109 protein-coding genes and 1 other annotated feature (2 of these 110 cut by a window edge) are annotated in these 114661 nt (G+C 57.1%); of the genes, 38 read left to right on the top strand and 71 right to left on the bottom strand.

Going from position 1 to position 114661, the window contains the following annotated elements:
• From ACTQY5_RS01430 to ACTQY5_RS01405, 6 genes are all read right to left on the bottom strand, one after another.
• Positions 1–679, bottom strand: the 5' portion of a protein-coding gene (locus tag ACTQY5_RS01430) for an ABC transporter ATP-binding protein (protein ID WP_022487783.1). The gene continues 74 nt to the left of window position 1, outside the view; the window shows 679 of its 753 coding nt (coding positions 1–679); it begins with the start codon at positions 677–679; its stop codon lies off the left edge, out of view.
• Complete coding sequence (locus ACTQY5_RS01425; RefSeq protein WP_022487784.1) at positions 667–1410, bottom strand: ABC transporter permease; 744 nt, start codon at positions 1408–1410, stop codon at positions 667–669. The genes ACTQY5_RS01430 and ACTQY5_RS01425 overlap by 13 nt, the downstream gene beginning before the upstream one ends.
• Positions 1400–1675, bottom strand: a complete 276-nt coding sequence (locus tag ACTQY5_RS01420; protein ID WP_022487785.1) for a TM1266 family iron-only hydrogenase system putative regulator — start codon at positions 1673–1675, stop codon at positions 1400–1402. The genes ACTQY5_RS01425 and ACTQY5_RS01420 overlap by 11 nt, the downstream gene beginning before the upstream one ends.
• A 242-nt stretch (positions 1676–1917) precedes the next feature.
• Positions 1918–3468, bottom strand: a complete 1551-nt coding sequence (locus ACTQY5_RS01415; RefSeq protein WP_022487786.1) for a tripartite tricarboxylate transporter permease — start codon at positions 3466–3468, stop codon at positions 1918–1920.
• Positions 3469–3486: 18 nt separating this feature from the next.
• A complete protein-coding gene (locus ACTQY5_RS01410) occupies positions 3487–3945 on the bottom strand; it encodes a tripartite tricarboxylate transporter TctB family protein (protein ID WP_022487787.1) in 459 nt (152 codons plus the stop codon).
• A gap of 64 nt (positions 3946–4009) precedes the next feature.
• Complete coding sequence (locus tag ACTQY5_RS01405; RefSeq protein WP_441368688.1) at positions 4010–5005, bottom strand: Bug family tripartite tricarboxylate transporter substrate binding protein; 996 nt, start codon at positions 5003–5005, stop codon at positions 4010–4012.
• Between the two features lie 272 nt (positions 5006–5277).
• Here ACTQY5_RS01405 and ACTQY5_RS01400 point away from each other — a divergent pair, with 272 nt between their 5' ends.
• From ACTQY5_RS01400 to ACTQY5_RS01385, 4 genes are all read left to right on the top strand, one after another.
• On the top strand, positions 5278–6357 hold the full coding sequence (locus tag ACTQY5_RS01400) for a glycerol dehydrogenase (RefSeq protein ID WP_154488160.1): 1080 nt from the start codon (positions 5278–5280) through the stop codon (positions 6355–6357).
• Positions 6358–6481: 124 nt separating this feature from the next.
• Positions 6482–7849 carry an MATE family efflux transporter gene (locus ACTQY5_RS01395; protein WP_229778474.1) on the top strand — a complete coding sequence of 456 codons (1368 nt, stop codon included), beginning with the start codon at positions 6482–6484 and terminating at the stop codon, positions 7847–7849.
• Positions 7850–7957: 108 nt separating this feature from the next.
• The gene (locus ACTQY5_RS01390) at positions 7958–8608 is read left to right on the top strand and encodes a cupin domain-containing protein (RefSeq protein ID WP_279127151.1); all 651 of its coding nucleotides are present in this window, start codon (positions 7958–7960) and stop codon (positions 8606–8608) included.
• A gap of 10 nt (positions 8609–8618) precedes the next feature.
• A complete protein-coding gene (locus tag ACTQY5_RS01385; RefSeq protein WP_441368687.1) occupies positions 8619–8888 on the top strand; it encodes a TIGR04076 family protein in 270 nt (89 codons plus the stop codon).
• 35 nt (positions 8889–8923) lie between these two features.
• Here the strand turns inward: ACTQY5_RS01385 and ACTQY5_RS01380 are convergent, their stop codons facing one another.
• Positions 8924–11362, bottom strand: coding sequence for an EAL domain-containing protein (locus ACTQY5_RS01380; protein ID WP_441368686.1), 2439 nt, complete (start codon positions 11360–11362; stop codon positions 8924–8926).
• Between the two features lie 756 nt (positions 11363–12118).
• On the opposite strand from ACTQY5_RS01380, the gene ACTQY5_RS01375 reads away from it, so the two are divergent.
• From ACTQY5_RS01375 to ACTQY5_RS01265, 23 genes are all read left to right on the top strand, one after another.
• Entirely contained in the window at positions 12119–12355 is a 237-nt protein-coding gene (locus ACTQY5_RS01375) for a FeoA family protein (RefSeq protein ID WP_022487798.1), read from the top strand.
• Positions 12348–14429, top strand: a complete 2082-nt coding sequence (gene feoB / locus ACTQY5_RS01370; RefSeq protein ID WP_441368685.1) for a ferrous iron transport protein B — start codon at positions 12348–12350, stop codon at positions 14427–14429. Before ACTQY5_RS01375 ends, feoB begins: the two co-directional genes overlap by 8 nt.
• A gap of 147 nt (positions 14430–14576) precedes the next feature.
• A complete protein-coding gene (locus tag ACTQY5_RS01365; protein WP_012938251.1) occupies positions 14577–14795 on the top strand; it encodes a cation transporter in 219 nt (72 codons plus the stop codon).
• A gap of 35 nt (positions 14796–14830) precedes the next feature.
• Positions 14831–16741, top strand: a complete 1911-nt coding sequence (locus tag ACTQY5_RS01360) for a heavy metal translocating P-type ATPase (protein WP_441368684.1) — start codon at positions 14831–14833, stop codon at positions 16739–16741.
• Positions 16742–16993: 252 nt separating this feature from the next.
• Positions 16994–17464 carry a hypothetical protein gene (locus tag ACTQY5_RS01355; protein WP_279127177.1) on the top strand — a complete coding sequence of 157 codons (471 nt, stop codon included), beginning with the start codon at positions 16994–16996 and terminating at the stop codon, positions 17462–17464.
• 109 nt (positions 17465–17573) lie between these two features.
• Positions 17574–18302 (top strand): N-acetylmuramoyl-L-alanine amidase, encoded by a 729-nt coding sequence (locus ACTQY5_RS01350; protein ID WP_022487803.1) that lies wholly within the window; start codon positions 17574–17576, stop codon positions 18300–18302.
• On the top strand, positions 18299–19177 hold the full coding sequence (locus tag ACTQY5_RS01345) for a serine hydrolase (RefSeq protein WP_022487804.1): 879 nt from the start codon (positions 18299–18301) through the stop codon (positions 19175–19177). The genes ACTQY5_RS01350 and ACTQY5_RS01345 overlap by 4 nt, the downstream gene beginning before the upstream one ends.
• 96 nt (positions 19178–19273) lie before the next feature.
• The gene (locus tag ACTQY5_RS01340; protein ID WP_022487805.1) at positions 19274–20203 is read left to right on the top strand and encodes a LysR family transcriptional regulator; all 930 of its coding nucleotides are present in this window, start codon (positions 19274–19276) and stop codon (positions 20201–20203) included.
• A gap of 138 nt (positions 20204–20341) precedes the next feature.
• The gene (locus tag ACTQY5_RS01335) at positions 20342–21565 is read left to right on the top strand and encodes an MFS transporter (RefSeq protein WP_441368683.1); all 1224 of its coding nucleotides are present in this window, start codon (positions 20342–20344) and stop codon (positions 21563–21565) included.
• A gap of 276 nt (positions 21566–21841) precedes the next feature.
• Positions 21842–22675, top strand: coding sequence for a PHP domain-containing protein (locus ACTQY5_RS01330; RefSeq protein WP_022487807.1), 834 nt, complete (start codon positions 21842–21844; stop codon positions 22673–22675).
• Positions 22676–22696: 21 nt separating this feature from the next.
• Positions 22697–23593 (top strand): Asp23/Gls24 family envelope stress response protein, encoded by an 897-nt coding sequence (locus tag ACTQY5_RS01325; RefSeq protein WP_288310663.1) that lies wholly within the window; start codon positions 22697–22699, stop codon positions 23591–23593.
• Positions 23590–24549, top strand: a complete 960-nt coding sequence (gene rnhC, locus ACTQY5_RS01320; RefSeq protein ID WP_441368682.1) for a ribonuclease HIII — start codon at positions 23590–23592, stop codon at positions 24547–24549. Before ACTQY5_RS01325 ends, rnhC begins: the two co-directional genes overlap by 4 nt.
• A 116-nt stretch (positions 24550–24665) precedes the next feature.
• Positions 24666–25670 (top strand): lysylphosphatidylglycerol synthase transmembrane domain-containing protein, encoded by a 1005-nt coding sequence (locus tag ACTQY5_RS01315; RefSeq protein ID WP_154488074.1) that lies wholly within the window; start codon positions 24666–24668, stop codon positions 25668–25670.
• Complete coding sequence (locus ACTQY5_RS01310; protein WP_022487811.1) at positions 25667–26584, top strand: NAD-dependent epimerase/dehydratase family protein; 918 nt, start codon at positions 25667–25669, stop codon at positions 26582–26584. The genes ACTQY5_RS01315 and ACTQY5_RS01310 overlap by 4 nt, the downstream gene beginning before the upstream one ends.
• 28 nt (positions 26585–26612) lie before the next feature.
• Positions 26613–27590 carry a TAXI family TRAP transporter solute-binding subunit gene (locus ACTQY5_RS01305; RefSeq protein WP_441368681.1) on the top strand — a complete coding sequence of 326 codons (978 nt, stop codon included), beginning with the start codon at positions 26613–26615 and terminating at the stop codon, positions 27588–27590.
• 205 nt (positions 27591–27795) lie between these two features.
• The gene (locus ACTQY5_RS01300; RefSeq protein ID WP_022487813.1) at positions 27796–29469 is read left to right on the top strand and encodes a ribonuclease J; all 1674 of its coding nucleotides are present in this window, start codon (positions 27796–27798) and stop codon (positions 29467–29469) included.
• Positions 29470–29505: 36 nt separating this feature from the next.
• The gene (locus ACTQY5_RS01295; protein WP_302575334.1) at positions 29506–31827 is read left to right on the top strand and encodes an FtsK/SpoIIIE family DNA translocase; all 2322 of its coding nucleotides are present in this window, start codon (positions 29506–29508) and stop codon (positions 31825–31827) included.
• A 47-nt stretch (positions 31828–31874) separates the two neighbouring features.
• Positions 31875–33389, top strand: coding sequence for a RodZ domain-containing protein (locus ACTQY5_RS01290; RefSeq protein ID WP_441368680.1), 1515 nt, complete (start codon positions 31875–31877; stop codon positions 33387–33389).
• Between the two features lie 14 nt (positions 33390–33403).
• Entirely contained in the window at positions 33404–34732 is a 1329-nt protein-coding gene (gene rimO, locus ACTQY5_RS01285) for a 30S ribosomal protein S12 methylthiotransferase RimO (RefSeq protein WP_441368679.1), read from the top strand.
• A 6-nt stretch (positions 34733–34738) separates the two neighbouring features.
• The gene (locus ACTQY5_RS01280) at positions 34739–35983 is read left to right on the top strand and encodes a competence/damage-inducible protein A (RefSeq protein WP_022487818.1); all 1245 of its coding nucleotides are present in this window, start codon (positions 34739–34741) and stop codon (positions 35981–35983) included.
• A gap of 45 nt (positions 35984–36028) precedes the next feature.
• The gene (locus tag ACTQY5_RS01275; protein ID WP_370834571.1) at positions 36029–37657 is read left to right on the top strand and encodes a DEAD/DEAH box helicase; all 1629 of its coding nucleotides are present in this window, start codon (positions 36029–36031) and stop codon (positions 37655–37657) included.
• A gap of 19 nt (positions 37658–37676) precedes the next feature.
• Complete coding sequence (hflX, locus tag ACTQY5_RS01270) at positions 37677–39491, top strand: GTPase HflX (RefSeq protein WP_154488078.1); 1815 nt, start codon at positions 37677–37679, stop codon at positions 39489–39491.
• Between the two features lie 42 nt (positions 39492–39533).
• The gene (locus ACTQY5_RS01265; protein WP_022486983.1) at positions 39534–40778 is read left to right on the top strand and encodes a methionine gamma-lyase family protein; all 1245 of its coding nucleotides are present in this window, start codon (positions 39534–39536) and stop codon (positions 40776–40778) included.
• Between the two features lie 144 nt (positions 40779–40922).
• Here the strand turns inward: ACTQY5_RS01265 and lexA are convergent, their stop codons facing one another.
• Positions 40923–41573 carry a transcriptional repressor LexA gene (lexA, locus tag ACTQY5_RS01260; RefSeq protein ID WP_154488113.1) on the bottom strand — a complete coding sequence of 217 codons (651 nt, stop codon included), beginning with the start codon at positions 41571–41573 and terminating at the stop codon, positions 40923–40925.
• Positions 41574–41671: 98 nt separating this feature from the next.
• Between lexA and ACTQY5_RS01255 the strand changes: the two genes are divergently transcribed.
• From ACTQY5_RS01255 to ACTQY5_RS01240, 4 genes are all read left to right on the top strand, one after another.
• On the top strand, positions 41672–41962 hold the full coding sequence (locus ACTQY5_RS01255; protein ID WP_154488079.1) for a hypothetical protein: 291 nt from the start codon (positions 41672–41674) through the stop codon (positions 41960–41962).
• A gap of 158 nt (positions 41963–42120) precedes the next feature.
• Entirely contained in the window at positions 42121–43017 is an 897-nt protein-coding gene (locus ACTQY5_RS01250) for a bifunctional hydroxymethylpyrimidine kinase/phosphomethylpyrimidine kinase (protein WP_441368678.1), read from the top strand.
• Positions 43017–43583 (top strand): TIGR04002 family protein, encoded by a 567-nt coding sequence (locus tag ACTQY5_RS01245; protein ID WP_022486980.1) that lies wholly within the window; start codon positions 43017–43019, stop codon positions 43581–43583. Before ACTQY5_RS01250 ends, ACTQY5_RS01245 begins: the two co-directional genes overlap by 1 nt.
• A complete protein-coding gene (locus ACTQY5_RS01240) occupies positions 43558–44157 on the top strand; it encodes a TIGR04100 family radical SAM protein (RefSeq protein WP_288174347.1) in 600 nt (199 codons plus the stop codon). The genes ACTQY5_RS01245 and ACTQY5_RS01240 overlap by 26 nt, the downstream gene beginning before the upstream one ends.
• Before the next feature lie 46 nt (positions 44158–44203).
• Here ACTQY5_RS01240 and ACTQY5_RS01235 read toward each other — a convergent pair whose 3' ends face one another.
• From ACTQY5_RS01235 to larE, 10 genes are all read right to left on the bottom strand, one after another.
• A complete protein-coding gene (locus ACTQY5_RS01235; RefSeq protein ID WP_022486978.1) occupies positions 44204–45424 on the bottom strand; it encodes a dicarboxylate/amino acid:cation symporter in 1221 nt (406 codons plus the stop codon).
• A gap of 143 nt (positions 45425–45567) precedes the next feature.
• Positions 45568–46254, bottom strand: coding sequence for a cytochrome c biogenesis CcdA family protein (locus ACTQY5_RS01230; protein ID WP_308664293.1), 687 nt, complete (start codon positions 46252–46254; stop codon positions 45568–45570).
• Positions 46254–46781 (bottom strand): TlpA family protein disulfide reductase, encoded by a 528-nt coding sequence (locus ACTQY5_RS01225; protein WP_022486976.1) that lies wholly within the window; start codon positions 46779–46781, stop codon positions 46254–46256. Before ACTQY5_RS01225 ends, ACTQY5_RS01230 begins: the two co-directional genes overlap by 1 nt.
• A gap of 101 nt (positions 46782–46882) precedes the next feature.
• Positions 46883–47620 (bottom strand): NifB/NifX family molybdenum-iron cluster-binding protein, encoded by a 738-nt coding sequence (locus ACTQY5_RS01220; protein ID WP_288310673.1) that lies wholly within the window; start codon positions 47618–47620, stop codon positions 46883–46885.
• A gap of 70 nt (positions 47621–47690) precedes the next feature.
• On the bottom strand, positions 47691–48440 hold the full coding sequence (locus tag ACTQY5_RS01215) for an energy-coupling factor ABC transporter ATP-binding protein (RefSeq protein ID WP_288310674.1): 750 nt from the start codon (positions 48438–48440) through the stop codon (positions 47691–47693).
• 46 nt (positions 48441–48486) lie between these two features.
• On the bottom strand, positions 48487–49257 hold the full coding sequence (locus ACTQY5_RS01210) for an energy-coupling factor transporter transmembrane component T family protein (protein ID WP_022486973.1): 771 nt from the start codon (positions 49255–49257) through the stop codon (positions 48487–48489).
• On the bottom strand, positions 49254–50246 hold the full coding sequence (locus ACTQY5_RS01205; RefSeq protein ID WP_288310675.1) for an energy-coupling factor ABC transporter permease: 993 nt from the start codon (positions 50244–50246) through the stop codon (positions 49254–49256). The genes ACTQY5_RS01210 and ACTQY5_RS01205 overlap by 4 nt, the downstream gene beginning before the upstream one ends.
• A 3-nt stretch (positions 50247–50249) precedes the next feature.
• On the bottom strand, positions 50250–51653 hold the full coding sequence (gene larC / locus ACTQY5_RS01200; RefSeq protein WP_441368677.1) for a nickel pincer cofactor biosynthesis protein LarC: 1404 nt from the start codon (positions 51651–51653) through the stop codon (positions 50250–50252).
• A gap of 4 nt (positions 51654–51657) precedes the next feature.
• A complete protein-coding gene (gene larB / locus ACTQY5_RS01195; protein ID WP_074704312.1) occupies positions 51658–52410 on the bottom strand; it encodes a nickel pincer cofactor biosynthesis protein LarB in 753 nt (250 codons plus the stop codon).
• A gap of 2 nt (positions 52411–52412) precedes the next feature.
• The gene (gene larE / locus ACTQY5_RS01190) at positions 52413–53240 is read right to left on the bottom strand and encodes an ATP-dependent sacrificial sulfur transferase LarE (RefSeq protein ID WP_441368676.1); all 828 of its coding nucleotides are present in this window, start codon (positions 53238–53240) and stop codon (positions 52413–52415) included.
• Positions 53241–53645: 405 nt separating this feature from the next.
• On the opposite strand from larE, the gene crcB reads away from it, so the two are divergent.
• Genes crcB through fba form a run of 3 tightly spaced genes read left to right on the top strand, consistent with a single transcriptional unit; the run spans position 53646 to position 55815 of the window.
• Positions 53646–54005 (top strand): fluoride efflux transporter CrcB, encoded by a 360-nt coding sequence (gene crcB / locus ACTQY5_RS01185; RefSeq protein ID WP_012938360.1) that lies wholly within the window; start codon positions 53646–53648, stop codon positions 54003–54005.
• The gene (locus tag ACTQY5_RS01180) at positions 54005–54862 is read left to right on the top strand and encodes an RluA family pseudouridine synthase (protein ID WP_281739027.1); all 858 of its coding nucleotides are present in this window, start codon (positions 54005–54007) and stop codon (positions 54860–54862) included. Before crcB ends, ACTQY5_RS01180 begins: the two co-directional genes overlap by 1 nt.
• A gap of 23 nt (positions 54863–54885) precedes the next feature.
• Positions 54886–55815, top strand: coding sequence for a class II fructose-1,6-bisphosphate aldolase (gene fba / locus ACTQY5_RS01175; protein WP_022488060.1), 930 nt, complete (start codon positions 54886–54888; stop codon positions 55813–55815).
• A gap of 124 nt (positions 55816–55939) precedes the next feature.
• Here the strand turns inward: fba and ACTQY5_RS01170 are convergent, their stop codons facing one another.
• From ACTQY5_RS01170 to ACTQY5_RS01155, 4 genes are all read right to left on the bottom strand, one after another.
• Positions 55940–56623 carry a TetR/AcrR family transcriptional regulator gene (locus tag ACTQY5_RS01170; RefSeq protein ID WP_278341961.1) on the bottom strand — a complete coding sequence of 228 codons (684 nt, stop codon included), beginning with the start codon at positions 56621–56623 and terminating at the stop codon, positions 55940–55942.
• Positions 56624–56697: 74 nt separating this feature from the next.
• Positions 56698–57636 (bottom strand): AEC family transporter, encoded by a 939-nt coding sequence (locus ACTQY5_RS01165; protein ID WP_441368675.1) that lies wholly within the window; start codon positions 57634–57636, stop codon positions 56698–56700.
• A gap of 74 nt (positions 57637–57710) precedes the next feature.
• The gene (locus ACTQY5_RS01160; RefSeq protein ID WP_074704318.1) at positions 57711–59369 is read right to left on the bottom strand and encodes an ATP-dependent nuclease; all 1659 of its coding nucleotides are present in this window, start codon (positions 59367–59369) and stop codon (positions 57711–57713) included.
• A 121-nt stretch (positions 59370–59490) separates the two neighbouring features.
• On the bottom strand, positions 59491–60039 hold the full coding sequence (locus ACTQY5_RS01155) for a ferritin family protein (RefSeq protein ID WP_012938354.1): 549 nt from the start codon (positions 60037–60039) through the stop codon (positions 59491–59493).
• A gap of 272 nt (positions 60040–60311) precedes the next feature.
• On the opposite strand from ACTQY5_RS01155, the gene ACTQY5_RS01150 reads away from it, so the two are divergent.
• The gene (locus ACTQY5_RS01150) at positions 60312–60806 is read left to right on the top strand and encodes a transposase (RefSeq protein ID WP_022488063.1); all 495 of its coding nucleotides are present in this window, start codon (positions 60312–60314) and stop codon (positions 60804–60806) included.
• Between the two features lie 124 nt (positions 60807–60930).
• Here the strand turns inward: ACTQY5_RS01150 and ACTQY5_RS01145 are convergent, their stop codons facing one another.
• The 4 genes from ACTQY5_RS01145 to ACTQY5_RS01130 all read right to left on the bottom strand — a co-directional run bounded on the left by ACTQY5_RS01145 (position 60931) and on the right by ACTQY5_RS01130 (position 63365).
• Positions 60931–62301, bottom strand: a complete 1371-nt coding sequence (locus tag ACTQY5_RS01145) for a phosphoethanolamine transferase (protein WP_441368674.1) — start codon at positions 62299–62301, stop codon at positions 60931–60933.
• Positions 62298–62840, bottom strand: a complete 543-nt coding sequence (locus ACTQY5_RS01140) for a hypothetical protein (protein WP_441368673.1) — start codon at positions 62838–62840, stop codon at positions 62298–62300. The genes ACTQY5_RS01145 and ACTQY5_RS01140 overlap by 4 nt, the downstream gene beginning before the upstream one ends.
• 30 nt (positions 62841–62870) lie before the next feature.
• Positions 62871–63011: a hypothetical protein gene (locus ACTQY5_RS01135; RefSeq protein ID WP_441368672.1), complete on the bottom strand. Its 141-nt coding sequence runs from the start codon at positions 63009–63011 to the stop codon at positions 62871–62873.
• Positions 63012–63119: 108 nt separating this feature from the next.
• Positions 63120–63365 carry an AAA family ATPase gene (locus ACTQY5_RS01130; RefSeq protein WP_441368671.1) on the bottom strand — a complete coding sequence of 82 codons (246 nt, stop codon included), beginning with the start codon at positions 63363–63365 and terminating at the stop codon, positions 63120–63122.
• Between the two features lie 241 nt (positions 63366–63606).
• Between ACTQY5_RS01130 and ACTQY5_RS01125 the strand changes: the two genes are divergently transcribed.
• Both ACTQY5_RS01125 and ACTQY5_RS01120 read left to right on the top strand, forming a co-directional pair.
• A complete protein-coding gene (locus ACTQY5_RS01125) occupies positions 63607–64992 on the top strand; it encodes an SGNH/GDSL hydrolase family protein (RefSeq protein ID WP_441368670.1) in 1386 nt (461 codons plus the stop codon).
• A gap of 159 nt (positions 64993–65151) precedes the next feature.
• Positions 65152–66138 carry a diaminopimelate dehydrogenase gene (locus ACTQY5_RS01120; RefSeq protein ID WP_441368669.1) on the top strand — a complete coding sequence of 329 codons (987 nt, stop codon included), beginning with the start codon at positions 65152–65154 and terminating at the stop codon, positions 66136–66138.
• Between the two features lie 159 nt (positions 66139–66297).
• Here the strand turns inward: ACTQY5_RS01120 and thrS are convergent, their stop codons facing one another.
• From thrS to ACTQY5_RS01085, 7 genes are all read right to left on the bottom strand, one after another.
• Positions 66298–68208: a threonine--tRNA ligase gene (gene thrS, locus ACTQY5_RS01115; RefSeq protein ID WP_308664289.1), complete on the bottom strand. Its 1911-nt coding sequence runs from the start codon at positions 68206–68208 to the stop codon at positions 66298–66300.
• Positions 68209–68538: 330 nt separating this feature from the next.
• A complete protein-coding gene (locus ACTQY5_RS01110; RefSeq protein ID WP_022488071.1) occupies positions 68539–68694 on the bottom strand; it encodes a hypothetical protein in 156 nt (51 codons plus the stop codon).
• A 23-nt stretch (positions 68695–68717) separates the two neighbouring features.
• Positions 68718–69389 (bottom strand): 3'-5' exonuclease, encoded by a 672-nt coding sequence (locus ACTQY5_RS01105; RefSeq protein WP_441368668.1) that lies wholly within the window; start codon positions 69387–69389, stop codon positions 68718–68720.
• Between the two features lie 12 nt (positions 69390–69401).
• Complete coding sequence (locus ACTQY5_RS01100; RefSeq protein ID WP_441368667.1) at positions 69402–69662, bottom strand: heavy-metal-associated domain-containing protein; 261 nt, start codon at positions 69660–69662, stop codon at positions 69402–69404.
• Positions 69663–69746: 84 nt separating this feature from the next.
• Entirely contained in the window at positions 69747–70742 is a 996-nt protein-coding gene (locus tag ACTQY5_RS01095; protein ID WP_288310683.1) for an electron transfer flavoprotein subunit alpha/FixB family protein, read from the bottom strand.
• Between the two features lie 12 nt (positions 70743–70754).
• Entirely contained in the window at positions 70755–71537 is a 783-nt protein-coding gene (locus ACTQY5_RS01090) for an electron transfer flavoprotein subunit beta/FixA family protein (RefSeq protein WP_441368666.1), read from the bottom strand.
• Between the two features lie 95 nt (positions 71538–71632).
• Positions 71633–72805 carry a class I SAM-dependent methyltransferase gene (locus ACTQY5_RS01085; protein ID WP_368509223.1) on the bottom strand — a complete coding sequence of 391 codons (1173 nt, stop codon included), beginning with the start codon at positions 72803–72805 and terminating at the stop codon, positions 71633–71635.
• A 219-nt stretch (positions 72806–73024) separates the two neighbouring features.
• Positions 73025–73266, top strand: a binding site (T-box leader).
• 69 nt (positions 73267–73335) lie between these two features.
• Between ACTQY5_RS01085 and ACTQY5_RS01080 the strand changes: the two genes are divergently transcribed.
• Entirely contained in the window at positions 73336–74559 is a 1224-nt protein-coding gene (locus ACTQY5_RS01080; RefSeq protein WP_441368665.1) for a YkvI family membrane protein, read from the top strand.
• A gap of 47 nt (positions 74560–74606) precedes the next feature.
• Here ACTQY5_RS01080 and ACTQY5_RS01075 read toward each other — a convergent pair whose 3' ends face one another.
• The 38 genes from ACTQY5_RS01075 to hisZ form a co-directional block, all read right to left on the bottom strand.
• Positions 74607–75266 (bottom strand): histidine phosphatase family protein, encoded by a 660-nt coding sequence (locus tag ACTQY5_RS01075; RefSeq protein ID WP_288310686.1) that lies wholly within the window; start codon positions 75264–75266, stop codon positions 74607–74609.
• A gap of 14 nt (positions 75267–75280) precedes the next feature.
• Entirely contained in the window at positions 75281–76078 is a 798-nt protein-coding gene (locus ACTQY5_RS01070; RefSeq protein WP_022488079.1) for a YlmH family RNA-binding protein, read from the bottom strand.
• Between the two features lies 1 nt (position 76079).
• A complete protein-coding gene (gene proC, locus ACTQY5_RS01065) occupies positions 76080–76901 on the bottom strand; it encodes a pyrroline-5-carboxylate reductase (RefSeq protein WP_022488080.1) in 822 nt (273 codons plus the stop codon).
• Positions 76889–77494: a cell division protein SepF gene (locus ACTQY5_RS01060; protein WP_022488081.1), complete on the bottom strand. Its 606-nt coding sequence runs from the start codon at positions 77492–77494 to the stop codon at positions 76889–76891. The genes proC and ACTQY5_RS01060 overlap by 13 nt, the downstream gene beginning before the upstream one ends.
• Positions 77495–77512: 18 nt before the next feature.
• Positions 77513–78217 (bottom strand): YggS family pyridoxal phosphate-dependent enzyme, encoded by a 705-nt coding sequence (locus ACTQY5_RS01055; protein ID WP_022488082.1) that lies wholly within the window; start codon positions 78215–78217, stop codon positions 77513–77515.
• Positions 78218–78234: 17 nt separating this feature from the next.
• Positions 78235–79038, bottom strand: coding sequence for a peptidoglycan editing factor PgeF (gene pgeF, locus ACTQY5_RS01050; RefSeq protein WP_195839636.1), 804 nt, complete (start codon positions 79036–79038; stop codon positions 78235–78237).
• 101 nt (positions 79039–79139) lie between these two features.
• A complete protein-coding gene (locus ACTQY5_RS01045) occupies positions 79140–80612 on the bottom strand; it encodes a phosphate--AMP phosphotransferase (protein ID WP_154488303.1) in 1473 nt (490 codons plus the stop codon).
• 94 nt (positions 80613–80706) lie between these two features.
• Positions 80707–81702, bottom strand: coding sequence for a 2-hydroxyacid dehydrogenase (locus tag ACTQY5_RS01040; RefSeq protein ID WP_022488085.1), 996 nt, complete (start codon positions 81700–81702; stop codon positions 80707–80709).
• Positions 81703–82096: 394 nt separating this feature from the next.
• A complete protein-coding gene (gene smpB, locus ACTQY5_RS01035) occupies positions 82097–82561 on the bottom strand; it encodes an SsrA-binding protein SmpB (RefSeq protein WP_302122622.1) in 465 nt (154 codons plus the stop codon).
• On the bottom strand, positions 82512–84983 hold the full coding sequence (gene rnr / locus ACTQY5_RS01030; RefSeq protein WP_441368664.1) for a ribonuclease R: 2472 nt from the start codon (positions 84981–84983) through the stop codon (positions 82512–82514). Before rnr ends, smpB begins: the two co-directional genes overlap by 50 nt.
• The gene (locus ACTQY5_RS01025) at positions 84980–85381 is read right to left on the bottom strand and encodes a PaaI family thioesterase (RefSeq protein WP_022488088.1); all 402 of its coding nucleotides are present in this window, start codon (positions 85379–85381) and stop codon (positions 84980–84982) included. The genes rnr and ACTQY5_RS01025 overlap by 4 nt, the downstream gene beginning before the upstream one ends.
• 3 nt (positions 85382–85384) lie before the next feature.
• Positions 85385–86119: an alpha/beta hydrolase gene (locus ACTQY5_RS01020; RefSeq protein ID WP_154488305.1), complete on the bottom strand. Its 735-nt coding sequence runs from the start codon at positions 86117–86119 to the stop codon at positions 85385–85387.
• An 85-nt stretch (positions 86120–86204) separates the two neighbouring features.
• Entirely contained in the window at positions 86205–86429 is a 225-nt protein-coding gene (gene secG, locus ACTQY5_RS01015) for a preprotein translocase subunit SecG (RefSeq protein ID WP_022488090.1), read from the bottom strand.
• A 637-nt stretch (positions 86430–87066) separates the two neighbouring features.
• On the bottom strand, positions 87067–87213 hold the full coding sequence (locus tag ACTQY5_RS01010) for a hypothetical protein (protein ID WP_022486810.1): 147 nt from the start codon (positions 87211–87213) through the stop codon (positions 87067–87069).
• 216 nt (positions 87214–87429) lie between these two features.
• The gene (locus tag ACTQY5_RS01005; RefSeq protein WP_441368663.1) at positions 87430–88443 is read right to left on the bottom strand and encodes a Gfo/Idh/MocA family protein; all 1014 of its coding nucleotides are present in this window, start codon (positions 88441–88443) and stop codon (positions 87430–87432) included.
• Positions 88444–88464: 21 nt separating this feature from the next.
• Positions 88465–89724 (bottom strand): sensor histidine kinase, encoded by a 1260-nt coding sequence (locus ACTQY5_RS01000; protein WP_022486808.1) that lies wholly within the window; start codon positions 89722–89724, stop codon positions 88465–88467.
• A 12-nt stretch (positions 89725–89736) separates the two neighbouring features.
• A complete protein-coding gene (locus tag ACTQY5_RS00995) occupies positions 89737–90417 on the bottom strand; it encodes a response regulator transcription factor (RefSeq protein WP_022486807.1) in 681 nt (226 codons plus the stop codon).
• 30 nt (positions 90418–90447) lie between these two features.
• A complete protein-coding gene (locus ACTQY5_RS00990; RefSeq protein WP_347567384.1) occupies positions 90448–91062 on the bottom strand; it encodes a GTP pyrophosphokinase in 615 nt (204 codons plus the stop codon).
• 134 nt (positions 91063–91196) lie between these two features.
• Positions 91197–91964, bottom strand: a complete 768-nt coding sequence (locus ACTQY5_RS00985) for an HD domain-containing protein (RefSeq protein ID WP_022486805.1) — start codon at positions 91962–91964, stop codon at positions 91197–91199.
• A 98-nt stretch (positions 91965–92062) separates the two neighbouring features.
• Positions 92063–93346 (bottom strand): phosphopyruvate hydratase, encoded by a 1284-nt coding sequence (eno, locus tag ACTQY5_RS00980; RefSeq protein ID WP_022486804.1) that lies wholly within the window; start codon positions 93344–93346, stop codon positions 92063–92065.
• Between the two features lie 105 nt (positions 93347–93451).
• Positions 93452–94981: a 2,3-bisphosphoglycerate-independent phosphoglycerate mutase gene (gene gpmI, locus ACTQY5_RS00975; protein ID WP_441368662.1), complete on the bottom strand. Its 1530-nt coding sequence runs from the start codon at positions 94979–94981 to the stop codon at positions 93452–93454.
• 8 nt (positions 94982–94989) lie between these two features.
• Entirely contained in the window at positions 94990–96915 is a 1926-nt protein-coding gene (tpiA, locus tag ACTQY5_RS00970; RefSeq protein WP_441368661.1) for a triose-phosphate isomerase, read from the bottom strand.
• A gap of 24 nt (positions 96916–96939) precedes the next feature.
• Positions 96940–97944, bottom strand: a complete 1005-nt coding sequence (gap, locus tag ACTQY5_RS00965) for a type I glyceraldehyde-3-phosphate dehydrogenase (RefSeq protein WP_154488357.1) — start codon at positions 97942–97944, stop codon at positions 96940–96942.
• A gap of 21 nt (positions 97945–97965) precedes the next feature.
• Positions 97966–99027: a sugar-binding transcriptional regulator gene (locus ACTQY5_RS00960; RefSeq protein WP_022486800.1), complete on the bottom strand. Its 1062-nt coding sequence runs from the start codon at positions 99025–99027 to the stop codon at positions 97966–97968.
• Between the two features lie 125 nt (positions 99028–99152).
• A complete protein-coding gene (nadC, locus tag ACTQY5_RS00955) occupies positions 99153–99992 on the bottom strand; it encodes a carboxylating nicotinate-nucleotide diphosphorylase (RefSeq protein WP_022486799.1) in 840 nt (279 codons plus the stop codon).
• On the bottom strand, positions 99970–101589 hold the full coding sequence (gene nadB, locus ACTQY5_RS00950; protein WP_441368660.1) for an L-aspartate oxidase: 1620 nt from the start codon (positions 101587–101589) through the stop codon (positions 99970–99972). The genes nadC and nadB overlap by 23 nt, the downstream gene beginning before the upstream one ends.
• Before the next feature lie 531 nt (positions 101590–102120).
• The gene (nadA, locus tag ACTQY5_RS00945; RefSeq protein WP_154488358.1) at positions 102121–103026 is read right to left on the bottom strand and encodes a quinolinate synthase NadA; all 906 of its coding nucleotides are present in this window, start codon (positions 103024–103026) and stop codon (positions 102121–102123) included.
• 200 nt (positions 103027–103226) lie between these two features.
• Positions 103227–105056, bottom strand: a complete 1830-nt coding sequence (glmS, locus tag ACTQY5_RS00940) for a glutamine--fructose-6-phosphate transaminase (isomerizing) (protein WP_288311381.1) — start codon at positions 105054–105056, stop codon at positions 103227–103229.
• Between the two features lie 381 nt (positions 105057–105437).
• Positions 105438–106781, bottom strand: coding sequence for a phosphoglucosamine mutase (gene glmM / locus ACTQY5_RS00935; RefSeq protein WP_441368659.1), 1344 nt, complete (start codon positions 106779–106781; stop codon positions 105438–105440).
• Between the two features lie 34 nt (positions 106782–106815).
• Positions 106816–107466: a bifunctional phosphoribosyl-AMP cyclohydrolase/phosphoribosyl-ATP diphosphatase HisIE gene (gene hisIE / locus ACTQY5_RS00930; protein WP_022487849.1), complete on the bottom strand. Its 651-nt coding sequence runs from the start codon at positions 107464–107466 to the stop codon at positions 106816–106818.
• On the bottom strand, positions 107463–108221 hold the full coding sequence (gene hisF, locus ACTQY5_RS00925; protein ID WP_441368658.1) for an imidazole glycerol phosphate synthase subunit HisF: 759 nt from the start codon (positions 108219–108221) through the stop codon (positions 107463–107465). The genes hisIE and hisF overlap by 4 nt, the downstream gene beginning before the upstream one ends.
• Positions 108222–108224: 3 nt before the next feature.
• On the bottom strand, positions 108225–108953 hold the full coding sequence (hisA, locus tag ACTQY5_RS00920; RefSeq protein WP_302157912.1) for a 1-(5-phosphoribosyl)-5-[(5-phosphoribosylamino)methylideneamino]imidazole-4-carboxamide isomerase: 729 nt from the start codon (positions 108951–108953) through the stop codon (positions 108225–108227).
• A complete protein-coding gene (hisH, locus tag ACTQY5_RS00915; RefSeq protein ID WP_154488362.1) occupies positions 108950–109564 on the bottom strand; it encodes an imidazole glycerol phosphate synthase subunit HisH in 615 nt (204 codons plus the stop codon). The genes hisA and hisH overlap by 4 nt, the downstream gene beginning before the upstream one ends.
• Before the next feature lies 1 nt (position 109565).
• Positions 109566–110153 carry an imidazoleglycerol-phosphate dehydratase HisB gene (gene hisB / locus ACTQY5_RS00910; protein ID WP_279127281.1) on the bottom strand — a complete coding sequence of 196 codons (588 nt, stop codon included), beginning with the start codon at positions 110151–110153 and terminating at the stop codon, positions 109566–109568.
• 17 nt (positions 110154–110170) lie between these two features.
• Entirely contained in the window at positions 110171–111322 is a 1152-nt protein-coding gene (locus ACTQY5_RS00905; protein ID WP_288311372.1) for a pyridoxal phosphate-dependent aminotransferase, read from the bottom strand.
• 205 nt (positions 111323–111527) lie between these two features.
• A complete protein-coding gene (gene hisD / locus ACTQY5_RS00900) occupies positions 111528–112877 on the bottom strand; it encodes a histidinol dehydrogenase (RefSeq protein WP_441368657.1) in 1350 nt (449 codons plus the stop codon).
• Complete coding sequence (gene hisG / locus ACTQY5_RS00895; protein WP_279127284.1) at positions 112874–113524, bottom strand: ATP phosphoribosyltransferase; 651 nt, start codon at positions 113522–113524, stop codon at positions 112874–112876. Before hisG ends, hisD begins: the two co-directional genes overlap by 4 nt.
• 12 nt (positions 113525–113536) lie before the next feature.
• Positions 113537–114661 carry the 3' portion of an ATP phosphoribosyltransferase regulatory subunit gene (gene hisZ / locus ACTQY5_RS00890; RefSeq protein WP_154488366.1) on the bottom strand. It continues 51 nt past the right edge of the window, so 1125 of the gene's 1176 nt are visible here — the last part of the coding sequence; its start codon lies beyond the right edge, outside the window — the gene reads right to left on this strand; it ends in the stop codon at positions 113537–113539.

Genomic DNA, 114661 nt, shown 5'->3' with positions numbered 1-114661 from the left:
GCCCCTCCAGCAGCTTTTTTTTCGCTTCGATCAGCCCCGGGGAAAGCAGGTCCCGTTGGCCCGGGGGCAGGTACTGTTCCTGGGCAATCCGGCCTTCTTTCAAGATCAGAAGCCGGTCCCCCAGGGTCAGGGCCTCGTCCACATTGTGGGTCACCAGCACCACTCCCATGGAAAGCTTTTCCACCATGGACCGGAGTTCCTGCTGGAGCTGGCCCCGGGTAAAGTAATCCAGGGCCGCAAAGGGTTCGTCCATGAGGATCAGGCTGCTGTGCATGGCCAGGGTCCGGGCCAGGGAGGCCCGCTGCTGCATGCCTCCGGACAGCTGGGCCGGGTACTGGCCCGCTGCATCCGTCAGCTGGACCAGGTCCAGCCAGTGGTCCGTTTCTCCCGGGTCCGCCCCTTTGGGCAGTCCCAGGGCGATGTTTTCCCGGCAGGTGAGCCAGGGGAACAGCCGGGCCTCCTGGAACATCATGCCCAGTTTCAGCCCGGCCGGTTTTTCCACAGTGCCGGCATCCGGCGTTTCCAGCCCCGCCAGGATGCGCAGCAGGGTGGTCTTCCCGCAGCCGCTTTTCCCCAGGATCACCGTACATTCCCGGAGCGAAAGAGCCAGGGAAAGGTCCCGGAGCACCACCCGGGCACCATAGGTTTTGGTAATATGGTCCAGCTTCAGCGCATCCAACGGAGCAGCCTCCTTTCCACTGCCGCAAAGATCCCATCCAGCAAAAGGCCCAGGGCTCCGATGGTCAGGATGCCGATGAACACTTTGTCGCTGCGGCTCATGGCCTGGGCGTCCAGGATCAGATACCCCAGTCCGCTGTCGGCAGCTATCATTTCCGCCCCGATAATGGCCCGGAGGCTGTAGCCCATGCCCACCCGGAGTCCGGTGAGGATCCCGGGCAGGGCCGCTGGCAGCCGGATCTTCCACAGGGCCTTCCAGGGAGAGAACCCCAGCATTTGGCCCACTTCCAGCAGCTTCCGGTCACACCGGCGGAACCCGTCGTCCATGTTCAGGTACATGGGGAAGAAGGAAGCCAGCACGATGATGATGGTCTTGGGCAGTTCCCCGATGCCGAACCAGAGGATCAGCAGGGGAATCAGGGACAGGGGCGGTACATGGCGGAACACTTCCAGGAGCCCTCCGTAGCAGGCCCGGAGCCGGGGAAACAGCAGGTTCAGGCTGGCCAGAAGGCAGCTGGCCAGAAAGGCCCAGAAGAACCCGGTAAGGATCCGCCGGAGGCTGATCAGGATGTGCCGGACCAGCTCCCCGTTCCGGACCATGTGGAGAAAGGTGTCCCACACCTGGCCGGGAGAGGGGAGGATGTAGCTGCTCCAGATCCCTTCTGCCGATGCCCAGGCCCACAGCAGGAACACCAGCACAAAGGGCAGGACCAACCGGATCTTACCCTTCATGGTTCTCGTGGCCGGAAGTGACCTTGGCATAGGCTGTCTTGGAGGACACCCCCGGCAGCTTCCCGATCCGGCCGGACAGGTTGCTGATAATGTCCTGAGGGGCATCCACCACCACGCTGATGATGTGGATGTTCCGGGCATGGTAGGGAATCCCCATCCGCCCGATTACATAGGGGCCAAAGTCATGAAGGATGGAGTTCAGGTCCTCCACCGCATCCGGATCCTCTACAATGATTCCCAAAATCGCCACACGGGTTTCTTCCATAAAAAGACCTCCTCACATACCCATTATCCGCCCTTTTCAAGGGCGGGGGACCAGCCGTCAGGCTGGTGGTGGGTTAGCAGCCGCAGGCTGCGTTTCCATTTACTGGAACCCGCTGCCGGGTTCCTTCCTTTTACCGTTGAGAATTGACAGGGGGTGCTGCAGCGCAGCACCCCCTTTAATCCGTCCGTCTTCCATCGCAAGGGGTCTTTTGATGTGAGAAGGCACTTGTTCCATTCCGTTTATTATTTTTTGTCTGCTTCGTCTATTTCCTTGTCTTCTGCCGCCAGGGCCGCTTCGTCCGCTTTCTTTTCCTTCTTGAAGAACTTCATCACAAAGGGAGAGAGCAGGGACAGCAGGCACAGGGCCAGCAGGATCTTGCAGATGTTGGTGGACAGCAGGATGCTGGTATCCCCGCCGGAAAGGCTCAGGCTCCGGCGCAGTCCTTTTTCGCCCAAAGGCCCCAAAATCAGAGCCAGCACAACCGCAGCGGTGTTCATGTTGCATTTCCGCATGAGATACCCGATGACCCCGAACACAAACATCACCTTCACATCAAAGGCACTGTTGTTGATGGCAAAAGAACCCACCACGCACAGCACGAAGATGCTGGGAATCAGGATGGCATCGGACACCCGGGCAATCTTGGCGAACAGACGGCAGCCCAAAAGGCCGATCAGCAGCATGAAGAACTGGATGACCACGAACCCGCCAAAGAAAGTATACGTCATGGGAGCATACTTTGTAAAGAGTTCCGGTCCCGGCTGGAGCCCGTGGATGATCAGCCCGCCCATAAGCACGGCGGTAACGCTTTCCCCGGGAATCCCCAGAGTCAGTGTGGGAATCAGGGAACCGCCGGTTACTGCGTTGTTGGCCGCTTCCGACCCGGCAATCCCTTCAATGGAGCCCTTGCCGAATTCTTCCGGATGTTTGGAGAACCGTTTGGCTTCGTTGTAGCCTAAAAAACAGGCAATGGAAGCCCCGGCTCCGGGCAGGATGCCGATGATGTTCCCGATGATCCAGCTCCGGAGCACCGTGGGGGTGATCTGTTTCATTTCCTTCAGGGTCAGCATGATCCGGTCACTGAACTTGGCGGCTTTGGCCCGTTTCACAATGGCTTTTTCCGCCAGGATAAAGGCCTGGCTCATGGAAAAGAGACCAATCAGGGCACAGGTGATGTTGATGCCGTTATAGAGAGAATCCTGGCCGAACATGAACCGTTCTACCCCCTGCATGGGGTCCATGCCGATGGTGGAGAGAACCAGCCCGAAGGCCCCGGACATGAGCCCCAGGATCATGGAATCCGTGTTGATCCCGGCGATGATGGTGAGGCCGAAGAGGCTCAGCCAGAAGTATTCCGGACTGCCGAATTCCATGGCCAGTTTGGCCAGCATGGGAGCAAAGAAATACAAGGAAATGCAGCTTAACAGTCCGCCCCAGAAAGAAGCGATACAGGCAGTGGCCAGGGCTTTCCCGGCCTTGCCCTTTAAAGTCATGGCATACCCGTCGATGGCTGTGGCCGCCGATGCCGGTGTACCGGGGGTGTGGATCAGGATGGCGGAAATGGAGCCCCCGAAAATGGCCCCGCAGTAGATGCCTCCCAGCATGATCAGCCCGGCGGAAGGTTCCATCCCAAAGGTCAGGGGCAGCAGCAGGGCCACCCCCATGGCCGCCGAAAGCCCGGGCATGCACCCGATGACGATCCCCATGGTCACGCTGGCGATCATAATGACGATATTTATAGGCGAAAGGGCGTTGATGAACCCCATGGCCATCAATGCGTATTGATTTTCCATTCTTTCATCCTCCCTTTCCTAGAGCAGTTCTTCCAGCAGCAGGCCGTCCGGCAGAGGCACGGACAGGAATTCGCTGAAGACAATATAGATCAGGGCCATGAGCACCACCAGGGTGATGGCCATATACTTCTTTTCAATGTGGAAAAAGTGCAGCATGAACAGGAGATATAAAATAGCAGAAGGATAAAATCCGATCAGCACCATCAGCACAAAGAAAAGGATGGAGGCAATCAGGAAGGTGAAGAACTGCCTGGGCAGGAAATGGGTCCACACTTCCGGCAGATCGTTGACAATGGTGAAATGGCCGTGGCAGCTGCAGGCCATCTTCACCAGCTGCATGAGAGTCAGCACGGCCAACAGGCCGATGACGAATTTGGGATAGCTCTGTGCCGCCGGAGGCAGTTGCAGTGTCTCGTAAAAGAAGAAGGCACAGAATCCCAGCATGAAGATCACTACACTGAGTTCCGATTTTTTCATAATGGTTTCCCCTCAAAAGAGGGGCTGCACCCTGGCAGCCCCCGATTTATTCCGCTTGTGTCATTCAGGCGTCCTGGTACAGTTTGCTGACCACGTCTTTGCAGAAGGTCATCTGTTCCTGGATCAGTTTGCCCAGTTCCTTGCTGTCCATGTAGTGGAGTTCCAGACCGGCGTTCTTGTGGTCACGGATGGTCTGTTCATCGGTCATGGTCATCTTAAAGGCATTTTCATAGAATTTGATGATGTTTTCCGGAGTGCCTTTGGGAGCCACCAGAGCACGGGCGGAGCCGTACCACTTGTTGTAGTAGCCCAGTTCACCCAGGGTGGGCACATCTTTGTAGTTGTCCAGGCGTTTTTCAGAGAATACGCCCAACAGTTTCAGGGCTGCGTTGCTGCCCCGGATCAGAGGTTCCACATCCCCCAGTTTGGCGCAGGAGAAGTCCACTTCGCCCTGGCGCAGGGCCAGCAGCTGGTCAGCGGTACCGCCGTAAGGCACCGCATTGTATTTGAACTTGGCGGTGGTGGACAGCAGCTGGGCTGCCGTGTGGTTGGAAGCCTGTACCCCGTTGGTGGAAGCCTTCAGTTCGCCCGGATGGGCTTTGGCATATTCCACCAGATCTTTCAGGCTGTTGAACTGGCTGTCCTTCCGGACTACCACAACCCCGGTTTCCTTCAGATGGTTGCAGATGGGAACGATGCTCTTGTCATCGAAGGAAGCATTCTTGGCCAGAGCCAGGGTGGTGTAGGTGGGCAGGTTGATGAAGCCGATGGTGTAGCCGTCCGGTTTGGCTTTTGACAGTTCCGTCCAGCCGATCTTTCCGTCAGCGCCGGGTTTGTTTTCGATGATCAGGGTATTGCCTACGAATTTTTCCGCATCCTTGCAGAGTACCCGGGCACCGGTATCCGTGCCGGACCCTGCCTTGTAGGCTACAATGACCTTGATGTCCTTGTTGGGTTTCCATTCACCGGACGCTTTCTGAGCTTTCTTGCCCCCGCAGGCACCAACAGCCAGGGCCAGGGCACAGATGGCGGACGCAGCCAGCCACTTTTTGAGTTTCATACAAATCTTCCTCCTTTATAAAGACTTTGTAAAAATGTAAAAACTCTGTAAAACTATTGTAACATATTTTGGAACGTTCGCCTACTGAATTTTTGGAAAAAACACGCAAGGCATAAAACTTATAGAAAACCGTTTTGTTTATCTTTTAAAGAATCAATAATTATTGTTAAAAACTTATCTTTTATGGTATAATACAATAAACAAAAATCTGTCTCCAAAGGACACGATTTCTCTGGTTGAGAGAGATTTTCAGTACAAAGGAGGAACTCACTATGGCAAGACTGCGTCTCATGCGTGCACCGCTGAAATATGTACAGGGGAGTGGAGCCCTGAAGGAATTCTACGATTATTTCAAGGATCTGGGGAAGAACTGGCTGTTCATCTGCAGCCGGAGCGGCCACCGGACCTGCCATAACAAACTGGAAGAAAGCTTCGGCACCAGCGATACCCACCGGCACTACGAAGTGTTCGGAGGCATCTCCAGTGTAGGGGAAATCGACAAGTTCCGGAAAATGGTCCGGGCGGAAAACATCGATGTGGTGGTAGGGGTCGGCGGCGGGTCCGCCATCGATACCGCCAAAGCCACGGCTCATTACGAAGGAAAACGGGTGGTGATCATTCCCACAGTGGTAGCCACTGATGCTCCCTGCACCGGGCTGTCCGTGATTTATAACGACGACGGTTCCTTCAACAGCTACCTGTTCTATCCCAACAATCCGGACGGGGTGCTGGTGGATAGTTATATCATCGCCCATGCACCGGTGAAGTTCCTGGTGGCCGGCATGGGGGATGCCCTGGGGACCTATTTTGAAGCCCGGGCCTGCTATCGGACCGATGCGCCCAGCCTGGAAAACGGCGGGATCACCCGGTCCGCCATGGCCCTGTGTGAACTGTGCTACGAAAACCTCCGGAACTACGGGGCCCAGGCCAAAACCGCCGTGGAACACCAGGTGGTGACCCCGGCCCTGGATGCCATCATCGAGACCAATGTGTACCTGTCCGGGGTGGGGGCGGACAACGGCGGGCTGGCCTGTGCCCATTCCTTCTACAACGGGATCACCTCCCTGGGCGGTCACAGCGCTCCTCACGGAAACTGTGTGGCTTTCGGTACCCTGGTCCAGCTGGTGCTGGAAGGGGTGGAAGAGGATGAATTCCGGGATGTCCAGGGCTTCTGCAAAGAAGTAGGCCTGCCCACCACCCTGGCCGAACTGGGCATCACCACCGATGAACAGATCCGGCAGATTGCCAGAGCTGCCTGTGTGCCCGGAGAAAGCATCCACAACATGGTGGCCGACGTAACCGAAGATCAGCTCTATGCCGCCATCATCCAGGCAGATGCCCTGGGGAAATAAGAGCCTCCATCGGCCATTGACAATTGACCATTGACAAGGAGCTGTTGCTCATGCAACAGCTCCTTTATGGTATAATAGAAAAAATACTTGTCCAGCCCAGTCCGGACAGATTGGCGGTTTTCTTATGTCAGATACAGCACCTCAGCCTTCCAAAGAAGCCAGAAAGTACCAGAAGATGCTGGAGGCCCCGGTGAAGCCTTTGATTGCTTCCCTGGCCCTGCCCTCCATTATCAGCATGATGTGCACCAGCTTCTACAATATGGCGGACACTTATTTCGTCAGCAAAATCGATACCGCCTCCACTGCAGCGGTGGGGGTCACCTTTGCCACCATGGCCATCATCCATGCCATTGCCTTCTTTTTCGGCATCGGCTCCGGCAACAGCATCTCCCGGCTCCTGGGGGCCAGACGCCGGCCGGAGGCGGAAACCATGGCTTCCACCAGCTTCCTGTACGTGTTTCTCTGCGGCCTTCTGATTGCAGTGGTGGGGAACCTGTTCGCTCCCCAGCTGGCTACCCTTATCGGTTCCACCCCTACCATCCTGCCCTATGCAGTCCAGTACATGAGCGTGATCCTGGTGGGGGCGCCCGTAATGATGTCCAGCCTGGTGATGAACAACCATCTCCGGTTCCAGGGCAGCGCCGCCTTTGCCATGGTGGGGATCACCATCGGAGGATTCCTCAACGTGTTCCTGGATCCTCTCTTTATCTTCCAGTTCCATCTGGGGGTGGCCGGGGCGGCCTATGCCACCATCCTCAGCCAGTTCGTCAGTTTCTGCATCCTCCTTTTCATGACCCGGCAGGGGGCCAACATCCCCATCCGGCTGAAGAACATGCATCCATCCTGGCCCATCCTGAAGGAAATCATCGCTGGAGGGGCTCCGTCCCTGATCCGCCAGGGCACCCAGAGCCTGTCCACCATTTTCCTCAATGTGGCGGCCGGGGCCTTCGGGGATGCGGCCATTGCAGCCATGTCCATCGTCACCCGGCTCAGTTTCTTTGCGGCCTCCGTGATTATCGGCTTCGGCCAGGGTTTCCAGCCGGTATGCGGGTTCAGCTACGGAGCCAAAAAGTACCGCCGGCTCCGGGAAGGCTTCTGGTTTGCGGTGAAAAGCGGCACCCTGTTCGCTCTCATAGCCGCTGCCGCTGCCATTGTGTGGGCGGTACCCATCCTGGAACAGTTCCGGGATGATCCCCTGGTGATTGCCATCGGGTCCCGTACCTTACGGTGCCAGGCCCTTACCTTCTTCCTGGTGCCTCTCACCATTTTAACCAACATGTGTCTCCAGACCACCCGGAAAACCGCCGGAGCCATGCTGGTGGCCGCCGGACGCAGCGGCCTGTTCCTGATTCCCACTCTGCTGGTGCTGCCCAGGGCCCTGGGAATCACCGGCCTGGAATGGAGTCAGAGCGTTTCCGATTTCTGCGGCTTCCTCCTGGCAGTTGTGCTGATCCGTAAGTTCTTCCAGAAGCTGCCGGAGGGGGAGGAATAAAAAAGGGGACTGTTGCAAGAGCAGCAGCTTTTTTTGTTGTCTCACCAACGTACTTTCCCTTTTTCCCATGTTACAATACAACCAACAAAAGGAAAGCAGGTGGTACCCATGAAACTGACGGCGGGACAGGTGTTTTCTCTGGGCCGGACCCATCAGCCGGTGGCCGGGTGCACGGTTTCCCAGCAGATCGCCGGAGGACGGAACCCGGTGTGGGTCTTTTCTCTGGGGGCTGGGACGGACATCAGCGGGGAGATCTATCCCTATTACAAACTGCTCCTGGTCCAGGAAGGCCGACTCCAGCTCACCGGAGCCCTGGCAGGCACGGTGCTGGAACCGGGTCAGAGTATCCTGACTCCTACAGGAGTCCCTGTGGGCATGAGCGCAGAAGTGGATACGGTGTATGTGGAAGTAGAGATTCAGAAGGAGGATATCATGAACAAAGCAGTGGAAGCAGGCAAAGCATTCAAACTGGCAGAATTGCTGCCCTATCAGGAAGGCCGGATCGTGAATATGGATGTGGTCCACAATGACAAGATGAAATTCGTGGTCATGGCTTTTGACGCCGGCACCGGTCTCAGTGAACATGCGGCCCCCGGGGATGCCCTGATCTTTGCCCTGGACGGGGAAGGGATCATCGGTTACGAAGGAAAGGCCCATACACTGAAAGCGGGGGAACAGTTCCGGTTCGCCAAAAACGGGCTCCATTGGGTGAAGGCAGAAAAGCCCTTTAAAATGGCTCTGCTGCTGACCCTGGAATAGGGAGAAAGCCATGGCTGGACGCAGACCGAAGATCCGGATCACCGTTACCGACCGGCGGGGGAAGATGGGCTGCCACCGGGGCCATCATGTGGGGGAGGTCTTCGATTTCGACGAAGACCGGGGCAAAATCTGCTCCATGGCCATGCATTGTGCCTTTCCCTACATCGACATTCTCCGGTACGGAGGCCAGATCCCCGGCCAGCCTAAAGGCACCGCCGAGTTCTGCTGCAGCGATGCGGATACCATTATGGTGTTCAAGGCGGAAGTGGTGGAAGAATAAAAGGGACTGCTGCACGTTGCGTGCAGCAGTCCCTTTTATTCTTCCCTCAACTTCTTCAGCGCCAGCCGATAGATCTGGCTGGGACCGATTTTTTTCTTCAGCAGAGGATCGGTGGAATGGACGATGCTCCAGCGGAAAGTTACCGTTACCGGGTTCCCGTTGACCTGGTGGATGGCCTGGAGCCGTTTCTGGATCTTCCGGGCCAGGGCTTCCGATTCTTCCGGGTTGGCTTCCCGGCGGATAATAGTAAAGGTGGAATTGTAGAGCCGGGAAATGGCGGAATCTTTGCCAGCCAGGTTCTGGATAATCTGAGCCTCTTTCCGGATCAGATCCCGGAGCAGAGCCGGTTCGTAGCTTTTTTTCAGATAGTCATCAAAACAGCTTTCCAGTAAAATCAGACAATAGAGGCGGGCCTCTCCTTCTGCACCTTCCTGGCAGTGGATCAGGTCTTCCAGGAATCCCTGCCGGTTCCGCAGACCTGACATCACATCATCATAGGGTGTAGGGAGTTCGTGACGCAGCTTTCGGTTCAGTTCCTCCATATCCAGAAAAAATCCCATAAGCCCGATGATCTGCCCGTTCCAGTACAGGGGCCATTTGCTGCAGGTAATGGAATGGAGCTGGCCTTTTACGATACATTCTCCCGGCACATCTTTAACAGTGATTCCCTTTTGCAGGACATCCAGTTCATCCTGTCGGTAGGGGATATTATCCCGGTGCCAGTTCATGTCCTCATCGGTTTTCCCGATAATCTCTTTTTCAGACTGGAAGCCGTAATGGTCCAGAAAGGCCTGGCTGGCCCCCCGAAAACAGCGGTTCCGGTCCTTCCAGAAATATTTGATCTGGGTGTTCTTTTTCAGGCTGTCCCAGAGCAGGGTAGGGAGGACCTCCGCCGTTTTTGCAGGAACAACCGGCATTCTATCCTCATCTTCCAGGGTCCGGTCTGCCGTAAGCATCAGAGAACTGTCCCCATGGGTCAGCTGGATGGCCATACATTCCCGCCAGGTGTAGTTGCCCGTGCTGTTCCGGCACCGGAACAGCTGGGAAATCCTTCCGGTGGGGCTTTTCTGGATGCGAGCCAGCACGGTGTCCGGGTCCGTGAAGGCCAGATAAGTCGCCTGGTCTTCCTCGAATATCCTCTTCCGGGCAAAATCCTTCAAGGCCGTCCGGATATCCTGGAACTTCCAGGGACCGGACACATGGCTGGAGTTGTTGTTGGCATAAAGCATCTCAATGGTATCTTTTTTCAAATCCACCAGGTTCACATCATCGAACATGCTGTACAGATACCGGAGATTGGCATCCATTTTGTTCTGGCGGATCTGGGCGTTGCTTTGGGAAACGTTGGTGAGGGTGGTGGTGATCAGCAGATGGCCGTTCATCTCACAGACCACTTGGAGCCGGACCAGCACGTAATCTCCGCCGTCGATGTAGACATAGGATTCCGGTCGGTGCGTGGTCCGGGACCGTTCCACACAGAACAGGTAGGTGCGGAGGGCATCCCTGTTTTCCGGATGATTCAGATTGTATTGGATCTCCTGGAGGGTGTAGCTCATGTGGCGGATGGCATTGTCATAAGCCTCATTGGTATAAAGATAACGGATGGCCCCTTTTTCATCCATGCCAAAAAGAGCCAGGGGACTGTCCGTTTCGTGGATTTCGCCGCTGGCCCGGTCATAATAGTGGCACCACTTCCGGGGTTCCACCACCCGTTTTTCCTGTTCCATCAAAGCCAGGGTATCCTCCAGAGGCTGGGGCTTTCCGTAGTAGAACCCCTGCTGCCGTCCGCAGCCGATGGAAGCCAGATAGTCCGCCTGTTCCCGGGTTTCCACCCCTTCCACCAGGGTCTTGATCCCCAGACGCTTGGCCATGGTGATGGCTGAAGAAACAATGATCCGGGACGCTTCCGTAAAATTCCGGAGGAAGTCCATGTCCAGCTTGATCAGGTCCAGCTGGAAGTCCTTCAGGATGTTGAGAGAAGAGTAGCCGCTGCCGAAATCGTCCAGCCACACTTCATACCCTTCGGTCCGGAGCCGGTCCACCTCCTTGTGCACCTCTTCCGCATTCTGGGCCAGGACGCTTTCCGTAATCTCCACATGGAGGAAATCCCGGGGAATGTTGTATTTCTGCCGGGTATCTTCCACCAGGGAAAAAACATCCAGGCTGGAGAAATCATACCGGGACAGGTTGAAGGAAACCGGGATGATGGGAAGGTTGGCATCCAGCCGCTGGCGGATGGTGCGGCACACTTCTTCCAGCACATAAGCATCCAGCCGGTGGATCTGCCGGGCCTCTTCCAGCACCGGGATGAAGGTGGCCGGGGAAAGGATTCCCGACTGGGGGTCCACCCATCGGGCCAGGGCCTCCAGACCGCACAGATTCCCTGTAAGGGTACGGATCACCGGCTGATAATACACCTGGACCCAGTGGTTTTCCAGTGCCTCCTCCAAGTGCTGGAGAATGTACTTTCCCATACAGTCTGCTGCTACCATAGTACCATCTCCTTGCTTCCAGTGCTGTTTTGCTTCCTTTTTTCACTCTATTTATTATCCCACAGTTTACATGGAAGGGCAAGGATGTAAAGACAGTTGAGTTGGTGCCAGCCGGTACAGTCGTGCGGTCCGATTTTCATCCTATGCCACGCCCACCGCCGTAGGGGCGGTTCAAGATTTTTGCCGAAGGCAAAATATCGCCAGAGCCACCCGCCTGCACGGGGGTCCGTTTCTCCGGGCAACCAATGGCATACCACGTTGAAGTCCTTCCCTGAAAGGGAAGGGGGACCGTCCGCAGGACGGTGGATGGGTTTGGCCGGAGGTCATGCAGCACGCTTCACTACGGTATTCCCTGATTCTGTTTAATCCGCCCTTGCCCAGATCGATTTGCTGAAGAAGGCCATTTTGGCCCGGGCTTTCCGGGAGGCCAGGGAAGGGCGTGCCTGCGGCTCGCCCCTACGCCGTCACGGTCGGAGATTCGGCAGGGATGCGGGGAAAACGGTTTTCATCGTCCCTGTGCCGACCCCGTCCAATCAATAGCACGAAAACCCTTGACCCCAACGGTGTAGGGGCTCCCCGCAGGGGAGCCCGTCCCGGCCGCCCCTCCCTCCTGTGGACAATACCCGGGTAATTGATTATAATTACAAATGCGGTTAGTTATGCATAAAGGGATACGGGCCTTCAGTTACTGGGCAGTTTCCTTTACCGCTGAATTTACTTACAGGGGGAAAACAGTACATGCTTTTAAAGGATTTGCAGACAGGGGAGTCTGCAGTCGTTACTCAGATCGATCTGCCGTTCCAGATTGAACGGCGGCTCCAGGCCCTGGGGATGACCCTGGGGACTCGGATCCATTGCATTACCCGGAAGGGAAAGGGCATTATGGTGATCCTGCTCCGGGGCACCCGGTTTGCCCTGGGCTACAACATGACCCGGAACATTACCGTGGACAAGGTGGAGGTGGACCATGACTGATATGCAGCAGCCTGAAAAGCATCTCCACGATGCCCAGAACCTGACCATCGGATTCATCGGGAACCCCAACTGCGGGAAGACCACCCTGTTCAATGCCTTTACCGGGGCTAACCTGAAGGTGGCCAACTGGCCCGGGGTCACCGTGGAAAAGGTGGAAGGGGCCATACGGCGCCACAACATGAACATCCACCTGGTGGATCTGCCCGGCACCTACAGCCTCACCTCCTATACCATGGAAGAAATCGTTTCCCGGGACTTCATCCTCAGTGACGAAGTGGATGTGATCATCAACGTGGTGGATGCGTCCGCCCTGGAACGGAGCCTGTATCTGACCCTCCAGCTTTTGGAACTGGGGAAGCCGGTGGTTATGGCCCTCAATATGATGGACATTGTGGAAAAACGGGGGATGGAAATCGACCTGCACCGGCTGCCGGAAATGCTGGGAATCCCGGTGATCCCTGTTTCCGCCCGGAAGCGCCGGGGTCTGGACGTGCTGCTCCATGCGGCCATCCATCACCGGGACGCCAAACACACGGACCCGCTGATCCACGACCACAAGGCCGTGGGGGCCCACCGGCTGGACCACAAAATGTACGCCATGGTCTATTCCGATCCCATTGAGGACCGGATCGACCAATTGATCGCGGAACTGGAAGTGAAATATCCGGACATCATCAATCCCCGGTGGCATGCCATCAAGCTGCTGGAACAGGACCAGGAAGTGCTGAAAAAACACCCGGTGGACCGGCCGGATATCCTGGACCAGAACTACGAAACCCGGATCATCCGGGAAAAATATGATTTCATTGAAGAAATCATCCACGAAGTGCTGCTCCACAAGGAAGAAAGCGACAAGCTGACGGACCGGCTGGACAAGGTGCTGACGGACCGGTTCTGGGGGATCCCCGTGTTCCTGCTGATCATGGCGGTGGTGTTCTTCCTGACCTTTACCGTAGGGGACTGGCTGAAGGGGTATATGGAAGACTTCATCGGCTGGTTCGGAGACGGACTGGAAGGGCTGCTCACCGCCTGGTCCGTCAGCGATGCCCTGAAATCCCTGATCATCGACGGGGTCCTGGGGGGCGTGGGGACCATTGTCACCTTCCTGCCCAATATCCTGATCCTGTTTTTGACACTGGGTTTCCTGGAAGATTCCGGGTATATGGCCCGGGTGGCCTATGTAATGGAAGACGTGATGAGCCGTCTGGGGCTGTCGGGGAAGGCCTTCATCCCCATGCTCCTGGGCTTTGGGTGCACGGTGCCGGCTGTGATGGCATCCCGTGCCCTGGAACACAAGCGGGACCGGTACAAGGTGATGCTGGTGACGCCTTTTATGAGCTGCAACGCCCGGCTCACCATCTATATCCTGTTTGCAGAGATGTTCTTCGGCGGCCATGCCATGGTAGTGGCCTATTCCATGTACCTGATCGGCCTTTTGGTGGCCATCCTGGTGGCTCTGGTGCTCCATGGCATTGAAAAGGCCCAGCACCGCCAGACGGAAGACTTCCTGCTCATCGAGCTGCCGGAATACAAGCTGCCGGATATGCATACTGTGGGCATTTACATGTGGGAAAAGGTGAAGAGTTACCTGGAAAAGGCCGGGACCACCATTTTCGTGGCCACCATCCTGATCTGGTTCCTGCTGAACTTCGGCCCCAGCGGCTACACCACCGATGCAGGAGAAAGCTTCGGCGCCATTATGGGCCATGTGCTGGTGCCGGTGTTCCGGCCCATCGGCCTGGGCTTCTGGCAGATCTGTCTGGCTCTTCTGGCCGGGATTTCCGCCAAGGAAGTGGTGGTATCCAGCTGTGCCGTACTCTTTGGCATCACCAACGCCAGCAGCGGGGCCGGCATGGCGGAATTTGCCGCCGACCTGGAATCCATCGGCTTTACCAGCATCAACGCAGTCTGCCTGATGATCTTCTGCCTGCTGTACGTGCCCTGTGCGGCGGCGCTGGCTACCATCCACAAGGAAAGCGGCAGCTGGAAATGGACGGCTTTTGAAGCCTTCTTCCAGCTGGCAACGGCCTGGATCGTTACCTTTGTGGCCTACCATCTGCTGAGCATTTTGTAAACAAATAAACAGTTATTGAATTATAAGCAAGAGAAAGAAGAAAAATTCCCCTTTCTCTTGCTTATTTTTTCGGTTTGTGGTATAAATAAGTCAGAAAAACAATTAAACGATTGTTTAATCGTTAGGCAAGAGCAAGGAGGAAGAATCATGAAAAAGAGTTATAAAGTGGAAGTGGACTGTGCCAACTGTGCGGCCAAGATGGAAGAAGCGGTGAAGGCCACTCCGGGAGTCCAGGATGCGGTGCTGAACTTCATGTTGCTGAAGCTGAAGGTGACCTTTGCAGAGGGGGCGGATCCGGCGGAAGTCATGGGCCGCTGCCAGGCGGCTGTGGCCAAACTGGATGACGATTTCAAGATTTACTGTTAAAGAATGGCTGAATGGATACCGGAGGGGATGGGACCATGGAACAGGAAAATAAAATTATGATCGGCCGGATCGCCGCCGCCTTTGTGCTGACGGTGGCCGGGGCCTTTCTGCCGGATGCCTGGAGCGGGGAAGGGGTGGCCCTGGAATACCGCTTTTTCCATCTGCTGCCCTATCTGGCGGCCTATCTGATCGTGGCCTGGGACATCCTGCTGAAGGCGGCGAAAAATATCCGGAAGGGCCAGGTGCTGGATGAGAACTTCCTGATGGCGGTGGCCAGCCTGGGGGCCTTTGGTCTGGGCATCTACCAGAACGGGGACTATGCGGAAGCGGTGGCCGTCATGCTGTTCTACCAGGTGGGGGAACTGTTCGAAGACTATGCCGTGGACAAAAGCCGCCGGAACATCAGCGAACTGATGGATATCCGGCCGGATTATGCCAATGTGGAGCGGGACGGGAAACTGGTCCGGGTGGACCCGGATGATGTGGCCATCGGCACCCGGATCATCGTCCAGCCCGGGGAAAAAGTCCCCATTGACGGCCGGGTGGTGGAAGGCCGGTCCAGTCTGGATACGGCGGCTCTCACCGGGGAAAGCCTGCCCCGGGAAGCGGCCCCCGGGGATGAAGTGATCAGCGGCTGCATCAACCTCAGCGGGGTGCTGACCATAGAGACCACCAAAGAGTTCGGGGAATCCACCGTATCCAGGATTTTGGACCTGGTGGAAGACGCCAGCTCCCGGAAAGCGAAATCTGAAGTGTTCATCACCAAATTCGCCCGGGTCTATACCCCGGCGGTATGCAGCGCGGCACTGGCCCTGTTCCTGCTGCCTCCTCTGGTGCGGATGGCCCTGGGCATGGCGCCTCTGTGGCACATGTGGCTGTACCGGAGCCTACTGTTTTTGGTGGTCAGCTGTCCCTGCGCCCTGGTGCTGTCCATTCCTCTCAGCTTCTTTGCGGGGATCGGGGGCGCCAGCCGGCAGGGGATCCTGATCAAGGGATCCAACTATATGGAAACCCTGGCCCATACGGCCTATGTGGTGATGGACAAGACCGGGACCCTGACCCAGGGGGTGTTTGAAGTTTCCGCCGTCCATCACAACAAACTGGAAGAAAAAAAAGTGCTGGAAATGGCGGCCCTGGCGGAATGTGCCTCCAGCCATCCCATCAGCAAAAGCCTCCAGCAGGCCTACGGCAAACCCATCGACAGGAGCCGGGTGACGGATATCCAGGAATACGGGGGTAAAGGGGTGGTGGCCCGGGTGGACGGCCATACCGTGGCCGCCGGGAACGCCAAACTCATGGAAATGCTCCACATTCCCTATGTGAACTGCCATATGGTGGGGACCCTGGTCCATGTGGCCATCGACGGGGCATACCATGGACACATCCTGATCGCCGACCGGATCAAGGACCATGCCGTGGAAGCCGTCCGGACCCTGAAAGCCAACGGGGTGAAAAAGGTGATCATGCTCACCGGGGATGAGAAACGGACGGCGGAAGCGGTGGCCAAAGAGCTGGGCATCGACGAAGTCCGCAGCGAGCTGCTGCCCCAGGGAAAGGTGGAACAGGTGGAAGAGCTGATCCGCCGGAAAGAGCCCAAGGAGAAAGTGGCCTTTGTAGGGGACGGGATCAACGACGCCCCGGTGCTGTCCCTGGCGGATGTGGGGATTGCCATGGGGGCCCTGGGCAGCGATGCGGCCATTGAAGCGGCAGATGTGGTGCTCATGGACGACGACCCGCTGAAAATCAGCAAAGCCATCCGGATCGCCCGGAAATGCGTGGGTATCGTGTACCAGAACATCGTGTTCGCCATCGGCATCAAGGTCATCAGCCTGGTTCTGGGGGCTCTGGGGTTCATCAACATGTGGTTCGCCATCTTCGCCGATACCGGAGTCCTGATCCTCTGCGTGCTGAATTCCATGCGGTGTCTGTTTGGGGGGAAAAAGTGAAAAAAGAGTACTGCACATGGGAAAATCGGACATGTGCAGTACTTTTTTTGTCAACAGTCAGCCAATCACGTCCAACAGATCGAACGAGAGGATTCGCCCCCAACGGCGTAGGGGCTACCCGGAGGGGAGCCCGTCCCGGCCGCCCAGGGGGCCTTGCTTCTGCTCTTTTCTAAAAAACAGTTGTAAATTGCCATATAATTATGATAAAATGGTTATCAATAATAATTCTCAAAAACACGGAGGATGGACCAGATGAAAAAATGGACAATTGCAGGTCTTACGACACTTTTGACACTGGCTGCTTCGGCCGCATTGGCATCGGTACCCCAGAAATCCCTGTACCTGGGCGGCATTGGCTATGGGACCGGGGAATCCTATGTCCGGCAGATATACGGCACCCCCACGGAAACGGAACAGGAACATTCCTCTTCCCATCCAGCCGGATCGGTGGTGGAATACGAATATGGGGATGGGGTATCCATCCATCTGGCGGAAGGAGCCGTCTATCATATAGAAGTGTCCGCCAACAACGGCTGGGCAACCCCGGAAGGAATCCGTGTGGGCATGGACGCTTCCGTCCTGGAGGAGACCTACGGAAAACCGGACAAGGTCCGTGGGGATAAAATCATCTACCAGGCGGCCGGAATGCCCGGGGTGGGTCTGATCTTTGAAATCGAAAAAGGAAAAATCGACGAAATCGAAATCGGTCCTGTCGGACAGTGAAAAATTCCGTTTGGCAAAGGGATGTTGCGGGAGCAATGTCCCTTTCTTTTTGAACGGACTGGAAGAAAAAACAATTGAGGAGTACAATGGACGGAAAGGAGGAGAGCCCATGAACAAGAAAAAACGGGCCGGGCAGGCCCTTGCGCTGGCGGGAGTACTGGTCCTGGCCATCTGCCCTGGGAGCCCGGTCCAGGGAAAATACGCCGGGGCGGAACCGTCAGCCCGGGCCGCCAGGGTACAGGAAACCCTCACGCCCGCCAGACCGGCCATGGTGGTCCGTCCCCTTGCCTTTACGGACCTGCGCCGCCGGCTGATGAGGGACTATGCCCGGATCCACTACGGCCGGGAAATGGAAACCATTGTGCCCCAGGCGGTGGTGGTCCACTGGACGGCGTCCAATTCCCGGGACGGGGTGTACCGGTATTTTTACAACGAGGAAAATCCCCGGCTGAAAAACGGCACTTTGAATGTGGCCTCCCACTACCTGGTAGACCGGGACGGCACCATCTGGCAGCTGACCCCGGAAACCGCTCTGAACCGCCATGCCATCGGCCTGAACTGGTGCTCCATCGGTATTGAGAACGTAGGCGGTGTGGAGGGCCGGGAAGACCTGACCCAGGCCCAGATGGAAGCCAATGTACGGCTGATCCGGTATCTTCGGGGCAAATACCCCACTATCCAGTGGGTACTGGGCCATTATCAGCAGGACCTGGCCCGGCATACCTCTTTATGGAAAGAAAACATATCTGGCTATTATCACGGCAAAACCGACCCGGGGCCCCGTTTCATGGGGGGCCTGAAGGCGCGGCTGGCCGGAGAAGGAGTGAAGTTCTTTTGAAACCATTGAACAAGGGAATGGGCCTGGTACTGGCAGGCCTTCTTCTGCTGCCCGGGGTGGGAATGCCCCGTACCGCCCAGGCCAGTGCACCGGCGGCTTCCGCCAGGGCTGCTCTCAGCCCCCGGATGCAGAAAATCGGCAGGATCATCCAGGCGGCCGGCCCTGCCCAGGTGTACTTCACCAATCTGTCCACCAACCAGAGCCTGTACCGGGGCAGTGAGACCATGACCGCTGCCAGCATGATCAAAGTCTTCATCCTGGCCAAAGCCTATGAAGACATCCAGAACGGCAGCCTGAGCCGGAATGAAACCTTCACCCTTACCCCGGACAATGTAGTGGGCGGGGCAGGGGTCCTCCAGGGACGGGGGTACGGCAGCAAAGTGTCCCTCCAGGAGGCCCTGGAACTGATGATTACCGAAAGTGACAACACTGCCGCCAACCTGCTCATCGACCGGCTGGGCATGGACCGGATCAACGCCTATATGCAGCGCCATGGGTACACCCACAGTGTCCTCCGCCGGAAGATGATGGATACAGAAGCCATGGCGGCCGGCAGGGAGAACCTGACCAGCACCAGGGACATCGCTCTGCTGTTCAAACGGCTGTATCAGGGGAAATGCGTGAGCCCGGCCCAGGACCGGGAAATGCTGGCAATTTACAAACGTCAGACCGACAACGACAGCATCCCCGGGGATCTGCCCCGGGGAACGGTGGTGGCCCACAAGACGGGAGAAGTCAACGACCTTCGCCACGACGGGGGCATCGTGTATACCCCCAACGGGGATTATGTACTGGTGATCTTCACCCGGAACTACACCCCCTACGAAACCATGGCAGATCTGTCGGAGAAGATTTATCAGGCGGTTGTAGAATAAGGAGAGACTGGGCACGCCCTTACCCATTACCCTCTTAACCACCTCTCCTCAATCTGTTATAATAAGAACAACTTATACCACAACGGAGAGATTGCCATGCCTGGAGATTTACCGACCATTGCCCAAATGGAATGCTTCATTATATACGGACGGGTGGGGAACTTTGCCCGGGCGGCCCGGGAGGCCCATATTACCCAATCCGCCTTCAGCGCCCAGATCAAGAACCTGGAGACTGCCCTGGGGATCCCCCTGATCCACCGGTCCAAACGGGGGAGCCAGCTGACGGAGGAAGGAAAGGTCTTCCTGGCCCGGGTGACGGAATGGATGGACGGGCTGCGGAAAATCGTCTATGACACCCGGTCAGTGGCAGAATCCCAGCCGGTGGAGCTGAATGTGGGGATCCTCCGGTCCCTGGGGGACATCCACATGAACCGGCACATTGCCCATTTCCGCCAGACCAACCCCAGCCTTCGGTTCAACGTGTTTGATCTGCCCACCTACCAGATCCACCAGGCTCTTACCGAGGGCCGGCTGGACGTGGTTTCCACCTATTTTGTGAAAGAATCCCTGCCGGACCGGGAACCGGCGAATGCCTATGAAGTGATCCACTTCTGTACGGACAATCTGGTGTATTATGCACCCCTCCTGCCGGTGGGAGACTTTCCCCTTACCCGGAGCCAGCTGCTCAGCCGGCCTCTGGTGCTGTATCCTACCAGCTATTTCATGAACCAGATCTACCAGGACTATTTTGCCGGCACAAACCGGGAACCCATGATTTCCGCCCGGCTGTCCACTCCCTATGCCATGATCCACTACTGCCAGGAAAACGGGGCAGGGGCCCTGCTGCCGGAACGGCTGCTGAGGACCCTGGGCCATCACAACGGCTGGCATGAACTCCAGCTGCCCCTGAAGGCGGAAGGGTACCTGATCTACCGGAAGAACAATCCCAAACTTCCTCTGATCCGCCCTTATGTGGAACAGGTGCTGGCCAGTTTTGCCCAGAAGCCCGGGGAACCCATCGTTTGAAACGAACAGACTGGATGTAATCGCTTTTTCCGATTACATCCATCTTTTTTATCCGCTACACAAATCACCGGCAGCCTCGTATAATCGGAACCATAGAAAATTTCCGTGATTCCAATAAGAAAGGTCGCTGATTTGTCCATGTCTGCAAAACCCCGTCTGTGGACCAGAGGATTCGTCCTGGATACCCTGGTCAATTTCCTGATTTACATCATTTACTACATGCTGATGGTGATCATCGCTTCGGAAGCCATCCATTCCCTCCATGCCACCGTCAGTGAAGCCGGTCTGGCGGCCGGGATCTTCGTACTGGGGACCCTGGTGGCCCGGCTGTTTGCGGGCCGGTCCGTGGAACTGTACGGCCGGAAGAAAATGCTCTATGCCGGGATCCTGTTCTTCCTGGTGACCACCTGTATGTACTTCCTCATCAATTCTCTGGCCACCATGTACATCGTCCGGTTCCTGAGCGGGGTGGGCTACGGCATTGCCTCCACGGCCACCAGCACCATCGTATCCGCCATGATCCCGGCGGAACGGCGGGGAGAGGGCATCAACTACTATGCCCTCAGCATGAGCCTGGCTGCAGCCATCGGGCCCTTCATCGGCATGGTGATGCAGCAGATGTTCCCCTTCCGGGTGATCATCCTGTTCTCCATTGTGATGGTACTGATCTGCCTGGGGGCCGCCTTTGTAATGAAGGTGGATGAGATCCAGCTGACGGAAGAACACCGGGCGGCTCTGAAACAGCTGTCCCTGTCCAACTTCCTGGAACCCCGGGTCATGGGGATTTCCATTGTGGGCTTCGTTGTGGCGGTGTGCTATTCCAGCGTGCTGAGCTTTTTGGCTACCTATGCGGCGGAACTGCAGCTGATGACTGCCGGGACCCTGTTCTTTGTGGTCTATGCTCTGTCCATCACTTTAGCCCGTCCCGTTGCCGGAGTGATGTTCGACCGGAAAGGGGAAGACTTCGTCATGTATCCCACCTATGCCTGCCTGGCCATTGGACTCCTGCTGCTGTCCATCACCACCCAGAACTGGGAAATGCTGGCTGCCGGGGTGTTCGTGGGCCTGGGGTACGGAACCTTCATGTCCAACGGACAGGCCATCTGCGTGAAGCTGGTGGAAGAAGTCCGGATCGGAGTGGCGGTTTCCACCTATTTCGTCATGCTGGACCTGGGGCTGGGGGTAGGACCTTACCTCCTGGGTGCCTTCAAGGAACCTCTGGGATTCCAGGGCATCTATTCCGCCGTGGGCCTGGGTGCCATCGGCTGTGCCGTTCTCTACTGGCTGCTGTATGCCCGGAGACGGAAGACTGCAGATCTCCAGGAAAATTCTGTGGAAAGTCTGGAATCGGAAGCCGAATAAAACGGCAGAAAATATTTTGCATACAGAATCGAATCCGTAGGGGCTCCACGCCGGGGAGCCCGCCCGTTCAACGGCTGCTGGTGCAGTCGGCGGGCCGCCCGGCGTGCGGCCCCTACGGTTTTTGTGTTCAGGGCCAGCTTGGCTGGCTTCCTTTGGCCATTGACGATTGACAATTGACCATTGACGGGGGCTGCTGCCTGTGCGGCAGCGCCCTTTTTCCTTTTTCCGCCCACTATGGTATAATCAAGTCATAAGAAATGACGAAGGAGAATTGTCATGCTGGCTGACTTGCATATCCATACCACCTTTTCTGACGGCGTCTACACTCCGGAAAAAATCATTGCCCAGGCCCGGGTGTCTGGCATTGCCGCCATTGCCATCACCGACCACGACAACATCCAGGCCTACGACCGGGCGGCCCGGACCATTCACTTCCGGCATCTGGGGATCCAGCTGATCCGGGGGGTGGAGATCGACACGGACTACAAAGGGAAGGATGTCCATGTGCTGGGGTACCATTTCGACCCGGAGAACCAGCCTCTTCTCCAGGCCATGGCCTGGACCCGGGTGGGGCGGATCACCCGGATCCGGAAGATCATCCAGAAAATCAACCAGCTGGGATATCCCATTACCTTGGAGGAAGTCCGGGAAGAAGCCCACGGGTCCAAAAGCCTGGGGCGGCCCCACATTGCCCGGGTTCTGGTGAAAAAAGGCCTGTTCTCCCATACCCAGGCGGTGTTCGATGCCCTGATTGCCAGCGGCAGGCCCGCTTACTGCCGGCAGGTGAAGATGCAGCCCAAAGAGGCGGTGGACCTGCTCCACAGGGCGGGAGGCATTGCTGTTTTGGCCCATCCGGCGGAAATCGGGAACCCGGATCTGGTGGAAGAACTGCTGGATAGGGTGCCGTTTGACGGCATGGAAGTGTGGCATCCTTCTATTTTAAAGGAAAAACCTCCCCACGATTGGCTCCAGGTGGCCAAAAACCATGGTCTCCTGACCAGCGGGGGCAGCGATCTCCACGGGAATCCGGGACGGTTCCCCCTCCACCTGGGAGAATTCCCCATTTCCTACGAAAATGTGAAGGGTGTCATCGAAGGAAAGAAAATCTGATCCGAAAAGCAGGTGCATACCATGAAAACTGTAGCATTTGTAGGCCCCAGCGGCACCGGGAAAAGCTTCCGGGCCATCGGGGTCGCCCATGACCATCACTGCGACGGCATCATCGATGACGGGCTCCTGATCGAAGGGACCAAGATCCTGGCCGGAACCAGTGCCAAAACGGAACAGAACAAGGTCCAGGCGGTGAAACGAGCCATCTTTATGGAAAAGGACCACTGCCAGGAAGTCCGGGAAGCCCTGCTGAAAAGCGACATCCGGACTCTTCTGGTAATCGGCACTTCGGACAAGATGGTCCGGACCATCTGCAAGCGGCTCCAGATCCCGGCGCCTTCGGAAACGGTGTACATCCAGGACATTTCCACCGTCCGGGAAATGAAAAAGGCCCGGGAGACCCGGATCAAGGAAGGAAAACACGTGGTGCCGGTGCCCACCATCGAACTGAAGCCCCATCTGTCCGGGGTGCTGGTGGATCTGCCTCACCGGCTGTTTTCCCGGAACCGGAAGCCCCATGCCATGTCAGAAAAATCCATTGTTCGGCCGGCTTTCAGCTACTACGGGAAGATCACGGTATCCGATTACGTGGTCAGCGACATTGTACGGATCGTGGTGAAGAAGAACAAGGAAGTGGACCGGATCACTTCCATTAAGGTGCGCCGGCCTTCGGACACCAGCAAGGGGATGACCATCTTCCTGGAGATCATCCTGTTCTTCGGGGCGCCCATTTACGAAGTGGTGAAGAGCCTCCAGACCAAGATCAAACTGAAAGTGGAAGGCATGACCAGCATGCCGGTAAAAAATATCGATGTCTCCATCCGCAGCCTGACGGTGCGGCCTCCTGATCTGCCGAAAAATCTCCAGGAGCCGGACCCGACCCTGCCGGAAGGACAAAAGGAGGAAGGCGGGGCATGACCCCTTATGATTTTGACCAGTATGTAACCCTGGTGCGGGAAAAACTCCAGCTGCTCACGGAAGAACCGGTGGAGCAGAAGGAAATCAATTACGGCCGGCAGCTGAAGGTCCGGAAGGGCCCGGACACGGTGAACCTGGCCCTTTACAATGGGAAAAAGGGCCTGAAACAGGTATGGAGCGGGAAAGTTTCTTCCTTCCGGGACTGCTGCCAGAAGGCGCTGGACGGAGAGACGGAACCTTCAGCCCTTGCCGGTGATCTTTCCGCCGGCGGGGGAAAAGTGACCCTGCTGGACGGGAAACCCGGATTCGACGGGCTCTGGTGCGGCAGTGACGAAAGCGGCAAGGGAGACTATTTCGGTCCCCTGGCGGTGGCAGCGGTGTGCCTGGACCTGGAAACCGCCCGGCAGTACCAAAGCTGGGGGATCTGCGACAGCAAGGCCCTGACCGACGGAAAGATCCATCAGCTGGCGGAAAAGATCCGGAAGACCGCCAAAGCCCATACGGTGCTGGTACTGAAGCCTCAGTTCTACAACCAGCGGTATGTCCAGCTGAAAAGCCAGAAGCAGAACCTGAACCATCTTTTGGCCAGCGGCCACATCCATGCTCTGGGACGGGTGCTCCAGCAGGTGCCGGAATGCCATTTTGCCCTGGTGGACCAGTTTACCCGGCACAATGCCATTTCCTCCACCCTGGAAGCAGCTTATCCCGGGCTGAAAGTGTACCAGCAGCCCAAAGGGGAAGCGGATATGGCAGTGGCGGCGGCGTCCATTCTGGCCCGGGACGCCTTTGTGGAAGTGATGGGGGAGCTGTCCCAAAAGGCAGGCTTCGAACTGCCCAAAGGAGGCGGCAGCCAGGCTACGGCAGCGGCCCGGAAGCTGGCCAAAGCCCAGGGGGAAGAGGCTCTTTCCCAATACGTCAAGCTCCATTTTGCCAACACAGGAAAGCTCAGGCTCTGATTTACGATTTGTTTTATGTTTTTGTTCCTGTACTATGCTATAATAATAAAAGATTGTATCAGCATTGACAGATTCAGAGCTTTTCAAAATACAACGATACTGGCAGGTCATACTCTATGAACAAAACCCTATTCCGCATGCTGTGCGTGTTGTTCTTTGTAGTCATCATCGTATCAGCAGGCGTTCTTTATTTTACTTTTGATGTACGGGCCCTGGTCTATCTGACCACTTTTAAATGGTATTATGCGCTGCTGGCCCTGGGGGTGCTGTCGGTGGGGCTGTTTTTCGATGCCACCCGACTGATCACCCTGACAAGGCTTTCCGGGGAGAAGATGGATTATGCCCATATTTTCTACGCGGTGTTCAGCAACTATTTCCTGGCACTTCTGACTCCCGGTCAGGGGGGCGGAGGGATTGCCATGCTCATGTTCATGAAACGGGCGGGGGTACCGGTGGCCAAATCCACCCTGATCGTCATTGTCCGGACGGTATTTTCCATCTTGTTCCTGTTTTTGGTGATGCCCCTGGTATTCTGGTGGGATCCGGTGCTGGTAAGCTGGATGCCCACCAGTGTCATTGCCTTGGTGTGCGCCTTTTTCATCGGGGCTCCCTGGCTCCTGTGGCACCTGGTAATGGGGGGACGGCTGGAAAAATGGCTGGCCCGGTTCAGCCGCCGGTTCTCTCCCCGGGTCCAGGAAGCCATTTTCCTGGGGTACCGGGATTTCCAGCAGGCCATGTTCATGCTGAAGGACAATCCCCGGCAGGTGTTCCGGGCTTTTATGGAATCGGGGATCAGCCTGCTGTTCATCTATTCGGTGGTGCCGGTGTTCATCAAGGCCTTCGGCATCAGCCTGCCCCTGCACATTGTCATGGGACGCATGTGCCTGATCAACCTGGTACTGTACTTTACTCCCACCCCCGGTGGCAGCGGGGTGGCGGAAGGCGGCTTCCTGGTGCTGTTCAATTCTCTGCTGCCTCCCGGTGTGGCCGGGGTGCTGGCCATCCTTTGGCGTTTCTTCTGTGAATACATTCCGTTCACCATCGGCGCCATTGTGACCATCAAATGCTTTGGCTTGGATATTCTGACCAAGATCCGCGATCGGAGGGAAATGGATTCATGAGAAAGATCTTAGTAACTGGGGGAGCCGGGTTCATCGGGTCCCATGTGGTGCCGGCGCTCATCAGCCGGGGAGATTGTGAGGTAACGGTGCTGGACAACCTGTCCACCGGGAAACGGGCCTATGTGCCGTCAGGAGCCCGGTTCCAGCTGCTGGATATCCGGTCCCGGGAGCTGACGGATTTCCTGATGGCGGAAAAATTCCAGACAGTGATCCATCTGGCGGCCCAGACCCTGGTGCCCTATTCCATGGAATACCCGGAAGCGGACGAAGACCTGAACGTGGCTGGTCTGGTCCATGTACTGGAAGGCTGCCGGAAAAGCGGCGTGGAACAGATCATCTTCTCTTCCAGTGCGGCCATTTACGGGGACAACCAGAACCTGCCCCTTCAGGAAACAGAAGTGCCGGCTCCCACTTCTTTCTACGGTCTGTCCAAGGCGGTGGGAGAGGACTACATCCGTCTGTACAGCCGGTGCTTCGGTCTGAAGCACATTATTTTCCGGTTCGCCAATGTATATGGGGAACGGCAGGGAGAAACAGGAGAAGGGGGCGTGATCTCCGTCTTTGCCCGGAAAATCGCCCAGCACGAACCGGTGACTGTCTTTGGGGACGGGAACCAGACCCGGGATTTCGTCTATGCCGGGGATATTGCCCGGGCCATGAGCCTGGGGGTGGGATATAACGGCTGTGCCACCCTGAATGTGTCCACCAATGAGGAAGTGTCCCTGAACCAGCTGATCGGGGTGATGGAAAAGATCCTGGGCCATAAAATGGATGTCCATTATGGACCGGTGCGGCCGGGAGACATTTACGCTTCCGTACTGAGCCACAAGGCCCTGGTGGAAACCCTGGGCATGAAAGACTACACGGACCTGGAAAAGGGGCTCACCGGGACCCTGGCGTATTTCCAGAAATAACAGGAGCAGGGAGAACAAGGAGAGACCTATGAAGAAACTGATCTTTTCCGTTCTGGCCCTGCTCTTTTTCTGCACCGCAGGCTGCGGGGCAAAGACAGGAAACCTGGAACGGGGGAAAACACCTCCCAAAGAAACGGTGCTGGCAGGAGGCCAGCTGGTGGGGGCTTACGGCAGTCTGGGGAACGACCTGGTGAACGCTTTGAACCAGGACGGCCGGCAGCCGCTGCTGAAGCTCCAGGACGGAGCGGGCTCTTTGGCCAATATCGAACTGCTGCGCCAGCAGAAAGCGGACCTGGCCCTGGTCCAGAGCGACGTGGCCTGGTATGCCTATACAGGCACCGGGCCCTATGAAGACCGGCCTCTGAAGGATCTGGAACAGGTGGGGACCCTTCAAGGGGAAACGGTCCAGATCATTACCTACGACCTGACCGGGATACGGAAACTCCAGGACCTGAAAGGAAAGACCGTATCCCTGGGGGCTGCCGGTTCCGGTTCCTCTCTCAACGCCAGACAGGTACTGGAAGCAGCGGGCCTTGCGGAAGACGATGTGCGGGTCCAGTATCTTTCGGTGGATGACACGGTCCGGGCTCTGAAGGAAGGCACCGTGGATGCGGCTATCCTCACTTCCGCCCTGCCCCATCCGGCTCTCCGGGATCTGGCCCGGCAGCGGCGGCTGGTGCTGGTCCCTATCGAAGGCCAGGACCTGGAAGACCTGGTGGCCGCCTATCCCCTGTATCAGCCGGTGGTGATCCCGGTAGGGACCTATCCCAACCAGACCCGGCCCTGTGCCAGTGTGGCTCTTCAGTGTCTCCTGGTGACCCGGAAGACGGTGCACAAGGACACGGTAAAGAATTTCCTGGACCGTCTGTGGCCTCAATGGAAGGAACTCCAGACCAAACAACCTGCCCTGTACCGGGATGTGGAGAAACGGTTCTTCCTGGACCCGCTGCTTCCGTTGGCCCCCGGTGCCGAACAATTCATGAAGGAACAAAAAATCGGTTCCTGAGCAGTCAGCCAAAACTTGATTTGCAAAACAGGCGTCAAACCTGTATAATGTTGAACAAGAGACTAGTCCTATAGAACCAGAAGCGATGGTTATCGTTCGGATTCGTAGGGGATACGGGAATTGAAAACATAGTTTCGAAAAGGGAGTATGGAACGCGAAGATACTCCAGTCTTTTGATATGCAAAAATACGAAGGAGGTGTCCCTTTGAATAACAATAAAGGACAACAGAAAAAATTATCCATCATTCCGCTGGGCGGTCTGGGAGAAATCGGCAAGAACATGACGGCCTTTGTGTATGGCAACGACATGATCCTGGTGGATGCCGGTCTGGCATTCCCCGATGATGACATGCTGGGCATTGACCTGGTGATCCCGGATACCACGTTCCTGATGGAAAACAAGGAGAAGTTCAAGGCTATTTTCCTGACCCACGGCCACGAAGATCACATTGGCGCTCTGCCTTATGTGATGAAGGATTTTGACGTGCCGGTGTACGGCACTCCCCTGACTCTGGGGATCCTGTCCGGCCGTCTGAAGGAAAACGGCGTCTCTGACAGCAAATGCAAAATGGTGAAGCCTGGGGCTACGGTCCGGGCCGGCGCCTTCCGGGTGGAATTCATCCGGGTCAACCACAGTATTCCCGATGCGGTTGCCCTGGCCATCCACACTCCGGTTGGGGTGATTGTCCACACCGGGGACTACAAGTTCGACCAGACTCCGGTGGACGGACAGGTGACCGACTATGCCAAGTTGTCTGAAGTGGGCCGCAAAGGCGTGCTGCTCCTGATGAGCGATTCCACCAACATTGAACGGACCGGGTATACCCCCAGCGAAAAGAGCGTGGGCAAGACCCTGGACGAACAGTTCCGGATGGCCAGGAACCGGGTGATCGTGGCCACCTTCTCTTCCAACGTGCACCGGATCCAGCAGGTGATCGACGCGGCGGTAATGACCCGCCGGAAAGTGGCGGTGATCGGCCGGAGCATGGTGAACGTGGTGAACATTTCCATTGAAATGGGTTACCTGAAGGTGCCCCAGGGTGTGCTCATCGACATTGACGAATGCCGGAACTATGCACCCCGGCAGATTGCCATCATCACCACCGGCAGCCAGGGAGAACCCATGAGTGCCCTGACCCGGATGAGCAACAGTGACCACCGGAAGGTGTCCATTATGCCCGGTGACACGGTGATCATTTCCGCCACCCCCATTCCCGGCAACGAGAAAGGTGTGGCCCGGACCATCGACAACCTGTACAAACAGGGAGCTGAAGTGATCTACGGACGGGAACAGGGGATCCATGTTTCCGGTCACGCCAGCCAGGAAGAAATCAAACTGATGCACCGGCTGGTCCATCCCAAGTTCTTCATGCCGGTCCACGGGGAATACCGTCACCTGGTAAAACACAAGAAACTGGCCATGCAGCTGGGGATGCCCAAGGAAAACATCGTCATTGCGGAAAACGGCTCTGTAGTTGACCTGACCCGGGATTCCATCGGGATTTCCGGCAAAGTCACCGCCGGCCGGGTGCTCATTGACGGCCTGGGAGTGGGCGACGTGGGCAATGTGGTGCTCCGGGACCGCCGGCAATTGTCCCAGGACGGGATCCTGATCGTGGTGGTGACCATCGACCACAGCAATTACCGGATCGCCGCCGGCCCGGATATCGTATCCCGGGGCTTTGTGTACGTCCGGGAATCCGAAGAGCTGATGGAAGGCGCCCGGGACCGGGTGCTGAGCACTCTGGACAAATGCCATGAAAACAACATCACCGAATGGTCCGCACTGAAGAGTGCCGTCCGGGACAGCCTGGGCCGGTATCTGTTCGAAAAGACCAGACGGCGTCCCATGATCCTCCCTCTGATCATGGAAATCTGATTCCAATAAACCAAAAATCTTCAGGAAGGGAACAGCGTGGAAAAAAAAGAACGGACTCGCAGAAACAACAAGAAAATCGAATTCACCTTCAACCGGGAAGTGCTGGGCATCCTGTTGGGCGCCTTCGGCCTTATTGTGCTTTGTGCCCTGGGGGGAATCCCCATGGGCAGCGCCGGGGCTTTCCTCAAAAAGGTCCTGACCTACGCCCTGGGGGTGGGAGCTTTTCTCTTCCCTCTGTACTTAATGGTGCTGGGGATGGGGTACATCCTGAATCACGAACATCTGCGGTATTCCAAAAAGTTCTTTACACTCCTGCTGTTCCTTGTTTCTGTCCTGAGCCTGTGGCACATGCACAAGGTGCCGGAAGGCCATGAACTGATTCCTGAGTATCTGATGACCGGTGGTGGCCTCCTGGGAGGCACCATCGTGTTTGTTTTAACAAAGGTGGCCGGTCGGGTGGGGGCACTCATTGTCCTTACTGCCACCACGCTGATCTCCCTGGTGCTGTCCGGGAAATTTTCCCTGCGGAGTCCTCTCCAGACCGCTCAGGACGGGGTAAAGGAAGGGGCCGAGACGGTGGCCCAGAAATGGGAGGACTACCAGGAACGGCGGAAACGGAACCATGATTCCTTCTACGACCAGGAAAAGGATGACGGGAATCCCCGGAAAAAGCCGGAACCGGAAAAGAAACCTTCTCTGGCGGAACGGCTGAAAGAGAAGGTGAATGCTGCCGGTACGGCTCCCATCCTGAAGTTCCAGAAGGAACAGATGGGGACGGGAGAACCGCCCCGGAAGTTTACCATTACTACCTCTGACGATGCCCGGGACCAGGAGGAACCCCAGTGGGAAGCTCCGGCACCGGAAGCCCAGACCACCCGTTTGGAAAACGCGGAAACCGGGGAAGTGATCCCCTACGAATTCCCGCCTCTGGATCTGCTGAACCGGGACAAACCGGTGAACAAGAAGAACTTCCAGGCGGAAATCGAAACCCAGGGGGGCACCATCGAGCAGACCCTCCACGATTTCGGGGTGAACGCCACCCTGGTGAACGTGACCAAGGGACCTTCCGTGACCCGGTATGAACTGGAACCGGCTCCCGGGGTGAAGGTGAACAAGATCCAGAACCTGTCGGAAGACATTGCCCTGAAACTGGCGGTGTCCAGCGTCCGGATCGAACCCATTCCCGGGAAGGCGGCCATCGGCATCGAAGTGCCTTCCAAGACTTCGGAGCCGGTTTCTTTCCGGTCCATTGTGGATTGTCCGGAAGTGAAGAATGCCAAAGGCAAGCTGTGTATCGGCCTGGGGAAGGACATTTCCGGCCATGTGGTGGTGGCGGACCTGACCAAGATGCCCCATCTGCTCATTGCCGGATCCACCGGGTCCGGGAAGAGTGTGTGCATCAACACCATCATCTGCAGCCTGCTGTACAAGGCGGCTCCTGATGAGGTGAAGCTGATCCTGGTGGACCCGAAAGTGGTGGAACTGACCAACTACAACGGGATCCCCCACCTGCTCACACCGGTGGTCACCGGGCCCAAGCAGGCCGCTTCCGCCCTTCACTGGGCAGTGGTGGAAATGGAACGGAGGTACAGTCTGTTCGCCAAGACCCAGGTCCGGAAGATCGACGACTACAATGCCCATGTGCAGCCGGGAGAAAAGCTGCCCTTCATAGTGGTGATCATCGACGAGTTGTCCGACCTGATGATGGTGGCGGCAGTGGACGTGGAAGATGCTATCTTGCGGCTGGCCCAGAAGGCCCGTGCTGCCGGGATCCATCTGATCCTGGCCACCCAGCGGCCGTCGGTGGACGTGCTCACAGGGACCATCAAGGCCAATATCCCTTCCCGGATTGCCTTTGCGGTTTCCAGCCAGATCGACAGCCGGACCATCCTGGACGCCAGCGGTGCGGAAAAACTCCTGGGACGGGGGGACATGCTGTTCTTCCCTACGGGAGCCAACAAACCCATCCGTGTCCAGGGGGCCTTTATTGCCGACGACGAACTGAACCGGGTGGTGGATTTCATCAAGGCGGAAGCCATACCCACCTCCTATTCCAGTGAAGTGACCACTCAGAAGCTCAATGGGGCGGAAGAGGAAAAGAAAGGGGAAGACAGCGAGGAAGACGAACTTTTCCAGGATGCGGTGGAGCTGGTCATGGCCACCCAGCAGGCATCCTCGTCCATGCTCCAGCGGAAGTTCCGGATCGGGTACACCCGGGCGGCACGGCTGGTGGATGCCATGGAAGAAAAGGGCATCATAGGACCGGCGGACGGCAGCAAGCCAAGGCCGCTCATTATGAGCCCCGCCACCATCAAAGAAAAGTTCTTCACCAAAGGGCTGAAGCAGGAAGAACCGTGATTCTCCTGCCTGCGCCGCTCTACCCCGTCTAAAAGTGAGGTTGTACCATGAAAAACAAAATTGGAACCTATTTACAGCAGCACCGGGAAGCCAAACATCTGACCCTGGAACAGGTTGCCGAACATACCGGCATCCGGGAACCCTATCTGGCAGCCCTGGAAGAGGGCGATTTCCACAAGATTCCGGGGGATGTGTTCATCCGGGGCTTTCTCCGGAACTACGGGAACTATCTGGGCCTGGACGGCAATGGCCTTGTGGAGGCCTACCGGACCGGCAGTGAACCGGAAAAGATCCTGAAGTCGCCGGAACCGTTGGTGCCCCAGCCGGAGCTGCCGAAAAGTTCCGATACCATTATCCTGCGTCCGGAAACCTTTGCCGGAAAAAAGCAGGCAAAAACGGAGCCACCGGCGCCTCAGCTGGCATCTCCCAAAACGGAATCCTCTCAGGCTCCGGAACCTTTTGACAAGGTCCAGGCTCTGAAGGATATGGAGCCGGTGGGCTATGGAAACAGCCGTCGGACCGCTCAGGAAGCCCAGGCTCCCCAGAAGCGGAAAAAGGAAGCCATGGAAGCCACCCAGGTAATGAAACCGGTGAAGCCGTCGGCCCAGGCCGCACCGACAAAGCCGGAAGCAGCGAAGGAGGCGGCAGGGCCGGAACCCAAAACGGCCCCCCGACCCAAGGATGCCCAGCCAGTAGCTGGAACCGGGAAGCCGGAAGCTCCCAAGGGGGAAGAGACTGCCAAACGGTTGGACAAAACCGGAGAAAAGAAAGCTCCCCAGCCGGAGAAGCCGTCTGCCAAAGGGGCCCAGGCTGCTGCGGTTGGGAAAAAGCCGGCAGGAAAGGGGACGGAACCCAAAAAATCCCATGAAAGCCCCAAGGAAGCCCTGAAAAAGGTGGAAACGGCGCTGAATCGGGAAAACATGGAAGAAGCCCTGGACGCCAGCAAAGCCAAAGTGGGAGGTGTCCTGGACCGGATCCGGGATTTCATCGACGAAAATCTCTATGAAACCGTCCCGGAAGACGAAGCCGGGGAAGAATACGGAGCCGCCGGCGGGGCGGACAGCAAAACCCCTGCCTTCAGCTTCAAGGTGTTCACCGGGGTGTTTGTGGCCTGCTTGGCCGTATTCACCGTGGTCATGGCCTATTTCGTGTTCGGCGGGAAAACCACTCCGGACCTGAAGGCTACCACCAACATCACCGATGGAGTGAAATCCGACCACTCTTCGGAAAAGAGCGAGAAGGAAAAACAAGCAGCCGCCGAGGCCCAGCCCAAGAAGGAAGAGGAAGAGTCCAAAGGGGATGAAAAGACCCTGGGCAAGGGCAACGGGGTCACGGTGGTGGTCACCTACAAGAAACCGGTCTGGACCCAGACCACCATTGACGGAAAACAGGTGGAAGCGGCTACGGTGCCCAAAGGATCCACCCGTACCTACAAAGGGAGCAAGAGCATTTCCGTCAATGTGGGCAGCATCCGGGATGTAGTGATCACTGTCAACGGAAAAGAAGTACCCTACGGCTCCAAGGAATGGGGCGTAGTGACCCGTACGTTCAAGGCGAAATAAGGAAGGAGAACAGATTGGAAATCGGAGTAGTCAGCCTGGGGTGTCCCAAGAACCTGGTGGATTCAGAAGTGATGATGGGGCTCATCAAAGAGCGCCAGTGGACCATTACCAATGACCCCACCCATGCGGATGTGATCATCGTCAACACCTGCGGCTTCATTGAAAGTGCCAAAACAGAATCCATCAACACCATCCTCCAGATGGCGGAATACAAAAAGGATGAGCCCCACCGGAAGCTGATCGTCACCGGGTGCCTGGGCCAGCGGTATGCGGATGAACTGTTCGCAGACCTGCCGGAGGTGGATGCCATCATCGGAACCGAATGTTACGACCAGATCGGCAGTGTCATCGACCGGGTGGAAGCGGGAGAACGGTTCACCCTGCTGAAGCCTCCGCAAAAATTCACCCAGAAGGCCAAACGGGTGCTGACCACCCCTCAGTATACGGCCTATCTGAAGATTGCCGAAGGCTGCAACAACCGGTGTTCCTACTGTGCCATCCCCAAGATCCGGGGCCCTTACCGGAGCCGTCCCTATGAGGAAGTCCTCCAGGAAGCCCGGGATCTGGTGAGCCAGGGCGTCCGGGAACTGATCCTGGTGGCCCAGGACACCACCCAGTACGGCATCGACCTGTACCACAAACTGCGTCTGTCGGAACTGCTCCGGGATCTGAACACCATCCCTGACCTGAAATGGATCCGGGTGTTGTACTGCTATCCTGATTCCTTCACCGACGAACTGATCGAAACCATGGCTCAGTGTGACAAGGTGTGCAATTATGTGGACCTGCCCCTGCAGCATGCCAGCAACAGCCTGCTCCACACCATGCACCGGAGAGATACCCGGGAACAGGTGGAAGAGCTCCTGGCCAAACTCCGGAAACGGATGCCGGACATCTGCCTGCGGACCACTTTCATTGTGGGCTTCCCGGGAGAAACCGATGAACAGTTCCAGGAACTGCTGGATTTCGTGAAAAAAGAACGGTTCCAGTGTGCCGGGGTGTTCACCTACAGCCAGGAAGAAGGTACGGAAGCCGGGGCTATGCCCAACCAGATCCCGGAAGAAGTAAAGCAGGACCGGTACCATGCCCTGATGAGCCTCCAGGCGGAGATCTCCGAAGAGATCCAGCAGGAACGGGAAGGGAAAGTGCTGGAAGTGCTCATCGAAGGCAAGGATGAGGAAGATCCCAACCTGGCCGTGGGCCGCAGCTATGCAGAAGCCCCGGACATCGACGGGAAGATTTACGTGGAAGAGGCGGCTTCCCTGAACCCCGGGGATTTTGTGAAAGTCCGGATCAGCCAGGGCTTCACCTACGAAGCGGTGGGGCAGTTGGAAAAGGAGTGATTTCCTGTGAATGTTGAAGTCATCAATACGGGCACGGAGCTGCTCCTGGGCGATATTGTGAATACCAACTTCCAGTATCTGTCCCGGATGCTCAATGATGCCGGGTTCAACGTGCTGTACCAGACCACCATCGGGGATAACGGGGACCGGCTGCTGGAAGTGCTGGCCATTGCCCTGAAGCGGGCGGACATCATCATCACCACCGGGGGCCTGGGGCCCACCCGGGGGGACATCACCAAGGAAATGGTGGCCCGGTACCTGGATCTGCCTCTGGTGCCCAGTGCCTTCTGGCTGGACAAGCTGACCCGGTATTTTGCTGCCCGGCATGTGGTCATGACGGACAACAACAAAAAGCAGGCCATGATCCCGGAAGGGGCCGTGGTATTCAACAACGAAGTGGGCACGGCACCGGGAATCGGGGTCTGGACTCCGGACCACAAACTGATCATCATGCTGCCGGGGCCTCCGGCGGAAACCACCCACGTGTTCGGTCAGCAGGTGATGCCCTATCTCCGGAAAAGCTATGCGGCCCAGGGAATCATCCATTCCCGGGTGCTGCATCTCCGGGGACTGACGGAATCCATGGTGGCGGAAAAGCTGGATGCCATCATCATGGCCCAGACCAACCCCACCATTGCCCTCTATGCCCGGAAGGGAGAAATCATCATCCGGATCACCGCCAAAAGCGATACCCTGGAAAAGGCGGAAGCCATGAACCAGGCCATCGAGGAAAAGATCCGGGAAGTGCTGGGTGAGTACATCTACGGAGTGGATTACGAAACCCTGCCGGAAGCCCTGGGCAAACGGCTGAAAGAAAAACATCTGACCATCGCCTTTGCCGAATCCTGCACCGGAGGCCTGGCCTCCAGTCTGGTGACGGATATTCCCGGAAGCTCGGAATATCTCATGGGGTCGGTGGTCTCCTATACCAATGACGTAAAGCACCGGCTGCTGGGGGTGAAACAGGAAACCCTGGACAAATACACCGCCGTCAGCGAACAGACTGCCCGGGAAATGGCCCAGGGGATCCGGGAAAGAATCGGAACGGATCTGGGCATCAGCATTACCGGGATCGCCGGACCGGGAGGGGGGACCCCCACCCAGCCGGTGGGCCTGGTGTACATCGGTGCAGCGGATAAAAACGGAACCAAAGTCCTGGAATGCCGGTTCAAGGCGGCCCGGACCACCATCAAACTCCGGGCGGCCATGAATGCACTGTCTCTGGCCATGGACCGGGTGAAGGAGCTGTAACGCTCCTGTACAAGATAAGGAGAAATTATGACTGAAACCACAGAAATGGAAAAGAAACCGGTGGAAACAACGGAAACTGCCAAACCGGAAATCACTTCCTTCGAAGATCTGAACCTGGACCGGAAGATCCTGGCAGCCCTGAAGGAAATGGGTTTTGAAGAACCCTCTCCCATCCAGAAGGGGGCTATCCCCCTGGCTCTGGAAGGAGACGACCTGATCGGCCAGGCCCAGACCGGTACCGGCAAGACCGCCGCCTTCGGGATCCCCATCATCCAGAAGATCAACGAAAAGGACCGGCACATCCAGGCCCTTGTCATGAGCCCCACCCGGGAACTGTGCATCCAGGTGGCGGACGAAATCAGCAAGATTGGCCGGACCAAACGGATCCGGGTACTGCCGGTATACGGGGGCCAGCCCATCGAACGGCAGATCCGCAGCCTGAAACGGGGCATCCAGGTGGTCATTGGGACCCCTGGCCGTCTCCTGGACCATATCCGCCGGGGCACCATCGACCTGGAATACGTGAACTTCCTGGTGCTGGATGAAGCCGACGAAATGCTGGACATGGGCTTTGTGGACGATATGGAAAACATCATCAAAAACGTTCCCCCGGAACGGCAGACCATGCTGTTTTCCGCCACCATGCCCCGGCCCATCCTGAGCATCAGCAAGAAATACATGCGTACCCCCAAGATGGTGGCCATCCACAAAGAAGTGGTCACTGCGCCCACCATCGACCAGTACTACTATGAAACCCGGGACAAGGTGGACGGCCTGTGCCGGATCCTGGACACCACCGACGACTGCAAGATGATCATCTTCTGCCGGACCAAAAAAGGCGTGGATGAACTGGTCATCGCCCTGGCCACCCGGGGCTACGAAGCGGAGGGCCTCCACGGGGACCTGAGCCAGAACCAGCGGGACCGGGTCATGAAAAAGTTCCGCAGCGGCCAGGTGGACATCCTGGTAGCCACCGACGTGGCGGCCAGAGGGCTGGATATCGACAACATCACCCATGTGGTGAACTTCGACGTGCCCAGTGACAGCGAAAGCTACGTGCACCGGATCGGCCGTACCGGCCGTGCCGGGAACACCGGTGTGGCTCTTACCTTCATCACTCCCCGGGAATTCCGTCAGCTGAAGCTGATTGAACGGAGCATCAAGACCAAAATCATCCGGGGCACCCTGCCCACCGACGCCAGCGTGCTGGAACGGCAGCGGGAACAGATTGTATCCAAGATGCAGACCATCCTGGAACAGGACCGGTATCAGGACTATCTGCCCATTGTGGAAACCCTGGAAAAGGACTATGATGTCCAGGATATCGCCGCTGCTGCCCTGAAGTTCATGCAGGAAGGGGCCAAAGCCCTGGAAGAACCGGAAGAGGAAGGTTCCCTGCCGGATGCCCTGGCCAACACCGGTGCCAAACCGGGGATGGTGCGGCTGTTCGTGAATATCGGCCGTTCCAGCCGGGTCACGGTCCGGGATATTGTCCAGAGCATTGCCATCGAGGCGGAAATCCCTGCTCGGAGCATTGGCCGGATCAGCATCTATGACAAATTCAGCTTTGTGGAAGTGCCCATGGAACATGCGGAAAAAGTCCTGGCAGTGATGCACCGGAACACCATCCGGGGCTGCCGGGTGAACATGGAGCCTGCCAAAGCACGGGTATAATACCAAAAGGAGTTCTCCTATGACTCAAACGATCTACGGAAAGACGGAGGGCCTGAAAAAACAGGTCCTCACCCAGTTGGAAGGGATCTATGAGCTGAGAGCGGACGAGGGCCAACTGATCAGTGAGGAGTTGGCCCTCGTTTTGCGGGATTTGACGGAAGCCATCAACCGGGAAATCTCCATTTATGTGGACCGGAAGGGCCAGGTGACGGCGGTGGCCGTAGGCAGCGACAGCCATGTGGAGCTGCCGGGCACCGATTCCCGCCGAAGCCAGAACCGGCTCTGCGGGGTGGCCTGTATCCACACCCATCCCTCCGGGGCACCCCGGCTCAGCCGGGTGGATCTGTCCGCCCTCCGGGACCTGCGGTTCGATGCCATGGCCGCCATGGCCTGGGAAAATCCCTCCAGCCAGCCTCTCCTCAGCTTCGGGATGATTACGGATCTGGATGAGGATCAGCAGCCGGTGCTCCAGGAATTCGGCCCCTTCAAGGTGAAGGATGTGGCGGCCATGCCCTTTGGGAATGTGCTCCACACAGTGGAAAAGATCCTGGCCAAACGGTCCCGGGGCCACAACCTGGCGGAAGGACCGGAACGGGCCATGCTGATCTCCCTGGCCTGGGGGGATACGGCCTCCCGGTGGACCGCCCAGGATTCCGTGGAGGAACTGGCCCAGCTGGCGGAAACCGCCGGTGCGGAAGTCATCGGCAAATTCGTCCAGTCCCGGCCCAAACCGGACCCGGTGTTCTTCATCGGGAAAGGGAAGGTTCAGGAGCTGTCCCTGTTTGCCCAGCAGGAAGACATCGACCTGTGCATCTTTGATGACGAACTGTCTCCGGCCCAGCAGCGGAACCTGGAACGGGCCCTGGGGGTCCGGATCATCGACCGGACCGGGCTGATTTTGGACATTTTCGCCAAACGGGCCCGGACCAGTGAAGGGAAGCTCCAGGTGGAACTGGCCCAACTCCAGTACATGCTGCCCCGGATCATGGGCCAGGGCACCAGCCTGTCCCGTCTGGGGGGCGGCATCGGTACCCGGGGGCCCGGGGAAACCAAGCTGGAAGTGGACCGGCGGCGGATCCGGGACCGGATCGCTTTCCTGGAAGATCAGATCCGTCGGATGAAGGGCAACCGCCGGCAGCAGCAGCGGGCCCGGAGCAAGAATGAAGTGAAGCAGGTGTGTCTGGTGGGGTACACCAACGCCGGTAAAAGCACCCTGCTGAACACCCTGACCCATTCGGACATCTATGCCCAGGATCAGCTGTTCGCCACCCTGGACCCTACCACCCGGCAACTGGAACTTCCGGATGGGAGCCACTGCACCCTGACGGATACCGTAGGGTTTATCCAACGGCTGCCCCATCAGCTGGTGGCCGCTTTCAAATCCACCTTGGAAGTGGTGAAGGATGCGGACCTGCTGCTCCATGTAATCGACTGCTCCCACGAGCTGTACCGGGAACAGTCAGAGGCGGTGTACCAGGTGCTCCAGGAACTGGAAGTCACTGAAAAGCCCATTCTCACCGTGTACAACAAGGTGGACCGGCTGACCCAGCACGAAGGCCTCCGGCACCGGCTGGAACAGGAAGAGGACGCCCTGTGCCTGTCCGCCCGTACGGGAGAAGGGGTACCGGAACTGCTGGAAAACCTGGCCCGGCTTTTAGGGCAGGACCGGGTGGAACTGGAACTGTCCATTCCCTATGGGGAAAGCAGGCTGGCCGCCCGGCTCCATGAAGAGGCCCAGGTCCTTTCGGAAACCTACGGGGAAACCGGGATCCTGATCCGGGCCCGGATGGACAAGGGCCTGGGAGAGAAATTGGCCCCCTATGTCCGGAAATAAAAGCATCAATTAATCAAGCAATTAAGGAGGAAATCAATTCCAATGGATATACAATGGGATGAAATCGAACGGAAAGCACTGGACACCGTTGCCCAGCATACCAAAAGCCATGAAGCCGCGGCCCTGGTGAACACCAAAAAGGTGCTGGACGCCTTTGCCAAGTTCCAGGTGGCCGATTTTTACCTGAAGCCCACCACCGGCTATGGCTATTCTGACATGGGCCGGGACCAGCTGGACCTGATTTATGCGGATATCTTCAAGACGGAATCCGCCCTGGTCCGTTCCCAGTTCGTATCCGGCACCCACGCTCTGGCTGTGGCCCTTCTGGGGAATCTTCATCCCGGGGATGAAATGATCGGAGCCACCGGGGAACCCTACGACACCATGCAGACCATTATCGGCCATCCGGTGAAGACTCCCGGCTCTCTGGTGGACCTGGGAGTCACCTACAAGGAAATCCCCATGGAAGGGGACCATCCGGACATCCCTGCCCTCCTGGCTGCCATCACCCCCAAGACCCGTCTGGTCCACATCCAGCGGTCCTGCGGCTACAGCAGCAAACGGAAGACCCTGACTGTAGGGGAAATCGGAGAGATCTGCCAGGCGGTGAAGAAGGTCCGTCCAGACATCATCTGCTTCGTGGACAACTGCTACGGGGAATTCATTGAGGACAAGGAACCTACGGAAGTGGGGGCCGATCTGATGGCCGGGTCCCTGATCAAGAACCTGGGGGGCGGCTTTGCTCCCACCGGCGGCTACATTGTAGGCAAAAAGGATCTGGTGGAACAGGCTTCCTACAGGCTCACTGCTCCCGGCCTGGGCGGTGAAATGGGCTGCACCCTGGGGGATACGGCCCGGGAATTCTATCAGGGGCTCTTTATGGCTCCCCATGTAGCTCTCCAGGCGGTGAAGACCTCCATGTTCGCTGCTTCCGTTTTCCAGTCCCTGGGCTTTGAAGTGTCCCCGCTGCCCGATGATGTACGCAGTGACATTATCCAGACCATCACCCTGAAGACTCCGGAAAATCTCTGTGCCTTCTGTGAAGCCATCCAGGCCCATTCGCCCATCGATGCCCATGTGACGCCGGTCCCCTCTCCGCTGCCCGGCTATCAGGATGACATCATCATGGCCGCCGGTACCTTCGTCCAGGGGGCTTCCATCGAACTGAGCGCCGACGGACCCATGCGGGCACCCTACAAGGTGTTCATGCAGGGGGGCCTGACCTTTGAACACGGCCGGATCGCCGTGATGGCCGCTGCCCGGCAGATTATGGAAAAGCAAAAATAAGAAAGCAAAAAACAGCCTCTGAATTTCGCTTCAGAGGCTGTTTTTCATATGCGTGCTATACTGGGATGGCAAAGCCAAAGAAAAACGCTCAAATCAAAGATTTGAGCGTCTGAAAGGAATTTGCCCTATGGAAGGCATCAACCTTTATAAAGTACGGAATACCGCAATGACTTTTCCCTTGATTTCGATGTTGTCGGTGCCCACAATGGGAGGGTAGGCATCATTTTCCGGCTGGAGACGGATCTGTTTCAGTTCCCGGAAATACCGTTTGATGGTGGTTTCTTCCCCGTTGAGGAGGGCCACTACAATATCCCCGTTGGTGGCATAATTCTGTTTCCGGACAAATACATAATCATGGTCCAGGATCCCGGCATTCTTCATGCTGTCTCCTTCCACCACCATCATGAACACATCTTCCTTGCAGCCGATGAGATCCAGGGGGATGGGGTAGGTGTCTTCGATGTTTTCCACAGCCAGCATGGGATCACCTGCGTGGACAGCGCCCACCAGAGGCACCGGAACCATGCTTTTCTTCCGCCAGCTGATTTCTTCCCGGAGCCCGTAGGTACGGGGCTTTTCCGGATCCCAGCTGACAAAACCGGCTTCCGCCAGCTTTTTCAGGTTGTTGTGGACGGAAGCACTGGAAGACAGACCCACAGCACTGCCGATTTCCCGCACAGAAGGGGGATAGCCGTTGGTGAAGATGTACTGCCGGATAAAATCGAGGATCTGGCTCTGCCGGGCATTGATCCCATGGGAGCGGGAGGGTTTCTTTTGTTCCGTATCCGTCGTCATTTCTGTATCAGTCATGGTATAAATCTCCTTTGAACAGGATGGATTTGTGGTACAAGAGTCCAATCTAATTAGAATAAGTATAACAGGAAAACAATTGTGTGTCAAACGAGTGTTTAGAAAGGAAACAGGAACCTGGAAGAAAATCAGGAATCCAGCCAGGTGCAAGCCGTGAATCCGTATGGATAAATCCTAAAGAGTATGGCCAAATCCCGAAGTATGAAAATAAAATCCAGGGCCGGTGCATCAGCAGAAAAATGACCCGGCCGGATCGGGAACCCGGTCCTGAAAGAAGGATCCCAAAGGAAATACCGGGAAAAATCTCAGTTTCTGGACAAATCGAGATCTCTGGTTTTCCAGAAAATTTACGTCCAATAATATATATTATGTAAAATAGTGTGGATAAAGCGCCTTGGAGAACCGGTGCTTCCGGCCGTTCAGACACGGTTTGGCTCAAGAATTTCCCAAACCGTTCCTTTTCTTTCAATTGTTTCTGTGTTATAACAGAGTTTGTCAAAACGTTACAATATTAACCCAAAGGAGCTTTCTTATGCATCAGCGTGTTGCAGCTATCAATGATCTTTCCGGCCTGGGAAGATGTTCGCTTACAGCCGATATAGCCGTGCTGGCAGCCATGGGCATCGAAGCCTGTCCCATGCCTACGGCAGTGCTTACATCCCAGACCGGCTACCCGGGATACCGGTGCCTGTCCTTTGCCGATCGTATGGATGACTATACGGAGCACTGGCAGGAACTCCAGGTTTCCTTTGCCGGGATCCTTTCCGGGTATCTTGCCACGCCTGATGCAGCGGAAAAGGTCCGGGCCTTTTTGGACCGGTTCCACAGACTCGGGGTGCTGTACTTGTGCGACCCGGTGCTGGGAGACAATGGCAGGGCCTACCGGGGCTTTACCGAGGCTTCCATTGAGGCCGTCCGGCAGCTGGCTTTCCAGGCGGATCTTTTGACTCCCAATCTCACGGAATTCTGTATCCTCACCGGTACGGATATGAGGCCCATCCAGAAACTGGGACAAACAGATCCGGAAGCGCTGTTCCCTATATTGGAAGAAAAAGCAGGCTGCTTCCAGGGCCGTTCCCTGGTGATCACCGGGATCCCTGTACTGGATAAGAACCGGGAAACGCTGATTCTTTCGAATTTCATTGTAAAAATGGCTGGAGGAAAATCCTCCGTGGTTTCCAGTCCTCATCTGGGAGGCAGTTATTCCGGCACCGGGGACCTGTTTGCCGCGGTGGTCCTGGGGGCCCTGCTCCAGAAAAGGTCTTTGGAAGAAGCAGTCCGGCTGGCTGTGGGGTTCATTGCCAGGGGCATTGGGGATGCCCGGCGGGAAAACACCCCTTGCAATGACGGCATCAATTATGAACCCTATCTGGGGCTCCTAGCCCCTCCCCTGCCCCATGGTTCCCAAGCTGAAAGGAAGGATACCTGATGAAACAACAACGAACAGAACAGGAAAAACTCCATTTGTTGGTACTGACTGGTGTGTTCGCCGGGCTGATCTGCCTGTTCACCGCCTATATCTGTCATATCCCTATGGGATCCAATGGAGGATATCTCCATTTCGGTGATACCCTGATTTACGTGGCTGCGTCCCTGCTGCCTCAGCCCTATGCTTTGGTGGCGGCAGCCATTGGAGGCGGGCTGGCGGATCTGCTGATGGCACCCATGTGGGCACCGGCCACCATTGTGATCAAGGCGCTGATTACGCTGCCTTTTACCTGGAAAGCCCAGAAGCTGCTGTGCACCCGGAACCGGATCGCCCCGTTCCTGTCCTGGATCATTTCCACCATCGGGTATTACCTGGCAGAAGGACTGATTTTTGGGACCTATGCAGCTCTGGTGACTTCCATTATGGGCAGTGCTCTCCAGTCCGGAGGCAGTCTGCTGTTCTATTATCTGGTGGCCGGAGTCCTGGACAGACAGGATGTAAAAGCCAGACTGTTTCATGGAGAAAGGATGATGAATGATCATGGCTCAGATTCTTTATACTTATAAAGATGGCGTCTATGCCAATTTGACCAATCTGTGCAACTGCCGGTGTACGTTCTGCGTCCGGTTCCAGCATGAGGGCATCGGGGATGCGCCCACCCTGTGGCACAAGGTGAACCCCAATTGGGAACAGGTAAAGGCAGCGGTGGATGCTTTTGATTTCACCGGGTTCAAAGAGCTGGTGTTCTGCGGATACGGGGAGCCCACCTGTGCCCTGGATCTGATGCTGAAAACGGCCCGGTATGTGCGGCAGATCCATCCGGAACTGAAGCTGCGGGTGAACACCAACGGGCTGGGGAACCTGGAAAACGGCCGGGATATCGTACCGGAACTGGCCCAGGTGCTGGATGCGGTTTCCATCAGCCTGAACGCCCCGGATGAGGCGGACTACAACAAGGTGACCCGCCCCACCCTGCCGGGAGCCTACCAGGCCATGCTGGATTTTGCCCGGGAATGCAAAAAAATGATCCCGGATACCCGGATGACCGTGGTGGACGTGCTGCCCCCGGACCAGATCGAAGCCAGCCGGAAAGTGGCAGAAAGCTGCGGGATCAAGCTGCGGGTACGGCATTTTGCATGAAAAAGGGGCTGTGAAAAAATCATTTTTCACAGCCCTCTTTTCCTATCTATTTCTTTTTCTTCAGCAAATGGGTCACGATAATGGCACAGGAGGCGTCTCCGGTGATGTTCAGGGTGGTCCGGCCCATGTCGAAGATCCGGTCCACACCAGCCACTAGGGCAATGCCGTCCACCGGCAGGTTCACAGAGGCCAGCACCATGGCCAGCATGATCATCCCGGCACCGGGCACTCCGGCCGTCCCTACAGAGGCCAGGGTGGCGGTTACCACAATGGTGAGCATCTGGGGCAGGGTCAGGTCGATGCCGTAGCAGGACGCAATGAACACGGCGCACACGCCCTGGTAAATGGCCGTCCCATCCATGTTGATGGTGGCTCCCAGGGGCAGGGCGAAACTGGTGACTTCCTTGGAGGCTCCCAGCTTGTTGGCGCATTCCATATTAATGGGCAGGGTCCCTACGGAAGAGGCACTGGAAAAGGCAAACAGCATGGCAGGCATCATGCCCTTGAAGAATTTCAGGGGACTCATGCCCCCGATGGCCCGTACTGCCATGGAATACACCAGGATGGCATGGAGGGCATAGGCAATGTAGGCACAGAGGATGACTTTGGCCAGGGAACCGATGACCGCGGTGCCGTTCTGGGCAATCACCGGGCACAGCAGACAGAATACACCGATGGGAGACAGGGCCAGGATCATTTCCATGACCTTCATGAACACATCGTTCCAGGTGTTGATGAAATCAGCAGCCTTCTCCCCTTTCTGGCCCAGGGCGATAATGGCGATGCCGATCAATAGAGCCATAACGATTACCTGGAGCATGTTGGCACTGGTCAGCGGCGCCAGGAAGTTGGAGGGAAACAGGTCCACCAGCATCTTCATGGGGCCAGTGCTGGTGTTTTTCACCTTAAAGGCCAGATCCGCTGTGGACAGTACCGGGAACATGGGCTTGAAGCTGTTGGCGATAATCAGGCCGATGGTGGTGGCAATGGCGGTGGTAATAAAGTAATAGACCAGGGTAATGCCGCCGATGGAACCCAGTTTCCGGATATCACTGAGAGAGACCACCCCTGCCATAATGGAAAACAGCACAATGGGACCTACGATGAATTTCACAAGATTCAGAAAGATTGTGCCAAAAGGTTTAATGTAGGTGACGGCAAAAGCCACGTTCCCCTGCAGGGCCAGCCCGGCAATGATACCCAGGATCAGGGCAATGAAAATCTGCCCCGCCAGAGGGATTTTTTTCTTCTTTCCTTCTCCATCCATACAAACCAGCCTCCTTTGCAGAACTTTTGGTAAAAAATTGTATCGTATTCTTCTACAGTATACTGTAAAATCATTATAGCATACTCTATATGGAGAAGAAATCTGAAAATAGAGAATATTACGAAGGAAAATCCATGGCCTCCCTACCCTGCCAGGAAGGCCATGATCCGCAGGGTCATGCCGCTGAGCATCAGGATGCCGAAAAATATCAGGAACAGGCCCATGGTTTTCTGGATCCGGGGCAGCCAGGCGTAGTGCCGGCGCAGGCAGGGCCCGAATTTCTCCCAGGACAGGGCCGCCAGAAGAAAGGGGACACAGAACCCCAGGGCATAGGCCAGCAGCAGGAACAGCCCTTCCCGGGCGGTCTGCCGGCTGCCAGCTGCCATCAGGATGGCGGTGAGGATGGGGCCGGTACAGGGGGTCCACCCCAGGGTAAAGGAACCTCCCAGCAGGAAGGAACCCAATACCCCCTGTTTTTTCTGCTGGAGGAAAGGACGCCGGTCCTTCAGCAGGAACAGCGGCGTCCATAAACCGCTCATAAAGAGTCCCAGAAGGATCAGGATCACCCCGGCCGCTTTTTCCAGTACTTTCCAATTGTCCAGCACCAGCTGCCCCAAAACCGTCGCCGTGGCCCCCATGGCCAGGAACACCGCCGTGAATCCGGCCAGGAAGGCCAGGGTATTGGCCAGGAGCCGTCCCTTCCCCTGTGCCTCTCCCATGCCGGAACCGGTGAGCAGCAGCAGGAAAGTGGGCAGCAGGGGCAGGACGCAGGGGGAGATGAAGGAAAGGAAGCCGGCCCCGAAGGCCGCTCCCAGGGTAAGGGAGCCCATTACAGCTTCCCTTTCAGCACGTCTTCCAGCTGCTGGGCGGTGGCCACCCCTTCATGGCGCTGGAGGATATTGCCCTTTTCATCCAGGATCACCGTGGTGGGGATCACCCGGACCTTGTACAGGGTGGCGGCTTTCCCGTCCCGGTCCAGGAGCACCGGCATGGTGTATCCGTTGTTCTTCAGGAAATCCTGGACCTGGGCGCCTTCTTCCTGGAGGTTGACAGCGTAGAACCGGACTTTCTCCTTGTGCTTCCGGGCAAAGGTGTTCATTTCCGGCATTTCGCTCCGACAGGGAGGACACCAGGTGGCCCAGAAATTGATTACATAGACGTTCCCGTCACCGGGCTGGACGGAATGGGAAGTCCCGGCTGTATCCTTCAGGGTGAATCCCGGTGCCTGGGCTTTTTGGGCGGAAGCCTGGGAAGAAGCCGGGGCATTGCTCTGGGAACTGCCGGAAAAGCCTCCGCACCCGGATGCCAGCAGGACGGCCGCCGTCAAAAGAGCAGAAACGATCATCTTTGTCTTCATAATGGTCCTCCTGTAGAATAAATTGTAATCAGGAATTTTTCTTTATAATACCATAAGGGACCTGCTGCACGCAACAGGTCCCTTAGAAGCAGGATCATCCATCAATGATGACATTCTCCATGATGATGTTCCCCATGATGGTCGCACTGGATGTCTTCCTGGTATTGGAGTTTGTCCGCCAGGAAATCTTCTACCGCCTGATCCGCCTGGCCGCTGCAGCCACCGTAAAAGGCGATTCCGGCCTTTTTCAGCCCTTCCTGGGCTCCTCCGCCGATGCCACCGCAGATCACCCCATCGATACCCAGCTGCTGGAGCACACCGGCCAGAGCCCCGTGCCCCTGTCCCTGGGTGCTGTGCACTTCTGCCTTCTGTACCTTCCCGTCTGCCAGATCATAGATTTTGAAATACTCCGTCCGGCCAAAATGCTGGAAGATTTCTCCGTTTTTCGGATCGTAGGTCACTGCAAGTTTCATCGTTTTCTCCTCCCTTTGGGAGATGCCGCCTATCCGTTCCAGGGTCCGCAGGGCAAACCGGCAGCAGCCCAGCTCTGCATCGTCGGAAACTTCCACCTGGCCCCCATACAGGGCGATATTCCAGCCATGGACTAGGGCGCCGGCCGCTTTTTTCCGGGCTTCGTTCAGGATGTTCTGGAAGGTGCTCCGTCCCACATGCATCCGCAGGGCGCATTCCTTCTGGTCCAGTCCCACTTCGTCCATCAGCCGCAGAGCCTCCAGTTCGTCCAGAGTCAGTTGGACCGTTTTCTTTCCGGCTTCTTCTGCGGTAAAGAAAGTACAATCCGGCTTCTGGTAAATCGTTCGTTTCCGTACAGGTCTTGGCATCTCATCTCTCCTTATAAATGGCATATGCCACTAACGAAAGTATATGGTATATGCCAACAACTGTCAAGGACTAGATTTCCTGCAGACGCAGGGGAAGTTCCAGACCGCAGGCTTCCAACAGGGGACCGTCCTGGAGGATTTCCCGGGTGGGTCCCGTTCTTTCCACCTGTCCCTGGTGCAGCAGGATCACTTGGTCACAGGTATCCCAGATGAAGTCCAGGTCGTGGGAAGCAATCAGCTGGGCACAGGGAAGCTGACCCAGGATCCGGATCAGGTTCCGCCGGTTCCGGGGATCCAGGGCAGCGGAGGGTTCATCCATCAGCAGCAGGTCCGGTTTCTGGGTCAGAAGGCCCGCAATGGCCGTGAGCTTCTTCTGGCCTCCGGACAGCCGGTAAATCTGCCGCCGGGCCATGTCCGCCATCCCCACCTGGGCCAGGACTTCTGCTGTCCGCCGTTCCGCTTCCTCCCGGGGCACGCCCCGGTTCCGCAGAGCAAAGGACACGTCGCTTTCCACCGTTGGCAGGAACAGCTGGCTGTCCGAATCCTGGAACACGTACCCGGTCTTTTCCCGGATGGCCGGAAGATGGTCCCGGTCCAGGGGCAGGCCGCAGACCTCCAGGTTCCCTGCCTGCAAGGGCAGAAGACCCACCAGCAGTTTCAGCAGGGTGGACTTTCCCACCCCATTGCTGCCGATGAGCCCCACCTTTTCCCCTGGTTCCAGAGTAAAGGACAGGTCGTGGAATACCGGGACAGCGGCTTTTTTCGGGCCCGGCAGGGCATACTGGAAGCGGATATGGGACAGTTTGAGGATGGCAGACATGGGCAGGACTCCTTCAGCAGCAGAATGGATGAAATGGCAAGACAAGTTATCCCAGGTTCCGGCACACCAGGCACCAGACCAGGGTCAGGATCACCAGCAGCAGGCTGGCGCAAACAGAACTTTCGGCTCCGGTTTCCGGAAAGCGGCCCTGGAATCCCCGGAGTTCCATACTTTCGTAGACAGTCCGGGCCCGGTCCAGGCTCCGGAGAAACAGCAGTCCCAGTAAACTGCCGCTGATCTTCCAGGGGATCCCTCTGGTCCGGGGTGCCCGGAGAGCATAGGCCTGCTGCATCCGGCGGCCTTCCTGGAGCAGCAGCACCAGGTACCGCCAGGTAAGCAGGGTGGAAATGATCAGTACCTGGGGCAGGGGCAGTTTCTGGAGGGCGCAGGCCAGCCGTTCCAGACTGGTGGTAGCCAGCAGCAGCCAGCCGGACAGCACACAGCCCAGGCCCTTGAGCAAAAGCAGCAGAAAGGCTGCAGCCCCTGCAGAAAGACGGAAAGTCCCCAAGGTAACAGCAGTACCCTGGGCAAAAAACAGGTTCACCGCCCCCACTCCGGCCAAAAGGAGCAGGACCGGCAGACACTGGCGGAGAGCCGGCTTCCAGGGAATCTTCCCCACCTGGTACAGCACCGGCAAAGGCAGGAGCAGCAGACAGGCCCCGGCCAGGTGGTTTGGGCCCAGGCTGGCAAAAGCGGCCAGGTACAGGAACAGGGACCCTATTTTGGCCAGAGGAGCCAGCCGGGTGAGCGGCGTATCCTCTGCCGCCAGGTCATCCAGCAGATGGAGGGTCCCGATGGCCCCGTCCAGGGACTTCATGACTGCCGTCCGGTCAGTTTCCGGCCGGCCAGATGGATCAGCCCCAGCACCAGGACCGTCCCGATGATCCCGGAAAAAGCTGTCCCCCAACCGGCCTCCAGTCCGGGAATCTGGTAATCCGGGAAGAGCGCTGTGACTTCCTGGATCCTGGCCGCCAGTCCGTAGATTCCCCCTGCCGGTCCATCCAGTTCAGGGGAACCGGTGAGCCGGGCCAGGGACCATTCCAGTCCGTCAGGATCTTCCGACGCAAAATGAGAGACGGCACCCCCCAGCACCAGGGCCAGGCCGGTAAGTACCCCCAGGGTCTTCTTCCGGCTCCAGGCACTCTTCCCTGCCCTCCCTTCTCCAAAAGGCTGCCGGAGCAGCTCCGGACGGTTTTCATAGAGGAATACCAGCACCGCTGTGGTGATCAGCCCTTCCACCAAGCCGATGGCCAGATGGATGGGCTGCATCAGCAGGAGAAAGGCGGCAAAAGGCAGCTGGGTGATCCCGGACAGGGTGGTTTCTGCCGCCACGGAGAAGGCACCCAGCTGGAGGGTCAGTACGCTGCCCAGGATGCTGGAGGCAGCAATCCGCCCTTTTGTCAGCCCTTTGCGGGTCAAAAGGGGCCACAGGATGCCGCCCCCCACAAAACAACCGTAAAAAGCCATGTTCCACACATTGGCTCCCAAAGCCAGCAGGCCCCCATCCCCAAAAGCCAGGCACTGGAGGGCCAGCACTCCGATCAGGGTCAGGAAGCCGGCACTGGGTCCCAGCACTGCCGATAAAAGCATCCCCCCGCACAGATGGCCGGAAGAACCGGTGCCGGGGATGGCAAAATTCAGCATCTGGGCAGCAAACACAAAGGCCCCCAGTACCCCCATTTCCGGCACCAGTCCCGGATCATGGGATTTTTTTACTTTCCGGGCCCCGTACCAGGCCGCCGCTCCCGAAAGGGCGTACATGGCCCCGGCTACACCGGGAGACAGCAGAGCGTCCGCCATATGCATGGGTCATTCCTCCTTTTTCGGGGCAGGAGCCAGTTCTCCCAGCACCTGCTGCCATACTGCCTGATAGCTGCGGCCAGTACTGCGGCACAGGCCGGCAATGGCGTCATATTCCGGATAAAGCCGGGTTTCCGTTTCTCCTGTCACGCTGCCTTCAATATCCACAACCGGTACCTGGACAGCTTTCACCGCTACCGGCCCCAGGGAGGTTTCCGCCATTTGGCTCTGCCGTTCCAGGATGCTCCGTTCCATCCGGCTCCGGCGGATGCCGATGGTGGTGGTTTCTGCAAACAGCAGGGCTTCCAGGCCGGTCCGTTCCGCTTCTTTGCAAAGTACGGTGACCAGCCAACCTGGCCGGTTTTTCTTCATGTAAACCGGGGCATACTGCACGTCCCGGGCGCCGGCTGAAAGCAGCTGGTCCATCACGTGGCCCAGGGCTTCCCCGGTGCAGTCGTCCAGGTTGGTTTCCAGTTTCCAGATGGTGTCTTCTTCCCAGGGAGCCGGAACCGGTTCTTCCGGTACTTCCAGGATCATGGCCCGGAGCAGGCTGGGCATGGCCTGTTCCCGTTTCCCTGCTCCCAGCCCCACTCTGGCTACCGTGAAGGTTTCCGGCAGCTGGCTCCGGGTCCGGATGGCAGCGGCAATGGCAGCCCCGGTGGGAGTCACATATTCCCCGGCAAAGGGCATGATGTGGAGGGGCAGATGGTGGGCGGCTGCGATATTGGCCACCGCCGGCACTGGAATGGGCAGGATGCCATGGGCACAGCGGACACTTCCGGTCCCTTCATGGAGTACCGGGATCACCACGTCCCGGATCCCCAGGTTGTCCAGGCACACGGCTGCCGCCGCAATGTCCACAATGGAATCCACCGCTCCCACTTCGTGGAAATGGACTTCTTCCAGGGTAGTACCATGGGCTTTGGCTTCCGCTTCTCCCAGGATGGTAAAGATCTTCACCGCCAGGGCATGGGCCCCTTCCGTCAGTTCTCCCTGGGCCAGGATGTCCAGCACTTCCCTGAGCCCCCGGTGGGCATGATGGTGATGATGGGCATGGGTTTCGGCGCCACCCTCCTGGTGCTCATGGTCATGTCCATGATGATGTCCATGGTTCCCGTACTGGTGGCCTTCTCCTTCCGGGGCTTCCGGTGCTGCCTGGTTTTTGGCAAAGCCGTAGAGATAGTCCATATCGTGGTCGTGGTTTTCGTGCTCTGCATCCAGCCGCACCAGGAAGTCACAGCAGTCCAGGCCGGCCTTCTTTACCCGGCTGATTTCCACCGTATATCCGGTCAGGGGCAGGGAGGCCAGGGCCTTCCGGAGCACCTGTTCATCCGCACCCAGATCCAGCAGGGCCCCTACGGTCATATCCCCGCTGATGCCGCTTTTGCATTCCAGATAGAGCATTTTTTCCATACCGTCACCGTTCCTTTCCGCAGGCCAGCCGGTTGATCTGGGTGGCCATGTATCCGGCTCCGTAGCCGTTGTCGATGTTCACCACCGCAATGCCGTTGGCACAGCTGTTGAGCATGGTGAGAAGAGCCGAAATCCCCTGGAGGCTGGCCCCGTAGCCGATGGAGGTGGGGACGGCGATCACCGGATTGCTCACCAGGCCTCCCAGCACACTGGGCAGGGCCCCTTCCATGCCCGCCACCGCAATGACGCAGTTGGCTTCCTGAATGGGGTCCAGGCTGGCCAGGAGCCGGTGGAGTCCGCTGACTCCCACATCATAGACCCGGTTCACTTTACTACCGAAGAATTCCGCCGTCTGGGCCGCCTCTTCCGCCACCGGGATATCCGCCGTACCGGCCGTGCACACTGCTACGGAGCCCCGGAGTTCCACCGGTTTCCGGATGATTTTCACCAGGCGGGACAGGGAGTCATATACCGCATCCGGACACAGGGCGCGGATCAGTTCATATTGTTCCCGGCTGGCCCGGGTCCCCAGCACATTGCCTTCCTCTTCCGCCAGTTTCCGGAAAATCTGCTGCAGGTGCTCATCCTTTTTTCCGCTGCAGAACACCACTTCCCCGAAGCCCGTACGGATCTTCCGGTGGGTATCCAGTTTGGCAAAGCCCAGGTCGTCAAAAGGCTTCTGCCGGAAGAATTTTTCCGCGGCTTCCACGGAAATCTCTCCGTTCCGGACTTTTTCCAGGATCTCTTTCGCTTCCATGGTCAGGCCTTCTTTTCCGGGGACAGGGTTTCATTCATGCTGCCGGTCCGGTAGCCCAGAAGGTCCAGTGTCACATAGGCAAAACCGTATCCCTTCAGTTTTTCCGTGATCTCCAGCCGGTGATCCAGCACTTTCCAGAGTTCTTCCGGCATCACTTCGATCCGGGCCAGGTTCCCCCCGTGGATCCGCACCCGCAGCTGATGGAAGCCCATATCCAGCAGCAGCTGTTCTGCCTTGTCCACCATACCCAGCCGCCGGGGCGTGATTTCTTCCCCATAGACGAACCGGGAGGACAGGCAGGCAAAGGACTGCTTGTTCCAGGTGGGGAGCCCCAGCTCTTTGGAAAGCGCCCGGATTTCCTTTTTGTACAGGCCCGCCCGGCGCAGGGGGCTGGCGATCTTCAGTTCCGCAATGGCCTGGAGCCCGGGACGGTAATCGCCCTCGTCATCCAGGTTGGAACCTTCCACCACAGCCGCCAGGTGGTTCTCTTTGGCCACTTCCAGGATCTTTTCGAACAGTTCATGTTTGCACAGATAGCACCGGTTGGTGGGATTGTGGGAAAAGCCCGGAATGAACAGTTCTTCCGAATCCACTACCAGATGGCGGATCCCTTCTTTCTCACAAAAAGCTTTGGCTTCCTTCAGTTCCCGTTCCGGGAAAGAACAGGAACGGGCCGTTACGGCCAGTACCTTGTCTCCCAGTGTATCATGCGCCACCTTCAGGAGAAAGGTGGAATCCACCCCTCCGGAAAAAGCCACCGCCACACTGCCCAGGTCCCGGAGGATGGCCTGGAGCTGTTTCAGTTTCGCTGTATCTTCAGAATTCTGCATGTGAAAATCCTTTCTGGTTCTGTTTCTTCCATCTTACAGAAATAGAGTCTTGAAAGGAAGACTCTATTTCTAAGACAGCCTATTCAATTTATTAAGAGGTATCCCCTCATTCCATCCTGTTTATTATACCATGAGCGCCTCCAAAAGGACAGGTTCCTCAGCATTTCAGCAGCACCCGGATCAGCCCCAGGCTGATTTCATACAACAGCATCAGGGGCAGGTTGAAGAAAATCCACACCGGCAGCACCATCAGCACCACGAAATCCAGATCTGGCGGGCAACCGGCGTGCGGCCCCTACGGCATCGCAATGGGTCATTGGATTTTCAGCGTCCGTGCTCTTCACTCTGCACTCTGCACTGAGTATGGTATAATATGCCGTATGACTATGCAAAGGAGACTTTTCCATGACTGAATGTGTGATCGTTGGTCTGGGGGGCTGTATCGGCGCCATCTGCCGGTATCTCATCGGGCTGCTGCCCCTGAGCCACAGCAGCGGCTTTCCCCTGAAGACCTTTTTCATCAATATTGCCGGTGCCTTTCTCATCGGCCTGGTAACGGCCCTGGCCGCCCGGAACTCCCTCCATCCCCGGCTGGCCCTGTTCCTCAAAGTGGGCATCTGCGGCGGGTTCACCACGTTTTCCTCTTTTGCCCTGGAAAGCCAGCAGCTGGTGGATAAGGGAGCCGGAATCACCGCAGCTCTCTACATGGGGCTCAGCCTGTTTTTCGGGATCCTGGCCTGCATCCTGGGCCAGAAGGTGCTGTAATGGAACTTTGTCTCGCCCCGTCCGCCCTGCCCCAGCGACTGAAATCCTTTCTCCGGGACCAGGGCCTTTCCGGCACCTACTGGAAGAAGCTGAAGGCCGCCGGTGCCCTCCAGGTGAACGAGGAAATCATCCAGCGGGATCTGCTGCTCCAGCCGGGAGACCGGGTTTCCTGGACCTTTCTGCCGGAACCCTGCACCCTGGAACCGGAAGAAGCACCCCTGTCCATCCTGGAGGAAACGGAGCTGTATCTGGCTGTGGACAAACCGGCCGGCCTGGTGACCCACAATGCAGGAAAGGAACGGACTCCCGCTCTCAGCCGCCGGGTGGCCTGGTATTTCCAGACCCATCACATTTCCAGCGCCGTCCATCCGGTATCCCGGCTGGACCGGGAAACATCCGGAGTGGTGCTTTTTGCCAAAAACGCCTGTCTCCACCATATGCTGTCCCGGAACCGGCTGGAAAAGACCTATCTGGCTCTGACCCTGGGCCATTGGGAACAGCCGGCAGGGATCCTGGACTGGCCCATCGGCCGCCGGCCCGGTTCCATTGTGGAACGGCAGGTGGACCCGGATGGACAGCCTGCCCGTACCCGGTACCAGGTACTGGGCGAAAAGGAGGGCCTGTCCCTGGTCCGGTTCCAGCTGGAAACCGGCCGCACCCACCAGATCCGGGTCCATGCGGCAGCCGCCGGCCACCCCCTTCTGGGGGATACCCTCTACGGCACCCCCGGGGCTCCCGGCCGCCATTATCTCCATGCCTGGAAGGTGGCCTTCCGGGAACCCTTTACGGGCAGACCGGTGGAAATCACCGCTCCCCTGCCGCCCGATTTCCGGAAAGTATGGTATAATAAAAAATAACTGATACTCAAGGAGGTTTCACCATGCCATTTGTAACCACGAAAGAAATGTTCAAGAAAGCCTACGAAGGCCATTATGCCGTTGGCGCCTTTAACGTCAACAATATGGAAATCGTCCAGGGCATTGTGGATGCTGCCAAAGAAGAAGAATCTCCCCTGATCCTGCAGGTATCCGCCGGGGCCCGGAAATATGCCAAGCACAGCTACCTGCTGCACCTGGTGGAAGCCGCCATGGAAGACACCGGTCTGCCCATTGCCCTGCACCTGGATCACGGCGCTGATTTCGATATCTGCAAGGCCTGCGTGGACGGCGGTTTTACCTCTGTCATGATCGACGGCTCCAAATATCCTTTTGAAGAAAACATCGAACTGACCAAACGGGTGGTGGACTATGCCCACAACAAAGGGGTCGTGGTGGAAGCCGAACTGGGCAAACTGGCCGGCGTAGAAGATGCCGTAAAGGTCAACACCAAAGACGCCACCTATACGGATCCGGACCAGGCTGTGGAATTTGTGGAACGGACCGGTGTGGACTCCCTGGCCATCGCCATCGGCACCAGCCACGGGGCTTACAAGTTCAAAGGCAAACCGGAACTGGATTTTGCCCGTCTGGAAAAGATCACCAACATGCTTCCCGGGTTCCCGCTGGTGCTCCATGGAGCTTCCACCGTTATCCCGGAATTCGTGGCAGAATGCAACAAATACGGCGGCAAACTGGCCGGTGCCCAGGGCTGTCCGGAAGACATGCTGAAAAAGGCCGGAACCTACGGGGTCTGCAAGATCAACATCGATACCGACCTGCGTCTGGCCATGACCGCCTCCATCCGGAAGTACCTGTATGAACATCCGGAAGATTTTGATCCCCGCTCCTATCTGGGCAAGGGCCGGGAAGCCATCAAGATGATGGTGGCCCACAAGATGCGGGATGTGCTGAATTCCTCCCACCGTCTGTAAGAAAGTGCGGGATTCCGGGCCGCCCGGCGTGCGGCCCCTACGGGACCGTGGATATGATATTCATCGGGTCCGCAGGGCGACACACCCGGCCGCCCGCCATTCTGCCACAAAAAAACTGCCTCCCTTACCGGGCGGCAGTTTTTTCTTTGTGTCCGTACAGGAACCGGTCGATCATGCCATCCACGACCCTTTCCCGGTTTTCTTTGGTAAAGGCTCCCTGGTTGCTGAGCATGAAAATACTGAAATAGAAATTCTGGCTCATCAGCTGCAAATCGGTAAGAGGCTTCAGATACTGCCTGTCGATGGCTTTCTGGAAAATGCCCTGGAGCAGCTGGATTTCCCCATAAATCAGCTCCGCATACCGCCGTTTCATGGCCACATCCTTTTCTTCCGGCTTTTTGCCCCACCGGACATCCAGCCGCCAGTCCTGTTTCTTTTCATCCCAGAGAAGCCGCCAGCCGGCCTGCTGGTTCAGCAGTTCGAACAGGATCACCGACCACAGGGTCTCATTCTTCTCCAAAAAATGCAGGAACGCTTCCACATAGCCCCGGAACTGATCGGAAAAAGTTTCCCCTTCCTCCACGGCCGTTTCCATGGCCTTCATCAGCTTCCGGTTTTTGGCCTCCACCAGGGTATAGAACAGATTTTCCTTGTTCTTGTAATATTTGTAGACAGTCCCCTTTCCGGTATCCGCGATCTGGATGATCTCATCCAGGGTTGCCTGGGTGTATCCCTTGTGGGAAAACACCTGTTCCGCAGCTTTCAGGATCCGTTTTTCTTTGGATAAAGATGCATTGATTTTTACCATATCTTTGGGGACCTCCCTGTTTAGACTGTCTTTACAGATAGTATATCATTTTTGGAGTGTATTTTTCAATTTGATCATAACAGTCCCAGATTTTTCGTAATGAACACCCAGAGGAACATGGTGATGCAGGAAAGAGCCGAGCTGAAAATTACGCAGTTTCCGGCCAGTTCTCCGTCACTGTCCATCTGCTGAGCCATGGCAAAAGACGCCACCGCACAGGGAGTGGCGGACATAGCCATGAGCGCCGCCAGGTCCACCTGCCGGTATCCCAGCGCCACCGCACCCCCGATTACAATAAGAGGCGCAATCACCAGACGGCCGGCCACGGTAAAGGCCAGTTCCCGGATTTCACTGATGGCCCCCTGGAGGGTAAAGGAAGCACCCAGAACGATCAGGGCAAAGGGAGTGGTGCTGCCGGCAATGGCCTTGATGCATTTCAGCAGGGCCACGGGCAGCGGAAAGGGAAGCAGCTTGCACAGAAGCCCGGCCACCGCTCCCATGATCATGGGATTCCGGGCTACCCCGGCCAGGATATGGAGCGGATTGAAGGTGCCGCCCCGGAAAGTTTCCAGGGTGAACACCGCCAGTACATTGTAGATGGGGATGATGATGGCGCAGAGCATCAGAGGCACAGCCGCCGCTTCCGTTCCGTAGAGATTTTCCACCAGGGGCACCCCCAGCAGGATGAAATTGCTCCGGTAAAAGGCCTGGATCATGGCCCCCCGCTTTTTGTTGTCCTTCACCAGGGCGGTCACCAGCACCCAGCCCGTTACAAACACCGTCAGCAGGGCTCCCACCGCAAACAGCACGAACCCGGGCCGCATCACCTTGCCAATGTCGGTGAAATACACCGAATAGAACATGTTGGTGGGCAGGAACACACCAAAGACGATTTTGTTGAAGTTGGAAATATGACTTTCATTGAAGTGATACTTCCGCCGGGCCAGAAGACCGATGGCCATGTAGATCATCAGAGGCAGCACCGCCCCTGCCGCAATCCAGAAATTTTCCATAAGGCTCCCCCTCAGTGCAAAGATATACAACATTCCTTTCTAAGGGTACCATATTTTTCAAAATTCATCAATAATTATGCCCTTTCCGGCACCGTAGCCAGACGCCCGGCGGCCTGGATCACCCGTACGAAAGCCGGAGGCACTTCTTCCTTCTGGAGGGACTGGCCGATGAGCCGTCCCAGGATGACCCCCTTGTTGCTGTAGAGCCAGGCAAAATAATACACCCATACCGGTCCCTGATGGGGTTTGGCCTTGTACAGGGGACCGGGCGGAAAGTCCCGGGGATCCAGCTGGAGCTTGTGACAGGCCTTTTTCACCATGTCGTAGCTGGTCCGGCCCGTGCCGCCGCATGCCACGTCGATGATCCGGTCCAGAGCCTGGCGCTTTCCACGCTGGAGCATGGTCTGGGACAGGTCCATTTCAAAACAGACTCCGTCGGTGAAGTACACCCCTTTTTCCCGCTTGTGGGCCTCCTTCACGTCCGCATCGTACAAAGCCACCACCGGCAGCCGGAAATATTCCAGCAGCTTCTTGATCTTGGCAATGGAACTTTCGCCCCGGGCGTTGATGAGACAAATGCCGTAATAATCGAAAGGAACCCCCACCGTCCGTCCGAACAGCTGGAAGCAGCCGTACTCCGTCTCCCCTTCCACCAGGATCACACTCCGGGCGTAAAGTGCCTCCTTCACTTCCGGAAAATGCATAATCAGATGCTTCTCGATTTCCCGGTTGACATGGAAACTGGCCCCGCAGGCCGCTTTGACCAGACCCCTGCGGTCATGGTACAGCCGGAGGATGTTCCGGTAGTCGTCGATCAGGGAATCCGTGGAATGGGTCACCACAAACAATTGGCCACGGAGCCCGTCCAGCCCGAACAGGTCCTTCAGCAGGGCGCAGAACTGGGGATCCTCGTTGTTCAGCAGTTGCTGGTAATACTGGAGAATGGACCGCTGCATATAGGGGTGCAGGTGGATCTCCGGCTCATCGATGGAAATGATCAGGGGCAGATACCGTTTGCCCTTGCCATCCACAATGATGGTATGCTCCAGGGGCACCGCCCGGCTGTGGGCCATCTGGTACACCTGGGTAATGATCCGGAGAGCCGCCAGGGAAATGAACTTCAGATTGTCCGCCCGATGCCGGTTGCTCCGGCAGAGAATCCGGGACAGGTAGAAAATGCATTCATAATAGGAAGAATCGAAATACCCCACATTCACTTCGTGCTGGATAAACTGCCGTTCCTCCTCCGGCAGGGGACCGCAGTGGCTGGCTTCCCACTGGGCCAGACACTTTTCCAGAGCCCGGTACACCTGGGGCCGCACCGCCTGGTCCTCCTGGCTGATGGCGGAATAGCTGATGTAGCGGAGCCGGCGGATGGTTTCCAGGGGCATTTCCTGTCCGGTCTCCCCATCATAGAGATGGGGACAGATATCCGTCACCTTCATTTCCAGCCGTACCCGGATTTTTTCCGGATGGTCCTGGGGGGTGTCGGCAAAGTATTCATTCGGGCTCTGGAGCAGATGGAGATCCAGGGTGATCCGGATGGGCTGTTTGGGATCGTCATAGTCGTTTTCCGGCAGGGTCCAGGCGTTGGCCATATAGGACAGGAGCCGGAGGAACCCGCTTTTGCCGATGTCGTTCTCCCCCACCAGATAATTGGCCAGGGGATGGAAGGTCATGGTGATGTCTTTGAAATTTCGGTAATTCTGGATACGCATACTGGATAAATACATGGGTGCACCTCCAGGAGCCACAGACAGCAGAAAAAATCCCGCCGGGAAGGCAGGGCGCCAACAGGCCCCGGTCCCTCCCCAGCGGGACTTCAGGATGCAGCCTTACCGGCTGCAAACCGGATTATTTTGCGAAGTAACGGGCCAGCAGACCATCGAATACACGGCCGTGACGGGCTTCGTCCTTGGCCATTTCATGGACGGTGTCATGGATGGCATCGTAGCCCAGCTGTTTGGCCAGGGTGGCGATTTCCTTCTTGCCGGCGCAGGCACCCTGTTCAGCGGCAGCCCGCATTTCCAGGTTCTTCTTGGTGCTGTCGGTGACCACTTCACCCAGCAGTTCAGCGAATTTGGCAGCGTGTTCCGCTTCTTCGAAAGCGATCCGTTTGTAGGCTTCCGCCACTTCCGGATACCCTTCCCGGTCTGCCACACGGCTCATGGCCAGATACATGCCCACTTCGGAGCATTCACCGGTGAAGTGCTGACGCAGCCCTTCCAGAACCCGTTCATCCACGCCCTTGGCAACGCCGACCACGTGTTCGTCAGCGTATTCCTTGACGCCTTCCTTCAGTTCATCGAATTTATCTTTCGGAGCGCCGCACTGCGGGCATTTTTCCGGAGCTTCTTCGCCTTCATACACATAACCGCACACTCTGCAAATGAATTTTTTCATAAGAAAAGCCTCCCCTTGAAACTGTGTCCATCGGACTGTTAATCCGATAAGTCTACTTTTTAATAATTTTTATTAAAAACTTCTTACAGCCTTAATTATAGCAGGTTTTTGAGGAAAAGCAAGGGGGAAAATAAAAGAAGGCAGATCCAAACCATCATGGGTCCACCGGCCCCTGCGGATTGTTTATGGATACCTGTTATACTGAATTTGCTTTTTATTCTAAATATTGTTACAATATCCAGAACATATTATAGGAAAGGACGGTCCACCCCATGCTCCCCACCCGTAAAAATCCCCATTTGTCCCACTATGATTATTCCCAAAATGGTTGCTATTTCATTACCCTGTGTACAGAGAAACGAAAAATGCTGCTGGGCAGTATTTCAGCAGGACAGCTGGAATTGTCCTTTCTTGGCGGGACGGCAGACAACGAACTTTCCGTGCTGGGCCGTTTTTTCGAAGATATTGCCATTCCCGAAAAGATCATCATGCCCAACCACATCCATTTTATCGTTCAGATCCAGCAGACAGGCAATCATTGCCCCTTGTCTGTTGGACGGTTTGTGAATCTGTATAAAGGACGTGTTTCCAGGAAAGCCGGATACCCCGTTTGGCAGAGGGGATATTACGAACATATAATCCGCACCCGGGAAGAGTATATCCGGATGTCTCAATATATCCGCAACAACCCGGCCCAGTGGGCATTGGACCAGTACAATCGGCAGGAGGAAATCATCGCCCAGCGAAACCAGGGGCGGATCCGGTAAGAAATCCAATACCACCATGCGTCCACCGAAATCGTAGGGGCTGCACGCAGGGCAGCCCGCAAAACATCGTACACCCGTGCAGAAACGGGCCAACCGGCCTGCGGCTCCTGCATCTGGTGCGCAATCAGTCTTCCTCTCCTGTTTTCTTTTCCCAAATCGGATCTTCCTGTATGCTGTATTCCCCTCTCATGGTTTTTGCGGTGTCTTTGGTAATGGCATAGGCAGGATGGGAAAGGTCATACTGAGGATTGTAATGGTTGGACGGAGCCTGGATCAGCCCGCATACGGTTTCAAAAATCAGGTCGTTGGTGAACACGGTGTTTTCATGGGCTTGAAGAGCCTTTCCTGTGGCAGGATAGGCTCTCCGGTACGCCGGGGAAAGATAAATCCACATAGGGATCCGCACCATATCGAAGGTAAACGGATGGGAAACATGCTTGTATTTCATGTTTTCTCCATGATCGGAAAAATACACCATCACCTGAAGGTTCAGATGTTTCTGGCTGTACTGATACACCTGCTGAAGCACTTCATCCGTATAGGCCAGAGAGGTGTCGAACTCTCCCTCTTCCTTCGGGACTTGAGAGAAGGTGTGGTCCTGGGCAAACTTTTTGGGCACCCGGTCCCGATACCGATAGTGACTTCCATTCAAATGGAGGACGATGAAATTGTTCTGATCGGCCGGTACCATTTTCAACAGTTCCAACAGCTGGCCATCATGCTTCCAGGGCATCCATTTCCGGGTATCCGCCTGATTGGCCAGTGTGGTAATGGCCGCATCCCACACTTCGCCCTTTCCTTGAGTGGAAAACCAGTAGGTATGGTAACCGGCTTTTCTGGCCAAACTGACCAGATCCACGGATTCTCCCAAAGGCATGTTGTTGTACTGATTGGAGCTGGTAAGGGACTGACTGAGGGCCATCACCGTATTGGAAAAGTTGGAATAGGCCTGGGGGAAGAAGAAAAAACCATCGGTTCGCCGTATGCTGGATTCCCAAGGGGTGGTTTCCAAGGGGTATTCTGGGTTGAAGGCAGCCATATAATCCCGACAGGCAGTTTCTCCCACCACCAGGATCACTGTTCCCTGCAACTTCATGGGCAGGGCTTTCTCTTTGTCTAAAGAAATCTGTTGTTGATTCTTCCGGATGTTTTTCTTCAGAGCATCGAATGCGTGCATGGGGCCCCCCTCCAGTTTATGCAGCCCCACATACACATCCAGAGGGAAATAGGCACTGCCTTTATGGGCAACGGTGAAAAACATGACAAAGACAAAAAACACAAGGACGGCCTGCTGGAGTTTGGTGTAGAGGATTTTCCTCCGAGGTTCCCGTATGCTGAATTTCCAGCTGATTGCTAGAAGAAGCAACAGCCCACAGGCGAAAATGGCCAGCTGGCCTCCGGAAAACATGGAACGCAGGTATTCTCCGGCTTCCTTAACATTGGTGGCCAGAATGGAAAGAAGCGAGATATCGTCAAAAAGGCTGCGGTATTTCATAAAATATCCAACATAAACCAAAGGACAGAGCTGTAGGAAGAATGTGAGAAAAAAGCGGCCCCCTGCTGGATCCACAGCAGCAACCTGTTTTTCTTCTGATTGGCCAGCAGAAGTTCCACCATCAGCAGAAACAGGAAGAACATGATGCCGCTGCGGTAATACCGGACATACAGTCTGGTATACATGGTGATGTTGTACGGATTGTGGACCAGATGGAAAAAAATCCAGCTGTATCCAGCCAGCCAGCTGAGTATGGCCAACAAGGCCGCCCTTGCTTTGGAACGGAATTCTTTCAAAGGGAAAATGCCGGTAAGGAAATAAACCAGGCCAAAAACCACGGCCAGGGATTTACCAAGGGGCAAATAATCCTGGAAAGCAACAGGAATTTGTCTGGATACACCGAATATCGACAAAAAAGCAAAACTGTAAAGTACCAGGAGCAAAAAAAGAGTAGAACCCAAACGATCTTTTCCCCGGTTTTTCATGAAAGCTGAAAAATGGACACATTTCTTTTTGAAAACAAGCTGCAGCTGCTGCAAAAGACTTCCCCCCTGATTGCATGTATTTGTCTACTCGAGGTATTTTTCCATTCCGTCGGCAAACGCCTTTGCATTTCCCTGCAGGAGATGGTCCAGCAGGGATTCCAGACGGGATACGGAAAATCCCGCCCGCATTTGATCCAGGATCTCGAACCGGTAGATGTCCTCCACTTCCCTGTTTGGAACGGCCAGAAGGAAATGCATTCCCGGTAAAAGCCGTTTTCCCAAGCCTGCTGGATGGGAGCATCGTATTCGTCCAGGAGAAGGATAACCTGTCTTCTATAATGCCGGTACAACAACTGGAGAAGAAGAGATAAAGAACCGGATGGAAAAGAACCAGTCCAACATGCTCAAAGTGAGCGTTTTGCCAAACCGTCTGGGGCGGGTCAGCAGGGTTACTGCGCTGTGTCCATCGATCAACTGCCGGATAAAATCTGTCTTATCCACAAAATAGTACTGTTCTTTTCGAAGTTTACCAAAATAATCGATTCCAATGGGCATTGTCCACTGCATTGTCCACTGCATCTCCCATACCCTCTCTTTCTATAAAATCACCTGGAACAGGTCTACGGTCTGAAACAAGCAGTTCTGTGTCCATTATACCAAAGAAACAGCTTTCAGGCGAATCGGGAAAAGTGACCCTGCAGGCTGTGCACCCAATCCCCGACCACTTAACCACTCAACCACTCGTTCACCTCCCCCTCACCCCTCCAAATATGCTACAATATTCCCTGTAACTACAATATGAAATGAGGTCTTGTTTCCTATGCATACGTTTTCCCATACTCTTTGCCGTGCGGTGCTCCTTGGATGCCTGGGGGCCGGATTTTTGACACTTCCGGCCCGGGCGGCTGCCTTGCCTCCCGTCCGGAAACCGGTGGCTGCAGCCAAAACGGCGGTTCCCGTTCTGCGCCGGCAGCCGGTGCCCCAGTTCACCACCCACTATACGGCGGCCCATCCCGCTTCTCTCCACCCCACCCTCCGCTGGAAACCCATTCTGGGGACGGTGTACTACAATGTATCGGTAACCCTGCCCAACGGCACAGCCCTGCCCGATGACCGGACCTATGTGGCCGGATACAACCTGTCCCTGCCGGCGGGCACCCGGGGGGATGTTTCCGTGAAGATCCAGTCCTTCAACCTGGACGAAAAGCCGGTTTCCACCCTGTCGCCTGTGGAAAAGGTCCATGTGGATCCGGAGAAGAAAACCGCCCTGTATCCGGAACCCATCAGCCGGTTCAACAGCGGCAACGGCACCACCCTGCTGTACCCGGTGTACAACTGGGTGCCCCTCCACGGGGTGCGGAACTATCAGGTGGAAGTGCTGAACACCAGCTCCGTTTCCCCCACCCGGGAAGCCGCACCGGAGCAGCTGCTGGAACGGGGCAGATCCACCGGTTTCGACTGGTACGATGACGAATCCCACTATGCGCCCTACACCATGTACTGGCGGGTACGGGGTGTGGACGAAGCCGGGAACCCGGTGGGCCAGTTCTGCCCGCCCCAGCCCATGACCGTGAATCCGGAGGACAGCTGGCAGGTGGGGACCCTGGGGGACAGCATATCCCACGGGGGAGGCGATCTGTCCTATTCTCCCAGTGATTTCACCTACAGCTATCAGTATTATCTGCCCTTTGACACCATCAACCTGGCGGAAAGCGGGGACACCAGCGAAGCCACCCTGGCCCGGTTCGACAAGGACGTGGTCCCCTTCCATCCCAGATACCTGATTATCATGACCGGCAGCAACAGCCTCCGGGGCTGGGTCAGCGGAGAAAGCGTGATCAGCGATCTGAAGGGCATCCGGGAAAAATGCGAGGACAACGGGATCACCCCCATTTTCATGACCCTGCCTCCGGTGAACCCGGCCAACATCAAACGGGCCTTCGATGAACCCACGGCGGAAGGCTGGAGGGCGGAAATGGCCAAGGTGAACCAGTGGATCCGGAGCCTGCCCTGGTTCATCGACCTGGGAACCCAGTTCGACGAAAACCAGGACCTGCCCACCCGATACGCCCTGGACGGCCTGCACCTGAATTTTCGGGGCAAGCGGCTTATGGCCAGAGCCATAACGGAACAGTGGGACGGAATCATGGCCAAAATCAAGATGGCCCGGGAACAGGAGCAGAAAGCGGATCAGGAAGAAGAATAACTGCCGCTATCTGCGGCCATAGGTCTTTTCGGTTCTTTTGTATTTACAACTGCCCTCCTTTTATGATAGAATATGAAACATATTACAGCTGAATATCAGCAATTTTATCAAATACTGTATACATTTATTTTGTGTATACCATGAGGGGAGAAATTGGTTATGACCATTCGCATTGGGATTTTAGGCTACGGAAACCTTGGACGAGGGGTGGAATGTGCCCTGGAAAAAGCGACGGATATGGAACTGGCAGCGGTATTCACCCGCCGGAATCCTGCCCAGGTGAAGATTGCCTCGGCCCATGTGCCTGTAGTGAATGTGAAAGACATGGCAGACTGGAAGAACAGCATCGATGTGCTGATCCTCTGCGGCGGCAGCGCTACGGATCTGCCGGTGCAGACTCCGGAAATGGCCGGAATGTTCAACGTGATCGACAGCTTCGACACCCATGCCCGGATTCCGGAACATTTTGCGGCGGTGGACAAGGCGGCCAAAGCTTCCGGACACCTGGGAATTATTTCCGTAGGCTGGGATCCCGGCCTGTTTTCCCTGGCCCGGCTGTACAGCAACGCCATCCTGCCTGAAGGAAAGGATTATACCTTCTGGGGCAAAGGGGTCAGCCAGGGCCACAGTGACGCCATCCGCCGGATTCCCGGTGTCAAAGACGCCAAGCAGTATACGGTGCCGGTGGAAGCAGCCCTGGAAGCGGTGCGCAGCGGCAGCCAGCCGGAACTGACCACCCGGCAGAAGCACACCCGGGAATGTTATGTGGTGCTGGAAGAAGGGGCCGACCCCAAGGCGGTGGAACAGGCCATTGTGACCATGCCCAACTATTTCTCTGATTATGACACCACCGTCCACTTCATCAGTGAGGAAGAACTGAAGAAGAACCACAGCGGTCTGGCACACGGGGGCTTTGTGATCCGCAGCGGGGTCACCGGGCACCAGGATGAACACAAGCATGTAATCGAATTCAGCCTGAAACTGGATTCCAATCCGGAATTCACCACCAGCGTACTGGTAGCCTACGCCCGGGCCGCCCACCGGCTCCACCAGGAAGGCCGTACCGGCTGCCTTACGGTATTCGACGTGGCTCCGGCCTATCTGATGCCGGAAGACGGCGGGTACCTGCGGGCCCATATGCTGTAAAAAATTGCTCGCCTCCTTAAACTAAAAAAGAACTTCCATCCCCACTGGGACGGAAGTTCCGTGATACCACCCATTTTCATCCGGATGATGACCGTTGACCACTGACAAAAAAAGAAGGCTGCTGCTTGTTTTTTTTGCAGCAACCCTCTTTTTTTATGCTTACTTCCTGTTCTTGATTTCGTCCTGGAGCTTGGCGATGAATTCGTCCACGGCCATGGCTCCCTGTTCGCCGTTGTCCCGGCTGCGGACGGAAACAGTACCGCTTTCCAGTTCCTTTTCGCCCACAATCAGCATATACGGCACTTTCTTGACCTGGGCTTCCCGGATCTTGTAGCCGACTTTTTCGTTCCGGTCGTCCAGATGGGCCCGGATCTTCTGGCTTTCCAGTTTGTCCACGATCTGTTTGGCGTATTCGTTGAACTTGTCGGTAATGGGCATTACCCGTACCTGTTCCGGAGCCAGCCAGGCCGGGAAGGCACCAGCGTAGTTTTCGATCAGGATACCGATGAACCGTTCAATGGATCCGTACACCACCCGGTGGATCATAACAGGACGGTGTTTCTGGCCGTCTTCCCCGGTGTAGGTCAGGTTGAATTTTTCCGGCAGCAGCATATCCAGCTGGATGGTGCCGCACTGCCAGGTACGGCCGATGGAATCCTTCAGATGGAAGTCGATCTTCGGGCCGTAGAAGGCGCCGTCCCCTTCGTTGATGGAATACTTCAGGCCGAAGTCATCCATGGCTTTCCGCAGGGCATTGGTGGTCATTTCCCAGGTGGCGTCGTCACCCATGGAGTTGTCCGGACGGGTGGACAGTTCGGCGTGGTAGGTCAGGCCGAAGGTGGCGTACACTTCGTCGAACAGACGGATGGTTTCCTGGATCACGTCTTCGATCTGGTTGGGCATCATGAAGATGTGGGCATCGTCCTGAGTGAAGCAGCGTACACGGAACAGACCGTGGAGAGCGCCGGACAGTTCATGCCGGTGCACCAGGCCCAGTTCGCCTACCCGCAGAGGCAGTTCCTTGTAGGAATGAGGTTCGTTGGCATAGACCAGCATGCCGCCCGGGCAGTTCATGGGTTTAATGGCGTAGTCTTCCCCATCGATCTTGGTGAAGTACATGTTTTCCTTGTAATGATCCCAGTGGCCGGAGGTTTCCCACAGCTGCCGGTTCATGATCATGGGGGTCATGACTTCCTGATAGCCGTATTTGCGGTGCACTTCTCTCCAGTAGTCGATCAGGGTGTTCCGGATGATCATGCCGTTGGGCAGGAAGAAGGGGAACCCAGGGCCGTACTCGCTGAGCATGAACAGACCCAGTTGTTTGCCCAGTTTCCGGTGGTCACGCTTTTCAGCTTCTTCCATCATGTGCAGGTAGGCTTCCAGATCTTCCTTGCTGGCAAAAGCCGTGCCGTAGATCCGCTGGAGCATCTTGTTGTGTTCATCCCCACGCCAGTAGGCACCGGCAATGCTCATGAGCTTGAAGGCTTTTACCCGGCCGGTGGAAGGGCAGTGAGGGCCGGCACACAGGTCGGTGAAATCACCCTGGGTATAGGTGCTGATCACGGCATCTTCCGGCAGGTCTTCGATCAGTTCCACTTTGTAGGGTTCATCTTCGGCCTTGAATTTGGCCAGGGCTTCCGCTCTGGGCAGTTCGTTCCGGACCAGAGGATAGTTGGCTTTGATGATCTTGCTCATTTCCTTTTCAATGGCACGCAGGTCATCGGGAGTGAATACATGCTCACTGTCCAAGTCGTAATAGAAACCTTTTTCAATGGCAGGACCGATGGCGAACTTGGTGCCCGGGAACAGGTGCTGGATGGCCTGGGCCATTACATGGGAAGCGGTGTGACGGATGGCATGGAGCCCTTCTTCACTGTCCGGGGTAATGAATTCCACCTTGGCATCATGATCCAGGGTATCGCTCAGGTCCTTGTTTTCCCCATCCACCTTGGCCAGGAGAGCGGTCTTCCCCAGTTTCTGGTTCAGGCTCTTGGCGATGGACAGCAGGGAACTGCCGGCTTCGAATTCTTTAACGCTGCCATCCGGCAGGCTTACTTTAATGTTTGACATATTAATTTCCTCCTTGATATTACCAGCAAGATCAGGACGGACATACAAAAAGACCCGTCCCTCACAGGGACGGGCCATAAGCTCGCGGTTCCACCCTTATTGAACTGACCGTGGCCAGTTCCACTCGGCATCCTTTAACGCAGAATATACGATCTTGCCTACTTTGTTCAGCAGATGGCTCCCAGGTGGTTGACTGTCATTTGTTTCCGCGCCCTTCTCAGCTTCCGGGCTTCTCTGTACTGTTGCCCTGACAGGTTGTCCTCGTCATTGCCATTGGCTTTTTGAAATTGTTTACATTATACCACCGGGGAAAAGTTTGTCAAGGAAATTTTAATATTCTTCCTGGGCTTCCCGATGGTTGAACCGGTCCTGTTCCTCTTCGATGATCTGCACCATGTCGGCGGCGCAGGTTTCCCGGTCTTTGTAGCCTTTTTCCTTCCAGTCCTTGGACATTTCCCAAGCCAGTTCTTCGATTCCCTGATCCATGGTTTCCTCCTTGTACTGCAGCTTTACCACAGGCTCAGCTGCTGGCCTTCGTTCTTTCCTTCCATTTTCTGCCGCACCTTTTCCAGGAACGCCTCCAGGGAGGGATACTGGCGGGCAGCGTCTTCTTTCAGTTTCCGGAAACAGGTTTCCGTGGTCTCCACGTCGCTGAGAGCCCGGTGGGCTTCCTTGTTCTCCACCTTGTACCAGGCGGCCAGATTGTTCAGCCGGTGATGGTCCCACAGGGGGAACAGGGTCTGGGCCATGGGCAGCACATCCACCCAGTCATTGGCCAGAGGCCGGTACAGTTGGGTCTGGAACTGCTGCTGGAGAAACCCCATGTCAAAGCCCACATTGTAGCCCACCGTCACCCGGCTGCCCAGGAATTTTCCAAAGGCTTCCAGGGCCTGCCGGGGCTGGGGCGCAGCTGCCAGCATATCGTCAGTAATGCCGGTAAGCTGGGTGATGAAGGGAGAAACGTAATGGCCGGACAAAGGAGTCCGGGGCTGGATCAGGGTGGAAAAAGTCCTCCCCCGCTTCCCCCGGACCACTTCCAGGGCACCGATTTCAATAATCTGGTCCCGTTCCGGATCCAGGCCGGTGGTCTCCAGATCCAATACCACATAGGTTTCGGGAAAAGCCACCAGACTCTTCCCGGTGCCGGGCAGCGTGCCGGCAAAATTTTCCTTTTTTCTCATAGGTCTCCTGCATCAGCCGAAGAGCCGGGCCAGGAATCCCTTTTTCTTTTCGTACGGTTCCACCCGGTAGCTGGTGACCTGATAGCCGGTCTGGTCGATGACCTTCCGGATCTTTTCTTCCGGAATAAGGTCTTTGGCCACAATATCCGTTTCCTTTTTGGAACGGGAGGAAGAGACGGAATCCACCGGGAACGCATTCCGGATGGCTTCGTTGATATGGGATTCACACATGCCGCAGGCCATGCCTTCGACACCAACAATCATTTTTACCATAATAGACCTCCTGCGGAATACCCTATACCTCGTATGGGTATTCCGCAGGGTTAATTATAGAAGTTTTGTAGGATTTGTCAAGGGTCAGTCCTTTTTCAGCAGTTTTTCCAGTTCCGGCATCACGTCGAACAGATCCCCCACAATGCCATAATGGGCAAACTGGAAAATAGGGGCATCAGGACTCTTGTTTACGGCAATGATCAGCCCGGCGTCCTGGATCCCCAGTTTGTGCTGGATGGCCCCGGAAATCCCCAGGGCGATGTAGATCTTGGGGGCGATTTTCTTGCCAGTGACCCCCACCTGCCATTCATAGGGTGCCCAGCCTGCGTCCACCAGCGGTTTGGAAACCCCGAAAGCGGCGCCGATCCGTTTGGCAAAGGCCTGGACTTCCCGCATCCCTTCTTCGTTCTGGACGCCCCGGCCAGCCCCTACCACCATATCCGCCGTATCCAGGTCCAGCACTTCCTTCAGCTGTTCCAGAGACGTGAAATCCAGCACCTTCACAGCGGGACTGGCTTCAGCATTGTCCAGGGGAACCGGGAAGATTTCCCCTTTCCGGGTTTCATCCTTGGGGTTGCCGTGGAAGATCTTGTCGCTGACCGTACCCAGCTGGGGCCGGGTGGTGGTCTGGATCTTCACGAACAGTTTGCCGGTGTAGGCGGGACGGATCCAGGTGAGGGTATCATCCTCCCCTTCGTACCGCACATCGATGCAGTCCGCCACCAGCCCTGCCTCCAGCCGGGCAGACAGCCGGCCACCCAAGTCACGGCCATTGGGGGATGCACCGATGAACAGCACACTGGGAGTATACAGGCTCAGGGCTTTGGCCACCGCTTCCGTATAAAGGGCTCCATCAAAGGCGGCCAGACTGGGGGCCTGGAGCAGGGCCACCCCATCGGCTCCGTAGGCAATGGCTTCCCGGGCCGCTTCTTCCAGATTGTCCCCGGCCAGGATGCCCAGCACCTGATTGGGACGGGCGGCCGCCAGCTGGCGGGCTTTCCCCAAAAGTTCCACACTGAGGGAGGTGAGCCTGCCGTCAGAGGTTTCCAGATAGACTCCGATATTGTTTTTCCATTCCATGATAACGCCTCCTTACAGCAGGTTCTTCTTCCGCAGTTCGTCCACCAGATTGGCGGTAGCTTCCACCGGGGTGGCTCCCTGGATCATGGTGCCCACCGGCTGAGGTTCCGGAGCGAACAGTTCCGTAACCTTGGTGGCGGAGCCGGCCTTCCCGGCTTTTTCCGGAGCCAGGTCGATGTCTTCCAGACGCCATACCGGGAACACGGCCTTTTTCGCGGCCATTTTGCCCCGGATGCCGGGAGTCCGGGGATTCCCGCATTTTTCCGTTACGGAGATCACTGCCGGCAGAGCCGCCTGGAGGGTTTCCACCCCGCCCCGGTTCAGCCGGCGGATGGTGGCCTGGCCGTCCTTTACTTCCAGTTCATCTGCATAAGAAAGCAGGGTCATGCCAAGCCGCTGGGCCAGGGCCGGAGGGATTTGCCCGGTGTCCCCGTCCGTGGAACGCTTCCCGGCCAGCACCAGGTCCAACGGTCCCAGTTTGGCCAGGGCCGCTGCCAGGATCTGGCCGGTAGCCAAGGTATCGGACCCGGCCATCCGTTCATCGGACAGCAGGATCCCCTTGTCCGCCCCCAGAGCGATCCCTTCCCGGAGGATGTCACTGGCCAGGGCAGTGCCCATGGTCACAAGGGTTACCGTGCCCCCTTCCTGGTCCTTCAGGGCCAGGGCCGCCTCGATGGCGTGGAGGTCAACAGGGTTCAGCATGGAAGGTGCCCCCACACGGACCAGGTTGTTGTCCCCGGACAGCTGGATATCCGAAACGGCAGGTACCTGTTTCACCAATACAGCGATATTCATAATGCAGCCTCCTTTATGAAAAAAATATTGTTTTATCAGTCTATAGTGATTATACTATGAATTCGAAGTTATCGCAACTGATAATTATTATTGATTCAGTACCACCGGGTCATGGGCAGGCTGTTGTTGTTCCCTTTGGTCATGAGCACCTGGTGGATGTCGATGTAGCCAATCTGAAAGGCCGCTGCACAGCCGCACAGGTACAGATCCCACATCCGTACAAAGGAAGGATCCTTCCACCGGGCCACCTGTTCGTGGACCTTGCAGAAGTTCTTGTACCAGCACAGAAGGGTCCTGCAGTAATGGCGGCGGAGACTTTCCACATCCAGCACCCGGAAATCCGCATCATAGGCATGGTGGATCAGTTCCCGGAGGGAAGGCAGGGTGCCCCCCGGGAAGATGTATTTCCGGATCCAGGGATCGGACACCACTTCATCGTGGCCGGTAATGGTATGGAGCAGGAAGATTCCTCCCTGTTTCAGCAGATGGTTCACTGTTTCCATATAGGTGGAATAGTTGGAACGGCCCACATGTTCCATCATCCCCACGCTGACCACCCGGTCGAACTGGAGATCCTTGGCTTCCAGGTCCCGGTAGTCCGTCAGTTCGATGGTCACCTGGCCTTCCAGGCCCAGGGCCTTGATCCGTTCCTGGCTCTTTTTCCACTGTTCTTTGCTGAGGGTGCAGCCATAGCCCTTCACTCCGTACTTTTTGGCCGCCTCCAGCAGCAGGAAGCCCCAGCCGCAGCCAATGTCCAGCAGGGTCATCCCCGGCTTCAGGTACAGCTTCTGGAGGATGTAGTCCACCTTGTTCCGCTGGGCCTGTTCCAGGGTGTCTTTGTCGGACTTGAAATAGGCGCAGGAATAGCTCATGGTGGGATCCAGCCACAGTTTGTAGAAGTCATTCCCCAGATCGTAGTGGGAGGACACTTCTTTGGCCTGGTCCTGTTTCTTTTCCGACATGTACAGGATGTTCCGGAGACTGTTCCGGTCCAGGGAGAAACGGTCCGCCTGTTCCAGCAGGGTACAGAGCATGTGGAACAGGTCCCCCTTCACTTCGATGTCTCCCCGCATGTAGGCCTCCCCCAGAGCCAGTTCCGTGGACTCCAGCAGGGCCTTTTTGGGAATGTCTTTGTGGATGATCAGGGTGAATTCCGGCTTCCCCTCACCAATGGTATACTCCTCCCCATGGATTTGGACATTGAAACAGTGCTTGTCAAAATGCCCCAGATAATAAAGGAGAAAATGATCCATCATTTTATGAAGCAGCATGACAACAGGACTCCCTTCTGCAATATGGAAATATTCATTGTTTACCATATATTATAACACTTTTAAGGGGGCAAGAGACTAAGTGGCTAAGTGATTATGTGAAAAGGAACGCTGATAACAATAATATGCGAAAAGGATTGATATAAATTTTCTTTCGTAACCCCATTGACAGTATACTGTATCCGTGGTATCATTTCATCCATAGTCAACAAACGCCGAAACGTGATGACGCAGACTAGTACGCCTGAATCCCTGCTCCAGAGAGCTGCCGGTTGCTGCGAGGCAGTGGATGGGACGGGCCGAACTGCCTGCTGAGCGGCTGGACCGAACCTGCAGTAGGTCCCTCCGGGAACTCCCGTTACAGAGCATGGATATCGCCACCGGCCGTATCCGAGAGCGCGTCCCCAGGACGAAACAGAGTGGTACCGCGGAAGGATCCAACGCCTTTCGTCTCTTTGCTGCCAATGCAGAGAGACGGAAGGCGTTTTCGTTTCTCTGGAAACTGTCATTCCAAGGAGGAAACAATCATGATCAACGGAACATCTGCCATCAAAGGGGCCTCCCTCTCCCTGTGCTTTTCGGTGGGAGCGGTGCTGTTCAGCTCTCACGCGGGAGGCGGGTTCGCCACCGGCAACCAGGAAAACGTCTACTTCATCAGCCTGGGCTGGCTGGGCCCCATTACCGCCATTGTAACCATGCTCCTGTTCACCCTCACCATCAAAGAGGCCATGAACATGTACAACAGCCGGCGCCTCACCAGCTACCGGCAGCTTTTCCAGAATCTGTACCGGCCGGTACCCGGCATTGAATTCCTTTTTGAAGGGTTCTTCTACATCATGGTGCTCATGGCCGTATCCGCCACCATTTCCGGGGCCGCCTCCGCCCTGGCCGCCCAGACGGGGCTCAACTACTATACCGGCATCGGTGTGGTGGGCGCCGTAATCTTTGTACTGACCATTTTCGGGGCTGACCTGGTCCGCCGGGCCACCACCTACATGGGCATTGCCATCCTGGCCATGGCCATTACCATTTTCTCCGTGGGCATCGCCATGGGCGGCCAGGTGGAAGGCACCCGGTTCTTCCTGGATGCCATGGCTCAGGATTTTGCCGTTAACGGCTTGGCCAAACTGCCCACCGCCATTCTCCACGCTTTCACCTATTCCGGTTTCCAGTGCGTGGTGATCCCCACCATGATCGTGGTGGGCACTCCCCTGGTGACCCGGAAGAACTGTGCAGATTCCATGTGGATGTCCTTTGCCATGAACGCCACCGCCCTCACCATGGCCGTGTGCATGCTCCTGGGCTGGACCGGGGTCTACGGCAGGACGCCCCTGCCCACTCTCATGAGCCTGAGAGCCATGGGCATGCCCTGGCTGACCCTTCTCTATTCCGTAACCCTCATGCTCTGCCTGATCTCCACCGGGGTGACCACGGTGTTCGGATTCACCGCCCGTTTCTCTGAAATGGACTGCCTGAAAAAGATCACCGGCAGCGCCGTAAAGCGGTCCGCTCTGGTGACCCTGTTCATTATCTGCCTGTCCATGACGGTTTCCATGGTGGGTCTGACCAACATCATCAAATACGGGTATGGCTACTGCGGCTACCTGGCCATTGCCATCATCATCGTCCCCTTCCTGACCATCGGCCGGGCCAAAAACAAGCGCTACGCCGCTGACCAGGAATACCGGGAACGGATCGACGCCATGAACCAGTATCCGGGAATGGAAGAAGCAGAAGTGGAGGAAGCATAAAAAAGGGGATGTTGCACGCATATTTTTCACGTGCAGCATCCCCTTATTTATGCCCCAAAGGGGAAATTGAAAATCCCTATAGGTCCTTTTTTCCACTGGTATGAGGTGTCGTTCAGGGCGAATACCGCATGCTCTCCCCACTTGTTCATGCCCAGCACTGTCAACGAAGCGGGCCGGATGTCGAAGGATATCTGTTTTTCCGCCACTTCTTCGATGCTCAGCCCCAGCCAGGCAAACAGGATGTTCTGGATGGTTCCCTTGTGGGACACGATGATCAGGTCCCGGCCCTCCTTTTCCAGTTCCCGGAACCCCTGAATGGTCCGTTCATAGAAGGTCCGCCGGGTCTCTCCTCCGTCATAGTTCACATGGTCCAGCTCCCGGCCGGTTTCCGGCGGGTGGTAAAAGGCCAGGGCCTCTTTTTTGTTCAGTCCCGCTGCCTTTCCGTTGTTCTTTTCCCGGAGGAAGGAAAAACATTCCACCGGTTCTGCTCCCAGCTTCCGGGCAATGATTTCCGCTCCCGTCCGGGCCCGCTGCAGGTCGCTGGATACGATCCGGGGCAGGCTGCGGCCGGAAAAATCCCAGGCCAGGCAGTCCGCCAGCTGCTGGAACTGTTTCTGTCCCAGCACTGTGAGAGCCGAATCCGTCCAGCCCCCGGTCAGTTCCTTCACATGATGATCCGCTTCCCCGTGCCGAATCAGTAAAATCATAATGACATCCTTCCTTAGATGTACCGTTTCAGGGTAATGGCATACCGTCCCTTTTTGGTGGTCCCCCGGACTTCCGCCAGTTCCACCCGGCCCCGGGACCGGAAGGAGATCACATCCCCCTCCTTCACCGTCTGGGAAGGACTTTTGGCGTCCTGCCAGTTCAGCTTCACGTTCTGGCCCTTGATCTCATCCGCCATCCGGCTCCGGGATACCCCATAGCCGCTGGCCGCCACCGCATCCAGCCGCAGGGCCGCCACCGTGGCGGAAATCAGTTTGATCTTCTGTTCCTTTTCCTTCAGGTCCGTCAGGGGAATCTCTTTCACTTCCACCGTGGCTGCCCCGATTTTGGTCAGGTTGCTCAGGATGAAATCCACCATGGGGGTATCCACCACCAGCTGGGCCCCTTCGTCGATGAACACAATGTCCCCCAGGATTTCCCGTTTGCAGCCCAGGCCCATGAAGGCCCCCAGCACATCCCGGTGGCCGATGTCATAATACCGTTTGTCCCAGAGGATTTCCAGGGCCGTAATGGCAAAATCCGGCTGGCCGTAGAATTCGTCCGCAATGAAGGCCACCTTCTGCCGTTCGGCATTCTGGAAGCCTCCGTTCATTTCATACCGTACCTGGGGATAGTTGGCGGCAACGATTTCCGCCACATTCTGGCCGTGGGGATCCAGGAACCCGGATACCCTGGCCCGCCGGCTTTTCCGGGCCCCTTCCGCAAGATCCAGCAGCTGGGCTGCCAGTTCTGCATCCCCGCTGGCCTTGAAATACCGTAATACTGTTTCCCGTTGTTGTGTGGTGTTTGCCATGTTATTTCTTCAATGCGGCACTCCGGTCCAGGACCGCCTGCACCGCATCGTAAAACGCTCCTCTCACTCCGTGGTTTTCCAGGGCCTTGATCCCTGCAATGGTAGTGCCTCCGGGGCTGGTCACCTGGTCCCGGAGCTGGGCAGGATGGAGCCCGGTCTTCAGGCCCATGACGCCGCTGCCGGCCATGGTCTGGGCCGCCAGTTTGATGGCAAGTGCCCGGGGCAGGCCAGCCATGACACCGGCATCTGCCAGGGCATCCATGACCACAAAGAAATACCCGGGGCCGCAGCCGCTGATGGCGGTAATGGCTTCCATGGCCTTTTCGTCCACCCGGACCGTTTCCCCACAGGACTGGAAAATGGCTTCCGCAGCGTCCATCACTTCCGGAGCCACCTTTCCGTCCGCCGTCAGGGCCGTCATCCCCATCCCTACAGACAGAGGGGTGTTGGGCATGGAACGGATCACCGGATGGCCGGGCACCAGGGCGTGGAGCATGGCCAGGTCATAGCTGCCCATAATGGACAGGATGGTGGCCTTCTCCGGCAGGGCTGCCACCAGGTCAGCAGTCACTGCTTCTTTGGCCATCTGGGGCTTCACCGCCAAAATCACCAGATCCGCATCTGCAGCCGCGGCACTGTTGTCCCCGGTTACCGGGATCCCGTAGGTTTCTTTCAGATAAGCCTGCCGTTTGGCAGTAGGCACAGCAGCGGTCACCTGTTCCTTCCGGACCAGGCCTCCCTGGAGGATGCCCTTCAGGATGGCTTCCCCCATAGCGCCGCAGCCGATGAAAGTGATTTTACTGATACCGTTTATCGTTGCCATGGATCATTGCTCCCTTCCGATCCAAAATTGGTGTTTTCCGTGTCGATATCCACATTGGGAGGCGCGCATACCAGCAGATTCCGGCCGATTTTCCGCAGGGTCCCGTCCAACGCATAGATGGTGCCGCTGATAAAGTCGATGATCCGTTTCCGCACGTCCGCATCCGTATCCTCGAAATTGATCACCACCGGCTGGTTCTTGCACAGGTAGTCCGCCATTTTCTGGGAATCATTGAAGTCGATGGGCTCGATGACCACCACGCTCACCGGATTCCGGTTCACCGGCATGGACAGCACCTTGTCCCCGGTCCGGCTGGAAGACGTTTCCTCCCGGGAAGAGTCCGCCGTGCCGTCGTAGTCCTTGTCGAACACTTTGTCGTAAGGTTTTTCATAGGTCTTTTCGTAGGGTCTGTCATATTTGTCGTACTCCCGGTCGGAACTTTTGTCCCGCCAGGTGCCTGCCGAGCCGCTGCCGAACATGGGGACCACTTTCCCCTCATCCTGCTGCTGGTTTTCCATGGTTTCGTCCGTTTCCTGCTTGTCTTCTCCGTTGACCAGGCCGAAATATTCCAAGAGCTTGCTGATTTTTTTCATACGATCCACCATTTCTGTTTAAAATTTTAAAGAGTAGTCCCTGGCTCCAAAGAGAGCGGAACCCACCCGTACTTCGTTGGCCCCTTCTTCCACGGCGATCCAGTAGTCGTGGGTCATGCCCATGGACAGGATATCCACCGGAGAATCCGGCAGGGCATCCTTCAGGAACAGGAAATCCCGGTAACCGGCAGCAAACACCGGACGGGTCTCTTCCACCTGGTCCGTGGCCTGGGCGATCACCATGACCCCCCGGATGCGGATGTGAGGGTAATTCTTCAGTTCCGGCACCGCCGCCCGGAAATCTTCCGGGGCAAAGCCGCTTTTCTGTTCTTCTCCCGCTTCGTTGATCTGGAGCAGCACATCCTGGATCTTGTCCAGTTCCGCCGCCGCTTTTTCCAGATGGTTCAGCAGCTTCAGGCTGTCCACGCTTTCAATGAGGCAGAAATGCTCCACCGCGTGTTTGGCCTTGTTGGTCTGGAGATGGCCGATCAGGTGCCAGTTGCCCCCCGGCGGCAGTACCGCCTGTTTGTGCATGGCTTCCTGGACCCGGTTTTCCCCGATCTCCGTAAGACCGGCTGCCAGGGTTTCCGTGACGATTTCCGCCGGATGGTTCTTGGTCACCGCCAGGATGGTCACTTTGTCCCCGGTGGCCTTGGGTTCTGTCCGCTTGCCCAGAGCTTCCTGGATCCTGGCTTCCACGGCCGCAATATTATCCTTCAACATGGGTATCCCCATCTCCTTTATTTTCGATAGATCACCGCATACAGGCGGCCTGTTTTCCCCTTTTCCGCCCGGTAGGAGAAGAACCGGTCCTTGTGACAGCTGGTGCAGCAGTCCGCCCGGTAAATCTGTTCCCGGGGCACCCCTGCTTCCAGCAGTTCCAGGGTGTTCAGCTGCCACAGATCCAGCATGTAGTGGCCGGGTCCGTGAGGGGTCAGGCAGGAGGGATATTCCGCCGCCCGGTCCGCCACTTCCTGGCCCACTTCATAGCAGCAGGGACCGATGGAAGGGCCGATGCCCGCCACCACATCCCCAGGCTCTGTGCCAAAGGCTTCTTTCATCACATTCAGGGCATGGGGGACGATTTTCCCTACACTGCCCCGCCAACCGCCGTGGACGGCTCCCACCGCCCCGGTCCGGGTATCCGCCAGCAAAATGGGCACACAGTCCGCATAGGAAATCAACAGAGGCAGCCGGTGACAGTCCGTGACCATCCCGTCGGTTTCCGGGATGGCATCAGCCAGAGTCAGGGTGCCTTTCCCTGCATCCTGTTCCGTCACCACCGCCACATGGGTGCTGTGGACCTGCTGACAGGCCACTGCCCGTTCCAGGGGAAAATCCAGGGCCGCCGCCATTTTCTGCCGGTTGGCCAGTACCTTCTCCCGGTCATCTCCCACGTTGTAACTCAGGTTCAGTCCACCTGGGAACAGGGAACTGCAGCCCCCTGTCCGGCAAAGGAATCCGTGGACCACACCCCACTGTTTCCAGGCAGGAAAACAGCCCCATTCCACACCTTTCGCTTCTGCAAAGGCAAAATCAGCCATCTTTCCCACCTCATTGGTCAAATTTTTCCTGCACAGCAGGAAACCCTGGAAAGAACTTCCAGCAACCCTCATTGTACTGTTTTTTTACTGGTTTGTAAACGTTAAAGCACAGCTTCCATCCTTTGGATCATGGTTTCCAGGACTTTCAGCCGGGCAAACAGTTTATTGTTGGCTTCCACCACAGTCCAGGGTGCGCCTTTGGTATCGGTCCGATAGAGCATTTCGTTCACCGCATCCACATAGGCATCCCATTTGTCCCGGTTCCGCCAGTCTTCCGGGGTGATCTTCCAGGTTTTGTTGGGGTCGTTCTCTCGGGCCTGGAACCGTTTCAGCTGTTCTTCCGAATCGATCTGCATCCAGAACTTCTGGACGATGATCCCCTGCTTCACCCACTGGGCTTCCATATCGTTGATTTCTTCATAAGCCCGGCGCCATTCGCTGATTTTGGCAAAGCCTTCCACCCGTTCCACCAACACCCGGCCGTACCAGGTCCGGTCGAAAATGGCAATTTCTCCCGGAGCCGGCAGTCTGGTCCAGAACCGCCAGAGATAATGGAACTGCTTTTCCCATTCGTTGGGTGCACTCACCGGGTTCACCCGGTAGCCCAGAGGGTCGAAGGATTCGGACAGCCGTTTGATGGCGCCCCCTTTGCCCCCGGCATCCTGGCCTTCAAAGGCCACAATGGTACTGATTTTCCGTTTGGCCAGTTCAAACTGGAGTTCCCCCAGCCGTTTCTGGTATTTTTTCAGCTTTTTGCTGTATTCTTCCTGTTCCATGGGCTGGTAGGGCGTGTACCCGGACAGGATATCCGGAATGGTCAGTTCCCTGGCCGGGCCTTTTTCCGGATCCACCGGACGCTCCCGGTCCTTCAGGGCTTCTTCCAGGGCGGTGATCAGCACCCGGAAGACCGCTTCCGTACCGGTCCGTTTGTCTTCCATGGGGACGATGTGCCAGGGGGCCAGATCCGTATTGGTGGCCGCCAGCATGTCTTCGTACACATCCCGGTATTTGTCGTAGTCGACTCCTTCGATGCCTCCCGGTGCCAGTTTTTCCCACCGGCTGCCCATGGTTTCCTGGCCCTTTTCCATGTTTTCCTTCTGTTTTTTCTTGGAAATGTGGGTGAAGATCTTCACCAGCACATAGCCCCCCTGGACCAGTTCCTTTTCGAAACTGTTGATTTCGTCAAAACTTACATTGTACCATTCGGAAGCCTCGTCCGGATCCCCCACTGCATGTTCGTTCCGCAGGAAATACCAGGCCCGGTGATGGATGCAGATCTGCCCGGCCGGTGGCAGCTCCTTCCAGAACTGGAGGAAGAACGGGCTCTCCTTCTGTTTTTCCGTGGTCTTGGAGGCAGAATACACCCGGAACCCCCGGGGGTCCAGGGCATGGATCACCTTGCTGATCAGCTGGCTCCGCCAGGAGGCCCGGAACCCTTCAAACAGCACGATCACCGGGATCTTGGCATCCCGGACTGTCCGCTGGAGGAATCCCAGACGGTTTTCTTCCTCTGCTATTTTTTCTGCGTATGCTTCTTTGGAAATTTTCGTTTTCAGATCGATTTTGTCCAGCATAGGGACCCCTTCTTTCCCGAAATTCCATATTTCCCTTATTATAACACGAAAAGGGTGCTGCAACAGATTGCAGCACCCTTGGGAAGAAGCAAAATTATTTGATCTTGTTGGGGCAGTCGCCGGTTTCAGCCAGATCCTTCAGGTTCTGGTAGGAAACTTCCACCATGTTCTTTACGGCTTCATCGGTGTAGGAGCCCAGATGCGGAGTAATCAGGACTCTGGGATACAGGTCAACCAGCTTTTCGAACAGCGGGTTTTCCAGTTTCTGGCCTTCCAGGTCTTTCCCGAATACGCTGGCTTCCCCATCCAGAACGTCGCAGCCGTAGCCGCCCAGTTTGCCGCTTTCCACAGCTTCGATGACAGCTTCGGTATCCACCAGCTGGCCGCGTGCACAGTTGACCAGGATGGCGCCGTCTTTCATCTTCTTCAGGAAGTCGCGGGTAACCACAGCGCCGTTTTCTTTGATGTACGGAGCATGGATGGTGATGATGTCGGATTTCTCCAGGACTTCATCCAGGGAAACCTGGGTGCAGTAGTCTTCGATCCCTTTGATTTCGAAAACGTCTTCCCCGATAACGGTAGCGCCCATGCCGTGGAAGATCTGAGCAGCCACACGGCCAATCCGGCCCAGGCCAACAACACCCACGGTGCAGTTCCGGACTTCTTTGGAGAACATGAAGGCATCGACCTTGAAGTTCTTCTTGGAAGTACGGGAAGTGGTGTAAGCGGTATGACGCAGCAGCATCATAGCCTGGGTTACAGCCAGTTCAGCAATGGCGTTGGGGGAATAACGGGGAACGAAAGCCATGGGGAAGCCCAGTTCCTTGGCATATTCCTTATCGATATGATCCGTGCCGGCGGTACGGGTCAGGATGTATTTTACGCCCAGTTTCTTGTAGATGTCCAGGTTCTGTTTATTGGCGAAGCAGTTGCCCCGCAGGATTACTGCGTCAAAGCCAGCAGCCATTTCGGCAGTTTCTTTCGTATTCAGATAATCAGGGACACATTTGATGTCGTAACCGAATTCCTTGTTGCAGGCCTCAAAAATCGGCAGTTCTACATCTCTTACACCATAACATAAAACCTTCATATCAATACCTCCTATAATGGGAAACACACAATTTGGGCAACCCGGAATGGTTCCGTCTGCCCGCTGATTACATTGTAGCATGGAAAAAAAAATTTTCCAATGTTTTTCGTATTTTGTATACAAATTGCGTGAATATTTTGTGGAAACAAAAAGGCTGCTGCTTCTGCAGCAGCCTCCTGCCCGTTACTTTTCCCTTAAAACTGATAATTTACTCCCACATTCACCTGCCACTTTTTCTGCAGATTCCTGCCAATGCGGTAATCCGTCTGAGAAAGGTAGGCCCCATACTGCCAGATTTTCTGCGTCGTATTCGTCTCTAACGAACCCGTCTTGTAAAGGCGGGTTCATTCCTTCGGCCGCTGACCGTTGACGGGGCTGCCTCCGCAGCCCCTTATCACCGGTTCCTTTCCTTCATGGCCCGGTCCATGTCCCGCTTGGCCGCCCGGTCCGCCATGGCCTGGCGCTTGTCATAGAGCTTTTTCCCGGTAGCCAGGGCCAGCTTGCATTTCACCAGTCCGTGGCTGAAATACAGCTGCAGGGGCACCAGGGTGAATCCCTTTTCCCGGGTCTTTCCGATCAGCTTCTGGATTTCCCGTTTATGCATCAGCAGTTTCCGGTCCCGGAGCGGGTCCACATTGAACCGGTTCCCGTGTTCGTAGGGACTGATGTGCAGGTTGTACAGGTACACTTCGCCGGATTTGGTCACTGCCGCATAGGAATCCTTCAGGTTGGCCTTGCCCTGACGGAGGGATTTCACCTCCGTACCCGTCAGGACGATGCCGGTTTCATAGGTTTCGTGGATGTTGTAGTCATGCCTGGCTTTCCGGTTTTCTGCGATTGCCTTCGCTGGTTTTTCCATGTTTCCGATCCCTTCTTCTCCGCCGCCGGCGGTTGTTTTTCTTCTTTTTGCCGCTTTCCCCTGCAGGAGTCGTTTCCTGGGGCACCAATTGGCTCAGTCCGGTCCCGTTTTGTCTGGGGGAGCCGTTCTTCTTCTTTTTCCGGCGTCCGCCCCGGCTGTTTTTCTTTCCGGATTCCTTCCGTTCCCCGGATTTCCGGCCGGTGGTGTCATTCCGCAGCTTCCCGGTGGCAATGCCGGTCTTGGTCTTTTTCTGACGTCCCAGTTCCCGGCGCATCTGATCCGCCGCTTCCGGCGCCAGTCCGGCCAGGACGAAATCGATCTTCCGCTCCGCCACATCCACCTGGAGCACCTGGATATCCACCTGGTCCCCCAGCCGGTACCGGTGGCCCAGATGCTGGCCGATCAGGGCATACTGGCCCTCGATATAGTCATAATAGTCATCGTTCAGGCTGGACACATGGACCAGTCCTTCCACCCCGTTGTCCAGTTCCACGAAGAAGCCAAAGGAGGAAACCCCGGAAATGGTCCCGGTGAATTCCTTCCCCACGAACTGGACCATGTATTCGGCCATTTTCAGATCCACTGTCTGCCGCTCCGCGTCGATGGCCGCCCGTTCCCGCACGGAACAATGGGAGGCCACCAGGCTCAGCCGCTGGGTCCGCTCTTCCGCCTGCTGCCGGCTCAGCCGTTCTCCGTCCAGCTGACGGCGCAGGAGCCGGTGGACCATCAGATCCGGATAGCGGCGGATGGGAGAAGTGAAATGGGTATAGAAATGGGCTGCCAGGCCGAAATGGCCGATGTTTTCCGTCTGATACACCGCCTGGCGCATGCTCCGCAGGGCCACCGTGGAAACCAGCTTCTCTTCCGGTTTTCCGGCCACCTTGTCCAGGGCCCGCTGGAGATCCTTGGGCCGCATCTTTTCTTCCACCTTCAGGGTCACCCCGAACAGGGCCATGAGTTTGGCCAGGTTCTGGATCTTTTCCGGATCAGGCAGGTCGTGGACACGGTAAATGAAAGGCCGTTTGTGTCTGGCCATGAATCCGGCCACCGTTTCGTTGGCGGCCAGCATGAATTCTTCAATGAGCATCTCGGCCACGGACCGTTCCCGCTTCACAATGGCCACCGGATGCTTCTGATCATCCAGCAGCACCTTCTGTTCCGGCAGCTCGAAGTTGATGGCGCCCCGCCGTTCCCGTTTCTTGTGGAGCACCTGCTGGAGCCGGGCCATGTCTTCCAGCATGGGGACGATGTCCGCATATTTTTCCCGCAGGGCCTCATCCTGGTCCACCAGGATGGCCCGCACATCGGGATAATTCATCCGATGGTGGTTGTTGATCACACAGGGGGCGATGGTAAAGGAAAGGGTCCGGCCGGTTTTCCCGTCCAGGAGCATTTCACAGGCCATGGTCAGCCGGTCTTCCCCTTCGTTCAGGCTGCAGATGCCGTTGCTCAGTTCCACCGGCAGCATGGGCAGCACCCGGTCCACCAGGTACACGCTGGTGCCCCGTTCATAGGCTTCCTGATCCAGGACGGAATGGGGCTGCACATAGTAGCTTACATCGGCAATGTAGACCCCCAGGAAATAGTTGTCCCCCTGTTTTTCCACATACACCGCATCATCCAGGTCCTTGGAATCCACCCCGTCGATGGTGATGATGTTCCAGTCCCGCCGGTCCAGCCGGTTCTGGATTTCCTTCTTTTTGATCTTCTGTTCCACTTTTTCCGCGGCCACCTGGACAGGAGCCGGGAATTTGGTGGGCAGGTCGTTGTCCTTGATGATGGAAAGGATTTCCAGACCGATGTCCCCGGGTTTCCCCAGGATTTCCACGATCTTCCCTTCCGCGTTCCGCCGTTCGTCCGGCCAGGTGGTGATCTCCACCACCACCTTTTCCTTGTCCCGGGCCCCGTTGAAGTCTTTCCGGCGCACATAGATGTCCCGTCCCACCCGTTTGTTGTCCGGGATCACGAAGCCGAATTCCCCGGATTTGCTGAAGGTCCCCACCAGTTTGTGATGGGCCCGGTTCAGGATCCGGATGATCTTTCCTTCCTGCCGGTCATCATAGCCGCTCTGCATCACCCGGGCGATCACCGTATCCCCGTCCATGGCGCCGCTGAGGCTGCTGGCCGGGATGAACAGATCCCCGTCTTCCGTCTTTTCTTCCGGGATCACAAAGGCAAAGCCCTTGCTGGTCACCTGGCAGCGGCCCACCACCAGACCCATGGCCGCCGGCAGCCCGTAGGTGTTGAACCGGGTCTTCACCACCTGGCCCCGGGTTTCCAGTTCTTCCATCACCGTCCAGAACAGCTTCAGGTCCGCGCCCTTCAAGGCCAGCGCCTGGATCAGTTCATCGGCGGAAAGCGGGGCGGTGGGATGGTCCTTCATGTACCCCAGGATCTTTGTTTCCATTTCTGTATTGATCATTCTCTCTCCTCATACATCAGCTTGCCGTCCGCTTCGGCCGCCACGGTTCCGTCTTCCCGGATTACCTGGCCGGTCATTTCCAGCAGCTGTCCCTTTCGTCTTTTTACTTTGGTGATCACATGGATCCGTTCCCCAATCCGTACCGGCTGCCGGAAGCGGACTTCCAGCCGGGCCGTATAGGCAACTTTGTGTTCATACATATAAGGGTAATTCCCCATGGTTTCGTCCAGCAGGGTGGAGATCAGTCCCCCGTGCATCCGGCCGTCATAGCTCTGGTGCACCGGCTGGGGCACAAAACTGGTGTAGCAGCCGTTTTCGTCGGTGCGGAAGTGGAGATGGAGCCCCATCGGGTTGTCCTTCCCACAGCCGAAACACATGGTATCTCTGTCATTTTCCATTTTCTATTCCTCCAAAAAGGCCTCGATGGCAGCATAAATGGCCTGCCGGCCTTTGTATAATGTCATCACATGCCGGGCCTGTTTTACCCACAGCAGCTGTTTCTGGTCTGAGGCGGCATGTTCCTGGATGTACAGGGCACTTTCCGGGCGCACCGTGTGGTCCGTTTGGGACTGGATGATCAGAAGGGGCTGCCGGACCTTGGGCAGGTATTTTCCCTTCACCGCCTTCAGCAGCCGCACCAGCTGGTGGACCGCTTTGATGGGCATGCACCGGTAGGCCACATTGTACCGGGCAGGAGCGTCGATGGTCCGGGGATTTTTGGGAATGGCCCAGTAGGGCAGCCGGTCCGCCAGCCAGAGGAAGTACACCCGCCAGTCGTAGAGATAGATGGGGGTGGAGAGCACCACCAGCTTGTCCGCTTTTGTCTCTGCTCCGGCATACAGGGTCAGCAGCCCGCCCATGGAAAGGCCGATGACCGTTACCTGGGCGCAGATTTCCCGAAGATGGGCCACTCCCTGCCGCACCTGGGCTTCCCACTGTTCCGCCGTTACCTCCAGCAGATCATGGGGATCCGTGCCGTGGCCTGCCAGGAGAAGCCCTTCCACCGTATACCCCTTCCGGTGCAGGTCCTCCCCCAGTTCCCGGAGTTCCGAAGGGCTGCCGGTAAAGCCGTGGACCAGCAGCACCCCTTTGCCGTTTTGCCCCTGCCAGAAATACGGTTCCGCGCCCTGGAGCATCCCCATCGCCTCCTTCCCCATAGCAAAAATGGCATTACCCTGCCAGGCAATGCCACTGTGAAATGTGTGAACGTTCTTTAATTGCTTACTGCAGGCGGGCAATTGCCACGTTGATAACAGCGAAAATCAGCCCCAGCACAACGGTGATCCGTGCCAGCGCCTCATCCATGTCCGTGGGTTTGCCCCCAAACAGGGATTCTCCCCCGCCCAGACCGCTGAACCCGGCACTTTTGCCAGACTGGAGCAGGATGGACCCGATCAGCAGGACGCTCACGATCACATCAAGAACCATCAATATATCTAAAGCCACAGGTATTCCCTCCACATATCAGATTCTTATATTTTAGCATTGGTTGGGGAAATGGTCAAGGAGCGGGGGATAGTGGTTAAGTGGCTGGGTGCACCAACCGTAGGAGCGGCAGGCCCGGCCGCCCGCCAGATGTACGAGTCTCTGACCCCAACGATGTAGGGGTTCGCCGCAGGCAAACCCGTCCCGACCGCCCAGAGGGCAAAACTTCTATACCCATATACCCGCGAAGGCCCTCCCAGCTCCCGAAAAATCGATGTATACCCGCACAGAATACCAGCAAAGCCGAAGGCCAAGTCCGCCCTGCAGGGGCGGGGGACCGGGCTTGCCCGGTGGTGGGGGCATGAGGTTCTGAAAGGACCGAATACCTTGACGGTGGTATGGAAACTATCTACCTAGGAGACAGCAATGGATACTGCGTTCATCATATTTCTACTTCTGCCAGACACTCCCTTGTTTTCGGCCGGTCCTGCAAAATATCGGCTGTCGCCGATGCCCCCACCACCGTGCTCCGCACGGTCCCCCGCCCCTCACAGGGCGGACTTTGGGACCATCCTTATCACCAGTTCAGTGCTGCTGCCAACTGTCCTATGGGGCTGCTGCTGGGACCGTAATTGGCAATTCTGCACTGAATGGGTATCTAGGTGAGGGACGAATACCGGCTTTTCAGAACTTCTCTCACCGCATTCCGGTACTCTTTCCGGGTTTTCAGCGGCATAACGCACAAATCTCCTGCCAGGGCCTGCTCCAGGTCTGCGTTCTTCAGGCCACTGATCACCTTGACCATCGCCCGACCGCCTCTATAACTCCAGCGGCGTCCCTGCTTCTTTACACTAAGGGACAGTGGTTAAACGGACCTTTCGATAAGGCTCCGCAGGACCGCCCGCCATACAAAGGGTGAAAAGGTGCAGGCCGGGAAGGGGGGGCCTTTGGCCCGCCCCTACAACGTTGGAGTCGGGCACTCGTTCATCAACTTTCGGAGATTTCCTATCCACAGGGGCGGTCAAATCGTATGACCAGCTGCTCTTTCCAGCACCTCACTGGCGGCAAGGGTCATCTTTAAATAAGCCTCTGCCTCTTCTTTCTTCTTCCCGTCCACAATCCGGGCGAAATCCTCGAACTCTTCCACCATCCGGTTTTCCCGTTCCGGCGGGGTCCAGGTTTTTGTGTTCTGGTCTTTTTTCACAGCGGCGGTGCTGAACTGGTCCTGGTCCGGGCCCTGGATCAGGGTCCACTCCAGTTTTTCCGGGTGGATGGGCTTCCCTTCCACTTTCAGCCAGCCTTTTTCTCCCTGGACCAGGAACCCGGAGGGGCTGTCAGAATCTTTGGCGGCGGAGAGGGATGCCTGGAACCCGGGGTATCCCAGGAGCAGCACTCCGGAGGTATCCACGCCGTTCCACCCCCGGTTGGGGGCATACAGGACCTTTTCCGGCAGGCCCCAGAGCCCGGCGGTCCAGGCGATGTTGTACACGTTCAGGTCATACAGGGCCCCTCCTGCCAGTGCCGGGTCGAAGGCAGGGAGCACTTCCCCCTTACGATACCGGTCATACCGGCTGGAATACTGGGAATAGTTTCCCTGGACCAGCCGGATGGGCCCCAGGGCCGGTACCAGCTCCCGGATCTTCCGGAACAGGGCCCCGTGCCACAGGGGCATGGCTTCCAGGAGAAAAAGCCCTTTTCCCCGGGCCAGGTCCGCCAGTTCCCGGGTCTGGGCCCACCGGGTGCAGAAGGGCTTTTCCAGGATTACGTTCTTTCCGGCCAGCAGGGCCTCCCGGGCATAAGCAAAATGGACCGGGTTCACCAGAGCGATGTACGCCGTATCCACATCCGCTTCCCGGAAAAGAGCCCGGCAGTCCGTATATACCCGGGGAATCCCATAGTCCCGGGCCAGGGTTTCTCCCCGCTGCCGGCTGTGCTGCCGGCACCAGAGGGCTTCCACACTTATGCCGACTGCCGCATTCATGGCGGCCAGGGCCACAGGAGCAATGGCGCCGGTGCCCAGCATGGCCACCTTCATGAAAAAGACCTCCCTTTTTTCTTAAAAGGTCACCCCGAAGGTAATGACCCCATCCTTGTATTCCACCTGGATCTTCCCGCCCAGGAGCCGGGTGGCCTCTTCTGCCATGGAAAGCCCGATGCCGTAGCCGGCCTTTTTGCTGTTGTGGCTTTCGTCTCCCCGGTAAAACCGTTCAAAAAAGTGGGAATAATCCACTCCGGCCCCGTTTTTGTAGTCGTTGGACACCTGGGCCCGGAACCCCTGTTTCCCGTGGGTTTCCAGCCGGGCCCGGATGGTTCCCCCGTCGTCACAGTATTTGGCCGCATTGTCCAGGAGGATGGTGAAGATTTCATAAAGATACTTGGGGTCGGTTTCAGCCAGGATATCCGGCTGGATCTCCGTCACCAGCTTTTTCTTCTCCCCTTCCACCACCGGAGCAAAGGACTGGACCACTTCCGTAAAGGTGTGGCTGATGTCCATGGTTTCCTTTTTCAGTTCCCGCTCATTCTTTTCTCCCATTTTGGCCAGCATGATCAGTTCGTTGATCAGCCGGGTCACCCGCTTCACCTGGAACAGGATGTTGTCCGTCCACTGGCTTTTGCCGCTGATCAGTTCCAGAGCTTCCGCGTTGGCGGAAATAATGGCAATGGGGGTCTTCAGTTCATGGCCTGCGTTGGTAATGAACCGTTTCTGGCTGGCCACGTTTTCCACAAAGGGCCGGATAGCGTAATTGCTCAGGAACATGAGCACCAGCATGTACAGCAGCACACAGACCAGGCCGAACCGGAGGGAATACCGCATAAATGCATCCACGGCCCCCACATCCCGGGTGCAGTCCATGACCACCACCAGTTTGCCTCCGTCATTCCGGGGGGTTACGCTGTAGCAGTAGCTGGCCCGTTTGTTCTTGAACAGTCCCTGGCTCTGGGTGCTGTCCGCCAGGGAACGGGCAATTTCCAGGGCCTGGAGTTCGTTGAAGGCGGAGATGTTGGACAGATTCAGCCGGCGGATTTTTCCGCTTTCATCCATAATAACGCTGAAATACCGGGTCTGATGGGCGAATTCCGGGGTGTCATTGTACCATTCCGGATCACTGAGCCAGCTTTCGGTGCTGGTACCCGGCTGATGGGAGGGCATGATTCCATCGTTCTGGACAATGGCCGTCAGGAGGGTGTTCACTTCCGACCGCATTTTCATATAGGTAATGCCGTTGATCAGTCCCAGGGCCCCGGCCAGGATCAGTACCACGGCAGCAAAGGCCAGGATCAGGAATTTCCGGCGCAGACGATGGATCATATCCATGATAAATTCTCCTTAATTGGCCAGGGCCGGCGTCTGGAGCACAAAAGATCCGTCCTGATGGCCGTCGATGGTGAGATTTCCCCCGATGGCCTTGAGTTTTTCCCGCAGGTAGGACACATAGATCCATACGATGCCCTGGTCTTCCTGCTGTTCATCCTGCCAGATCCGGTCAAAAAGCATCCGGGTTTCGCAGGGTTTCCCCGGGTGCTGCATGAAGTACTTCATCAGCTGGGTTTCCTTGGGGGACAGCCGGACGCTGCTCTTGCTGGACAGCTCCCCTTCCGCACAGTTGAGGGTCACGGTACCGGCCTGGAGGGTATCCCGGTTGAAGTCTTCCTGGCGCCGGGTCAGGCTCCGGAGACGGGCCAGCAGTTCCCCCATGGCAAAGGGTTTGGTCAGGTAGTCGTCGGCTCCTGCATCCAGGCCGGTGATCCGGTCGTCCACTTCTGCTTTGGCAGTGAGCATGATCACTGGAGTCCGGTCCCCTTCCTTCCGGAGTTCCGTCAGGGCGGTGATTCCATCCTTCACCGGCATCATAATATCGAAGATCATGGCATCGTAGACCTTTTCCCGGGCTTTGTCCACAGCGGCCTGTCCGTCGTACACCGGATCCACTTCATAGCCGGAATGTTCCAGCACGGCGCACAGGGCCATGGACATGGCTTTTTCATCTTCTGCAAGCAAAATTTTCATCTGGGGTTGACTCCTTTCTGGGTCAATGGATCATCCGTTTTCCCGGATCAGCTTCCGGATGGTCTCCATGGACAGGTCGCAGGCCGCCAGTTCGTCAGCGCACCGCTTCAGTTCCTGGCCGATCAGTTCCGGGTTCCGGATGCTCTTTTTGTACTTCATTTCGTGTTCCAGGCTGGCCCAGGAATCCATGGCGATGGTCCGGAGCTGGACCTCTGCATAGAAAATCCCCGGATTATTCCCTTCCACATCCGGGAAGGGTTCCTCCAGCCGAAGGATCAGGTGATAGGACCGGTAGCCGTTGGGTTTTACATTGTGTACGTAGTCTTTTTCCTGGATGATGGTGCAGCCGGGGATGGCCCGGAGCAGCCGGAGATTCCGGTCGATGTCGCTGAGGAACCGGCAAACGATCCGCAGTCCGATGGCATCGTGGATATCATGGAGGGCCGATTTAGCCGTCACCGGCAGCCCTTTCCGCTGGCATTTTTCCTCCATGCTGGCGGTGCCTTTCACCCGGTAGATCAGGTGCTCATAGGCGTTTTCGCCGGTTGCGTCCTTTTCTTTCTGGTTGTAGGCCTTAATGTCCCGGACCAGCTGTTCCAGCACCTTCTCCAGCACCGGCCGCCATGCCTCATAGCTGCTGCCCATGGGTTGGTTCAAAGTGATTCCTCCTTTTGCAAAGTCTTTGTCAGATTATATTGTATACTTATTGTATCATAGGAATATGGAATTTGTATGAAGAAAAAGAGGGCCTGCTGTCAACGGTCAGCAGCCGCTGGAAATCATATCACCTCATGGATTTTTTCTTTTACCCGGTCCAGCTGCCGGGCACTTTGGGGGTTCCCCGGCTGGAAATCCAGCAGTTTCTGGTAATAGCCCTGCTGCCGGACCAGGGCCAGGCTGGGGGCATAGGTAAAATCAAAGATCTGGCACAGACAGCCGGTGAAAAAGTCCAGGGCATTCTTTTTCACTTCTGTGTGGACCAGTTTTTTCTCCAGGGCTTCTGCCAGGACTTTGGGGGAAATTTCCTGTCGGCCCAGATCTTTCAGGGACATCTGCCACACCTGTTCCGGATGGTCAAGGTACCCGGCGTAAACCCGGAACAAGTCGATCTTGTCCGCATCCCGGATCAAAAGGGCAAAATCCCTGGCCCGGCCGGTGACTCCACCAGGGACGGCATAGGCGTTGTGCCACAGGATGGCCAGCTCCAGGATTTTATCCCGTTCCGGCTCCGGTTCCGGCAGAAAGTCCCGGATATGGCCCTGTTCGAACAGGTACCATACCCCGTACCGGGCATGGTCCATGGATTTGTAGTCGATGAAGGTATGGAACCGCCGGGCCTGTTCGAACCGGCCGATGTCATGGAGCAGCCCCAGCACCCAGGCCAGGTCCTGGTCCGCCCGGGACCACCCCAGCGCCTGGGCCAGCTGACCGCACAGGCCGCAGACGATCCGGGAATGGCGCTGTTTGCTCAAAATCCCCGGAGTATCCGGGTCAAAAAGAGAGACATACCGGTCAAAAGCCGCAGAAACAGCTTGTTTGTCCATCATTGTTTTTCCTTTCGTAAAAAAGGTGTGCTGCACGCTCCATGCAGCACACCTTTTTGTCATCCGGCCGCTGACCGTTGCCAGCTGACCGTTGACCGTTTTTATCTGATGTTGTAGAACACATCCATCCCGTTGTACTGGGCAGCGGCTCCCAGATCTTCTTCGATCCGCAGCAGCTGGTTGTACTTGGCCACCCGGTCGGTCCGGCAGGGTGCCCCGGATTTGATCTGTCCGGCGTTGGTGCCCACCACCACATCAGCAATGGTGGTGTCTTCCGTTTCACCGCTCCGGTGAGAGACGATGGCGGTATAACCGGCCCGTTTGGCCATTTCAATGGCATCCAGGGTTTCGGTGAGGGTACCGATCTGGTTCAGTTTGATCAGGATGGCGTTGGCCACGCCCATTTCAATGCCCTTCTTCAGCCGTTCCACGTTGGTGACGAACAGGTCATCTCCAACCAGCTGGACTTTTTTGCCCAGGGCATCGGTAAGCTGTTTCCAGCCGTCCCAGTCATCTTCGGCCAGGCCGTCTTCAATGGAAATGATGGGGTATTTTTCACACAGGGAAGCGTACCATTCCACCATTTCGGCAGAAGTCTTCACGACCCCTTCCCCTTTCAGGTTGTATTTGCCGTCTTCGAACAGTTCGCTGGCAGCAGTATCGATGGCCAGCCGTACCTGTTCACCGGGTTTGTAGCCGGCTTTTTCGATGGCTTCCACAATCACCTGGAGGGCTTCTTCGTTGCTTTCCAGGTTGGGTGCAAAGCCCCCTTCATCCCCTACGGCCGTAGCCAGGCCTTTGCCCTTCAGGACTTTCTTCAGAGCCTGGTAGATTTCCGCGTTGATCCGCAGGGCTTCGGCGAAGCTGTCAGCCCCTACGGGCATGATCATGAATTCCTGGATGTCCACGTTGTTGTCCGCATGGGCACCGCCGTTCAGGATGTTCATCATGGGAACAGGCAGTTCCTTGGCGTTGACCCCGCCCAGATACTGATACAGAGGCAGGCCGATGGACAGAGCCGCAGCCTTGGCCACAGCCAGGGATACACCCAGGATGGCGTTGGCACCCAGACGGCCCTTGTTGGGGGTGCCGTCCAGACGGATCATGGCTTCGTCGATTTCCACCTGACGGGTGGGATCCAGACCGATGATGGCGTCGGCAATGGTGTCATTCACATTGTCCACAGCCTTGGAGACCCCTTTGCCTCCGAAACGGTCCTTGTCCCCATCCCGCAGTTCCACGGCTTCGTGGACCCCGGTGGAAGCACCGGAAGGAACAGCCGCACGGCCTACCGTGCCGTCATCCAGCAGCACATCCACTTCTACCGTGGGATTGCCCCGGGAATCCAGGATTTCTCTTGCGCACACATTTTCAATGATTGGCATTGTTTTCACCTCGTTATTTTGGGCAGCAAGGGAAAATGATTTCCCTTGCTGGTCAATGGTCAATGGCCGATGGAAGCCAGCTTTTGCTGGCCACGAATTTACCTTTTACTTGCGTACCAGCAGGGAATGGCCGGTCATGGCTTCCGGTTTGGGGAGATCCAGCAGGTCCAGCAGGGTGGGAGCGATATCGGAGAGTCCTCCGTCTTCCACCTGGGTCCCGGGTTCAGCACCCACCACCAGGAAAGGCACCGGATTGGTGGTATGGGCCGTCATAGGCTCATGGGTCACCGGGTCTTCCATTTCTTCCAGGTTCCCATGGTCCGCGGTGATGCACAGGGCACCGCCTTTTTTCAGCACCTTTTCCACCAGGCTGCCCACACATTCGTCCACGGCCTCCAGGGCCTTCACTGCCGCCTCCAGGGAGCCGGTATGGCCTACCATATCCGGGTTGGCGAAGTTCAAGATCACCAGGTCGTACAGGTCCTTGTCCAGGGCTTCCTGGAGCTTTTCCGTCACCAGGTAGGCGCTCATCTCCGGCTGCAGGTCATAGGTGGCCACTTTGGGAGAAGGCACCAGGATCCGGTCTTCGTTGGGGAAGGGCTGTTCCCGTCCGCCATTGAAGAAGAAGGTCACATGGGCGTATTTTTCCGTTTCCGCAATGTGGAGCTGATGGAGTCCCGCCTGGGACACCACTTCCGCCAGGGTATCCCGGATCTCTTCCGGAGGGAAAGCCACCGGCGCATCAATACCCTTTTCATATTCCGTCATGGTGACGAAATGGACGGGCAGCTGGTCTTCCTTCCGGGCAAATCCCTGGAACTCCCTGTCCGTAAAGACATGGGTCAGTTCCCGGGCCCGGTCCGGACGGAAGTTGAAGAAAATCAGGCTATCGCCTTTTTCCACATTCCCTTCCACCCCGGATACTCGGAACGGCACCACGAATTCATCGGTCTGGCCGGCAGCGTAGGCGGCTTCCAGTCCTTCTGCAGCACTGGGTGCTTCCTGGGCCTCTCCGCCGCTCATGCAGTCGTAGACCTTCTGGATCCGTTCCCACCGTTTATCCCGGTCCATGGCATAATACCGGCCGGATACGGTGGCAATCTGTCCCACCCCCAGCTCCCTGCAGGCTTTTTCCACCTGGTCCAGGAAGGGGCCGGCGCTCTGGGGCGGCGTGTCCCGTCCATCCAGGAAGGCATGGATACAGACCTTTTCCACCCCCAGCTTTTTGGCCATGGCCAGAAGACCCAGGAGATGGTCGATGTGGCTGTGGACCCCGCCGTCGCTGAGGAGCCCCAGGAGATGGAGTTTCTTTCCGGTGACCCGGGCTTCCTCCATGGCCTTTACCAGCACCGGGTTGGTTTCCAGACTGCCGTCCTTCACCGCCCGGCTGATCCGGGTCAGGCTCTGGTAGATGATCCGGCCGGAGCCGATGGACAGATGGCCCACTTCCGAGTTGCCCATCTGCCCTTCCGGCAGGCCCACTGCCTCTCCAGAGCACCGGAGCTGGCTGTGGGGATACCGGTTGAAGTAAAAATCAAGATGAGGAGTCCTGGCGCGGGTCACCGCATTGGTGGAACTGGGAGGAGCGATCCCCCACCCGTCCAGGATCATCAGCATAACAGGTTTCTTTTTCATGGAAAGCCTCAGAAGGTATTGGCAATGGCGCAGAATTCCTGGGCGGACAGGCTGGCCCCGCCTACCAGGACCCCGTCGATGCCGTCTTCATGGAAGGCATGGGCGTTTTCACTGGTCACGCTGCCCCCGTAAAGGATCCGCACCCGGCGGGCTGCTTCTTTGCCGAATTTTTCTGCAATGGCTTTCCGGATCAGATCCGCAGCCGCCACTGCATCCCGCACTTCCGCACTCTTGCCGCTGCCAATGGCCCAGACCGGTTCATAGGCAACCAGCAGATGCTGGATCTGGCTGTCGGTGAGCACATTCAGCACAGGCGTCAGCTGGCTCAGGATCTTATCCCTGGTGGAGCCGTTTTCGTGTTCGTCAGCGTCTTCTCCCACGCACAGCACCGGGTCCAGGTCGTTCCGGAAGGCAGCCAGGACTTTCTTCACCACGATGTCATTGGTTTCGTGGAAGAACTTCCGCCGTTCGCTGTGGCCCACCAGCACGTACCGGGAACCGATTTCCGCAATCATGGGGCCGGATACGGCGCCGGTGTAGGACCCTTCGTCTTCATAGAACAGGTCCTGGGCACCATAGCCGATGCCGTCTTCATCCACCATGGCGGCTACGCTTTCCAGAGCAGTGAAAGGCGGGAACAGCACCACTTCCGCCCGGGCCATTTCCGTGCCGTGAGCGATCTGATGAGCCAGTTCCATGGCTTCTTCCACAGTTTTATGGCATTTCCAGTTGCCGGCCACAATGGGAGTCCGGAGATCATCCAGAGCCGCCAGGCCCGGCAGCACTTTCCCTTCCAGGTATTCCAGGGAGGCACCGCCGCCGGTGGATACATGGCTCATCTTGTCGGCCAGGCCCATCTGTTTCACAGCTGCAGCACTGTCGCCGCCGCCTACGATGGTGATGCCGTCAGAAGCGGCCATGGCTTCCGCCACCCGCCGGGTCCCTTCTGCATAGTTGGGCATTTCGAAGACGCCCATGGGGCCGTTCCACACAATAGTCTTCATGCCGGCCAGGGTCTGGGCATACAGTTCTGCCGTCTTGGGGCCGATATCCAGGGCCATATATTCCGGATTCAGTTTGTCCAGGTCTTCGGCTTCATGATCTGCGTCATTGGAGAAGCTGGCCGCCATGATCAGGTCCACCGGCAGGAGCATTTTGGTCTTCTGGGCAGCAGCTTCCGCCAGCAGGTCCTTGGCAATCCCCAGGCTTTCCTTTTCCACCAGGGATTTGCCCAGGTCATAGCCTTTGGCAGCCAGGAAGGTATTGGCCATGCCGCCGCCGATCAGGATCACATCGGCTTTCTTGATCAGGCTGCGGATCACGGCGATCTTGTCCGCCACTTTGGCCCCGCCGATAATGGCGGCAAAAGGACGCTGGGGTTTGTCCACTGCATTGCCCAGGTAGGCGATTTCCTTTTCCAGCAGGAAACCAGCCACCGCAGGCAGGTAGTGGGTAATGGCTTCCACAGAAGCATGGGCCCGGTGGGAAACCCCGAACCCGTCGTTTACGTACACATCCCCCAGAGCTGCCAGTTCCTGGGCAAAATGGGGATCATTCTTTTCTTCTTCCGGATGGAACCGGAGGTTTTCCAGCAGCAGGATATCTCCATTCCGCAGCTGAGCGGCTGCAGCCTGGGCTTCCTTGCCGATGCAGTCCGGGCAGAACTGCACCGGACGGTGGATCAGCTGGCTCAGGGCTTCGGCCACAGGCTTCAGGGTGTACTTCATGTTCACCTTGCCTTTGGGACGGCCCAGGTGGGCCAGGAGGATTACAGCAGCCCCCTGGTCCAGCAGGTAATGAAGGGTGGGCAGAGAGGCTTCGATGCGGATAACATCGGTGATTTCCCCTTTGTCGTTCATGGGAACGTTGTAGTCCACCCGGACCAGCACCCGTTTCCCGGTCAGCTGAATGTCTTTGACGGTTCTTTTATCCATGGCTCCGTGCTCCCTGCCTTTCTCTTACAGGCCCTTCTTGGCCACGAACAGAGCCAGTTCCACCAGACGGTTGGAATAACCCCATTCATTGTCGTACCAGGAAACCACTTTGGCCACACGGGGACCCACCATCATGGTGGACAGCCCATCCACAATAGAGCTCAGAGGGCAGCCGCTGTAGTCTTTGGATACCAGAGGCAGTTCATTGTAGCCCAGGATCCCTTTCATGGTGGTTTCAGAGGCCACTTTCATGGCTTCGTTGATTTCTTCTTTGGTGGTGTCTTTCTTCAGGTTCACTACCAGGTCGGTGAGGGAAACATCCGGAGTCGGGACACGGATGGCCATGCCTTTCAGTTTGCCTTCCAGTTCAGGCAGTACCAGACCGATGGCTTTGGCGGCACCGGTGGTGGTGGGGATGATGGAGCAGGCACCGGCACGGGCACGGCGCAGGTCTTTGTGGGCTGCATCCAGGATCTTCTGGTCGTTGGTGTAGGAATGGACGGTGGTCATCATGCCGCTTTCAATGCCGAAGTTGTCTTCCAGCACTTTGGTGAAGGGAGCCAGGCAGTTGGTGGTGCAGGATGCGTTGGAGATGATGTGGTCTTTCTTGGGATCGTACTTGTCTTCGTTGACGCCCAGGACGATGGTGATGTCTTCCCCTTTGGCCGGGCAGGCGATCAGCACCTTTTTGGCGCCGTTGTCCAGATGAGGCTGTACGGTTTCACGGGTCTTGAATTTGCCGGTGGTTTCCAGCACTACATCCACGCCCATATCGCCCCAGGGGATTTCCTTCGGATCAGTGTACCGGGTGAATTTGATGGCTTTGTCCCCTACATGCATTACGTCTCCATCAACGGACACATCTTCATCAAAGGTGCCGTGGATGGAATCGTATTTCAGCAGGTGGGCATAGGTATCGATGCCGGAACGGGCATTGACCGCCACAACTTCCACTTCAGGGTTCTTTACAGCGATACGCAGAGCGCAGCGTCCAATACGACCAAAACCATTGATACCGATTTTTACCATTTTGCATTCCTCCTAAGTTTTTTACTGATGATTGGGATCAGTTTGCAAACAATCGATGATTTCCCGGGCAGCCGCCTCGTCGGTGACCAGGATATCGTCCTGGCCGCTGCGGAGCATGGAAAGGATGGCCCTTCCCTTGGACTGTCCGCCGGCAATGCCCATGACCGTGTGGATCTTTTCCAGATCGTTGACCATGAGTCCCAGGGTGTCTGTGCTGTACACCACCCGGCCGTTCAGGTCGAAATACTGCCCCAGGGCTTCCCCTACGGCACCGGCCTTTGCCAGGCGGTCCATCAGTTTGGGGTCCATCCCCCGCTTTTCGGCCATCACCAGGGCCTGCCCCATGCCATGGACCAGGATATCCGCGCTTTTGATGGTTTCCACCACCTGTTTCACCCGGGCATCCTCTTCCAGGATCTTGCGGAGCACGTCCTCGCTGACACTGTCCGGCACATACAGCTGCAGGTACCGGGTCTTCAGCCGGCCGGCCAGCACCGTCGCAATGGTGTTGGCCTGGAGTTCCATTTTGTCCCCCAGACCGCCCCGGGCCGGGACCACCACGGTCTCCGGTTCATTGCCAAAGGTGTTTTCCGCCATGGCCGCCACAGTGGTGCCCCCGGTTACCGCCACAATGTGCTTTTTGTGGTCCGCCAGAAGGCGCAGCAGGATACCGGCCGCCACACGCCCGATTTCCCGGGTGACCACTTTGTCCTGGTCCGCATTGCCGGGCAGCACCACCACCTTCTGGAGATGGAGCTTGTCCTGGAGGATGCGTTCCAGGCTGGAAAGCTTCTGGAGCCGGTTCACATAGTCCCGGAGCTCCTGGAGGAGCACCGCCCCCTCTTCCGTAATGCTCATGCCGGTGAGGGTGAAATCCAGCAGCCCCGCTTCCTTGAGGAAATCCACATGGGAACGGAGGATCCGCTCGCTGAGCCCCAGCTTTTTGGCCAGGGTCCGGCGGCCGATGGGCTGATCGTGGCTGATCTGCCGGAGCACCTTATAGCGCTCGGTAAGCAGGTCCACCATTTCCGGAACCAGTTTATTCTGCAGGTTGATGATTCGATCCAAGCTGATGTTGCACATTTTGTCCCTCGTGGTACTTTTTATGTCCCACCCTGTTCGAAAAAAAATAAATTTACTACGTCTTCATTATAGCATAGATAAGAAAAAAAGGAAGGGGGACACCCTTCCTTTTTTTGCCCTGCCCGTTATTTAATCTCCCCCACATCCAGACTGATGTCCAGGGCTTTTACGCTGTGGGTCAGGGCTCCTATGCTGATTACGTCCACCCCGGCGGCTGCTGCGGCTTCCAGATTGTGCTCGTCGATGCCCCCGGAGGCTTCCACCACCGCCCGGTGACCGATCATCCTTACACATTCCTTCATGGCCTCCGGAGCCATGTTGTCCAGCATGATCACGTCGGCGCCCCCTTCCAGGGCTTCTTTGGCCTGGGCCAGGCTTTCCACTTCGATCTCGATCCTGGTCATGTGGCTGGCGTAGGCTTTGGCCCGGGCCAGGGCTTCCTTCACCCCTCCGGCCACCGCAATGTGATTGTCCTTGATCAGGATGGCATCGTAGAGCCCCAGCCGGTGGTTGTGGCCCCCGCCGGTGCGGACAGCGTATTTTTCCAGGAGCCGTAGCCCCGGCGTGGTCTTCCGGGTATCCACCACCCGGGTGCCGTAGGGTTTGGCCAGGTCCGCCAGCTTTTTGGTCCGGGTGGCAATGCCGGACAGATGCTGGAGCAGGTTGAGGGCCAGCCGTTCTCCCGTCAGGACACTCCGGGCCGATCCGGTGACTTTGGCAATGAGGGTCCCCGGTTCCAGTTTGTCCCCGTCTTTGGCCAGGGCCTCGAAGGTCAGGCTGGGATCCAGCACCCGGAACACCTGCCGGGCCACTTCCACCCCGCACAGGATCCCTGTATCCTTGGCGTGGATGATCCCGGCAGTCACCGCCCCTTCCGGCAGCAGGGCCTCACTGGTCAGGTCCCCGCTGCCCACGTCTTCCGCCAGCCATTCCTCCAGCTGTTTATCCAACATTCTGCTGTACATGGATGCTGCCTCCTTCTTCCTCTTCGATAGTATGATGCTTCCAGCAGTCCCGGGGCTTGGGGAAATCCAGCCGGTAATGGGCCCCCCGGCTTTCTTCCCGCTGGAGAGCCGCCTGGGCAATGAGCCGGGATACCAGGATCTGGGATTTCAGATCCAGCTGCTCCGGGGTTTCCGCTGCCTGTCCGGCATATTTGGCTTCCACGGCCCCCAGTTCTTCCAGGGCCTGGCGGAGATCTTCCCGGTCCCGGGCAATCCCCAGCTGCCGGCTCATCAGTTCCCGGAGCTGCTGCCGGTCAGCGGCGGTTTCCCCCTGGGAAACTTTCCAGGGTTCCAGGACGGACTGCCAACGGCCGCCTTTTTCCTTCTGCCCCTCAACAGGGATTTCCCGGCACAGGGCACGGGCCGCCCGGCGTCCGAACACCAGCCCTTCCAGGAGGGAATTGCTGGCCAGCCGGTTGGCGCCCTGGAGACCGGTGCAGGCCGCTTCTCCGCAGGCATACAGGCCGGGCACCGTAGTGTGGCCCCAGCTGTCGGTGCGGATGCCTCCCATCATGTAGTGGGCCGCAGGAGCAATGGGGATCCGTTCCTTCCGCATATCCACTCCATAGTCCAGGAGAGTCCGGAAGATCATGGGGAATTTTTCCTCCACCCGGTCAATCACCGTGGCGTCCAGCAGCACATGGTCCGTGGCGCAGTGCTTCATTTCCGTGGCAATGGCCCGGGCCACCACATCCCGGGGAGCCAGTTCCAGCATGGGATGGTACCCGGGCATGAACCGTTCTCCCCGGGTGTTGTACAACAGGGCGCCGGCACCCCGGACCGCTTCCGAAACCAGGAAACTGGGCTTTCCCGGAAGGGCCAGGGCCGTGGGATGGAACTGGACGAATTCCATATCCATCAGTTCCGCACCGGCCCGGCAGGCCAGTGCCAGGCCGCTGCCCGTGGCTCCTTCCGGGTTGGTGGTGTGGGCAAACAGCCGTCCTACCCCACCGGTGGCCAGCACCACGGCGTTGGCGGAAAAGCGGACCATCCGGCCTTCGTGGAGAGCCATAGCTCCTGCGCACCGGCCTTCCTGGAGCAGCAGATCCGTTACATAGCAGTGTTCCAGGGTGGAGATCCGGCTTTCCCTGCCGGTAATGGACCGGAGGGCCCGGGACACTTCCTCCCCGGTGCTGTCTCCGTTGGCGTGGACGATCCGGTTCCGGCTGTGGCATCCTTCCCGGCCCAGGGCCAGGGTGCCGTCGGGATTTTTGTCAAACCGGGCTCCGTGATGAAGCAGGTCCAGCACCGCCTTGGGCCCTTCGGTGACCACGATTTTGGCCATGGTTTCGTCGGTGAGCCCGGCTCCGGCCACCAGGGTGTCCTGGTAATGGAGGCTAGGGTCGTCGTCCCTCCCCAGGGCCGCCGCAATGCCCCCCTGGGCCTTGGAGGTGTTGCTGTCCTGGAGTTCATCCCGGACCGCTACCAGTACATGCCGGCCCGCCTCTGCCAGGGACCAGGCCGTCTGGAGCCCGGCCGCTCCGGACCCGACCACCAGGATATCCGTTTGTATTTCAGGCGTTTCCGCCGTATCAAAATTCGTCCAACAGGTTTCCATAAGGAATCCTCCTTTTACAAGTGGCCGCCTGAGCAGCAGCCTGTTACAGGTCGTAGGGAAAAGGAAAGGAACCCCATTAACGGGTTCCTTGAAGGGAAACGCAGCTGCCGCTGCTAACCCACCACCAGCCTGCGGCTGGTCCCCCGCCCTTGAAAAGGGCGGATATACCCTCGGCCCTGCGGCCCATTGCCTTTTGCAAGAACCAGGGCAAAAGCCTCCCATACCGTCATCCGCCCTTGCTATGACCGGTTGTACTCTCGGCCCTGCGGCCCATTGCCTTTTGCAAGAACCAGGGCAAAAGCCTCCCATACCGTCATCCGCCCTTGCTATGACCGGTTGTACCCTCGGGCCCTTGGTCCATTGCCTTTTGCAAGAACCAGGGCGAACGCCCCATACCTATTATCCGCCCTTTGCAAGGGCGGGGGACCGTTGCGCTTGCGCAATGGTGGTGGGTTAGCAGCCCCTGGGCTGCGTTTCCCTTCAAAGCCTGCACAGCAGGCTTCCTTCCGCCATTGACCATTGACAACCCAATCACTTCACTTCCAGCATCCGTTCCAGAGCCCTCCGGGCCTTGTTCCGGATCTCTTCCGGCACCACGATCCTGGGTTCCAGGGTCTCCAGGGACCGCTTCACCAGTTCCAGGGTGGTCTTTTTCATGTTGGGGCACAGCAGGTTGCCTCCTGCCATATAAAACTTCTTGTGGGGGCATTTCCATTCCAGCTGGGTCAGTACTCCGCATTCCGTGGCAATGATGAATTCCTGGTCCGGGCTCTGCTGGGCATAATGGATGATCCCCATGGTGCTGCCCACATAATCCGCCAGGGCCCGGACTTCCGGCCGGCATTCCGGGTGCATCAGCACTTTGGCGCCGGGATGGGCTTTTTTGACTGCCGTCACTTCTTCCACCGAAAGGGCGTGATGGGTGGGACAGGCTCCCCGCCAGGGCAGGATGGTGTGATGGGTCTTCTCCGCCGTAAAGGTGGCCAGGTTCTGGTCCGGTACGAACAGGATGGGCTGGTCCGCCGGCAGGCTTTCGATCACCTTCACCGCGTTGGAAGAGGTGCAGCAGATTTCGCTGAGGGCCTTGACGCTGGCCGGGGTGTTCACATAGGACACCACCTTGTATTCCGGATGCTCTGCCAGAAAGGCTTTCACCCGGGACTCCAGGGTGTCGTCGAACATCCGGCACCCGGCATCGATGGCCGGCAGCAGGGTGATTTTGTCCGGAGACAGGATGTTGGCGGTTTCTGCCATGAACCGGACTCCGCAGAACACGATCACATCCGCATCGGTCTGGGCCGCCTGCTGGGACAGGGCAAACGAATCCCCGCAGAAATCAGCGATTTCCTGGATTTCCTCCGGTTGGTATACATGGGCCAGGATCACCGCATTCCGTTCCTTTTTCAAGCGGGTGATGGCATCGAACAAGTCTTCCATGGATCAGGACTCCTTTTGGGAAAAGGGGAACTCTCCGTTCCCCTTTCGTATTTTGTGTACATTATACACGATTTTTCTTTCATTGTCATGTCAGTAGATGTCAACAGATAATGCAATGAGTCCATTGTAGCTGATTTTGGGGGAAAGTGCAAGGCGGATAAAAAAATGCTCCCCGCAGGGAGCATTTTATCCTTATGAATTTATTCCACCGTCACGCTCTTGGCCAGGTTCCGGGGCTTGTCCACGTCGCAGCCTCTGGCCAGGGCTGCGTAGTAGGCCAGCAGCTGGAGCGGGATCACTGCCAGGATGGGAGCCAGGTCTTCGTCGGCTTTGGGGATGATGATTACGTTATTGGCGTGTTTGGCCAGTTCCGTATCCCCTTCCATGCCGATGCCGATCACGATGGCACCCCGGGTCTTCACTTCCTGGAGGTTGCTGATGGTCTTGTCATAGATGTTGGACTGAGTGGCCAGGACGATCACCGGCACCCCTTCCGTAATGAGGGCCAGGGTCCCGTGCTTCAGTTCCCCTGCCGCATAGGCTTCCGCATGGATGTAGGAGATTTCCTTCAGCTTCAGAGCCCCTTCCAGAGCCACCGCATAGTCCAGGCTCCGGCCCAGGAAGAAGGCATCTTCCCGGTTGGCATAGTTGGTGGCGTACACCTTGATCTGGTCCACATGGTCCAGGATGTCGTGCATCTGTTCCGGCACTTCCAGCACGCTCTGGATCAGTTCATGGAGCCGTTCGTCGCTGATCTTCCCTTTCAGGTTGGAGATGTACAGGCTCAGCAGCAGCATGACGATCAGCTGGGTGGTGTAGGCCTTGGTGGAGGCTACGGCGATTTCCGGGCCCGCATAGGTGTAAACCACCTGGTCCGCTTCCCGGGCGATGGAGGAGCCTACCACGTTGGTGACGGCCATGGTCTTGGCCCCCCGGCGTTTGGCTTCCTTCAGGGCTTCCAGGGTATCGCTGGTTTCCCCGGACTGGCTGATCACGATGCACAGGCAGCTTTCGTCGATAATGGGGTTCCGGTACCGGAATTCGGAAGCGATGTCCACTTCCACCGGGATCCGGGCCATTTTTTCAATGTAGTACTTGCCTACGATGCCTGCATGGTAGGCGGTGCCGCAGGCCACGATGAAGATCTTCCGGATGTCCTTCAGGGTTTCCGGGGTCCAGTTCAGTTCGTTGAAAACCACCTTGTCGCTGCCTTTGTCCACCCGGCCCCGGAGGGTATCCCGGACGGCTTTGGGCTGTTCGTAGATTTCCTTCAGCATGAAATGTTCGAAGCCGCCTTTTTCTGCCGCTTCCGCATCCCAGTTCACCCGGAACACTTTTTTATCGATCTTGTGACCTTCCAGGTCCTTTACCACAACTTTGTCCGGTTCCACCACGGCCATTTCCCCATCGCTGAGGATGTAGGTGTCCCGGGTCTTGCTGATGATGGCCGGGATATCGGAGGCAATGTAGTTTTCCCCTTTGCCCAGGCCGATGACCAGCGGGTTGTTCTTTTTGGCGCAGATCAGCTTGCTGGGATCCTTGGCGCAAAGGAACACCAGGGAATAGGATCCTTTGATGGTGTGGAGCACTTTCCGGACGGTGCTTTCAAAATCCCCGTCCCACAGATCTGCCATCAGATGCGGTACCACTTCCGTATCCGTATCAGAGCGGAAATGATGGCCTTTTTTCAGCAGAGCCTGCTTCAGAGGCATGTAGTTTTCAATGATCCCGTTGTGGACCACGGCGAACTGGCCGCTTTCGTCCGTATGGGGATGGGCATTGATGTCGCTGGGTTTCCCATGGGTGGCCCACCGGGTGTGGCCGATGCCCAGGGTGCCCACCGGTTCGTGACCCACGATTTTCTGGCGCAGAGCGTCCAGACGGCCCACGCATTTTTCCACGTCGATTTTCCCGTCGTTGTATACGGCAATGCCTGCAGAGTCATATCCTCTGTATTCCAGCTTGCTCAGCCCTTCCATGAGAAAGGGAGTAGCCTGATGACGTCCAATATATCCTACGATTCCGCACATGTTGTTGTGCCCTCCTGCATATGGTAGTTACCGTCTGCCGCCGCCCCTTCTGTATGCCTCCGTTGCCGGAGGGATTTGTAGGACAGCTTACGGTGTGCAGCTTACCGAGAGGCATCCGCTGACTGATCGATGAACCTCTTCCTCGTCGGCCGGGCAAAGCCCGGCACCTGCGCTCCAGATTTGCAGAAATCCCCTTGCCCGTTCCCCCTCAAAAACAGGCGGCCCTCCAGTCCGGTATCCCCAGAGAGCATGTTTCCACAGATACTTTATGATACTATGTTTTTGCCATGGGGTCAACAGGAAAGGGGGTGCTGCCTGCGCAGCACCCCCATCAGCGGTCAGCTGACAAAAAAAGGCGCTGCCTCAGCAGCGTCTTTTTCCTTATGCCAATTCTTTCCGCACCACTTCTGCAATGGCTTCGGTGATGCTGTCCAGTTCCACCTGGTTGGGGCCCTGGGCCATGATCCGGATCAGGGGTTCGGTGCCGCTGGCACGGACCAGCACCTGGCCGTCGTCCCCCAGTTCTTCCGTATATTTCCGGACCACATCGGCAATGGCCTGGTTTTCCTGCCAGCCGTTCTTGTCCTTCACCCGCACGTTCAGCAGGGTCTGGGGATACTTCACCATCAGTGCCCCCAGCTGGGACAGGGTCTGGTTGTGGCGGACCAGGCTACTCAAAAGCTTCACCCCGGTCATCATCCCGTCCCCGGTGCGCACCAGGTCTCCGAAGATGATGTGGCCGGACTGTTCGCCACCCAGTTTGTAGTCGTGTTTCAGCATTTCTTCCAGCACATACCGGTCCCCTACGGCAGTCTTCACTGTGGAGCCACCATGTTCCTTCATGGCTTTGGCCAGCCCCACGTTGCTCATCACCGTGGTCACCAGCACATTGTCCTTCAGCTTGCCGGCCTTCATCAGGTCCAGGGCACAGATCAGCATGATCTGGTCTCCGTCCAGCACGTCCCCGTTTTCGTCCACAGCCAGCAGACGGTCCGCATCCCCGTCGTTGGCCAGGCCGCAGTCGGCTCCCACTTCCTTCACCTTGGCCTGGAGTGCTTCCAGGTGGGTGGAGCCGCAGCCGTTATTGATGTTGATCCCGTTGGGTTCATGGAAAATGGGGATCACATGGGCCCCCAGGGTCCGGAGGATGGCCGGGGCGATTTCACTGTTGGCCCCGTTGGCACAGTCCATGACCACTTTCAGCCCGTTCAGCTTCACGTCGGCGCTGTCCACAATGTGCTTTACATACACCATGCCCATGTCCTGTTCCTGGATCACCCGGCCCAGGTTGGACCCGGTCACCGTGTTGGCATAATCCACCGGCTGGTTCACGATGGCTTCGATCTCGTCCTCCACCGCATCCGGCAGTTTGTAGCCGGTCCGGGCAAAGAACTTGATCCCGTTGTCTTCAAAGGGATTGTGGGAAGCGGAAATCACCACCCCTGCATTGGCTTCCAGCTTTTCCGTCAGATAGGAAACCGCCGGTGTGGGGATCACTCCCAGAAGATGGGCATTGCCCCCGGCGCTGCAGATGCCGGCGGCCAGGGCGCTTTCCAGCATGGTGCCGGAAAGACGGGTATCCCGCCCGATCAAAATCTTGGGAGTCTTCACTTCCCGTCCAAAATACAGAGCCGCAGCGCGGCCCAGCTTGTATGCCAGTTCCACATTGAGTACAGGACCATTGGCGACGCCGCGGACGCCGTCCGTTCCAAACATTCTAGCCATCAGAGCCCTCCAGGTTGTTACAGGTATTTGCTGCTTATTTTTCTTCTTCCACTTTCCGGCCTGCCATTTCCACCAGCATTTCGCCGGGGGTGATGTTATGGTAAGCCAACAGCACTAAGCAATGATACCATAAATCCCCCATCTCGTAAACAACCTGGTCCGCATCGCTGTTTTTGGAAGCCAGGATGGTCCGGGTGGTATTGGCGCCCATTTCCGTCAGCAGCTTGTCCTGGCTGGGAGATGGCAGCAGCTTCCGGGTCTCTTTCTGTTTTTCCTGATAGCAGACGATCTGTTTGTACAGTTCGTTGATCACCTGGGGCAGCCGGTTGTCCGCCACAGGCAGGCTTTCTCCAGAAGCACTGTTCCACAGCGGGTTGAAGAAACAGGAATAGTTGCCCGTGTGGCAGGCAGCCCCTTTCTGTTCCACTTTCACCAGCAGGGCATCCCCGTCGCAGTCGTAGGTGATGCTGTACACCTTCTGGGTGTGGCCACTGGTGGCTCCCTTGTTCCACAGTTCCTGGCGGCTCCGGCTCCAGAACCAGGTATAGCCGGTTTCCACCGTACGGGCCAGGCTGGTGCCGTTCATGTAAGCCAGCATCAGCACCTTGTCCGTCTTCACATCCTGGACAATGGCAGGGATCAGGCCCCTGTCGTCAAACTTCAGCTTGCTGATATCGATTTTCATAACCGTACGTCCACTCCTTTGCTCCGCAAGTATTCCTTCACCTGGCGGATCGTGAATTTCCTGTAATGGAATACGGAAGCGGCCAGAGCCGCGTCAGCTTTTCCGGCGGTAAGGACTTCGTAGAAGTCTTCCAGGGAGCCGGCGCCCCCGGAGGCAATCACCGGTACGGGAACGGCTTCCGCCACTTTCCGGGTCAGGGGAATGTCGAACCCGTCCTTGGTGCCGTCCGCATCCATACTGGTCAGGAGGATTTCCCCCGCCCCCAGGGATACGGCCTTTTTCACCCATTCCAGGGCATCCAGCCCGGTGGGAGTGTGGCCCCCGTTGATGTACACTTCCCAGGAATCTTCTCCCCGGCGTTTGGCATCCACGGCCAGCACCACACACTGGTTCCCAAAAGCTTCCGCTCCCCGGGTGATCAGGGTGGGATCCTTGACCGCCGCGGTGTTCAGGCTGGTTTTGTCCGCCCCGGCCAGGAGCACCGCCCGCATGTCCTCAAGGGAGGAAATGCCGCCCCCTACAGTCAGGGGCATGAACACTTCCCGGGCGGCCCGTTCGATGGTGTCCACCATGGACTTGCGCTTTTCCAGAGAAGCGGTGATATCCAGGAACACCAGCTCATCGGCCTGTTCCTTTTCATAAAGGGAAGCCAGTTCCACCGGGTCTCCGGCATCCCGGAGGCTGACGAAATTGGTCCCCTTTACAACCCGTCCGTCTTTTACGTCCAGACAGGGAATGATCCGTTTTGCCAGCATGGCTCACGCCTCCTTCGCAATCCTGACAGCTTGGCGAAGGTCAATGGCGCCGGTATACAGCGCCTTACCTATAATACACCCTTCGATGCCGTCTGTTTCTCTTTTTTTCAAAATTTTCAAATCTTCCAGGCTGGCCACCCCGCCGCTGGCGGTGACCGCAAGACCGGAAGCCCGGGCCACGTTCACCGTGGCTTCCACGTTCACCCCGCTGAGCATGCCGTCCCGGGCAATGTCCGTAAAGATGATCCGCCGGACGCCTGCCTCTGCCATTTTCCGGGCCAGGTCTTCCGCCTGGATGTGGCCGCTGGCTTCCCAGCCTTCCACTGCCACGTCCCCGTTCTTGGCGTCGATGCCCACCACAATTCGGCCGGGATACTTGTCACAGGCTTCCTTCACCAGTTCCGGATTCTTCACCGCCGCGGACCCCAGGATCACCTGGTGGACCCCCCGGTCCAGCAGCCGGGCAATGTGTTCCAGGGTCCGGATGCCGCCCCCCACTTCAATGGGGATGTTCCCCTGTTTCAGGATGGCGTCGATGGACAGCAGGTTCCGGCTTTCCCCGGCAACCGCCCCGTCCAAATCCACCACATGGATGCAACTGGCCCCCTCATCGGCCCATTTTTTCGCCATGGCACCGGGATCGGTGCTGTATACTGTTTCTCTGGAAAAATCGCCCTTCACCAGCCGGACGCAGTTGCCTCCCCGCAGGTCGATGGCAGGATAGATGTTCATAGTTTCCACTCCTTGAAGGCTTTCAGCATGGCCAGGCCGGCGAAAGAGGACTTTTCCGGATGGAACTGGAAGCCCTGGACGCTGCCCTGGCCCACACTGGCCGTAATCTGGGTTCCGTAATCGCAGACGGAGGTAATAATGGAGGGATCTTCCGGCACCGCATGGAAGCTGTGGACGAAGTACACATACTTCCCGTCCGCCTCCTTCATCAAAGGAGAGGGATTCACGGTGGTAATCCGGTTCCACCCCATGTGGGGAATCTTATAGTCGGTGACGATTTTTTTCACCTGGCCCTTGAAGTATCCCAGGCCCTTTACTCCCGGTGCTTCTTCGCTGCCTTCAAAGAGCAGCTGTTCTCCCAGACAGATGCCCAGGAAGGGTTTGCCGCTGTGGAGAGCCTCCTGGACCGCTTCTTCCAGCCCCCGGCTCCGCATGGTGTCCATGCAGTCCCCGAAGGACCCCACCCCCGGCAGGATCACCCGGGGGGCCGCTTCGATGACCTTAGGGTCTCCGGAAATCACCGGATTGGCCCCCACCTTCAAAAGACCGTTGTACACAGAGTGCAGGTTCCCCCGGCCGTAGTCGATGATCACAATGGTGTCTTTGTCCATATTACAGTGCCCCCTTGCTGCTCATGACCCCGTGTACCCGGGGATCCAGGGCCACCGCCTGGCTCATGGCCCGTGCCACACCCTTGAAGATGGCTTCCAGCATGTGGTGGGTATTCTTCCCGTAGGGTACGTTGATATGGAGGGTCAGGCCGCAGTTCATGGCCAGGGCCCGGAAGAAATCTTCTCCCATTTCCGTATCGAAGTTCCCCAGGGTCACCCGGGGGATGATGTCCGCATTCCACACCAGGTAAGGCCGTCCGGAAAAATCCAGGGCGATTTCCGCCAGGGCCTCATCCATGGGCAGCAGGAAGCTGCCGTACCGGTGGATGCCTTTTTTGTCACCCAGAGCCTGGGCAATGGCCTGTCCCAGGGCAATGCCCACATCTTCCACCGTATGGTGGCAGTCCACTTCCAGATCCCCTTTGGCCCGGACCTTCAGGTCCATGAAGGAATGGACCGCCAGCAGGGTCAGCATGTGATCCAGGAAGCCCACCCCGGTGGAAATATCCGCCTTGCCAGTGCCGTCCAGATCCAGTTCCACAGCAATCTGAGTTTCTTTCGTATTCCGTTCCACTTTCCCTTGCCGCATAACCATGCCTCCCTTGTTTATTGGATGATGTCCCGGATGGCCCCGATGATCTGGGGATTCTCTTCCGCTTTGCCCACGGTGATCCGCAGGCCCCCGGGCAGCCGGGGATTCCGGGAATAGTTCCGCACCAGGATCTTCCGGTCCAGCAGTTCCTGGAACAGGTATCCCCCGGCAGCCATGGCTTTTTCACTGCTGGGCAGATCCCCGGCACCGGCTTTTTCCGCCAGGCTTTCCAGAGCTTTCCCTGCCGGCAGGGCCAGCAGGAAGTTGGTGGCGCTGGGCAGCACCCGGAATCCCAGGGCTTCCAGGTGATCCCGCAGGTATCTCCGGCCGGAGACCACCGCTTCCACCCGCTGCCGGAGCACTTCCGGCTTGCTGTACATCAGTTCCGCCGCCAGGATGGACACCCCGTTCACCGTGTAGGGCAGCAGCACCTTTTTCAAAATCTTCATCAAAGGAGCACTGCCGATGCCGTAGCCGATCCGGAGATTGGCCAGACCGTAGGCTTTGGAAAAGGTCCTCAGCACCAGCAGGTTATCCACCTGGTTCACCAGGTCCAGGGTGGTCACCTCTTCCTCTTTCCCCTCTTCCACGGCAAATTCCATGTAGGCTTCGTCCATGATCACCGGACAGTCCACACTGCGGATGATTTTTTCCATGGAAGCTTTGGGATTGAAGTTGCCGGTGGGGTTGTTGGGGTTGCAGATGATCAGAAGGGCCGGTTTTTCTTCCTTGCAGAAACTGATGACCCCTTCCGGATCCACGAACCCGTCCGCGGTCAGCGGGAACAGCACCGGCTGGCTGTCCGCCAGGATGGCGTAGGTCTGGTACATGGAAAAAGAGGGATTGGCGGAAGCGATCTTCCTCCCGGCACCTCCGAAGGCATAGCAGGCCTTCTCCAGCAGTTCGCTGGACCCGTTCCCGATGGCCACCTGGGCAGGATCGAACCCCAGCCGGTCAGCAATGGCCTGGCACAGGTCTTCCCCGTGCATGGAGGGATACCGGTTAAAGGCATGTTCCGCCAGACGGGTCCCCAGTTCCAGACGGATTTCCGGGGTCATATCCCAGTTGGTTTCATTGGCATTGACAACAATGTCTGCATCAGGTACGGTTTCCACCTGATAGTCTTCGATCCGGGCCAGACTCTCCCGGGCAAGCAAATCGCTCATAACAGCGCCCCCTCATTGACAGATTGCAGCGTAAAACCGTAGGGGGCGCAGGCCCGGCGCCCCGCCACAGGCACGGACAAACGTTGATTTGGCGGGCGGCCGGGCCTGCCGCCCCTACGGAAACGATATACACATTCAGAAAAATTTGCAGGCAAATTTTATCCAACGGCCGTTGACCGTTGACAATTGACCATTGACAGTCTTGTTACAGCTGCTTCTCCTTCCGGATCCGGATGGCATTGGCGTGTGCCTGGAGCCCTTCCGCTTCCGCCATGGCGATGATGTCATCGGCTGCTTCCGCCAGGGCTTCCCTGGTATAGGAGATGATGCTGGTCTTCTTCATAAAGGTTTCCACATTCAGCACGGAATAGAACCGGGCGGTACCGCCGGTTGGCAGGATGTGGTTGGGGCCGGCGTAATAGTCCCCCAGAGGTTCCGGAGAATAGGCTCCCAGGAAAATGGCACCGGCGTTCCGGATCTTGGGCACCAGGGCAAAAGGTTCCCGGGTGTTGATTTCCATGTGTTCCGGAGCGGAAATGTTGGCCATGTCCACCACCGTATCCATGTCCTTGGCCAGGATGATTTTCCCCTGCACTGCCAGGGACTGGGCGGCGATTTCCTTCCGGGGCAGCTTCTGGAGCTGGACTTCCACTTCGTCCGCCACCTTGTTGGCCAGGGTTTCATCGTCGGTGATCAGGATGGCGCAGGCCAGAGGATCATGTTCCGCCTGGCTCAGCAGGTCCGCCGCCAGGTACTGGTAATCCGCCGTTTTGTCCGCCACAATGAGGATTTCACTGGGGCCGGCCAGCATGTCGATATCCACATGTCCGTAAACCGCCTTCTTGGCCAGGGTCACGAAAATGTTCCCGGGGCCGGTGATTTTTTCCACTTTGGGAATGGTTTCCGTACCAAAAGCCAGAGCGGCAATGGCCTGGGCCCCGCCCATTTTGTAGATTTCAGTGATGCCGATTTCCCTGGCGGTGGCCAGCACATAGGGATTCATCTTCCCGTCCCGGCCGGCAGGGGCAGCCATGGCGATCCGGGGCACCTCGGCCACTTTGGCAGGCACCGCGTTCATGATCACGCTGGAGGGATAGGCGGCAGTACCGCCGGGGACGTAGATCCCCACGCTGTCCACCGGGGTCATCTTCTGGCCCAGGAAGGACCCGTAGGCCCGGGGCGTCAGCCAGGTCTTGGGCAGCTGTTCTTCATGGAACTTCCGCACATTGGCAATGGCCCGGCGGATGGCCCCCATGGTCTTTTCATCCACGGCCTTTTCCGCTTCCGCAAATTCCTCTTCCGTCACCCGGATGGTGGCCGGGGTCAGGTCCGCCCCATCCAGCTTTTTGGTATATTCGAACAGGGCTTCATCCCCCTTGGCACGGATGTCGTTGACGATGATGTCCACTTCTTCCGCAGCGGTCAGGGGCCGGCCGAACATTTTTTCCACAGCCGCCGCCACTTTCGGGGACAGCTTCACTTCATCAAAAGATTTCTTTTCCAGGAGACGGCTGATTTCTTCTGCCGTGCTTTTTCTTTCATCATAGACTTTCATTCCGGTTTTTCCTCCTTCAGGACTACTTTCAAATCTTCTACCAGCTTCCGGATCCGGTCGTACTGCATCTTGAAGCTGACTTTATTGGCAATGAGACGGGCAGTGGACGGGAACACTGTGGCCACTTCCTTCAGATGATTTTCTCTCAGGGTACGGCCTGTCTGGACAATATCCACGATCATTTCGCTGAGCCCCACAATGGGCCCCAGTTCGATGGAGCCGTTCAGTTTGATGATTTCCATCTGCATCCCCAGTTTGTCGAAGAAATCCGCGGCACACTTGGGATACTTGGTGGCCACCCGCATATGGGCGTAATCGGTGATTTCCGGCAGCACCTTGCTTTCCGGTACCGCCATCATCAGGTGGCAGCCGCCATAGCCCATATCCAGCAGTTCGTAGATGTCCTTCCGTTCCTCATTGAGCACATCCTTGCCGATGATCCCGATGTCCGCCGCCCCGTATTCCACATAAGTGGGCAGGTCCACGGTCTTGACGATGATGAACTTCACTTTGGTCTCTTCATTGGTGATAACCAGCTTCCGGGAATCCTCCACCACATTGTCCGCGGCGTAGCCCACCTTGGCCAGCAGTTCCACAGACTTGGCGAAAAGTTTTCCCTTGGGCAGGGCAATTGTCAAATAATCCATTCCCGTTCTCTCCTATCCTACATATGCTACGGCTTCACACCGGTTGGCTGCACAGGCCTTGGCCGCTTCTTCCGGGGTCAGGGCGTTGGTGGCCACCTTCACGTTCTTGCCGCCGTTCCGCAGTTCCAGGGCTTTCCGGATGGCTTTTTCCTGGCATCCCGGAGCCCAGGCCACGTAAATGTCCCATTTGGATTCCCGGTTGAACCGGCCGTCCCGGCGCAGGGACAGGATGATCCGGTCGATGCCCAGGGCAAAGCCCGTAGCCGGTTCCGGATCCCCGAAGGCTTCCATCATATGGTCGTACCGGCCGCCGCCGCAGATGTTGAACCCGATCTGGGGGGCATAGGCTTCGAACACCATACCGGTGTAATAGTCGAAATTCCGGATCAGAGACAGGTCGAAGGACAGGTACTGGGCCACTCCGTAGGCTTCCGTCAGCTTGTAGATGGCTTTCAGGTTCTTCAGGGCATCCAGGCTCTTCTGGTTCTTCACCCGGCCTTCCAGAGTATCCAGCAGGTCCCGGCCGCCCTGGAGGTACAAGAGCTCCCGGAACAGGTCCTTCAGCTCTTTGGGGATGAACCGGTCAGCAGCTTCTTCCAGCCCCACCGCGTTGTGGGTGAGGATCATGGTCTTTACGAAGTCCGCCTGTTTTTCCGTCAGCCGGGCTTCTTCCATAAGCCCGGCCAGGAAGGCGCTGTGGCCTACGCTGATCAGGAAATCCTGGAGCCCGGCAGCTTTCAGGCTGCTGACTGCCAGGGCCAGCACTTCCGCATCCGCCATGGGCGCTTCCGCTCCGATCATTTCGATCCCCGCCTGGGAAAATTCGCACTGCCGGCCTGCCTGGGTCTGTTCATGGCGGAACACATTGGCAATGTAGAACAGCCGTTTCACACCCTTGTCGTTCTTCAGCCGGGTGGCCACCATCCGGGCCAGGGGGGTGGTCATTTCGCTCCGGAGCATCACTGTCCGGTTGTTCCGGTCCATGAACCGCATGCTTTCGTCGCTGATGCCGGCGCCGCTCAAAGCGAAGGTGTCGGCATATTCAAAGGTGGGGGTGATGGCTTCGTCATAGCCCCAGGAAAGGAAGTTCCCGGCCACCCGGTCTTCCAGTTCCCGTTTCAGCCGGGCATCCCCCGG

Source organism: Acidaminococcus sp. HCP3S3_H5, from assembly GCF_052122235.1.
Taxonomy (GTDB): Bacteria; Bacillota; Negativicutes; order Acidaminococcales; family Acidaminococcaceae; genus Acidaminococcus.
This window is presented reverse-complemented; position numbering and strand designations above follow the sequence as displayed.

Bases quoted from the DNA above. Each gene is read 5' to 3' on its own strand.
- ACTQY5_RS01425 (WP_022487784.1), bottom strand. From the start codon at position 1,410: ATGAAGGGTAAGATCCGGTTGGTCCTGCCCTTTGTGCTGGTGTTCCTG.
- ACTQY5_RS01420 (WP_022487785.1), bottom strand. From the start codon at position 1,675: ATGGAAGAAACCCGTGTGGCGATTTTGGGAATCATTGTAGAGGATCCG.
- ACTQY5_RS01415 (WP_022487786.1), bottom strand. From the start codon at position 3,468: ATGGAAAATCAATACGCATTGATGGCCATGGGGTTCATCAACGCCCTT.
- ACTQY5_RS01410 (WP_022487787.1), bottom strand. From the start codon at position 3,945: ATGAAAAAATCGGAACTCAGTGTAGTGATCTTCATGCTGGGATTCTGT.
- ACTQY5_RS01405 (WP_441368688.1), bottom strand. From the start codon at position 5,005: ATGAAACTCAAAAAGTGGCTGGCTGCGTCCGCCATCTGTGCCCTGGCC.
- ACTQY5_RS01400 (WP_154488160.1), top strand. From the start codon at position 5,278: ATGGCAAGACTGCGTCTCATGCGTGCACCGCTGAAATATGTACAGGGG.
- ACTQY5_RS01395 (WP_229778474.1), top strand. From the start codon at position 6,482: ATGTCAGATACAGCACCTCAGCCTTCCAAAGAAGCCAGAAAGTACCAG.
- ACTQY5_RS01390 (WP_279127151.1), top strand. From the start codon at position 7,958: ATGAAACTGACGGCGGGACAGGTGTTTTCTCTGGGCCGGACCCATCAG.
- ACTQY5_RS01385 (WP_441368687.1), top strand. From the start codon at position 8,619: ATGGCTGGACGCAGACCGAAGATCCGGATCACCGTTACCGACCGGCGG.
- ACTQY5_RS01380 (WP_441368686.1), bottom strand. From the start codon at position 11,362: ATGGGAAAGTACATTCTCCAGCACTTGGAGGAGGCACTGGAAAACCAC.
- ACTQY5_RS01375 (WP_022487798.1), top strand. From the start codon at position 12,119: ATGCTTTTAAAGGATTTGCAGACAGGGGAGTCTGCAGTCGTTACTCAG.
- feoB (WP_441368685.1), top strand. From the start codon at position 12,348: ATGACTGATATGCAGCAGCCTGAAAAGCATCTCCACGATGCCCAGAAC.
- ACTQY5_RS01365 (WP_012938251.1), top strand. From the start codon at position 14,577: ATGAAAAAGAGTTATAAAGTGGAAGTGGACTGTGCCAACTGTGCGGCC.
- ACTQY5_RS01360 (WP_441368684.1), top strand. From the start codon at position 14,831: ATGGAACAGGAAAATAAAATTATGATCGGCCGGATCGCCGCCGCCTTT.
- ACTQY5_RS01355 (WP_279127177.1), top strand. From the start codon at position 16,994: ATGAAAAAATGGACAATTGCAGGTCTTACGACACTTTTGACACTGGCT.
- ACTQY5_RS01350 (WP_022487803.1), top strand. From the start codon at position 17,574: ATGAACAAGAAAAAACGGGCCGGGCAGGCCCTTGCGCTGGCGGGAGTA.
- ACTQY5_RS01340 (WP_022487805.1), top strand. From the start codon at position 19,274: ATGCCTGGAGATTTACCGACCATTGCCCAAATGGAATGCTTCATTATA.
- ACTQY5_RS01335 (WP_441368683.1), top strand. From the start codon at position 20,342: ATGTCTGCAAAACCCCGTCTGTGGACCAGAGGATTCGTCCTGGATACC.
- ACTQY5_RS01330 (WP_022487807.1), top strand. From the start codon at position 21,842: ATGCTGGCTGACTTGCATATCCATACCACCTTTTCTGACGGCGTCTAC.
- ACTQY5_RS01325 (WP_288310663.1), top strand. From the start codon at position 22,697: ATGAAAACTGTAGCATTTGTAGGCCCCAGCGGCACCGGGAAAAGCTTC.
- rnhC (WP_441368682.1), top strand. From the start codon at position 23,590: ATGACCCCTTATGATTTTGACCAGTATGTAACCCTGGTGCGGGAAAAA.
- ACTQY5_RS01315 (WP_154488074.1), top strand. From the start codon at position 24,666: ATGAACAAAACCCTATTCCGCATGCTGTGCGTGTTGTTCTTTGTAGTC.
- ACTQY5_RS01310 (WP_022487811.1), top strand. From the start codon at position 25,667: ATGAGAAAGATCTTAGTAACTGGGGGAGCCGGGTTCATCGGGTCCCAT.
- ACTQY5_RS01305 (WP_441368681.1), top strand. From the start codon at position 26,613: ATGAAGAAACTGATCTTTTCCGTTCTGGCCCTGCTCTTTTTCTGCACC.
- ACTQY5_RS01290 (WP_441368680.1), top strand. From the start codon at position 31,875: ATGAAAAACAAAATTGGAACCTATTTACAGCAGCACCGGGAAGCCAAA.
- ACTQY5_RS01275 (WP_370834571.1), top strand. From the start codon at position 36,029: ATGGAAAAGAAACCGGTGGAAACAACGGAAACTGCCAAACCGGAAATC.
- hflX (WP_154488078.1), top strand. From the start codon at position 37,677: ATGACTCAAACGATCTACGGAAAGACGGAGGGCCTGAAAAAACAGGTC.
- ACTQY5_RS01265 (WP_022486983.1), top strand. From the start codon at position 39,534: ATGGATATACAATGGGATGAAATCGAACGGAAAGCACTGGACACCGTT.
- lexA (WP_154488113.1), bottom strand. From the start codon at position 41,573: ATGACGACGGATACGGAACAAAAGAAACCCTCCCGCTCCCATGGGATC.
- ACTQY5_RS01250 (WP_441368678.1), top strand. From the start codon at position 42,121: ATGCATCAGCGTGTTGCAGCTATCAATGATCTTTCCGGCCTGGGAAGA.
- ACTQY5_RS01245 (WP_022486980.1), top strand. From the start codon at position 43,017: ATGAAACAACAACGAACAGAACAGGAAAAACTCCATTTGTTGGTACTG.
- ACTQY5_RS01240 (WP_288174347.1), top strand. From the start codon at position 43,558: ATGGCTCAGATTCTTTATACTTATAAAGATGGCGTCTATGCCAATTTG.
- ACTQY5_RS01235 (WP_022486978.1), bottom strand. From the start codon at position 45,424: ATGGATGGAGAAGGAAAGAAGAAAAAAATCCCTCTGGCGGGGCAGATT.
- ACTQY5_RS01230 (WP_308664293.1), bottom strand. From the start codon at position 46,254: ATGGGCTCCCTTACCCTGGGAGCGGCCTTCGGGGCCGGCTTCCTTTCC.
- ACTQY5_RS01225 (WP_022486976.1), bottom strand. From the start codon at position 46,781: ATGAAGACAAAGATGATCGTTTCTGCTCTTTTGACGGCGGCCGTCCTG.
- ACTQY5_RS01220 (WP_288310673.1), bottom strand. From the start codon at position 47,620: ATGCCAAGACCTGTACGGAAACGAACGATTTACCAGAAGCCGGATTGT.
- ACTQY5_RS01215 (WP_288310674.1), bottom strand. From the start codon at position 48,440: ATGTCTGCCATCCTCAAACTGTCCCATATCCGCTTCCAGTATGCCCTG.
- ACTQY5_RS01210 (WP_022486973.1), bottom strand. From the start codon at position 49,257: ATGAAGTCCCTGGACGGGGCCATCGGGACCCTCCATCTGCTGGATGAC.
- ACTQY5_RS01205 (WP_288310675.1), bottom strand. From the start codon at position 50,246: ATGCATATGGCGGACGCTCTGCTGTCTCCCGGTGTAGCCGGGGCCATG.
- larC (WP_441368677.1), bottom strand. From the start codon at position 51,653: ATGGAAAAAATGCTCTATCTGGAATGCAAAAGCGGCATCAGCGGGGAT.
- larB (WP_074704312.1), bottom strand. From the start codon at position 52,410: ATGGAAGCGAAAGAGATCCTGGAAAAAGTCCGGAACGGAGAGATTTCC.
- larE (WP_441368676.1), bottom strand. From the start codon at position 53,240: ATGCAGAATTCTGAAGATACAGCGAAACTGAAACAGCTCCAGGCCATC.
- crcB (WP_012938360.1), top strand. From the start codon at position 53,646: ATGACTGAATGTGTGATCGTTGGTCTGGGGGGCTGTATCGGCGCCATC.
- ACTQY5_RS01180 (WP_281739027.1), top strand. From the start codon at position 54,005: ATGGAACTTTGTCTCGCCCCGTCCGCCCTGCCCCAGCGACTGAAATCC.
- fba (WP_022488060.1), top strand. From the start codon at position 54,886: ATGCCATTTGTAACCACGAAAGAAATGTTCAAGAAAGCCTACGAAGGC.
- ACTQY5_RS01170 (WP_278341961.1), bottom strand. From the start codon at position 56,623: ATGGTAAAAATCAATGCATCTTTATCCAAAGAAAAACGGATCCTGAAA.
- ACTQY5_RS01165 (WP_441368675.1), bottom strand. From the start codon at position 57,636: ATGGAAAATTTCTGGATTGCGGCAGGGGCGGTGCTGCCTCTGATGATC.
- ACTQY5_RS01160 (WP_074704318.1), bottom strand. From the start codon at position 59,369: ATGTATTTATCCAGTATGCGTATCCAGAATTACCGAAATTTCAAAGAC.
- ACTQY5_RS01155 (WP_012938354.1), bottom strand. From the start codon at position 60,039: ATGAAAAAATTCATTTGCAGAGTGTGCGGTTATGTGTATGAAGGCGAA.
- ACTQY5_RS01150 (WP_022488063.1), top strand. From the start codon at position 60,312: ATGCTCCCCACCCGTAAAAATCCCCATTTGTCCCACTATGATTATTCC.
- ACTQY5_RS01145 (WP_441368674.1), bottom strand. From the start codon at position 62,301: ATGAAATACCGCAGCCTTTTTGACGATATCTCGCTTCTTTCCATTCTG.
- ACTQY5_RS01130 (WP_441368671.1), bottom strand. From the start codon at position 63,365: ATGCAGTGGACAATGCAGTGGACAATGCCCATTGGAATCGATTATTTT.
- ACTQY5_RS01125 (WP_441368670.1), top strand. From the start codon at position 63,607: ATGCATACGTTTTCCCATACTCTTTGCCGTGCGGTGCTCCTTGGATGC.
- ACTQY5_RS01120 (WP_441368669.1), top strand. From the start codon at position 65,152: ATGACCATTCGCATTGGGATTTTAGGCTACGGAAACCTTGGACGAGGG.
- thrS (WP_308664289.1), bottom strand. From the start codon at position 68,208: ATGTCAAACATTAAAGTAAGCCTGCCGGATGGCAGCGTTAAAGAATTC.
- ACTQY5_RS01110 (WP_022488071.1), bottom strand. From the start codon at position 68,694: ATGGATCAGGGAATCGAAGAACTGGCTTGGGAAATGTCCAAGGACTGG.
- ACTQY5_RS01105 (WP_441368668.1), bottom strand. From the start codon at position 69,389: ATGAGAAAAAAGGAAAATTTTGCCGGCACGCTGCCCGGCACCGGGAAG.
- ACTQY5_RS01100 (WP_441368667.1), bottom strand. From the start codon at position 69,662: ATGGTAAAAATGATTGTTGGTGTCGAAGGCATGGCCTGCGGCATGTGT.
- ACTQY5_RS01095 (WP_288310683.1), bottom strand. From the start codon at position 70,742: ATGGAATGGAAAAACAATATCGGAGTCTATCTGGAAACCTCTGACGGC.
- ACTQY5_RS01090 (WP_441368666.1), bottom strand. From the start codon at position 71,537: ATGAATATCGCTGTATTGGTGAAACAGGTACCTGCCGTTTCGGATATC.
- ACTQY5_RS01080 (WP_441368665.1), top strand. From the start codon at position 73,336: ATGATCAACGGAACATCTGCCATCAAAGGGGCCTCCCTCTCCCTGTGC.
- ACTQY5_RS01075 (WP_288310686.1), bottom strand. From the start codon at position 75,266: ATGATTTTACTGATTCGGCACGGGGAAGCGGATCATCATGTGAAGGAA.
- ACTQY5_RS01070 (WP_022488079.1), bottom strand. From the start codon at position 76,078: ATGGCAAACACCACACAACAACGGGAAACAGTATTACGGTATTTCAAG.
- proC (WP_022488080.1), bottom strand. From the start codon at position 76,901: ATGGCAACGATAAACGGTATCAGTAAAATCACTTTCATCGGCTGCGGC.
- ACTQY5_RS01060 (WP_022488081.1), bottom strand. From the start codon at position 77,494: ATGAAAAAAATCAGCAAGCTCTTGGAATATTTCGGCCTGGTCAACGGA.
- ACTQY5_RS01055 (WP_022488082.1), bottom strand. From the start codon at position 78,217: ATGTTGAAGGATAATATTGCGGCCGTGGAAGCCAGGATCCAGGAAGCT.
- pgeF (WP_195839636.1), bottom strand. From the start codon at position 79,038: ATGGCTGATTTTGCCTTTGCAGAAGCGAAAGGTGTGGAATGGGGCTGT.
- ACTQY5_RS01045 (WP_154488303.1), bottom strand. From the start codon at position 80,612: ATGCTGGACAAAATCGATCTGAAAACGAAAATTTCCAAAGAAGCATAC.
- ACTQY5_RS01040 (WP_022488085.1), bottom strand. From the start codon at position 81,702: ATGAAGGTTTTATGTTATGGTGTAAGAGATGTAGAACTGCCGATTTTT.
- smpB (WP_302122622.1), bottom strand. From the start codon at position 82,561: ATGGAAAAACCAGCGAAGGCAATCGCAGAAAACCGGAAAGCCAGGCAT.
- rnr (WP_441368664.1), bottom strand. From the start codon at position 84,983: ATGATCAATACAGAAATGGAAACAAAGATCCTGGGGTACATGAAGGAC.
- ACTQY5_RS01025 (WP_022488088.1), bottom strand. From the start codon at position 85,381: ATGGAAAATGACAGAGATACCATGTGTTTCGGCTGTGGGAAGGACAAC.
- ACTQY5_RS01020 (WP_154488305.1), bottom strand. From the start codon at position 86,119: ATGCTCCAGGGCGCGGAACCGTATTTCTGGCAGGGGCAAAACGGCAAA.
- ACTQY5_RS01010 (WP_022486810.1), bottom strand. From the start codon at position 87,213: ATGGTCAAGGTGATCAGTGGCCTGAAGAACGCAGACCTGGAGCAGGCC.
- ACTQY5_RS01005 (WP_441368663.1), bottom strand. From the start codon at position 88,443: ATGAAGGTGGCCATGCTGGGCACCGGCGCCATTGCTCCTGTGGCCCTG.
- ACTQY5_RS01000 (WP_022486808.1), bottom strand. From the start codon at position 89,724: ATGGATATGATCCATCGTCTGCGCCGGAAATTCCTGATCCTGGCCTTT.
- ACTQY5_RS00995 (WP_022486807.1), bottom strand. From the start codon at position 90,417: ATGAAAATTTTGCTTGCAGAAGATGAAAAAGCCATGTCCATGGCCCTG.
- ACTQY5_RS00990 (WP_347567384.1), bottom strand. From the start codon at position 91,062: ATGGGCAGCAGCTATGAGGCATGGCGGCCGGTGCTGGAGAAGGTGCTG.
- ACTQY5_RS00985 (WP_022486805.1), bottom strand. From the start codon at position 91,964: ATGATGGACAAACAAGCTGTTTCTGCGGCTTTTGACCGGTATGTCTCT.
- eno (WP_022486804.1), bottom strand. From the start codon at position 93,346: ATGCCAATCATTGAAAATGTGTGCGCAAGAGAAATCCTGGATTCCCGG.
- gpmI (WP_441368662.1), bottom strand. From the start codon at position 94,981: ATGAAAAAGAAACCTGTTATGCTGATGATCCTGGACGGGTGGGGGATC.
- tpiA (WP_441368661.1), bottom strand. From the start codon at position 96,915: ATGGATAAAAGAACCGTCAAAGACATTCAGCTGACCGGGAAACGGGTG.
- gap (WP_154488357.1), bottom strand. From the start codon at position 97,944: ATGGTAAAAATCGGTATCAATGGTTTTGGTCGTATTGGACGCTGCGCT.
- ACTQY5_RS00960 (WP_022486800.1), bottom strand. From the start codon at position 99,027: ATGTGCAACATCAGCTTGGATCGAATCATCAACCTGCAGAATAAACTG.
- nadC (WP_022486799.1), bottom strand. From the start codon at position 99,992: ATGTACAGCAGAATGTTGGATAAACAGCTGGAGGAATGGCTGGCGGAA.
- nadB (WP_441368660.1), bottom strand. From the start codon at position 101,589: ATGGAAACCTGTTGGACGAATTTTGATACGGCGGAAACGCCTGAAATA.
- nadA (WP_154488358.1), bottom strand. From the start codon at position 103,026: ATGGAAGACTTGTTCGATGCCATCACCCGCTTGAAAAAGGAACGGAAT.
- glmS (WP_288311381.1), bottom strand. From the start codon at position 105,056: ATGTGCGGAATCGTAGGATATATTGGACGTCATCAGGCTACTCCCTTT.
- glmM (WP_441368659.1), bottom strand. From the start codon at position 106,781: ATGGCTAGAATGTTTGGAACGGACGGCGTCCGCGGCGTCGCCAATGGT.
- hisIE (WP_022487849.1), bottom strand. From the start codon at position 107,466: ATGAAAATCGATATCAGCAAGCTGAAGTTTGACGACAGGGGCCTGATC.
- hisF (WP_441368658.1), bottom strand. From the start codon at position 108,221: ATGCTGGCAAAACGGATCATTCCCTGTCTGGACGTAAAAGACGGACGG.
- hisA (WP_302157912.1), bottom strand. From the start codon at position 108,953: ATGAACATCTATCCTGCCATCGACCTGCGGGGAGGCAACTGCGTCCGG.
- hisH (WP_154488362.1), bottom strand. From the start codon at position 109,564: ATGGACAAAGACACCATTGTGATCATCGACTACGGCCGGGGGAACCTG.
- hisB (WP_279127281.1), bottom strand. From the start codon at position 110,153: ATGCGGCAAGGGAAAGTGGAACGGAATACGAAAGAAACTCAGATTGCT.
- ACTQY5_RS00905 (WP_288311372.1), bottom strand. From the start codon at position 111,322: ATGAGCGATTTGCTTGCCCGGGAGAGTCTGGCCCGGATCGAAGACTAT.
- hisD (WP_441368657.1), bottom strand. From the start codon at position 112,877: ATGAAAGTCTATGATGAAAGAAAAAGCACGGCAGAAGAAATCAGCCGT.
- hisG (WP_279127284.1), bottom strand. From the start codon at position 113,524: ATGGATTATTTGACAATTGCCCTGCCCAAGGGAAAACTTTTCGCCAAG.